The organism is Streptomyces tailanensis (genome assembly GCF_008386495.1).
In the GTDB taxonomy this organism is placed as follows: domain Bacteria; phylum Actinomycetota; class Actinomycetes; order Streptomycetales; family Streptomycetaceae; genus Streptomyces; species Streptomyces tailanensis.
Genome location: NZ_VTHJ01000037.1, coordinates 1 through 94,222, shown reverse-complemented (window position 1 = coordinate 94,222; position 94,222 = coordinate 1). Strand labels below are relative to the sequence as shown.

The 94,222-nt window shown below is 70.9% G+C and carries 78 protein-coding genes, 4 pseudogenes and 1 riboswitch; of the genes and pseudogenes, 35 read left to right on the top strand and 47 right to left on the bottom strand.

Annotated elements, in window-relative coordinates; genetic code table 11:
* The first annotated feature begins 383 nt into the window (after positions 1 to 383).
* Both F3T56_RS27510 and ptsP read left to right on the top strand, forming a co-directional pair.
* Positions 384 to 836, top strand: a complete 453-nt coding sequence (locus F3T56_RS27510) for a PTS sugar transporter subunit IIA (protein ID WP_149828056.1) — start codon at positions 384 to 386, stop codon at positions 834 to 836.
* Between the two features lie 77 nt (positions 837 to 913).
* A complete protein-coding gene (gene ptsP, locus F3T56_RS27505) occupies positions 914 to 2,584 on the top strand; it encodes a phosphoenolpyruvate--protein phosphotransferase (RefSeq protein ID WP_149828055.1) in 1,671 nt (556 codons plus the stop codon).
* Between the two features lie 63 nt (positions 2,585 to 2,647).
* On the opposite strand, the gene F3T56_RS27500 is transcribed toward ptsP, so the two are convergent.
* Together F3T56_RS27500 and F3T56_RS27495 are read right to left on the bottom strand one after the other, a co-directional pair.
* Positions 2,648 to 3,556, bottom strand: coding sequence for a hypothetical protein (locus tag F3T56_RS27500; protein ID WP_149828054.1), 909 nt, complete (start codon positions 3,554 to 3,556; stop codon positions 2,648 to 2,650).
* 78 nt (positions 3,557 to 3,634) lie between these two features.
* Positions 3,635 to 5,602: an acetoacetate--CoA ligase gene (locus F3T56_RS27495; protein WP_149828053.1), complete on the bottom strand. Its 1,968-nt coding sequence runs from the start codon at positions 5,600 to 5,602 to the stop codon at positions 3,635 to 3,637.
* Positions 5,603 to 5,808: 206 nt separating this feature from the next.
* On the opposite strand from F3T56_RS27495, the gene F3T56_RS27490 reads away from it, so the two are divergent.
* Positions 5,809 to 8,175 (top strand): glycoside hydrolase family 31 protein, encoded by a 2,367-nt coding sequence (locus F3T56_RS27490; protein WP_149828052.1) that lies wholly within the window; start codon positions 5,809 to 5,811, stop codon positions 8,173 to 8,175.
* Positions 8,176 to 8,188: 13 nt separating this feature from the next.
* Here the strand turns inward: F3T56_RS27490 and F3T56_RS27485 are convergent, their stop codons facing one another.
* A complete protein-coding gene (locus F3T56_RS27485) occupies positions 8,189 to 8,725 on the bottom strand; it encodes an NUDIX domain-containing protein (protein ID WP_149828051.1) in 537 nt (178 codons plus the stop codon).
* 270 nt (positions 8,726 to 8,995) lie between these two features.
* On the opposite strand from F3T56_RS27485, the gene F3T56_RS27480 reads away from it, so the two are divergent.
* The 5 genes and pseudogenes from F3T56_RS27480 to glpK all read left to right on the top strand — a co-directional run bounded on the left by F3T56_RS27480 (position 8,996) and on the right by glpK (position 14,230).
* Entirely contained in the window at positions 8,996 to 9,421 is a 426-nt protein-coding gene (locus tag F3T56_RS27480; RefSeq protein WP_149828059.1) for a Zn-ribbon domain-containing OB-fold protein, read from the top strand.
* Complete coding sequence (locus F3T56_RS27475) at positions 9,418 to 10,608, top strand: lipid-transfer protein (protein ID WP_149828050.1); 1,191 nt, start codon at positions 9,418 to 9,420, stop codon at positions 10,606 to 10,608. Before F3T56_RS27480 ends, F3T56_RS27475 begins: the two co-directional genes overlap by 4 nt.
* A gap of 104 nt (positions 10,609 to 10,712) precedes the next feature.
* Positions 10,713 to 11,483: pseudogene (locus F3T56_RS27470) on the top strand (diguanylate cyclase); the annotation flags it as partial.
* 410 nt (positions 11,484 to 11,893) lie between these two features.
* Positions 11,894 to 12,679: an MIP/aquaporin family protein gene (locus tag F3T56_RS27465; RefSeq protein ID WP_149828049.1), complete on the top strand. Its 786-nt coding sequence runs from the start codon at positions 11,894 to 11,896 to the stop codon at positions 12,677 to 12,679.
* Positions 12,680 to 12,709: 30 nt separating this feature from the next.
* Entirely contained in the window at positions 12,710 to 14,230 is a 1,521-nt protein-coding gene (gene glpK / locus F3T56_RS27460) for a glycerol kinase GlpK (RefSeq protein WP_149828048.1), read from the top strand.
* 108 nt (positions 14,231 to 14,338) lie between these two features.
* On the opposite strand, the gene F3T56_RS27455 is transcribed toward glpK, so the two are convergent.
* Genes F3T56_RS27455 through F3T56_RS27435 form a run of 5 tightly spaced genes read right to left on the bottom strand, consistent with a single transcriptional unit; the run spans position 14,339 to position 22,270 of the window.
* Complete coding sequence (locus F3T56_RS27455; RefSeq protein ID WP_149828047.1) at positions 14,339 to 14,944, bottom strand: GTP-binding protein; 606 nt, start codon at positions 14,942 to 14,944, stop codon at positions 14,339 to 14,341.
* Positions 14,925 to 18,542: a hydantoinase B/oxoprolinase family protein gene (locus F3T56_RS27450; protein ID WP_149828046.1), complete on the bottom strand. Its 3,618-nt coding sequence runs from the start codon at positions 18,540 to 18,542 to the stop codon at positions 14,925 to 14,927. The genes F3T56_RS27455 and F3T56_RS27450 overlap by 20 nt, the downstream gene beginning before the upstream one ends.
* Before the next feature lie 24 nt (positions 18,543 to 18,566).
* Positions 18,567 to 18,962: a DUF742 domain-containing protein gene (locus tag F3T56_RS27445; RefSeq protein ID WP_149828045.1), complete on the bottom strand. Its 396-nt coding sequence runs from the start codon at positions 18,960 to 18,962 to the stop codon at positions 18,567 to 18,569.
* A gap of 9 nt (positions 18,963 to 18,971) precedes the next feature.
* Positions 18,972 to 19,409, bottom strand: a complete 438-nt coding sequence (locus F3T56_RS27440) for a roadblock/LC7 domain-containing protein (RefSeq protein ID WP_149828044.1) — start codon at positions 19,407 to 19,409, stop codon at positions 18,972 to 18,974.
* Positions 19,406 to 22,270, bottom strand: a complete 2,865-nt coding sequence (locus F3T56_RS27435) for a sensor histidine kinase (RefSeq protein WP_149828043.1) — start codon at positions 22,268 to 22,270, stop codon at positions 19,406 to 19,408. Before F3T56_RS27435 ends, F3T56_RS27440 begins: the two co-directional genes overlap by 4 nt.
* Before the next feature lie 420 nt (positions 22,271 to 22,690).
* Between F3T56_RS27435 and F3T56_RS27430 the strand changes: the two genes are divergently transcribed.
* From F3T56_RS27430 to F3T56_RS27415, 4 genes are all read left to right on the top strand, one after another.
* A complete protein-coding gene (locus tag F3T56_RS27430) occupies positions 22,691 to 23,239 on the top strand; it encodes a hypothetical protein (protein WP_172639163.1) in 549 nt (182 codons plus the stop codon).
* Between the two features lie 319 nt (positions 23,240 to 23,558).
* On the top strand, positions 23,559 to 25,025 hold the full coding sequence (locus F3T56_RS27425) for an aldehyde dehydrogenase family protein (RefSeq protein WP_149828041.1): 1,467 nt from the start codon (positions 23,559 to 23,561) through the stop codon (positions 25,023 to 25,025).
* 66 nt (positions 25,026 to 25,091) lie between these two features.
* Positions 25,092 to 26,684 (top strand): APC family permease, encoded by a 1,593-nt coding sequence (locus F3T56_RS27420; protein WP_149828040.1) that lies wholly within the window; start codon positions 25,092 to 25,094, stop codon positions 26,682 to 26,684.
* Positions 26,685 to 26,739: 55 nt separating this feature from the next.
* Entirely contained in the window at positions 26,740 to 28,290 is a 1,551-nt protein-coding gene (locus F3T56_RS27415; RefSeq protein ID WP_149828039.1) for a GMC family oxidoreductase, read from the top strand.
* Positions 28,291 to 28,381: 91 nt separating this feature from the next.
* Here the strand turns inward: F3T56_RS27415 and F3T56_RS27410 are convergent, their stop codons facing one another.
* The 4 genes from F3T56_RS27410 to F3T56_RS27395 form a co-directional block, all read right to left on the bottom strand.
* On the bottom strand, positions 28,382 to 33,049 hold the full coding sequence (locus F3T56_RS27410; protein ID WP_149828038.1) for a hypothetical protein: 4,668 nt from the start codon (positions 33,047 to 33,049) through the stop codon (positions 28,382 to 28,384).
* A gap of 46 nt (positions 33,050 to 33,095) precedes the next feature.
* Positions 33,096 to 33,986: a hypothetical protein gene (locus tag F3T56_RS27405; RefSeq protein ID WP_149828037.1), complete on the bottom strand. Its 891-nt coding sequence runs from the start codon at positions 33,984 to 33,986 to the stop codon at positions 33,096 to 33,098.
* A gap of 121 nt (positions 33,987 to 34,107) precedes the next feature.
* Entirely contained in the window at positions 34,108 to 35,631 is a 1,524-nt protein-coding gene (locus tag F3T56_RS27400; RefSeq protein ID WP_149828036.1) for a hypothetical protein, read from the bottom strand.
* A gap of 140 nt (positions 35,632 to 35,771) precedes the next feature.
* A complete protein-coding gene (locus F3T56_RS27395) occupies positions 35,772 to 36,470 on the bottom strand; it encodes a GntR family transcriptional regulator (RefSeq protein ID WP_149828035.1) in 699 nt (232 codons plus the stop codon).
* A 134-nt stretch (positions 36,471 to 36,604) separates the two neighbouring features.
* Between F3T56_RS27395 and F3T56_RS27390 the strand changes: the two genes are divergently transcribed.
* Positions 36,605 to 37,924 carry an MFS transporter gene (locus F3T56_RS27390; protein WP_149828034.1) on the top strand — a complete coding sequence of 440 codons (1,320 nt, stop codon included), beginning with the start codon at positions 36,605 to 36,607 and terminating at the stop codon, positions 37,922 to 37,924.
* A pseudogene (locus F3T56_RS27385) lies at positions 37,921 to 38,163 on the top strand (hypothetical protein); the annotation flags it as partial. The gene F3T56_RS27390 and the pseudogene F3T56_RS27385, both read left to right, overlap by 4 nt.
* A gap of 151 nt (positions 38,164 to 38,314) precedes the next feature.
* On the opposite strand, the gene F3T56_RS50470 reads toward F3T56_RS27385, so the two are convergent.
* Positions 38,315 to 38,488, bottom strand: a complete 174-nt coding sequence (locus F3T56_RS50470; protein ID WP_484422105.1) for a hypothetical protein — start codon at positions 38,486 to 38,488, stop codon at positions 38,315 to 38,317.
* 37 nt (positions 38,489 to 38,525) lie between these two features.
* Between F3T56_RS50470 and F3T56_RS27380 the strand changes: the two are divergent.
* The 4 genes and pseudogenes from F3T56_RS27380 to F3T56_RS27365 form a co-directional block, all read left to right on the top strand.
* A pseudogene (locus F3T56_RS27380) lies at positions 38,526 to 38,756 on the top strand (D-glutamate cyclase family protein); the annotation flags it as partial.
* Positions 38,757 to 38,798: 42 nt separating this feature from the next.
* A complete protein-coding gene (locus tag F3T56_RS27375; protein WP_149828033.1) occupies positions 38,799 to 39,557 on the top strand; it encodes a LamB/YcsF family protein in 759 nt (252 codons plus the stop codon).
* Complete coding sequence (locus tag F3T56_RS27370; protein WP_149828032.1) at positions 39,554 to 40,165, top strand: 5-oxoprolinase subunit B family protein; 612 nt, start codon at positions 39,554 to 39,556, stop codon at positions 40,163 to 40,165. Before F3T56_RS27375 ends, F3T56_RS27370 begins: the two co-directional genes overlap by 4 nt.
* A complete protein-coding gene (locus F3T56_RS27365; RefSeq protein ID WP_149828031.1) occupies positions 40,162 to 41,034 on the top strand; it encodes a 5-oxoprolinase subunit C family protein in 873 nt (290 codons plus the stop codon). The genes F3T56_RS27370 and F3T56_RS27365 overlap by 4 nt, the downstream gene beginning before the upstream one ends.
* Before the next feature lie 19 nt (positions 41,035 to 41,053).
* Here the strand turns inward: F3T56_RS27365 and F3T56_RS27360 are convergent, their stop codons facing one another.
* The 5 genes from F3T56_RS27360 to F3T56_RS27340 all read right to left on the bottom strand — a co-directional run bounded on the left by F3T56_RS27360 (position 41,054) and on the right by F3T56_RS27340 (position 46,450).
* Positions 41,054 to 41,908, bottom strand: coding sequence for an SGNH/GDSL hydrolase family protein (locus F3T56_RS27360; protein ID WP_149828030.1), 855 nt, complete (start codon positions 41,906 to 41,908; stop codon positions 41,054 to 41,056).
* Entirely contained in the window at positions 41,905 to 43,071 is a 1,167-nt protein-coding gene (locus F3T56_RS27355; protein ID WP_149828029.1) for a glycosyltransferase, read from the bottom strand. The genes F3T56_RS27360 and F3T56_RS27355 overlap by 4 nt, the downstream gene beginning before the upstream one ends.
* A complete protein-coding gene (locus F3T56_RS27350; RefSeq protein ID WP_149828028.1) occupies positions 43,068 to 44,198 on the bottom strand; it encodes a glycosyltransferase family 4 protein in 1,131 nt (376 codons plus the stop codon). The genes F3T56_RS27355 and F3T56_RS27350 overlap by 4 nt, the downstream gene beginning before the upstream one ends.
* A 139-nt stretch (positions 44,199 to 44,337) precedes the next feature.
* Positions 44,338 to 45,756: a HEAT repeat domain-containing protein gene (locus F3T56_RS27345; RefSeq protein ID WP_149828027.1), complete on the bottom strand. Its 1,419-nt coding sequence runs from the start codon at positions 45,754 to 45,756 to the stop codon at positions 44,338 to 44,340.
* A gap of 301 nt (positions 45,757 to 46,057) precedes the next feature.
* Entirely contained in the window at positions 46,058 to 46,450 is a 393-nt protein-coding gene (locus tag F3T56_RS27340) for an ankyrin repeat domain-containing protein (RefSeq protein ID WP_149828026.1), read from the bottom strand.
* A 270-nt stretch (positions 46,451 to 46,720) separates the two neighbouring features.
* Between F3T56_RS27340 and F3T56_RS27335 the strand changes: the two genes are divergently transcribed.
* Both F3T56_RS27335 and F3T56_RS27330 read left to right on the top strand, forming a co-directional pair.
* Positions 46,721 to 46,915, top strand: coding sequence for a hypothetical protein (locus F3T56_RS27335; protein WP_149828025.1), 195 nt, complete (start codon positions 46,721 to 46,723; stop codon positions 46,913 to 46,915).
* 37 nt (positions 46,916 to 46,952) lie between these two features.
* On the top strand, positions 46,953 to 48,515 hold the full coding sequence (locus F3T56_RS27330; RefSeq protein WP_149828024.1) for a hypothetical protein: 1,563 nt from the start codon (positions 46,953 to 46,955) through the stop codon (positions 48,513 to 48,515).
* Positions 48,516 to 48,735: 220 nt separating this feature from the next.
* Here the strand turns inward: F3T56_RS27330 and F3T56_RS27325 are convergent, their stop codons facing one another.
* Positions 48,736 to 50,235: an SCO1417 family PLP biosynthesis transcription factor gene (locus F3T56_RS27325; protein ID WP_149828023.1), complete on the bottom strand. Its 1,500-nt coding sequence runs from the start codon at positions 50,233 to 50,235 to the stop codon at positions 48,736 to 48,738.
* Between the two features lie 64 nt (positions 50,236 to 50,299).
* On the opposite strand from F3T56_RS27325, the gene yczE reads away from it, so the two are divergent.
* The 4 genes from yczE (at position 50,300) to F3T56_RS27305 (ending at position 53,791) form a co-directional block, all read left to right on the top strand.
* On the top strand, positions 50,300 to 50,986 hold the full coding sequence (yczE, locus tag F3T56_RS27320; RefSeq protein WP_149828022.1) for a membrane protein YczE: 687 nt from the start codon (positions 50,300 to 50,302) through the stop codon (positions 50,984 to 50,986).
* On the top strand, positions 50,983 to 51,750 hold the full coding sequence (locus F3T56_RS27315; RefSeq protein WP_149828021.1) for a glycerophosphodiester phosphodiesterase family protein: 768 nt from the start codon (positions 50,983 to 50,985) through the stop codon (positions 51,748 to 51,750). The genes yczE and F3T56_RS27315 overlap by 4 nt, the downstream gene beginning before the upstream one ends.
* Positions 51,751 to 51,791: 41 nt before the next feature.
* Positions 51,792 to 53,150: an MFS transporter gene (locus F3T56_RS27310; protein WP_149828020.1), complete on the top strand. Its 1,359-nt coding sequence runs from the start codon at positions 51,792 to 51,794 to the stop codon at positions 53,148 to 53,150.
* A 266-nt stretch (positions 53,151 to 53,416) separates the two neighbouring features.
* Positions 53,417 to 53,791, top strand: coding sequence for an RNA polymerase-binding protein RbpA (locus F3T56_RS27305; protein ID WP_003977404.1), 375 nt, complete (start codon positions 53,417 to 53,419; stop codon positions 53,789 to 53,791).
* A 348-nt stretch (positions 53,792 to 54,139) separates the two neighbouring features.
* On the opposite strand, the gene fxsA is transcribed toward F3T56_RS27305, so the two are convergent.
* From fxsA to F3T56_RS27285, 4 genes are all read right to left on the bottom strand, one after another.
* Positions 54,140 to 54,721: an FxsA family membrane protein gene (gene fxsA, locus F3T56_RS27300; protein ID WP_149828019.1), complete on the bottom strand. Its 582-nt coding sequence runs from the start codon at positions 54,719 to 54,721 to the stop codon at positions 54,140 to 54,142.
* Between the two features lie 75 nt (positions 54,722 to 54,796).
* On the bottom strand, positions 54,797 to 55,591 hold the full coding sequence (locus F3T56_RS27295; protein WP_149828018.1) for a polyprenol monophosphomannose synthase: 795 nt from the start codon (positions 55,589 to 55,591) through the stop codon (positions 54,797 to 54,799).
* A gap of 446 nt (positions 55,592 to 56,037) precedes the next feature.
* Entirely contained in the window at positions 56,038 to 57,642 is a 1,605-nt protein-coding gene (locus tag F3T56_RS27290; protein ID WP_149828017.1) for an amidohydrolase, read from the bottom strand.
* A gap of 239 nt (positions 57,643 to 57,881) precedes the next feature.
* Positions 57,882 to 58,322, bottom strand: a complete 441-nt coding sequence (locus F3T56_RS27285) for an Lrp/AsnC family transcriptional regulator (protein ID WP_149828016.1) — start codon at positions 58,320 to 58,322, stop codon at positions 57,882 to 57,884.
* 268 nt (positions 58,323 to 58,590) lie between these two features.
* On the opposite strand from F3T56_RS27285, the gene F3T56_RS27280 reads away from it, so the two are divergent.
* Both F3T56_RS27280 and F3T56_RS27275 read left to right on the top strand, forming a co-directional pair.
* Positions 58,591 to 59,025: a hypothetical protein gene (locus F3T56_RS27280; RefSeq protein ID WP_149828015.1), complete on the top strand. Its 435-nt coding sequence runs from the start codon at positions 58,591 to 58,593 to the stop codon at positions 59,023 to 59,025.
* 263 nt (positions 59,026 to 59,288) lie between these two features.
* Complete coding sequence (locus F3T56_RS27275; protein WP_246203914.1) at positions 59,289 to 59,600, top strand: hypothetical protein; 312 nt, start codon at positions 59,289 to 59,291, stop codon at positions 59,598 to 59,600.
* On the opposite strand, the gene F3T56_RS27270 is transcribed toward F3T56_RS27275, so the two are convergent.
* Positions 59,563 to 60,735: an acyl-CoA dehydrogenase family protein gene (locus tag F3T56_RS27270; protein WP_149828014.1), complete on the bottom strand. Its 1,173-nt coding sequence runs from the start codon at positions 60,733 to 60,735 to the stop codon at positions 59,563 to 59,565. The genes F3T56_RS27275 and F3T56_RS27270 overlap by 38 nt on opposite strands.
* Before the next feature lie 358 nt (positions 60,736 to 61,093).
* Between F3T56_RS27270 and F3T56_RS27265 the strand changes: the two genes are divergently transcribed.
* Positions 61,094 to 62,332 (top strand): glycoside hydrolase family 18 protein, encoded by a 1,239-nt coding sequence (locus F3T56_RS27265; protein ID WP_149828013.1) that lies wholly within the window; start codon positions 61,094 to 61,096, stop codon positions 62,330 to 62,332.
* 55 nt (positions 62,333 to 62,387) lie between these two features.
* Here F3T56_RS27265 and F3T56_RS27260 read toward each other — a convergent pair whose 3' ends face one another.
* From F3T56_RS27260 to F3T56_RS27250, 3 genes are all read right to left on the bottom strand, one after another.
* Positions 62,388 to 63,047 (bottom strand): TetR/AcrR family transcriptional regulator, encoded by a 660-nt coding sequence (locus F3T56_RS27260; protein ID WP_149828012.1) that lies wholly within the window; start codon positions 63,045 to 63,047, stop codon positions 62,388 to 62,390.
* Positions 63,048 to 63,153: 106 nt separating this feature from the next.
* A complete protein-coding gene (locus tag F3T56_RS27255) occupies positions 63,154 to 63,300 on the bottom strand; it encodes an SCO1431 family membrane protein (protein ID WP_149828011.1) in 147 nt (48 codons plus the stop codon).
* Between the two features lie 94 nt (positions 63,301 to 63,394).
* Positions 63,395 to 64,783, bottom strand: coding sequence for a peptidase C39 family protein (locus F3T56_RS27250; protein WP_149828010.1), 1,389 nt, complete (start codon positions 64,781 to 64,783; stop codon positions 63,395 to 63,397).
* A gap of 143 nt (positions 64,784 to 64,926) precedes the next feature.
* Here F3T56_RS27250 and F3T56_RS27245 point away from each other — a divergent pair, with 143 nt between their 5' ends.
* Both F3T56_RS27245 and F3T56_RS27240 read left to right on the top strand, forming a co-directional pair.
* Entirely contained in the window at positions 64,927 to 65,610 is a 684-nt protein-coding gene (locus F3T56_RS27245; RefSeq protein WP_149828009.1) for a uridine kinase family protein, read from the top strand.
* A 435-nt stretch (positions 65,611 to 66,045) separates the two neighbouring features.
* A complete protein-coding gene (locus F3T56_RS27240; RefSeq protein ID WP_149828008.1) occupies positions 66,046 to 67,914 on the top strand; it encodes an AAA family ATPase in 1,869 nt (622 codons plus the stop codon).
* Between the two features lie 138 nt (positions 67,915 to 68,052).
* Here F3T56_RS27240 and F3T56_RS27235 read toward each other — a convergent pair whose 3' ends face one another.
* The 9 genes from F3T56_RS27235 to F3T56_RS27195 all read right to left on the bottom strand — a co-directional run bounded on the left by F3T56_RS27235 (position 68,053) and on the right by F3T56_RS27195 (position 75,547).
* Positions 68,053 to 69,141, bottom strand: coding sequence for a hemolysin family protein (locus tag F3T56_RS27235; protein WP_149828007.1), 1,089 nt, complete (start codon positions 69,139 to 69,141; stop codon positions 68,053 to 68,055).
* The gene (locus F3T56_RS27230; RefSeq protein ID WP_149828006.1) at positions 69,138 to 70,481 is read right to left on the bottom strand and encodes a hemolysin family protein; all 1,344 of its coding nucleotides are present in this window, start codon (positions 70,479 to 70,481) and stop codon (positions 69,138 to 69,140) included. The genes F3T56_RS27235 and F3T56_RS27230 overlap by 4 nt, the downstream gene beginning before the upstream one ends.
* Positions 70,482 to 70,736: 255 nt before the next feature.
* Positions 70,737 to 71,195: a PH domain-containing protein gene (locus tag F3T56_RS27225; protein ID WP_149828005.1), complete on the bottom strand. Its 459-nt coding sequence runs from the start codon at positions 71,193 to 71,195 to the stop codon at positions 70,737 to 70,739.
* Positions 71,196 to 71,215: 20 nt separating this feature from the next.
* Positions 71,216 to 72,073: an ATP phosphoribosyltransferase gene (hisG, locus tag F3T56_RS27220; RefSeq protein ID WP_149828004.1), complete on the bottom strand. Its 858-nt coding sequence runs from the start codon at positions 72,071 to 72,073 to the stop codon at positions 71,216 to 71,218.
* 52 nt (positions 72,074 to 72,125) lie between these two features.
* Complete coding sequence (locus F3T56_RS27215; protein ID WP_149828003.1) at positions 72,126 to 72,398, bottom strand: phosphoribosyl-ATP diphosphatase; 273 nt, start codon at positions 72,396 to 72,398, stop codon at positions 72,126 to 72,128.
* A 33-nt stretch (positions 72,399 to 72,431) separates the two neighbouring features.
* A complete protein-coding gene (gene ribH / locus F3T56_RS27210) occupies positions 72,432 to 72,917 on the bottom strand; it encodes a 6,7-dimethyl-8-ribityllumazine synthase (protein ID WP_149828002.1) in 486 nt (161 codons plus the stop codon).
* A gap of 49 nt (positions 72,918 to 72,966) precedes the next feature.
* Positions 72,967 to 74,301: a bifunctional 3,4-dihydroxy-2-butanone-4-phosphate synthase/GTP cyclohydrolase II gene (locus tag F3T56_RS27205; protein WP_149828001.1), complete on the bottom strand. Its 1,335-nt coding sequence runs from the start codon at positions 74,299 to 74,301 to the stop codon at positions 72,967 to 72,969.
* Positions 74,298 to 74,930, bottom strand: a complete 633-nt coding sequence (locus F3T56_RS27200; RefSeq protein WP_149828000.1) for a nicotinamide mononucleotide transporter family protein — start codon at positions 74,928 to 74,930, stop codon at positions 74,298 to 74,300. The genes F3T56_RS27205 and F3T56_RS27200 overlap by 4 nt, the downstream gene beginning before the upstream one ends.
* Positions 74,927 to 75,547 (bottom strand): riboflavin synthase, encoded by a 621-nt coding sequence (locus tag F3T56_RS27195; RefSeq protein ID WP_149827999.1) that lies wholly within the window; start codon positions 75,545 to 75,547, stop codon positions 74,927 to 74,929. The genes F3T56_RS27200 and F3T56_RS27195 overlap by 4 nt, the downstream gene beginning before the upstream one ends.
* A 158-nt stretch (positions 75,548 to 75,705) precedes the next feature.
* Positions 75,706 to 75,836: riboswitch (FMN riboswitch) on the bottom strand.
* Positions 75,837 to 76,161: 325 nt separating this feature from the next.
* On the opposite strand from F3T56_RS27195, the gene F3T56_RS27190 reads away from it, so the two are divergent.
* Complete coding sequence (locus tag F3T56_RS27190; protein ID WP_149827998.1) at positions 76,162 to 76,920, top strand: SDR family oxidoreductase; 759 nt, start codon at positions 76,162 to 76,164, stop codon at positions 76,918 to 76,920.
* A gap of 33 nt (positions 76,921 to 76,953) precedes the next feature.
* On the opposite strand, the gene F3T56_RS27185 is transcribed toward F3T56_RS27190, so the two are convergent.
* Positions 76,954 to 78,177, bottom strand: coding sequence for an ROK family transcriptional regulator (locus F3T56_RS27185; RefSeq protein ID WP_149827997.1), 1,224 nt, complete (start codon positions 78,175 to 78,177; stop codon positions 76,954 to 76,956).
* 141 nt (positions 78,178 to 78,318) lie between these two features.
* Between F3T56_RS27185 and F3T56_RS27180 the strand changes: the two genes are divergently transcribed.
* Entirely contained in the window at positions 78,319 to 79,530 is a 1,212-nt protein-coding gene (locus F3T56_RS27180; protein ID WP_149827996.1) for an MFS transporter, read from the top strand.
* A gap of 44 nt (positions 79,531 to 79,574) precedes the next feature.
* On the opposite strand, the gene F3T56_RS27175 is transcribed toward F3T56_RS27180, so the two are convergent.
* Positions 79,575 to 80,714 carry a glycoside hydrolase family 6 protein gene (locus F3T56_RS27175; RefSeq protein ID WP_149828058.1) on the bottom strand — a complete coding sequence of 380 codons (1,140 nt, stop codon included), beginning with the start codon at positions 80,712 to 80,714 and terminating at the stop codon, positions 79,575 to 79,577.
* 219 nt (positions 80,715 to 80,933) lie between these two features.
* Here F3T56_RS27175 and F3T56_RS27170 point away from each other — a divergent pair, with 219 nt between their 5' ends.
* Both F3T56_RS27170 and F3T56_RS27165 read left to right on the top strand, forming a co-directional pair.
* Positions 80,934 to 81,617 (top strand): DUF5995 family protein, encoded by a 684-nt coding sequence (locus tag F3T56_RS27170; protein ID WP_149827995.1) that lies wholly within the window; start codon positions 80,934 to 80,936, stop codon positions 81,615 to 81,617.
* Positions 81,618 to 81,709: 92 nt separating this feature from the next.
* Positions 81,710 to 82,636, top strand: a complete 927-nt coding sequence (locus F3T56_RS27165; RefSeq protein ID WP_149827994.1) for a TIGR03619 family F420-dependent LLM class oxidoreductase — start codon at positions 81,710 to 81,712, stop codon at positions 82,634 to 82,636.
* Positions 82,637 to 82,644: 8 nt separating this feature from the next.
* On the opposite strand, the gene F3T56_RS27160 is transcribed toward F3T56_RS27165, so the two are convergent.
* The 8 genes from F3T56_RS27160 to rpe form a co-directional block, all read right to left on the bottom strand.
* Positions 82,645 to 84,285, bottom strand: a complete 1,641-nt coding sequence (locus tag F3T56_RS27160; protein ID WP_149828057.1) for a flavin monoamine oxidase family protein — start codon at positions 84,283 to 84,285, stop codon at positions 82,645 to 82,647.
* Between the two features lie 106 nt (positions 84,286 to 84,391).
* Positions 84,392 to 85,180: a carbon-nitrogen hydrolase family protein gene (locus tag F3T56_RS27155; RefSeq protein WP_149827993.1), complete on the bottom strand. Its 789-nt coding sequence runs from the start codon at positions 85,178 to 85,180 to the stop codon at positions 84,392 to 84,394.
* A gap of 198 nt (positions 85,181 to 85,378) precedes the next feature.
* Positions 85,379 to 86,599, bottom strand: coding sequence for an MFS transporter (locus tag F3T56_RS27150; protein ID WP_149827992.1), 1,221 nt, complete (start codon positions 86,597 to 86,599; stop codon positions 85,379 to 85,381).
* 124 nt (positions 86,600 to 86,723) lie between these two features.
* The gene (locus F3T56_RS27145; RefSeq protein WP_149827991.1) at positions 86,724 to 87,176 is read right to left on the bottom strand and encodes an Lrp/AsnC family transcriptional regulator; all 453 of its coding nucleotides are present in this window, start codon (positions 87,174 to 87,176) and stop codon (positions 86,724 to 86,726) included.
* A 91-nt stretch (positions 87,177 to 87,267) separates the two neighbouring features.
* Positions 87,268 to 88,710 (bottom strand): GuaB1 family IMP dehydrogenase-related protein, encoded by a 1,443-nt coding sequence (locus tag F3T56_RS27140; RefSeq protein WP_172639162.1) that lies wholly within the window; start codon positions 88,708 to 88,710, stop codon positions 87,268 to 87,270.
* A 131-nt stretch (positions 88,711 to 88,841) separates the two neighbouring features.
* The gene (locus F3T56_RS27135) at positions 88,842 to 89,195 is read right to left on the bottom strand and encodes a barstar family protein (RefSeq protein ID WP_149827989.1); all 354 of its coding nucleotides are present in this window, start codon (positions 89,193 to 89,195) and stop codon (positions 88,842 to 88,844) included.
* A gap of 150 nt (positions 89,196 to 89,345) precedes the next feature.
* Positions 89,346 to 90,389, bottom strand: coding sequence for a sugar-binding transcriptional regulator (locus F3T56_RS27130; RefSeq protein WP_149827988.1), 1,044 nt, complete (start codon positions 90,387 to 90,389; stop codon positions 89,346 to 89,348).
* A gap of 153 nt (positions 90,390 to 90,542) precedes the next feature.
* Positions 90,543 to 91,229 (bottom strand): ribulose-phosphate 3-epimerase, encoded by a 687-nt coding sequence (rpe, locus tag F3T56_RS27125; protein ID WP_149827987.1) that lies wholly within the window; start codon positions 91,227 to 91,229, stop codon positions 90,543 to 90,545.
* Positions 91,230 to 91,432: 203 nt separating this feature from the next.
* On the opposite strand from rpe, the pseudogene F3T56_RS27120 reads away from it, so the two are divergent.
* Together F3T56_RS27120 and F3T56_RS27115 are read left to right on the top strand one after the other, a co-directional pair.
* Positions 91,433 to 91,954, top strand: a pseudogene (locus F3T56_RS27120) (MMPL family transporter); the annotation flags it as partial.
* A gap of 67 nt (positions 91,955 to 92,021) precedes the next feature.
* Positions 92,022 to 92,591 carry a hypothetical protein gene (locus tag F3T56_RS27115; RefSeq protein WP_172639161.1) on the top strand — a complete coding sequence of 190 codons (570 nt, stop codon included), beginning with the start codon at positions 92,022 to 92,024 and terminating at the stop codon, positions 92,589 to 92,591.
* A 19-nt stretch (positions 92,592 to 92,610) separates the two neighbouring features.
* Here the strand turns inward: F3T56_RS27115 and F3T56_RS27110 are convergent, their stop codons facing one another.
* Positions 92,611 to 94,041: an RsmB/NOP family class I SAM-dependent RNA methyltransferase gene (locus F3T56_RS27110; RefSeq protein ID WP_149827985.1), complete on the bottom strand. Its 1,431-nt coding sequence runs from the start codon at positions 94,039 to 94,041 to the stop codon at positions 92,611 to 92,613.
* Positions 94,042 to 94,222 lie beyond the last annotated feature (181 nt).

Sequence of the window (94,222 nt, the reverse complement as noted above, 5' to 3'; positions counted from 1 at the left end):
GCTTCCTTTGTACTCACCCGAGCATCTTCTCGGGCTTTCCTCCGGGCGCTTCCCTTCGGTCTTGCGTTCCCGACTCTATCAGTGTTTTTCCGACTCTCTGACCACTCTCCCGCAGATATGCAGAAGCGGACCCCGAGATAGGATCTGACAAGTTGGGTGCTGCTGGGGCAGGACGCTCAGTTGCGCCGCTCGGCCTCGAGCAGGACTGCAACTCTACAGCGGTCCCCGGAGCGCGTGCAAACCGATTCGGCCTCGCTCGACGGCCCTCCAACCCGTACGTCTCATGCGGAACCGGCAGTTCGTATGACATACGCTGCTCCACAGTGCGCCGCCTGGGACAACAGTGACGGCCCATATGAATCTCCACCCCTGGGAGGCTTCCCATGACCACCGTGACGTCGCCGCTTGCAGGACGTGCCATCGGACTGGCCGCCGTACCGGATCCCGTGTTCTCGGGAGCGATGGTCGGCCCCGGTACGGCGATCGATCCCGCGCGTGATGAGGCATCCGAGGCCGTTGCCCCCGTGGACGGAGTCATCGTTTCGCTGCACCCGCACGCTTTCGTCGTGGTCGACGATGAGGGACACGGTGTACTGACGCACCTCGGTATCGACACCGTGCAGCTGAACGGTGAGGGATTCGAGCTGCTGGTCAACAAGGGGGACACCGTCACGCGCGGCCAGGCCGTGGTGCGCTGGGACCCCGCCGCTGTCGAGGCCGCTGGCAAGTCGCCGATCTGCCCCGTCGTAGCTCTCGAAGCCACGGCCGACGCTCTTTCCGATCTCCGCCAGGACGGCGATGTGAAGGCCGGCGACACGCTCTTCGGCTGGCAGTGACGTCAGGGCGGTACCGGACGGTCAGTTCCACAACCACCGCGGCGGCGGGACCCGCCGCACTATCGGAGACGGGTGAGATGGAGACAACGCTGCGAGGCGTCGGTGTGAGCCACGGTGTGGCGATCGGCGAGGTTCGGCACATGGGAACGGCGGTACTGGAGCCGCCTGCCAAGCAGATCCCGGCTGAGGAAGCGGAGCGCGAGCAGGGGCGTGCCCGCAAGGCGGTGGACGCTGTGGCGGCCGATCTGATAGCGCGCGGCAATCTGGCGGGGGGCGAGGCCCAGGCCGTACTGGAAGCCCAGGCCTTGATGGCCCAGGACCCCGAGCTGATGGCTGATGTGGAGCGCCGTATCGCCGTGGGGAGCACGGCGGAGCGCGCGGTCTACGACGCGTTCGCCGCCTACCGCGCTCTGCTGGCGGGGGCTGGTGAGTACCTTGCGGGTCGCGTGGCCGACCTCGATGACGTGCGGAATCGTATCGTCGCCCGGCTGCTCGGCGTTCCGATGCCAGGGGTGCCGGACAGCGACGAGCCTTACGTACTCATTGCTCGTGATCTGGCGCCGGCGGACACGGCGCTGCTCGACCCCACCCTCGTCCTCGGCTTCGTCACTGAGGAAGGTGGACCGACCAGTCACAGCGCGATCCTGGCGCGGGCGCTCGGGGTGCCGGCCGTGGTGGCGCTGCCAGGGGCCGGGGAGCTCGCCGAGGGCACGGTGATCGCCGTGGACGGCAGCACCGGTGAGATTTTCGTGAACCCCAGTGCGGAGAAGAAGGCGGAATTGGAGGCTGCCGCGGCGGAGCGGAAGGCGGCGCTGGCCGCTTCCAGCGGGCCGGGGGCGACCTCCGACGGGCACAAGGTGCCGTTGCTGGCCAATGTGGGCGGTCCTGGGGACGTGCCGGCGGCGGTGGAGGCAGGGGCCGAGGGTGTCGGTCTGTTCCGTACCGAGTTCCTCTTCCTGGACGACAGCAAGCAGGCGCCGTCCGAGGAGAAGCAGGTCAAGGCTTACCGTCAGGTACTGGAGGCATTCCCCGAGGGGCGTGTGGTCGTGCGGGTGCTCGACGCCGGCGCCGACAAGCCGCTGGACTTCCTGACACCGGCCGATGAGCCGAACCCCGCGCTGGGCGTGCGAGGGCTGCGGACGCTGCTCGACCATCCTGAGGTGCTGCGGACACAGCTGACGGCGCTCGCGAAGGCCGCGGACGGGCTGCCGGTCTACCTCGAGGTCATGGCGCCGATGGTCGCGGACCGCATGGATGCGAAGGCGTTCGCCGACGCATGTCGTGAGGCGGGGCTGCAGGCCAAGTTCGGGGCCATGGTGGAGATCCCGTCGGCGGCTTTGCGGGCGCGTTCGATCCTGCAGGAGGTCGAGTTCCTGTCGCTGGGGACCAATGACCTCGCGCAGTACACGTTCGCGGCCGACCGGCAGGTGGGCGCGGTGTCTCGGCTGCAGGACCCGTGGCAGCCCGCACTGCTCGACCTGGTCGCGCTGTCCGCCGAGGCGGCGAACGCTGAGGGCAAGAGCTGTGGCGTGTGTGGCGAGGCGGCTTCGGATCCGCTGCTGGCGTGTGTGCTGACCGGTCTGGGTGTCACCTCCCTGTCCATGGGGGCGGCGTCGCTTCCGTATGTGCGCGCGACGCTGGCGAAGTACACACTGGCGCAGTGTGAGCGTGCCGCGGCTGCCGCGCGTGCGGCGGACAGTGCCGAGGAGGCACGCAGCGCGGCGCAGGCGGTGCTGTCGGGCGAGTAGCGTCGCCGCGATCGGTTGTTGTCGAGGGGCGCTCCACCTGTGGGTGGGGCGCCCCTCGCTTGTTCAGTGGGTGTGTCCGTCCGTGGCGGCGCCTCCTTGGCCGTAGTCGTCTCCGAGGTCGGGTGGGGTGCAGTAGTCGACGCCGGATTCCGGGGAGACGAGGTCTCCGGATTCCACGTCGGTGCAGTACGCGTCGAAGACCTCTCCTGCGGTGAGGGGTGCGAGGTCATCGCCGCGCAGACGCCAGCCGTAAACGCGGTCGGTCGTGTCCGGGGCGCTGGTGCGCATGACGAGTCCGCCGGGGCTTCGGGTTGCCAACCCCACGGCCAGGACTGTGGCGAACTCCAGGGCTTCGGACTCGTCGAGCTGAGGTGCTCCGTCGGGATTCTGGTCCGCGCGGAGGACCGCGACGAGTGCTTGGGGTTTGGCCGAGACGCTGCACACGATGTGGCGTTCGCCAGGATCGGCGGTGTCGAGGATGCGGGTGAGTAGTTCCATGGCGCGGGTGAAGGCCGCACGTCCGATGTCTTCGCCGCAGGAGGCGCAGTTGCCGATCTGGGCGAGGAGCGTGGTGGCGTACTCCCAGGTGGCTTGGCGGACGGCTTCGTCGATCAGCTCGGGGACGAGTTCGGTGAGGGGCTGGCCTTCGTACAGGACGATGGCGCCGGTGGTCGCCAGCTCGGCGGTGAAGCGGGTGCGGCTGGACGGGGCGTCGGGGTCGAGGCCGGTGTCGGTGCAGAACTCCGCGTACTCCTCCGGGTCGAAGAGGGCGACCGTGGTGTGGTTGCCCTGCGCGGCGAGTGTCCTGAGCAGGGCTTCCACTTGTTGGAGATAGGTGGTGTGGTCGTCGAAGGTGAAACTTCGGTAGCGCCGCATCGCGGTGAAGTCGTGCTCGTCGGCCAACAGGCCGATGGTGCCCGCGATTTCCCGGCGCAGGACCCGTCGCATGCTCTGGTGGCTGGTGTGTGCCATGTTTCCCCCTGTGCGCGCAGTTGATCAATGCTCACTCACAGTAACGGGCGGCACTGACAACGCCTGCCTGCCGGGGGATCAGGCTCGTTTGCGGGCCAGTTCCTCGTAGAAGCGCAGGAGCTCGAGGTTGTCGATGGAGCCGGGGTTGACCGCCTTCTCCATGGGGGCGCCTTGGAGGAGGCGCTTGACGGGGACCTCGATGCGTTTGCCGGTGAGGGTGTGCGGAACTCCGGGGACTTCGATGACCTCGTCGGGGACGTGGCGTGGGGAGAGTTGTTCGCGGATGGTCTGCTTGATGCGGTTCAGGAGGGCCTCGTCGAGGACGGCGCCGGGGGCGAGGTGCACGAAGAGGGGCATCCAGTAGCCGCCGTCGGGCTGTTCGATGCCGATGACGAGGGATTCCTTGATTTCCGGGAGTCGTTCGACGACCTCGTAGATGTCGGCCGAACCCATGCGGACGCCTTGGCGGTTGAGTGTGGAGTCGGAGCGGCCGTGGATGACGACGGAGCCGCGGGAGGTGAGGGTGATCCAGTCGCCGTGGCGCCAGACGCCGGGGTAGGTGTCGAAGTAGCTGTCGTGGTAGCGGCTGCCGTCGGGGTCGTTCCAGAAGTGGATCGGCATGGACGGCATGGGGTTGGTGACCACGAGTTCGCCGACCTCGTCGATGAGGGGCTTGCCGCTTGGGTCCCAGGACTGGAGGTCGGTGCCGAGGCTGGGAGCCTGGAGTTCGCCGATGTGGACCGGGAGTGTGGGTACGGCTCCGGCAAAGCAGGAGCAGACGTCGGTTCCGCCGCTGACGGAGGCGATCCAGAGGTCGTCGCGAACCTCGTCGTGGAGCCAGCGGAAGCCGTCGGGCGGGAGTGGGGAGCCTGTGGTGCCGACGCACTGGACGCGGGAGAGGTCGTAGTCGCGGCCGGGGTGGATGCCGGCCTTGCGGCAGGCCATGACGTACGCGGCGGAAGTGCCGTAGAGGGTGGCGCCGGTGCGTTCGGCGACGCGCCACTGGGCGCCGGTGTCCGGGTATCCGGGGCTGCCGTCGTACAGGACGACCGTGGTGCCGGTGAGGAGGCCGGAGACGAGGAAGTTCCACATCATCCAGCCGGTGGAGGTGTACCAGAAGAAGCGGTCCTCGGGGCCGAGGTCGCAATGCAGGCCGAGTTGTTTGAGGTGCTCGACCAGGATGCCGCCCTGGGACTGGACGATGGCCTTGGGGAGGCCGGTCGTGCCGGAGGAGTAGAGCACCCACAGGGGATGTTCGAACGGGACCTGTTCGAATGTCGGGTCCATGTCGGCGGAGATCAGGGCGGCCCATTCCAGGGCGCCCTCGGGGGCCTCGGTGCCGAGCAGCGGGATGTGTACGACGGCGCGCAGGGTGGGCAGTTCGCGGCGGAGTTCGGCGACGATGTCGCGGCGGTCGTGTTCCTTGCCGCCGTAGCGGTAGCCGTCGACGGTGAACAGGAGGACCGGTTCGACCTGTTGGAAGCGGTCGAGGACGCTGCGGGCGCCGAAGTCGGGTGCGCAGGACGTCCAGACTCCGCCGACGGCCGCTGTGGCGAGGAGGGCGACGACGGCCTCGGGGATGTTCGGGAGGTAACCGCTTACTCGGTCTCCTGGGCGAACGCCCAGGGTGCGCAGTTCGGCGGCGAGGGAGCCTACTTGGCGGCGGAGCTCGGCCCAGGTCACCGGGCGTGGTTCGTGGGTCTCGTCGACGTGCAGCAGCGCGGGTTCGTCGGCGCGGGTGTCGGCCGCGCGGAGGGCGTGTTCGGCGTAGTTGAGGGTGGCTCCGGTGAACCACTGGGCGCCGGGCATGGAGCGGTCGCCGAGCACGCGCGCGTAGGGGGTGGAAAACCGTACGTCGAACCACTCCGTGACGGCCTTCCAGAACGTCTCGAGTTTGTCGACGGACCAGCGGTGCAGGGCCGGGTATCCACCCTCGGCGGGGGCTCCGTGGTGCTCGGCCGCCCAGGACTGGAATGCGGTGATCTGTGCCCGGGCGATGCGTTGCGGGTCGGGTTGCCAGAGCGGTGAGGGGTTCGCTGAGGTCATGGGGCGGCTCCCGGACTGTGCGCGTGGTGTGCGTCGGGCGGGCACGGGCTGGGGTGTGCGTGGCTGACACGGACGATGCCATGTGATCGACTTCCGCACCAGGGTGCGGCGCAGATGGTCCACGACGTGAAGGTGTGGCGGCACCACGGGTGAACGGAAGTTGAACGGCTCACACAAACGGGCCGGTCAATGGCAGGGTGAGCGGCATGGACGGTCGTGACCTGGTGCGTTCGGTGAAGGCGATCGGTTCGGCGGGGGCTGCTCAAGGGCTGCGCACCGTGCGGGCCGCGTGGCGGAGGAGGCGTGCCGACGCCGCCGGGTTGCCGGGGCGGGGTGCCGAGCGCGCGCGGGTGCCCGGACCGGTGGAGGACGTGGAGCCGGGGCCCGGCGGTGGGACGGTCCGGTTCGGCCGGTCCGAGTTGCGGGTCACCGTCGATGTGAACGGGGCTGTTTTCTGGGGCTGGGACGGGGCCGGGCCGGAGCCGTCGTACGCGCTGGCGGGTCGGTGCCCGGAGCCGGATCCGCGGGCCGTTCTGGAGCCGGACAAGGACGGTGGCTGGCGGGTCGTGGCCGAGCGGGTGACGGTCGTGGTGTCGCGGCACGGCGCCGTGGAGGTGCGTACGCCCGGTGGAGTGACTCTGCGCCGTGATCTGCCGCCGCGGTGGTGGGAGCCGGTCGGCGGGGGCGAGGCGCGATGGACGCAGCGCTCCGAGGTGGGCGCGGACGCGCGGTTCTTCGGTCTCGGTGGGCGGGCGGCCGGGCCGCGGCTGCGTGACGGAACGTATCGGCTGTGGAACACGGACCCCGGTCATGCGTTCGCACCCGGCGACGATCCGTTGTACGTCACGATGCCGGTGCAGATGGTGGTGGCCGACGCGGCGACGCATCTGGTGTTCCACGACACCACCTGGGACGGCACGGTGACGCTGCGGGAGGGCGAGGAGGGCGCCGGGTCGGGGCATGACCGGGCCGGCACGTCCGAGCTGCGGATGGACGGCGGTCCACTGCGCTGCTGGGTGATCGTGGGCACTCCCGCGCGCGTGCTGCACGCCTGGGCCGCGCTCACGGGGCCGCCGGCGCTGCCGCCCGCCTGGGCGCTGGGGCACCATCACGCGCGGTGGGGCTTCGGGAGCGAGCAGGAGGTGCGTCGGGTCGTCGCGGGCTACCGGGAGCATGGGCTGCCGCTCGACGCGGTTCACCTGGACATCGACCACTTCGACGCCCACCAGGTGTTCACGGTCGACCCGGAGCGTTTCCCGAAGCTGCCGGACCTCGCTGACGAGCTGCGCCGCGACGGGATCCGGCTGGTGTCGATCGTCGACGCGGCGGTCAGGGCGCAGCCGGGCAACGCGGTGTACGACAGCGGTTCGGCCGAGGACACGTTCGTGCGGGACGCGACCGGGCGGGTCGTGGAGGGCGTGGTGTGGCCCGGGGAGTCGGTCTTTCCGGACTTCACGCGTGCGCGTACGCGCGCGTGGTGGGGCGGTTTCTACGAGGAGCGGCTCGCGCAGGGGTTCGCCGGGTTCTGGCACGACATGAACGAACCGACGTCGTTCACGGCGTTCGGGGAGAACACGCTGCCCCGGTCGGCCCGGCACGACCTGGAAGGCCGTGGTGGTGACCATCGCGAGGCGCACAACGTGTACGCGCTGTGCATGGCGCGTGCCGCGTACGAGGGGCTGCGAGAATTGGCGCCTCAGGGACGGCCGTTCGTCTTCTCCCGCTCCGGGTGGGCCGGGATGCAGCGCTACGGAGGCACGTGGTCCGGGGACGTGGCGACGGGCTGGCCGGGGCTGAGGGCATCGTTGTCGCTGGTGTTGGGGCTCGGGTTGTGCGGGGTGCCGTACTCGGGTCCCGATGTGGGCGGGTTCGACGGGAGTCCGTCGCCGGAGCTGTATCTGCGGTGGTTCCAGCTCGGCGCGTATCTGCCGCTGTTCCGTACGCACGCGAGTCTGCGGGCGGGGCGCCGGGAGCCGTGGGAGTTCGGGGGCGAGATCGTCGAGCACGCGCGCGTGGCGCTCGTCGAACGGCGGCGGCTGCTGCCGTACTTCATGACGCTGGCCCATTTGGCGCGTCGCACCGGAGCGCCGTATGTCCGCCCGATCTGGTGGGGCACACCCGAGGACAGGGCTCTTCGTGACTGCGAGGACGCCTTCCTGTTGGGTGACTGTCTTCTGGTGGCGCCTGTGCTGGACCCGGGTGCTGATCGGCGTGCGGTGCAGCTGCCGCGGGGGCGTTGGTACGACACGGTGACCGAGAGGGCGTATCAGGGGCCCGGCCAGGTGCTGATCGAAGCCCCGTTGTCGCGGATCCCCGTTCTCGCGCGCGCGGGTGCCGTGTTGCCGGTCCGGGGTGCCGACGGCGGCCTGGAGTTGGAGGTGTGGGCACCCGTGCGAGGGCAGACGGGGGGCGGGCTCGTGGTGCCGGACGCGGGCGACGGCTGGGACGAGCCTGAGGTCGAGCGGTACACGACACGCTGGCAGGGCCGGCGTGTGGTCGTGGAGCGGGACGGGGAGGAGGGTCCGGTCGAGCCCGCGTATCCGGTACGGATCCGGGGGCTCGACCGGGAGTGAGCCCGGTTTCGGCTCAGACGTATCGGCCGTCGAAGAACGCCTGCACGGCCAGGGTGTGCAGCGGGAAAGCGAGTTCGGTCGGACGGCGCAGCAGGTGCCAGCCCTCCGTCTCGTCCGTCTCGACGGGCGGTGGCAGGTTGGCGGCCGGGCTCTCGGGGAGCAGCCCGAACAGCAGCAGGTGGCCGTCGGGTGAGCTCATGGCGTCGGCGAGGCGGACGTCGCGGTCGGCCGCGCAGATGCCCGTCTCCTCCTTGAGCTCACGGACGACGGCGTGCCGCCAGTCCTCCCGGTGGTCGATGAACCCGCCCGGAAGGGCGGTGCCCCCGCGCGCGGGAGCGATGGTCCGTGTGATCACGACAAGGGCCGTGCCCTTGGTGTCGTACACGGGCTGGAGGGCCACCGCGACAGGAAGCGGATTGCGGTAGGCCACTGTGTGGCAGGCCTCGCAAGTGCGGGGCCAGCCGGAAACGCCCTCTCCGTAGGGCGCTCCGCAACTCGAACAATGCGAGTCCGGTGCGGATTTGGCGGTTGAGTGTTGGTTCGCGGACACGCGGCGGACTGTATCCGATCATCTGCTGGTCGTCTTACCGGGGCGACTCAATGCGCCAACGCATCCGGCGTTCGATGCGGGTGTTCGATGCGGGGTGAGGGACGGCCGGAACCACCCCCGTGAGCCCCGGCCGTCCCTCCGATACTCCGACGCCGACAGGGGCCTGTTGGTTCTCCGGGGGTCTGCCCAATTCAAGTTGCCCGTGACAAACTTCTGACGAAGCATCAGATCTTCTGCCGGGGAGGGGCTTTGTCGCGTAGTCGCACACCTGTGATCGCCGGTTGGTTCACCGGGGAGGGCGACGACTTCCGTCTGCTCGGCACGCGTTGTTCGGCATGTGCCTCGGTGTTCTTCCCGCGCGAGGACATCTGCTGCCGCAATCCGGCTTGCCCGGGCGGTGAGTTGCGAGAAGTGCCGCTGTCGCGGCGTGGCCGCGTGTGGTCGTACACCGATGGCCGGTACCGGCCACCGTCACCGTACGTGTCCGATCCGGAACTTCCGTGGGAGCCGTACGCGTTGATCGCTGTGGAACTGGCCGCAGAGCGCCTCGTGGTGCTGGGACAGACCGTTCCCGGGGTCACCGTCGCCGATCTGACGGTGGGCATGGAGGTGGAGGTCGTCCCCGGTGTGCTGCACGAGGACGCGGAGACGACCTGGACGACGTGGCACTGGCGGCCGACGGGGGTGGCGACATGACGGGTGAGGTGGCGGTGCTCGGCGCGGGCATGCACCCGTGGGGCAAGTGGGGAAGGAGTTTCGTCGAGTACGGGACGGTGGCCGCACGTGCGGCGCTGGACGACGCGGGGGTCGACTGGCGGGAGGTCGGCTCGATCGTCGGCGCGGACACCGTGCGTGGCGGCTATCCCGGGTATGTGGCGGGGGCGACCTTCGCGAAGGCGCTGGGCTGGCAGGGGGCGCGGGTCACGAGTGTGTACGCGGCCTGCGCGTCCGGGGCGCAGGCGGTGGGCACCGCGCGGGCCCAGATCCTCGGCGGCCTCGCGGACGTCGTGCTCGTGGTGGGCGCGGACTCGGCGCCGAAGGGGTTCTTCCGGCCCGCCGGCGGAGAACGGCCCGACGATCCGGACTGGCTGCGGTTCCGAGTCCTCGGGGCGACCAATCCGACGTACTTCGGGCTGTACGCGCGGCGGCGGATGGCGGTGCACGGGGACACGCCGGAGGATTTCGCCCGGGTCAAGGTGAAGAACTCCGCGCTGGGGGCCCTCAACCCGTACGCCCGGTACCGCAAGCGGGTCACCGCCGAGGAGGTCGCGTCCTCCGCCGTCGTCGCGGATCCACTGCGACTGCTGGACATCTGTGCGACCTCGGACGGTGGTGCGGCGCTCGTGCTGTCCAGCATGGAGTTCGCGCGGCGCCGCGGTGTGACCGAGCCCGTGCGGATACGTGCGGTGTCCACGGTGACGCCCCGCTATCCCAACACCATGCTGGATCTGCCGGACATCGCGACGGACTCCGCGGTGGCGGTGGAGTCCGCGGCGGAGACGTTCCGGGAATCGATCGCGCGGGCCGCCTACGAGGAGGCGGGCATCGGGCCCGACGACCTGTCGCTCGCCGAGGTCTACGACCTGTCCACGGCGCTGGAGTTGCAATGGTACGAGGACCTGGGGCTGTGCGGCGAGGGAGAGGCCGCGAAGCTGCTCCGGGACGGTGTGACCGCACTGGGCGGACGCATACCCGTGAATGTGAGCGGAGGGCTGGCCTCTTTCGGGGAGGCGGTGCCCGCGCAGGCGATCGCCCAGGTGTGCGAGCTGGTTCGGCAGTTGCGGGGGGCAGCGGGTGACCGGCAGGTTGCGGGGGCGCACGTGGGGATCAGTGCGAATCAGGGGCTGTTCGGGCATGGATCGGCGGTGATCGCGGTTCGGTGACGGGGCTGGTCAACTGTGACTCGGCGTAGGTGATACTCGCGCGCCCGGAGGCCGGTGACCTGCCGGCCGAGGCCCGCCGGGATACCGAACTCGGCGGCAGGCCGGCCGCGGGGATGGTGGGCGCCCCGTTGGCGCAGAGCGAGTTGTACGCGCCGCCCGCGCGGCCGCCTGCTGCGGAGGTGTACGTTCCGCAGCTCCCCCAGGGTCTCGACGCCGGTCTCCGGGCCGTCGGTGCGACAGTTTCTGCGGCCGGCCGCCCTGCTGCCCGCCACCGCGTCCGCGGGCGAGGTGTGGGGCGGCGACCGGGACCGTACGTCCGACGATGTCGCAGCCGTTGACCGGTTCGGGCGGTGCGGGGGCGTCGTACGGTCCGCGGATCTGCTGCGGGTGCTCGCGGAGAGCCGGGGCAAGGCGGCGGGGCTCAATCCGCTGACCGTCAACGACGGGGCGCGGTTCGCAGCCGGGGGCGAGCTGACCCGGTCGGTGGGACGGGCGTTGCGGCAAGCTGCGGCCGGTGAGACCCGGGTGGGACACATCGGCGGGACGACTTCCTGTTCCTCGCCGAACCGGAGGGGTTCGATCCGCTAGCCGGAGCGGTGCTCGACACTCCCCGGTCCGGAGGCGGACATGCCGTCACGCTCTCGCCGGCGACCGTTCTGTGCGCGCCCGGCAGCGTCCCGGACCACCGGCAGGCCGTCGCGTGCCTGACCCCGCTCAAGAAGGCGGCGAAGGCGCTGGGCGCGGCCAGTTGGGGGCTTGGGCGGGCCGGGGCGCCGGGGCACGAGATCCGGCGGGGCTCCCAGACCGTGGGACCCGGGCGGGGACGGCCAGCGGCTTCGTGGACGGCAGGGCGGGGACGGCCAGCGAATTCGTAGAACGGCAGGTCTGCGAGGCGGGACAACGTGGAAAGCCCTCTCCCCATGCGAACACTCGGCCCTGCGCTGCCCCTTCACAAGCCCGGGTCCGCCATCGCGCGGGCGTGTGCGCCCCGTAGCCGCCGCCAACCGTTGTCGTCCGTGTTCTTGACGCCCCCGGAGTGCCGGTGAACACTTCCGGTGTCGGTCGGCATCGCCGCATTCGGGCGTCTTTGTGCACTGCGCCGCTCGGGCTTCCCGCCTGCGCAACGAGCCATCCCCCACGGGCGATTCGGCTGCGACGGCACGCTCGTCACGGACGCCGGGCGGGGCGCGGGACCCTCCCTGCCCTCGGCTGAAGTAGCCATGGGAACGCACCCTGCACGGTAGGTCCGGGGTCGATCACTCCGGGCCGGGGCCTAGGAGCCGCCATGAGCAACGGAGACATATTCGTCGGTGAGGTCATCGGTACGGCGATCCTGATTCTTTTCGGCGCCGGTGTGTGCGCCGCCGTCACGCTCAGGTTCTCGAAGTCGAGGGCATCGGGCTGGATCGTCATCGCGTTCGGCTGGGGCTTCGCCGTGTTGGCGGGCGCCTACACCGCCGCTCCCCTGTCGGGCGGGCACCTCAACCCGGCGGTGACCATCGGCATCGCGGTCGACACGGAGACGTGGGACAAGGTCTGGGTCTATCTACTGGGCCAGATGGTGGGCGCGATGCTCGGCGCGGTCCTCGCCTACCTGGTCTATCTCGCGCAGTTCCAGGCGAACATCCGCGAGCAGGGCACCACGGAGGGTACGGCGGAGGAGCCGACGCCGACCCTCGGAATCTTCTCCACCATCCCGGAGATCCGGAACCCGGTCGCCAACCTGATCACCGAGATCATCGCGACGATCGCCCTGGTCCTGCCGATCCTCGCCTTCGGACGGAACACGGGCATCGGCATCGGCCAGATCCCCGGCGAAGAGGCCGGAATCTACGGCTCCGGCATCTCGATCCTGCTGGTGTCGTTCCTGGTGGTCGGCATCGGTCTCTCCCTCGGCGGGCCCACCGGCTACGCGATCAACCCGGCGCGCGACCTCGGCCCGCGCATCGTGCACACGTTCCTGCCGATCCCGAACAAGGGCACCTCCGACTGGGGTTACGCCTGGATCCCGGTCATCGGCCCACTGGTCGGCGGAGTTCTCGCGGGCCTCGTCTACAACGCAGCCTTCTGACGCAACCGACGTAAGACGTGAGGGGATGTCATGCCGGACAACGCCCAGAAGTACGTCGCCGCCATCGACCAGGGCACCACCTCGAGCCGTTGCATCATCTTCGACCGGAACGGCGCGATCGTCGCCGTCGACCAGCGGGAACACCGCCAGATCTTCCCCAAGCCGGGCTGGGTGGAGCACGACGCGACCGAGATCTGGTCGAAGGTGCAGGCGGTGGTCGCCGGGGCGATCGCCAAGGCGGGCCTGCGCGCGGACCAGGTCAGCGCGCTCGGTATCACCAACCAGCGTGAGACGACGGTGCTGTGGGACCGCGCCACGGGCAAACCCGTGCACAATGCGATCGTCTGGCAGGACACCCGTACCTCCGCGCTCTGCAACGAACTCGGCGGCTCGGACGGGCAGGATCGTTTCCGTGAGCAGACCGGTCTGCCCCTGGCGAGCTATTTCTCCGGTCCGAAGGCCGCCTGGCTGCTCGACAACGTGCCGGGGCTCAGGGCCCGAGCCGAGCGCGGCGAGATCGCCTTCGGCACGATCGACTCCTGGCTGATCTGGAACCTGACCGGTGGCGTCGACGGCGGCCGGCACGTCACCGACGTCACCAACGCCGGGCGCACCATGCTGATGAACCTGGAGACCCTGCAGTGGGACCCATCGATCCTCTCGGCGATGAACGTCCCGCAGGCGGTCCTTCCGGAGATCAGGTCCTCCGCCGAGGTGTACGGCACCGCCGTGGGCCAGCTCGCGGGTGTTCCCGTCGCGTCGGCGCTCGGCGACCAGCAGGCTGCGGTGTTCGGACAGGCCTGCTACGACGTGGGCACCGCGAAGAACACCTACGGCACCGGCAGCTTCCTGCTGCTCAACACCGGGAACCGGCCCGTGCCGTCGAAGAGCGGGCTGCTCACCACCATGGGGTACAAGATCGGCGGTGAGGCGCCGGTGTACTGCCTGGAGGGGTCGATCGCGATCACCGGCGCCCTGGTGCAGTGGTTCCGCGACCAACTCGGCATCATCCGTACCGCCGATGAGATCGAGACCCTGGCGGCAAGCGTCGACGACAACGGCGGGGCGTACATCGTGCCCGCGTTCTCCGGTCTGTTCGCGCCCTACTGGCGCTCCGACGCGCGCGGCGTCATCACCGGGTTGACGCGGTACGTCACGAAGGCCCATCTCGCGCGCGCGGTCCTGGAGGCGACGAGCTGGCAGACGCGGGAAGTGGTGGACGCCATGTTCCAGGACTCGGGGGTGCACATCACGACCCTCAAGGTCGACGGCGGCATGACCAAGAACAACCTGCTGATGCAGCACCAGGCGGACGTCCTCGACGCGCCGGTGATCCGGCCCAAGGTCTCCGAGACGACCTGTCTGGGAGCCGCGTACGCCGCCGGGCTCGCGACCGGGGTGTGGAACGACCTCGACGAGCTCAAGTCGCACTGGCAGAAGGACGTCGAGTGGACGCCGGCCATGGAGGCCTCCGTCCGCGACCGCGAGTACCACAACTGGCGCAAGGCGGTGGAGAAGAGCTTCGGCTGGCACGAGGACGACGCGAGCTGAAAACAAGGTCCACGCGCGCGTACGGGTCGTTTCCGCGGAGCGGGCTCCACACGCGCGTGCCATGAAGCCACGGCCCGTACCCCTGTCGGCGGGGGTACGGGCCGTGCTTCAGGTGGTGACCGCCTGGCGGTGCTCCGCCGCGTACGCCATCGCGTGGCGGACGACGGCGACCAGGACCTCCTTGACGGACTCCCGCTGACGCGCGTCGCACAGCACGACCGGCACGTCGGGGTCGAGGTCGAGGGCCCGGCGGACGGTTTCGGGCGGGTAGCGCGCGGCGTCCTCGAAGCAGTTGACGCCGATCACGAAGGGGATGGAGCGCCGTTCGAAGTAGTCGACGGCGGCGAAGCAGTCCTCCAGGCGGCGCGTGTCGGCGAGCACCACGGCGCCCAGGGCGCCGGTGGCCAACTCGTCCCACAAGAACCAGAAACGGTCCTGGCCGGGGGTCCCGAACAGGTACAGGACGAGGTCCTCACGGAGGGTGATACGCCCGAAGTCCATGGCGACGGTGGTGGTCGACTTGCTCTCCACACCGCTGGTGTCGTCGAACGGGCGGCCCGCCTCGGTGAGCACCTCCTCGGTACGCAGCGGCTTGATCTCGCTGACCGCGCCGACACAGGTCGTCTTGCCCACGCCGAAGCCGCCGGCCACGAGGATCTTGAGCGTGACGGGCTCGACCGGAGGTTTGCCGCGCTCAGTGCGCCCGAGGATCATCGGTCTCTTCTCCTGCTGGATGGTTGTCGCGCGACGGTGGACCGTAGCCCCCGCCGCCCGGGGTTTCGATGACTAGTACGTCGCCGGGGCCGACCTCTGCCGAATCACTTCCGCCGAGTTCCACGACGCTGCCGTCCGCGCGCTCCACCCGGTTGGCGCCGAGGGCTCCGGGTGCGCCGCCGGCCATGCCGTAGGGCGGGATCCTACGGTGCTGCGACAGCGTGGAGACGGTCATCGGCTCGTGAAACCGGATGCGGCGAACGGCCCCGTCGCCTCCGCGCCACCGTCCCGCGCCGCCGCTGCCCTGCCGGACGGCGAATTCGTCGAGCAGGACGGGCAGACGCCACTCCAGGACCTCGGGGTCGGTGAGCCGGGAGTTGGTCATATGGGTCTGTACGACGGGTGCGCCCGGGAAGCCGTCGCCCGCGCCGGAGCCGGAGGCGACGGTCTCGTAGTACTGGTGGCGTTCGTTGCCGAAGGTGACATTGTTCATGGTGCCGGACCCCTCGGCCTGGACGCGCAGGGCGGCGTAGAGGGCGCCCGTGATGGCCTGTGAGGTCTCGACGTTGCCCGCGACGACGGCGGCCGGGGGTTGGGGGGCGAGCATCGAGCCGGGCGGGACGACGATGTTCAGGGGGCGCAGGCAGCCGTCGTTGAGCGGGATGTCGTCGGCGACGAGGGTACGGAAGACATAGAGGACGGCCGCGTTGACCACCGCGAAGGGGGCGTTGAAGTTGCCGCTGAGCTGCGCGGAGGTGCCGGTGAAGTCGATGGTCGCGGAGCGGTTCTCGCGGTCCACACGCACCTGTACGCGGATGACGGCGCCGGAGTCGGTCGCGTAGGCGTACTCGCCGTCGTCCAGGGCGTCGATGACGCGGCGGACCGATTCCTCGGCGTTGTCCTGGACGTGCCTCATGTAAGCCTGGACGACGTCGAGCCCGAAGTCGTCGATCATGCGGGCGACTTCGTCGACGCCCTTCCGGTTGGCCGCGATCTGGGCGCGCAGGTCGGCGAGGTTGGTCTGCGGATTGCGGGAGGGGTACGGGGCCTCGGTGAGCAGGCGGAGGGTTTCCCGCTCGCGGAAGCGGCCGTTCTCGGCGAGGAGCCAGTTGTCGAAGAGGATGCCCTCCTCGTCGATGGTGCGGCTGTTCGCCGGCATGGAGCCCGGCTGGATGCCGCCGATCTCGGCGTGGTGGCCGCGTGAGGCGACGTAGAACAGGACGCGGTCGCCCTCCGGGGCGAAGACCGGGGTGATCACCGTGACGTCGGGCAGGTGGGTGCCGCCGTGGTACGGGTCGTTGACCGCGTAGGTGTCGCCCGGGCGCATGGAGGTGCCGCGTCGGCGGATGACCTCCTTGACGCTGGTGCCCATGGAGCCCAGGTGCACCGGGATGTGGGGGGCGTTGGCGACAAGGTTGCCGTCGGGGTCGAAGAGGGCACAGGAGAAGTCGAGGCGCTCCTTGATGTTCACCGACTGGGCGGTCGACTCCAGGCGGGCGCCCATCTGCTCGGCGATCGACATGAAGAGGTTGTTGAAGACCTCCAGCAGAACCGGATCACTTTCCGTGTCGATATCGGAACTCTCCGTGACTGCCGCGCGTTCCATGACCAGATGCCCGTCGTGGGTCGTCGCGGCCCGCCAGCCGTCGTCGACGACGGTCGTCGCGCCGACCTCGGTGATGATCGCGGGGCCGGTGACGGTTTCGCCGGGGGGCAGTCCCTCACGGCGGTGCAGTGGCACGTCGAGCCAGGCGCCGCCCGTGTGGAGGCTGACCGTCTCCGGGGTGGTGGTGCGGCCTTCGTAAGGGGCGAGGGCGGAGAGATCGGGGGGTGCGGTGAGGCCGGTGGCTTCCACGGAGAGGGCTTCGACGACGATCGGTCGGTCGAGGGTGAAGGAGTACGTGGCGCGATGACGTTCTTCGAAGGCGCGCCGCATGGTGTCGGGCTCGGCGAGTCCGACACCGAGGGCGGTGTCCGTGCCGTCGTAGCGGAGTTGGGCGCGGCGGGTGACCCGGATCCGGTCCTCGGGGACGTCCTCGGCGAGGAGTTCGGCGCGGGCGGCGCCCTCCAGGTCGTCGGCGGTGCTCTGGACGCCGGGCATCGAGGCGGGCTCCAGCGGCACCTCCACGGACTGTTCACGCATGGCGGTGGTGTCGGCGAGGCCGATACCGAGGGCGGAGAGCACCCCGGCCATGGGCGGGACGAGGACCGTGCGGATGCCGAGCGAGTCGGCGACCATGCACGCGTGCTGGCCGCCCGCACCACCGAAGGTGGTGAGTGCGTAGCGGGTGACGTCGTGACCCTTCTGGACGGAGATCCGCTTGACCGCGTTGGCGATGTTGGCGACGGCGATCTGCAGGTAACCCTCGGCGACTTGCTCGGGCGTGCGGTCGTCGCCCGTGTCGGCCCGGATCTGGCGCGAGAGGTCTGCGAAGCGGGTCCGGACCAGGGCGTCGTCGAGCGGTCGGTCGCCGTCGGGACCGAACACGCTGGGAAAGTGGGCGGGTTGGATGCGGCCGAGCATGATGTTGGCGTCGGTGACCGTGAGCGGGCCGCCGCCCCGGTAGCAGGCGGGGCCGGGGGACGCGCCCGCCGAGTCCGGCCCTACGCGGTAGCGGGAGCCGTCGAAGTGCAGGACCGAGCCACCGCCCGCGGCGACGGTGTGGATGTCCAGCATGGGCGCCCGCAGTCGTACGCCCGCGATCTGTGTGGTGAAGACCCGCTCGTACTCGCCCGCGAAGTGCGAGACGTCGGTGGAGGTGCCCCCCATGTCGAAGCCGATGACGCGGTCGAAGCCGGCGAGTTGCGACATACGGGCCATGCCCACGATGCCGCCCGCCGGCCCGGAGAGGATGGCGTCCTTGCCGCGGAACTGCCCGGCTTCGGCGAGCCCGCCGTTGGACTGCATGAACATCAGCCGTACGCCTCGGAGTTCGTCGGCGACGTGGCGCACGTAGCGGCGCAGCACGGGCGACAGGTAGGCGTCGACGACGGCCGTGTCACCCCGGGGGACGATCTTCATCAAGGGGCTGACCTCGCTGGAGAGCGAGATCTGGGGGAAGCCGATCCGGGCGGCCAGCTCGCCGACCGCCTGTTCATGGGCGGGGTGGAGGTGGCTGTGCATGCAGACGACGGCCACGGCACGGATCCCGTCGGCGTACGCCTGATGGAGCGGCCCCGCGAGGGCGTCCAGGTCGGGGGCGCGCAGCACCGTGCCGTCGGCGGCGATGCGCTCGTCGACCTCGACGACACGCTCGTGCAGCAGCTCGGGGAGTTCGATCTCGCGGGCGAAGATGTGGGGCCGGTTCTGGTAGGCGATGCGCAGAGCGTCGCGGAAACCGCGGGTGATGACGAGGAGGGTGCGCTCTCCCGTGCGCTCCAGGAGGGCGTTGGTGGCGACGGTGGTGCCCATGCGGACGGCCTCGATGGGGGCATCGGAGCCGTCGAGGAGTTCACGAACGCCGGCGACGGCCGCGTCCGCGTACCGCGCGGGGTTGTCGGAGAGGAGCTTGTGTGTGAGCAGGCGGCCGTCCGGGCGCCGTGCGACGACGTCGGTGAAGGTGCCGCCCCGATCGACCCAGAACTGCCAGCCTGTCACGTATCCACTCCGCTTCCGCGCTGCTCAGAGCGCCCGGAGGCCGTTGATCACGTCGCGCAGAATACTCTCGTCCACCAGCTCGGCAGGCGGTACGGGACGTGTCACGTGGACCATTTCCTCGTCCACGAGGTCTCCCACGAGGACGCGCACCACGCCGACGGGCAGGTCCAGCTCGGCGCCGAGTTCGGCGACCGACTGCGGGGTGTCACGGCAGAGCTCGACGATACGGACGTGCTCCGGGGCCAGCGCGTGGTCCTCCTCCGGGTCGTCGACATGCGGTTCCGTGACGACCACGGCGATCAGATCGAGGCGGTGCTGGACCGCGTGGCTGGTCCGGCCACGCGTCATCGCGTACGGCCGGACCACCGGTCCGGCCTCGTCGTCGAACCAGTGGCTTCTTCCCTGCCCGTCTCGGCTCATGCCATCCCACTACCCGCCCTGGGACACATCGGTGCGCGGTGCGGAGCCCAGATGTACGCCGACCCGCTTGACGAGGAGCGTCATCTCGTAGGCGACCTGCCCGATGTCGGCGTCGGCGTCCGCGAGGACGGCGAGGCAGCTGCCGTCGCCGGCGGCCGTGACGAACAGGAAGGCCTCGTCGAGTTCGACGACGGTCTGCCGGACGTTGCCCGCCTCGAAGTGGCGGCCGACGCCCTTGGCCAGGCTGTGGAATCCGGAGGAGACGGCGGCGAGGTGCTCGCTGTCCTCTCTGGTGAGGTCCTTGGAGACGCCCGTGGGCAGTCCGTCGCCGGAGAGCACGAGCGCCTTGCGGATGCTGGCGACGCGCTCCACCAGGTCGTCCAGGAGCCAGTTCAGGTCACCGGACATGCCGGTCGCGGTGGGCCCTTCGGCCTTCGGTGCGGTCATCGACCGTCCCCCTTCGTTCCTCGTGGTGCTGAGACGTCCTGGGCATCGTCGCCCTCGGCGTTCTCCTCGCGGCCACGCTGCCAACCGCGTTGGAGCGAGGCCATACGGCTGCGTACCTCGTCGGCATCGCGCTCGGCCGGGTCCGGTCGCCTCGCGGAGCGGGCCCTGTCGCGCTCGACACGCCGGTCGGGGCCGTCCTTCAACTGCGGGGCCAGACTGGCCTGTCGGACTCGGCGGGGCAGCGGGCTCGTAGCTGATTCTGCCTGGTCGGCCGTCGCGTCCGCGCGCGGGGTGGGCTCATCCGCGGCGATGTGCGTGGGCGTCGGGGCCGTGTCGCTCGACGCGGTCGTACGACGGCGTTGGGGCAGGACGGGGGGCTCGGTCCCACCGGGCGGCAGGGCCTCGGGGCGGTGTGCGCCCGGGAGGGGAGCGGGTCCGGTGCGGTCGGCGCCGGGACGGGCCGACGGTTCGGCGCGGTCGCGGCGCAGGGCGGTGAGCGGCCGTGTGTCCGCCGGCCCCGTTTCCCGGCTCTGCGCGTGCTCGTCGTCCGGGCGCCGCGGCCTGGAGCTCGTCACCGGGCGGCCGTGCGAGCTGACGAGATGCGGTGTCCTGCGCTGCGGCAGCGGTACGGGTCCGAGCGTCGGGTCGGGGTCGGTGAGGGGCGCCTGTAGTGCGTCTCCGTCGCGCGCCGGTTGCTGCTGCTCGTCGCCGACGCCGGTGAGGGGGCGGCCTGAGCGGAACAGTCCGCCCCGCTCGCTGTCCTCGTCGTCCAGGGCGCCCGGGAAGCCGTCGAGGGGGTCCAGGTCGACCGGTGCCTCCAGCTCCACCGGGCCGTCCAGGATGGCGGGGGACAGTCCCGGAAGCCGAACCGGCACCTGGGAGAGCGCCGCCTTGCGCTCCTCCTCGAGTTCGGCCTCCCGGGTGGGGTGGGCGCGGTCGAGGCGGAAGCCGATGCCGTTGGTGTCGGGGACGTCGTCGGTGAGCAGGGCGTCGGGGATGAAGACCACGGCCGTGGTGCCGCCGTACGGCGACGGCTGGAGGGACACACGGACCTTCTGCCGCTGGGCGAGCCGACTGACCACGAAGAGACCGAGCCGGTCGGTGTCGGAGAGCTCGAAGTCGGGGGTCTCCGCGAGCTTCAGGTTCGCGTCGAGGAGGGCCTCGGCCGCCATACCGAGACCGCGGTCGTGGATCTCCAGCGTGAAACCGTTGGCGACGCGCTCGCCGTGGACCTGTACGGCGGTGTGCGGGGGCGAGAACACCGTGGCGTTCTCCAGGAGTTCGGCCACGAGGTGGGTGAGGTCGGCGACCGCGGGGCCGGTGACGGCGACACGGGGCAGTCTGCGGACCTCGATGCGCTCGTAGTCCTCGACCTCGGCGACGGCGGCGCGGACCACGTCCATGAGCTGGATGGGCTTGCGCCACTGCCGGGAGGGTGCGGCGCCGGAGAGGATGACCAGGCCCTCGGCGTGGCGGCGCATTCGGGTGGTCAGGTGGTCCAGGCGGAACAGGTCGGCGAGTTCGTCGGTGTCGTCGGTCCGGCGCTCCATGGTGTCGAGGAGGGTGAGCTGCTTGTGGAGGAGGACCTGGCTGCGGCGGGCGAGGTTGACGAAGACCTCGGAGATGCCGCTGCGGAGTTCGGACTGCTTGACGGCGGCCTCGACGGCGGCTCGTTGCAGGGTGTTGAGGGCTTGGCTGACCTCGCCCATCTCGTTCTTGTCGTACTCCAGCCGCGGTACTTCGGTCTCCACGTCGACCTGTTCGCCCGCGGCGAGGCGGCGCATCACGCTGGGCAGCCGCACTCCGGCGGTCTCGTGGGCTTCCTGGCGCAGCCGGCGCAGATCACGGATGAGGACCCGGCCGATGCGTACGGACATGAAGAGCGACAGCAGGAGGGCGAAGAGGCCGAGGACACCTGCGATGACGGCCTTGAGAATGACGTTGGTGGCCAGGGGCCGGACCCGGTCCTGATAGCGGTCGCCCGCCTCGACGCTGAGGTCGCGGAGGTCGGAGAGCACGGGTTCCACCGCGCTGTCCCAGCTCTTCGCGGTGACGCCGCTGGGCTTGCCGGGTGCGGAGCCGCTGACGGCCTGCTCGATGGAGCGCAGGGGCGCGGTGTTCGCGTTCTTCCAGTAGCGATCGAAGCGGTCGCGCTCGGAGGCGGGCAGCAGCGGCAGGCTGATGTCGTACATCAGGGTGCGCTGGGCCACGAGGTCGGAGAAGTCCCGGATCTCGTCGCGGGTGATCCGGCCGCCGACGAGTACGGCGCTGATCAGGGCGTCCTCGCGGGAGAGGAGTTCGCGCGCACGGCCGACGTTGATCAGGGCACGGCCCTGCTTGTCCATCTCCACGTTGTCGAGGGCGGGGAGGTTGGTCAGCAGGCTGAAGCAAGGATCGACCAGGCTGTTGTAGTGGGCGAGAGCCTCGGGCACATCGACGGTGCCCTGCTCGACGGTCGTCCGCAGGGCGGGCAGGCCGTCGAGGGCGTCCAGGATCGCCGTGAGCCGCAGCGAGGTGCTCTCGCCCATCTCCTCGCGCACCGTGGAGTCGGCCGCGCGGTCGCGGAACTGGTCGACGGCCTTGTCGGTGGCGGTCCGGCTGCGTTCGAGGGCCGTGAGCGCGTCCGAGGCCCGTGGGTCGGCCAGGTAGACGAGGGTCTGGCGGCGTTCCTGCTGGAGCACACGGATGGTGTCCTCGGTGGGGAAGCCGATCTCCTCGACGATGTCCGCCACCCGGAAGAGATCGCTCGCCTCACGGCCCGTCAGCACCGTGGCGAATGTCCAGATGCCGGTCAGAGCCATCAGAGGCACGAGCAACAGCGCCACGATCTTCCGGCGGATCGATTTCCCGCGAAAGCGCATGGCCTCCCCCAGCTCGCCCCCCGCCGGCCCGGGGGTACACATGTGCGTCAACAAACGGCGAGAGCCTACTACCGACACACAGGTATCTCGAAGAGCCGTCCGAACGCACACCCCGCCGACGGCGAATCAGACGTGGGGAGTTGTCCTCTCATTGCGGGAGATTGCGTCCCGCTGTCGGGCACGTGGCCCCATCGCATCTCCTCGGTGAAGTTGGCCGGTTGGCCGGATTTTTTCGTTCGGCGGGAATCTTCGGCGTACGTCGATCGTCTTTCTGTACGGGAATGGGGGACGGAATGGGCTACAGGCCCCGCAGGCTGCCCCCAGGTGGCGTAAATCGGAGGAAGTCGGGCACCTGAGGGGGGCCGGGTCGCGTGATCCCGGTGCCGATGGTCGACCGGCGGTGGGGAGAGTGAAGTGTTGATGGGCACGGCGGAGCGGCGCGGAGCGCCCGAGGATGATGTGGTGACGCCCGAGGCGGCGCCGCGGGGCGCTCAGGCACCGGATCGCGACGTCCTGGCGGACGAGGGTGTCGCGGTGACGGAGCGGCAGCTCTCCTCCGACGACGAAGAGCGGGTGCAATACCGGCCGTTGTGGATCGAGGAGCCGGCACGCAAGCGGCGGCTGCCCGATCCGGTGCGGACGGCGGCGGTGCGCGCGGTCCTCATCATCGCGGTGACACTGATTCAGGCGATGGTGGCCTTCCTGTGCACCCTGGCCGGTTCCTGGCTGGCGTTCCCCATGGTTCTGAGCAGCGTGGCCAGCACCGTCCTCGCGACCTGGGGCGTGTTGGACGTCTGGGTGACCCGGCAGGTGTGGAAGCAACGCAACGGCGTGGTGTCGGCCCCGAGCAGCTCGGCTCGCTCGCTGCGGCGCGAACGACGCCGGGCCCGCCGCGAGGCGCGCGCGGCCGAGCGCGCGCAGGAGCGAATACGCCGACGGGGTGGGGCTGGGCAGTTGTCGCATCCCTAGGGCGCATCGGGGCCGGGCCTGCGCGCTCACTCGGCAGCAGATGCCGCGGTGCGCCGCAGGCCGAGCCGCGGCCCATGAAGCGGACGCTTTCCTCTTCCTCGAACCTCGTGCCGGACCACGTGCTCCCGCACCGTGTCTTCCCCTTGCGAGGGCCGTGTGGTCGTGGCCGTGTTGGGCGTCCGGCGTGCCGAGCCGTTCCTCCGCCATCCTTCTGACCAGGCGTGTTGACCGTCACATTTGGCATACAACGCGGTCCTCCGGTTAGGCACCCAGCCGCGAGGGCGCCCACCGCACGGCGCCGACCAGGAGGAACGAGAACATGCCCGAACTCTTCATCGGCGGAGCGTGGCGATCCGCGCTGGACGAGCGGACTCGTGAGATCCGCTGCCCCGCCGACGGCAGCCTGGTCGCGGTCGTCGACGAGGCCGGCGGCAAGGACACCGTGGAGGCGATCGCGGCCGCGCGGCGCGTCTTCGACGAGGGCCCGTGGCCCACCACCCCCGCAGCCGACCGCGGTGACCTGCTCCTGCGGGTCGCCGACCTTCTCGTACGCGACAAGGACGCGCTCGCCCGCGCCGAGTCGCTCGACACCGGCAAGCGGCTGGTGGAGAGCGAGTACGACATGGACGACATAGCGAACTGTTTCCGCTACTTCGGGCGTGCGGCCGCGGCGGAGACGGGCCGGGTCGTCGACACCGGCCAGGCGAATGTCGACAGCCGAGTCGTGTACGAGCCGGTGGGGGTGTGCGCGCTGATCACCCCGTGGAACTACCCGCTCCTCCAGACGGCTTGGAAGGTCGCTCCGGCGCTCGCGGCCGGCAACACCTTCGTCCTGAAGCCGAGCGAGCTGACCCCGCACACGGCGATCCACCTGATGCGCCTCCTTCAGGAGGCCGGGTTGCCGCCGGGCGTGGCCAACCTGGTGCTCGGCGCCGGCCCCGAGGCGGGTGCCCCGCTGGCCGACCATCCGGACGTGGACCTGCTGTCCTTCACGGGCGGTCTGCAGACCGGCCGCAGGCTGATGGCCGCGGCCGCCGGGACGGTGAAGAAGGTCGCGCTGGAACTCGGCGGCAAGAACCCGAACATCGTCTTCGCCGACGCCGACTTCGACACGGCCGTCGACATGGCACTGACCGCGGTGTTCCTCCACTCGGGCCAGGTGTGCTCGGCGGGCGCCCGCCTGCTGGTGGAGGACTCGCTGCACGACCGGTTCGTCGACGAGGTCGTACGCCGGGCCAAGGAGATCCGGCTCGGCGGCCCGTTCGACGAGCGGGCCCGGACCGGGCCGCTGATCTCGGCGGCGCACCGTTCGAAGGTCGAGGAGTACGTCGCCAAGGGGCTCGCGGAGGGCGCGGTACTGCGCTGTGGGGGCGAGCGGCCGAGCGGCGAGGCGTACGACAAGGGCTTCTACTATCTGCCGACGGTCCTGGACGAGTGCACGAGCACGATGTCCGTGGTCCAGGACGAGTCGTTCGGGCCGGTGCTGACCGTGGAACGGTTCAGCGCCGAGGACGAGGTCGTCCGGCTGGCCAACGACACCATCTACGGTCTGGCCGGCGCCGTATGGACGACGGACGAGGCCAAGGCCCAGCGGGTCGCGGCCCGGCTGCGGATCGGCACGGTGTGGATCAACGACTACCACCCGTATGTGCCGCAGGCCGAGTGGGGCGGTTTCAAGCAGTCCGGCTTCGGCCGCGAACTCGGGCCCTCGGGGCTCGCCGAGTACCGCGAGGCGAAGCACATCTGGCGCAACACGGACCCCTCACCGCAGGGTTGGTTCGCCTGAGTTTCCGGCGTTTCCGGCACCCGCGAGAGCCATTCCCCCCTCCCCAAGGCCACCAGGATTCCGCTCATGACGAAAACCGAGCAACCGACCGGACCGAAGAACACCACCGACGACGCCGAACTCGCCGAGTTCGGCTACAAGCCCGAACTGAAGCGCACCCTCGGCAACTTCCACACGTTCGCCGCCGGCATCAGCTACATCTCGATCCTGACCGGCACCTTCCAGCTGTTCTACTTCGGCTACGGCAGCGGCGGCCCCGCCTACTGGTGGTCGTGGCCGATGGTGTTCGTGGGCCAGTTCATGGTCGCGCTGTGTTTCGCGGAGCTGGCGGCGCGCTACCCCGTCGCCGGCTCCGTCTACAACTGGTCGAAGAAGATAGGCAATCCGCACCTGGGCTGGCTCGCCGGCTGGATGATGCTGATCGCCTCCATCGTCTCGATCGCGGCTGTGGCGCTCGCCTACCAGTTGACGCTTCCGCAGATCTCCGACGTGTTCCAGCTCGTCGGGGACGGCACGGGCACGTACGACGTCGCGACGAACGCGGTGATCCTGGCCGCGGTGCTCATCCTCTTCACCACGCTGGTGAACGCCTTCGGCGTGAAGTTGATGGCCACGATCAACACCGCGGGCGTCTTCATCGAGCTCGTCGCCACCGTCGTCCTCATCGTGCTGTTCGCCGTCCACATCACACGTGGCCCGCAGGTCGTCCTGGAGACCAACGGCACCGGCGCGGGGCAGCCCTTCGGCTACCTGGGCGCGTTCCTGGTGGCATCGCTGGCGTCGGCGTACGTCATGTACGGCTTCGACACGGCCGCCTCGCTCGGTGAGGAGTCGCTGGACCCGTCCCGCAACGCGCCGCGCGCCATCATCCGCGCGATCGTGGCCTCCTTCATCCTCGGTGGCCTGATCCTGCTGCTGGCGCTGATGAGTGTGTCCAGCCTGAAGGGCGAGCAGTTGTCCACGGACGGCCTGCAGTACATCGTCCTCGACGTGCTCGGCCCGACGGCCGGCAAGGCGATGCTGTGGTGCGTGCTGATCGCGGTCACGGTGTGCGCGCTGGCCGTGCACACGGCGGCGATCCGTCTCGCCTTCGCAATGGCTCGCGACAACAACCTGCCCGCGTCCTCGCTGCTGGCCAAGGTCAGCCCGCGCTTCCAGACGCCGGTGCTGCCGGCCGTGGTCATCGGTGTGCTGGCCCTGGCGATCCTGGTCGTGAACATCCGTCAGCCGCAGATCTTCACCGTGGTGACCAGCATCGGCATCATCATGATCTACCTGGCCTACCTGGGCGTCACCGTGCCGATGCTGATCGCACGGCTGCGCGGGAAGTGGCAGCCGGCCAAGGACGGCAAGTTCTCGCTGGGCCGGTGGGGGCTGCTCGTCAACATCGGGGCCGTCGTGTGGGGCGGGGCCATGACGCTCAACCTGATCTGGCCGCGGGCCTCGGTCTACAACGCGACCGCCCCGTTCCACTGGTACCTGCGCTGGGGCGCGGTCCTCTTCGTCGCGATCATCGCGGGCGGCGGCTTCGCCTACTACTGGTTCGTCCAGCGCCACAAGACAGGTGTGCTCGCCGAGCACCGGCTGGCGACCACCGATGCCGACGCCGCGCCGCCCGTACCGCCCGCCCCGCCCGTCGCCTCCTCGGCGGCCGACTGAGCGCCGGTTCCCCACGCACCGACGCAGTACAGCAATGCAAGGAGATCAACTCCCTATGAGCGCAGAAGAATTCGATTACGTCGTGGTCGGCGGCGGCACCGCGGGAAACGTGGTCGCGGCCCGGCTTTCCGAGGATCCGTCGGTCACGGTGTGCGTACTGGAGGCGGGACCCAGTGACGTCGGCGACGACGACGTCCTGAAGCTGGAACGCTGGATGGGCCTGCTGGAGTCCGGCTACGACTGGGACTACCCGGTCGAGCCGCAGGCCAGCGGCAACAGCTTCATGCGGCACGCGAGGGCGAAGGTCCTCGGCGGCTGTTCCTCCCACAACTCCTGTATCGCCTTCTGGGCTCCGGCGGAGGACCTCGACGACTGGGCGGCCGCGGGCTGTACGGGCTGGTCGGCGGCCGACCTCTTTCCGCTCTACCAACGCCTGGAGAACAACGACGCGCCCGGCGACCACCACGGCCGCACCGGCCCGGTGAAGCTGCGCACGCTGAAGGGCGAGGACCCGTGCGGGAACGCGCTGCTGGAGGCATGCGCGCAGGCGGGGATCCCGACGACGCCGTTCAACGCCGGAAAGACCGTGGTCCGGGGCGCCAACTGGTTCCAGATCAACTCCGACGAGAACAACATCCGGCAGTCCTCGTCGGTGGCGTATCTGCACCCGATCATGGGCAAGCGGCCGAACCTGGAGGTGCGGACCGGGGTACGGGCGAAGAAGCTGGTGCTGGACGGGCGGCGCTGCGTCGGTGCCGAGTATCTGGACCCGGACCTGATCCGCACCCGGACGGTACGCGCCCGGCGAGAGGTCATCGTCTCCTGCGGCGCCATCGACACGCCGAAGCTCCTGATGCTGTCGGGCATCGGGCCCGCCGAGCAACTGCGCGAGGTGGGCGTGGACGTGGTCGTGGACTCGGCGGGCGTCGGCGAGAACCTCCAGGATCACCCCGAGGGCGTCATCATGTGGGAGGCCAAGCAGCCGATGACCACCACGTCCAGCCAGTGGTGGGAGGCGGGCATCTTCTACGACACCGAACCGGGCCTCGACCGGCCGGATCTGATGTTCCACTACGGGTCCGTGCCGTTCGACATGAACACCGCCAGGCACGGTTACCCCACATCCGAGAACGCGTTCTGTCTGACGCCGAACGTGACGCGGGCGAAGTCCCGGGGGACCGTGCGGTTGCGTACGCGGGACTATCGGGACAAGCCGAAGGTTGATCCTCGATACTTCAGCCACGAGCACGATGTGCGCGTGATGGCGTATGGGCTCCGGCTCGCCCGGCGGATCGCCGCGCAGCCGGCCCTCGCCGGGTGGGCCGGGGCCGAGCTGGCGCCCGGGCCGGACGTCCAGTCTGACGAGGAACTGCTCGACTACATCCACAAGACGCACAACACCGTCTATCACCCGGCCTGCACGGTGAAGATGGGCGCGGACGACGACGCCTCGGCTCCGCTCGACGCGCGGCTGCGGGTCAAGGGGATCGAGGGGCTGCGGGTGGCTGACGGGTCGGTCATGCCGGATCTCGTCACCGTCAACCCTTGCATTACGACGATGATGATCGGCGAGAAGTGCGCGGATGTCTTGAGGGCCAGCGCCTGATAGCTCGGTCGTGGAGGCTGTGGGCGACTGCGGGTCATTCGTGGTTGATCGCGCCCCGCGGCGGAGCCGCAAATGTCACAGCCCCGCGCCCCTAAGGGGCGCTTGCAGTGGGCCTCTTGAACATTCGCGTCGCCGTGATCTCGCTGTGTGCCTCCCCTGCCTGGGGCGGCTGGGGCAGCCCCGGGCGGAGGTGTTCCTCCACGCTGATGTACTTCAGGCCGGCGCGGAGGTCGGCGTCGTTGCGTAGGCGGATGACCAGGGGGAACTCCGCCAGCGCCGTCGTGTCGAACAGGCCCGTCGTGTAGAGGAGTTGGACGCCCAGCGCGTCCGACACGGCCCGCTGCAGCTCCAGCAGGTACGTCGCGTTGGCGCGGCCGATCGGGTTGTCCAGGAACAGCGTTCCCGCGTGGCGGTGCTTGTCGCGGCCTCGGTCGTTGGAGCGGAGCGCGGCCATCGTGCAGTACAGGGCGATCGCGGCGGTCAGGAGCTGGCCGCCCGAGAAGACGTCGCCCATTTGTCCGACGGGCACGCGTTCGGCGCGCAGTACCGCGTCCGGCTTGAGGATTTCTACGGCGACGCCCTTGGGCTGGAGAGCGGCGCTGACGCCTCGCAGCAGCAGGGACATGCCGTCGCGGCGCATGTCGGAGTTCTTCTTCACGGCCGCGCGGGTCGCCTCGTCGACGACCTCGCCGAGCCGCTCGGTGAGGGTGGCCTGGTCGGGCTCCTCGAAGCGGATGCGCAGGAACTCCTGGCCGGACCACTCACCGAGTCCTTCGGGGAGGCGGGAGAGCCGCTGGGCGGACCGCAGGGTCGCGAGGGCCGACTCCACGAGTCCTCGCAGCCGGTCCACGATCGAGTCCCGGTTGCGCTCCAGCTGCGCCAACTCGTCCGTGAGGACCCGGAGTCGGGGTGCGAAGGCGTCCGCCCACTTCTGCGCGTGCTCGGGCAGCGCGGAGGCGGGCAGCTCGCGGATCTGCTGGCGGGCGGGCGTGCGGACCTGCTCGTAGCGCGTGGAGTTGGCGTGTCGTACGAGGACGTCACTGGCCTCGCGTACGGCCCCCTCGGCGGCGGAGAGGTCGGCGGCGCAGCCGCGCAGGGAACGGCGGGCATCGGCAGCGGCCTTGCGGGCCTCTTCGAGACCGCCGGGGTAGGGCTCGGGCTCCTCCTGGTCGTCGGCGGCGGTGTGGTCGCGCAGGAGGTCCCGGAGCAGGGCGGCGGTCTCGTCGAAGCCACCGGCCGCGTCCTCGGCGGCGCGGTGGGACTCCAGCAGCTCGGCGTGGGCCTCGCGGGCCTGGGCCAACGCCTCGGTGCGGGAGGCGAGTTCGGCGGTAGCCGTGCGCAGCAGCGCCTGCGCGTGGTCGGCGTCGCGCGGGAGCAGTTCCTCGGGCAGCTCGGTGTGTGCCTCGCCGTCCTCGGGGGCGTGCCGCTCGGCCTCGCCGCGCAACCGCCCGAGCTGCTCGCTCGCGGTGGACACACGGGTTTCGAGGAGCTGTACGAGTTCCTCGGCACGGGCGGCCGCCGCCTGCCGGGACGGCCCGTCGGAGCCGTCGGGCGACTGCAACAACTGTTCCGCGCGGTTGCGGACCTTGTTGGTCAGCCGGTCGAGTTCGGCGATCGCGGCGCTCTCGTCGCTCTCGGCCCGGGCCTGCTCGGCGCGCAGATCGGCGCCGACGCCGACCTTCTCGTACACCTGGGAGGCGGCGCGGTATGCCTCGCGGAGGGCTGCGAGGGGCTGCTTGGGCGTGTCGGAGTCGGTCTCCGATACGTCGTCGGGGGCGCCCGCGATCTCCGCGCGCTCGGCGCGCAGCGCACGCGCCGTGCGGCGGGCGTCGTCGGCGGCACGCTGGGTGGCGCGGCGGTCCTCGTCGGCGGCGCGGGCGCGCTCCAGGCAGGTCTGGGCGCGGGCCTCGGACTCGGTGGCCTCGTCGGCGAGTTCGCGGAGCTTGGCCTGCCAGGCGGCGCGCTCACGCAGCCGGAAGGCGAGTCCGGCGAGGGCGTCGGCGGCGCGCCGGGCCTTCTGTGCGGCCTCCTGCCGTTCGTCGCGCACCTGGGCCGCCTCGGCCGCCGCCTCCTCGGCCTCGGCGCGTACGGTCCGCGCCTCCGCCAGTTCGGCCTCGGACTCCTCGGCGAACGCACGGGTCTCCCGCGCCGCCGTGGCCAACTCGGTGAGCCGCCCGGCCGGGCATCCCGTGCGCCAGGAGGCGAGCCGGGCGACGAGCTCCCGGTCCTTGCCGAGCCGTGCCGCGAGCTGCCGGATCTCCTCGTCCCGCTCGGTCGCCCGCGCACGCAGCGCCTGCCGCTCCTCGTCGGCGGCGTGCTCGTCGTGCATGGCCGGGTTCGGCGGTACGAGGAAGACGTCGCCGTCTCCGGAGTCCTCGGGCGGCGTCGGCGCCAGCAGGGCCGCGGCTGTACCGACGGCCACGGCGGAGCGCGGAAGCAGTGCGGCGTCACTCAGCGCCTCGCGGGCCCGGGCGTGCGAGTCCGGGTCGGTGATGATGACGCCGTCGACCAGCTCCGGCCGGGCGGCGAGCACGCGCGCGTGGTCGGCGGGGTCCACGGCCTGCGCGAGGTAGCGCCAGCCGGGGAGGGCCGGGATGCCGTGCTCGCCGAGGAACTCGACGGTCGCCAGGACGTCCGGGCCCGGCGGCAGCAGCCCGCCGTCGCCGAGGGCGCCCAGGATGCGGGAGTCGTCTGCCGCGGCGGTGCGCAGCTCGAAGAGATGGCGCTCGGCGGACGACACATTCTCGTCGAGCAGTTCGCGCAGCTCGTCGGCGAAGCGGTCCAACTCCTCGGGGGTGAGAGGGCCTTCGCCACTGTCCTGGGCGTCGCTGCCCTGGGCGTCGCTGTCCCGGGCATCGCCCTCCGCGGTGGCGCCGTCACGCCGCGGTTGCGGAATCGCCCTGCGCGCGCCCTTGCCCCCGAGGCCCAGTAGCTCGACCAGCCGCTCCTCCCCCGCCAGGGCCTCGGCAGTGCGCCGCTCCCCGTCGTACGCGCGCTCGGCGGCGATCGCCGCGTCCGCCGCGCGGGCGGCCGTCAGCTCGGCGCGCGACTCGGCGGAGGCCGCCTCCCGGGCGTGCTCGGAAGCGCGTCGTGAGGCCTCGCGCGCGGTGTCCCAGGCGGCGACGGCCGTCTTCTCGGCGTCGCTGGCGGCGAGGGCGGCCCGGGCCGGGTCGGCATCCGGCGCGCTGTCGTCGAGCCAGCCCGCGCGGACCGCCTCGGCGGTCTCCTGTTCGACCTCGCTGAGCCGCTGCTTCAGGTGCCCGATCTCGCTGCGGGCGCGCTGTGCCTCGGTGGCGGCGGCCGTCGAGTCCCGGTACGCGGTCTCGCCGACCTCCTGCAGGGCGGCGGACCGCTCCTCCCCCTCGTTGGCGAGGTTCTCGGCGCCGTCGGCCGCGGCGTGCAGGGCGCGTACGAGATCGACGGCGGCCTTGGCGCGGGCGGCCAGCGCCGGGGCGGCGTCCCGCTCGGCCTCCTGGATCGCGGCGGCGACACGCGCGACCCGGTCGGCGGCGGCCCGGTGTCTGAGCACGGCCTCGGCGGCCTGCCAGGCGGAGTGCAGGGTGCGCGCGTCGGCCAGCTCTCGTTTCTGCGCGGCGGCGGACTTCTCGGCGGCGGCCAGCGCCAACGAGGCGTGCCGGTAGGCGAGTTCGGCCGCGATCAGCGCGCTGCGGTCGCGGGCGGCCTCGGTGTGCGTGACCGCGTACGCGGCGGCGGTGACCCGCTGGGCGAGGTCGGTGCCCCGCACCCGTTCCTGCACGGCCCGCGCGGACAGCCGCCGGGCCAGGGTGCGGGTCCGCCGCTCGGCGCCCGCGTGGATGTCCCGCGCCCGCGCCCGGGCCTCGGCGGCCTCGACGATCCGCCCGAGCAGATCCACCGACCCGGCCGTGAAGTCCCGCTCGGCGATCAGTTCCGCCCGCCGCCCCAGCTTGTTGCCGAAACCGCCGACCAGGTCTGCGAGCCCGTCCGTGTCACGCGTGTCGGTGACGGCCCGCAGCAGCAGGTCGGTGAAGTCGGAGTCCTTCTTCACCGCGAACAGACCGGCGGCCTCGCCCTCGTCGGCGTTCATCTCCCGCTGGTAGCGGAAGAGTTCGGGGTCGAGACCGAGGTCCGTCAGATGCTCGTTCCAGCGGTCGTGGATCTCCTCCCAGTGCACTTCGAGGTGCGGATATGCCTTCCCGGCCTCGGTGAGGGCGTCCCGGAAGCCCTTCATGGTCCGCCGCCGCCCCTGCGCACCGGACGCGCCCTCCACGGGCGGCCGTACGGCGGTGGACTCGGCGACGGGAAGGTTGTCCAGGCTCAGCCCCGGCCCGGGCCGGAAGGAGTACCAGGCCTCGGCGAACTTCCTCGGATCGTTGGAGACCTGCCGCCCCCGCCACTCACTCAACTTGCCGACTACGACACACTCACCGGTCAGCGTGTGCTGCCACTCCAGGGCGACATGCCCGCAGTCGTCCGCGAGCAGGAACTTCCGCAGCACACCGGAGCTGGCGCCGCCCAGCGTGTTCCGGTGACCCGGCAGCATCACCGAGAAGATCAGCTTGAGCAGGACCGACTTGCCGCCGCCGTTCTCCAGGAACAGCACACCCGCGGGTGCGGGCCGGCGCGGCGGCCCCGTGGGCTCCTCCTCGAAGAACTCCGCCTGCTGCGGCGCGGGGTCGGGCACGGGCTCGCCCACACCCCTCAGGTCCAGCACGGTGTCGGCGTAACGCGCACCGGCCGGCCCGATGGAGTAGAGGCGGACCCGGGACAACTCGTACATGGCGGCGGACTTTCGCGGTCGTAATGGTGGTTCGTGAAGTCGGATGTCAGGAGGAGTGGGACGAGTGGAACGGCAACCCGGCGTCGGCCACCAGCTCCAGATCCTCGGTGTCCTCGGCGGGCAGCAGTGTCGCCGTGCCGTCGGTCACCGGGACGATGCCCAGCTCCAGCAGCTCGGCCATGGCCGCACTGCCCGCCATGTCCCGCACCTGGAGCTGATAACGGGCGGTCGTCCGGTACGTCCCCCCGTTGTCGTCGCCCGTGCGCTGCAGGAACCCCGAGTCGGTGAGGAAGCCCACCGCCTTGCCGACGATGCCGGTGGTCGACCCCGCGAGGCGACGCGCGTCCTTGGTGGCCCCGGTGGAGCTGCGTCTCGCCCAGATCCGCCAGGCCGCCTCCAGCCCCGGTGCGTCGCTGGCCGGGTCGGTGTTCTGCCCCTGCTCCTCGGCCCGTTCCTCCAGCCGCCTGCAGGCCTGCCGTACGAAGGCGTCCACCCCATTGACCGACACCCGCCCTATGTACCCGTCGTCCGCCAGATCCTCGGGCCGCGGAAACGCCATGGCGGCAACGGCGAGATGCGCCAACCCATGCAGAAACCGGTCCACGGAATCGGCAGAGGTCCGCCGGGCATAGTCCCCCATCCGCACGGCGAACACGGAGTCCTCGGCGGCGGTCACCGCCATCCCGGCCCGCGGCGAAACCTCCAGCACCACGAGCCCGAGCCCGGTGGCCACGGCATCAGCGAGCCGAGCGAACGCCGGGTCCTCCCGATACCGCCGCAGCAACTCCCCGTACTCCTGATCACGGGCGGGCTGAAGCTTGGGCTGAAGCCCGAAGGCGACGAGCCGCGCCGCGTCAGCGGCGTCGGCAGGAGTGACGGCAGCAGCCACCGGAGCGGCGACGGCTTCCGGCTCACTCCACTCGACGTGCTCGCTCACGGCAAAAACTCCTTGATCTTGGAAACAGGGGTGAGTGCAGCAATGCCAGGGGCGCGGGGAACTGCGCGACAAGCCACGGATTGGCCGCAGTCAAACGACGACCGAGAGTCCAACGGCGCTGTCACGCAGCCTCCCTGTCCGCCGCCATCCCGGCCGAATCCAACAACGCCATCCCCACGATCAGGTCGGCCCCACCGAACTCCGGATCATCCAGCTCCGTCCCGTCATCCACAGCAAAGAGCAGCTTCTCCTCCCCCTGCCGATAAGCCGTACCGACCGGCGGACTGGCCGCATGCACAGCCAACAACGCAAGCAGGTAAGGCAGTTCGGGATCCAATCGCCGCGCGTCCGCCAACAATCCCGACAATCTCCGTGGCGCATCCGCAGGCAGATCCAGCAACCGCATCGCCGCCGCCAGCTGCTCCTCACTGAACCGGCTGTCATCCGGCGTGGCGATCAGATCCGGCTCCGGCATCTCCGCCCCGAGATGCTCCCGCTCCACCGGCGGCGTGAACAGCAACTCGACAAGGTCCCCGACCCGCACGGACCCCGGCGTACGCAACCCGGTCCCGCGAGAGAAGAACGCGGCGGTCACTCGCCGAGCCTGCTCCACCGGCAACGGCAGCAGCGGCGCGATCAGGTGCCCGTAGAGATCTATCCCCGACGTCGTCATCGGCGTGGCGAAGGCCTGCCGGTCCTGCTCCGCGCGGAACAGCGGCCCGGCCTCCAGCAGCCGCGACTGCAACTGCGTGTGCCGCCGGATGCAGTCCTTGACGATGTCCACCAGCTCGGCGGCGCGCCGCTTCTGTTCGGGGTCCTCGGACTCGTCCCGGGCCTTGCGGATGTTCGTGAGGATCGCGTTCTCGTGGCGGTACCGGTCGGCGACATGGTCGAGCGCCTCGGCGATCATGTCGGGCACGGCCTGGAGCCAGTCCACCGCGCGGACGTTGCGCCGGGTGGCGTCCAGCGCCTTGCGCAGCGTCTCCGAGTACTGCACGGTCCGGTACCGCGCCTGCTCGGCGGCGAGCTGGGCGTCGGCGAGCCGGCCCCGGCTGATCAGCACCTCCAGCTTGACCTCGGCGGCGATCTGGGCGCTGGTGACATCGGTGTCGAGGGCACCCACGAGGACGTTGACGGCCTCGTCGGTCGTACGGAGGTAGACGCCGCCCCCGTATCCGGGGACCTCTTCGATCAGCTTGAAGTCGTAGTCGCGGCGCACATAGGTGCCGTCCGGCGCGAACGTCCCGTACACGGCCCGGAAGCCGCGGTCGACGCTGCCGACGTTGATCAGGTTCTCCAGGACCCAGCGGGCCACCCGCTCGTGCTCCTCGACGGGCCGCGTCGGGGCCTGGGCGGCGATGCGCGGAATGAGCCGGGCGACGATCTGGTCGTGGTCCGCGCCCGTGTCGAAGTCCATGTTCAGTGTGACCAGGTCGATGGCGGCGAGGGCGACCTCGGCCATCCCGTACACCGAGTACTCACCCGCGAGGTTCGCCTTGCGGGCGTCCAGGTCGTGCAGCGGCGCGGTGCAGGCGAGCGCACGCAGCCGCCGCGCCAGTCCCTCGTCGGCGGCCGGGCCCAACGCGGGGCGCGGCCCCGCGCTGAACTGGGGCGGAACACTGTCCGTCGATACGGGTGAAGTCACGGTGCACAGATTAGGTGCTGGGTCTGACATCGCGCTCCGCTGGGAGAGCTGGGCGACTGCTGGTCGCCTTTCGGGTGCGGGTCGTCCGTGGCTGATCGCGCCCGCGCGGCGGAGCCGCAAATGTCACAGCCCCGCGCCCCTTACGGGGCGCTGTCCCTCACCCTTCGCCCGTACACCTCCACCAACCCCTTCAGCGAGTCGTCGAGATAGACCGCCAGCATCCGCTCGGCCTCATCCCTCTCCCCCCTCTGAAGCGTCTGGAGGATCAGTACGTTTCGCGCCAGATACGGCTCGTATAGTTTGCGCGGATTGTCCACCACGTGGAATGCCAGCCGAAGTTCGGCGAAGACGCTGCGCATCAGTTCGTCGGTGCGGGCACTGCCGGCCAGAGCCACGAGTTCGCGGTGGAAGTGGATGTTGGCTGTGGACACACCTTTCCAGTCGTTCTCGCGCGCCGCCCGCTGCCCCTCCTCGACGGCTTCGGCGAGCCCGTCGAGACCGTGCGGCGACGCTCCGAGCCCGCGTACGACGGCGCACTCGACGAGGCGGCGGGTGCGGTAGATGTCCTCGACGTCCTCGACGGTGAGCACGCGCACGAAGACGCCGCGGTTGAGCTCGTGCACGAGCAGGCGTTCGTGGGTGAGCAGGCGGAACGCCTCGCGGAGGGTGTTGCGGGAGACACCGAGGGCGCCGCCGATGCTGTCCTCGGACAGCCGCGTGCCGGGCAGGAAGAAGCCCTCGGCGATCCGGCTCCGGAGGATGTCCGAAACCCGCTCGGCGGTGCTGGTGCGCCCGAGGAGGGCTCGATCGTCGGCAAGATCCGTCAATTCGGCGGTCATGCCGGAATTCAACCGCAGACACAAGAACGAAACAACATAGGTATTGAGGGATCGTTCAACAATCCTCTACCTTGCTGGACAGTACGGCACGGCTCAGTCCTGAAGCACCCTCCGTCCCTCACTGCGAGGTGCCCATGAGCACGACCCCTCCCTCCCCAGCGCCGACGACCACAGCCCTGCCCAAGTCGGGCGAACAGGCCCCGGACGGCGGCGCGTTCGGCTGGCTGCGCGCACTCGGGCCGCAGGGCCGCCGCGCGTTCGGCGGCGCATTCGGCGGCTATGCCCTCGACTCGTACGACTACTTCACGTTGCCGTTGAGCATGGTCGCGCTGGCGGCCTACTTCGGCCTCGACAGCGGCCAGACAGGCCTGTTCACCACGGTCACGCTGGTCGTCTCGGCGATCGGTGGCGCCGCCGCGGGGGTGCTCGCGGACCGGATCGGGCGGGTGAAGGCGCTGATGATCACCGTGGCCACGTACGCGGTCTTCACGGTGGCCTGCGGCTTCGCGCCCAACTACGAGACGCTGCTGGTCTTCCGGGCCCTTCAGGGGCTGGGCTTCGGTGGTGAGTGGGCGGTCGGCGCGATCCTGGTCGCCGAGTACGCGAGCGCCAAGCACCGGGGGCGCACGCTCGGCGCGATCCAGAGCTCCTGGGCCGTCGGCTGGGCGCTGGCCGTGATCGTCTACACCGTGGTGTTCTCCCTGGTGGACGACGACCTCGCCTGGCGCATCATGTTCTGGACCGGCGCCCTGCCCGCGCTGCTCGTCGTCTGGGTGCGCCGTCAGGTCAAGGACGCCCCGGAGGCAGCCGCCGCCCGCGAGAAGAGCACCGAGAAGGGCTCTTTCGCCGCGATCTTCCGGCCCGGCACGGCCACCGCTCCCGGTCTGCTGCGTACGACCATGTTCGCCGTGCTGCTCTCGACCGGCGTCCAGGGCGGCTACTACACGCTGGCGACCTGGGTTCCGACGTACTTGAAGACCGAGCGCAACCTGTCCGTCGTCGGCACGGGCGGCTACCTCACGTTCCTGATCTCCGGTGCCTTCATCGGCTACCTCACCGGCGGCTATCTGACCGACCGGCTGGGCCGCAGGCGGAACATCTGGCTCTTCTCGGTGCTCTCGGCGCTCTGCATCCTGGCATACGCGAACATCCCCAGCGGCGCCAACACCCTTCTCCTGGTGCTCGGTTTCCCGCTCGGGTTCTGCATGTCGGCGATCTTCAGCGGCTTCGGCTCGTACCTGAGCGAGCTGTACCCCTCGGCCGTACGCGGCACCGGGCAGGGCTTCACGTACAACACCGGGCGCGCGGTGGGCGCCGTCTTCCCGACGACGGTCGGTTTCCTCGCCGACAGCTGGGGCGTGGGCGGCGCGCTGATCTTCGGCGCGATCGGCTACGGCCTCGCGGCAGTGGCGCTGCTCGGTCTTCCGGAGACGCGCGGAAAGGAGCTCGTGTGAACCACGCGACCACCACCCATGACCGTCCTTCGGCCCTCGTCCATGACCGTCCCCTGGCCCTCGTCGACCCGCACGCGCACGCGCGGACCCCCGACAAGGCTCGCGCCCGGTTCCGTTCGGGTGTGTCGGGTTCCACTGCCGGGGTCGCCGCCGGCCACACCCAGGCGAACCTGATCTCGGTGCCCGCCGACTGGGCCTACGACATGCTGCTGTTCTGCCAGCGCAACCCGAAAGCGTGCTCACGAACATGGTCGAGACTTGGTGTGCCGCCCCGTGGGCCGACTGCGCTGCCACATTGTGGTGGCGATGCGACCGGCCCCGCCCGAGCACAGCGATCCGGGAGAGCAGCGTCTCTGATTGGGCGTGGTGATCCCGAGGTACCTCCAGGATCTATGCACGACAAGGTGCCGCGCATACGCCAACCGTCTTCGTGCCCTGGTGCCGACCGGCAAGCGGTCGGCCCGTGTGAGCACGTCCCTCCGGACGCTGGTTGGCCCAGCCTGCACAGCTGTCGGGCCAAGGAGGGTGCCCGACGTCGCCTGGGCGCCGGGCGTGCACATACATACTGTCACAGAATCACTACGCATAGCTAATTGCCTCGCTCGCGGCAGTGCACGGCGGCGAGGCGGCGGGCCTCGGCATCGCGGACCTGTCCCGCCCGGACTTCGGCGACCCGGTGGACGCCGAGCCGGACGACATCCCGGTGTTCTGGGCCTGCGGGGTCACCCCACAGGCCGCGGTGATGGCCTCGCGCCCGCCGTTCGCGATCACCCACGCACCGGGCCAGATGTTCGTGACCGACGCCCGCGACGAGCAGTACCGCGTGGCCTGACCGGCGGAAAGCCCACCGGAGAAGACCAGCAGAATGGGAACCATGATCTCCATCGATCTCAACGCCGACCTCGGCGAGGGCTTCGGCCGCTGGCGGCTGACCGACGACGAGCAGCTGCTGTCCGTCGTCACCAGCGCCAACGTGGCCTGCGGCTTCCACGCCGGGGACGCGGCCACCATGCGGAAGGTGTGCGAGCTGGCGGCCGAGCGCGGCGTACGGGTCGGTGCCCAGGTGTCGTACCGGGATCTGGCGGGGTTCGGGCGGCGCGCGATGGACCTGCCGTCCTCCGAACTGGCGGCCGAGGTGGCGTACCAGATCGGCGCCCTGGAGGTCTTCGCGCGCGCGGCGGGCACGCGCGTGTCGTACGTGAAGCCGCACGGTGCGCTCTACAACCGTGTCGTGCACGACGAGGAGCAGGCGGCGGCGGTGGTCGACGGAGTGGTCCTCGCCGACGCCACGCTGCCCGTCCTCGGCCTGCCCGGTTCGCGCTTCCTCAAGGTGGCCGAGCGGGCCGGGCTGCCCGCCGTCACGGAGGCGTTCGCGGACCGCGCGTACACGGACCAGGGCACCCTGGTTCCGCGCGGGCAGGACGGTGCCGTGATCACCGACGCCGACGCGGTGGTCGAGCGGTCCGTCGACCTGGCCCGCACCGGCACGGTCGTCTCCCACTCCGGGGAGCGCATCCCCGTCCGCGCCCGCTCCCTGTGCCTGCACGGCGACACACCGGGCGCGGTGGAGCTGGCCCGTCGGGTGCGGGCCGAGCTGGCGGCCTCGGGCGTGCGCGTGGAGGCGTTCGCATGAGGGCGCTGCCGGTCGGGGACCGCGCGCTGCTGATCGAGGTGGACACGGGCGAGGAGGCCGAGGCCCTGCACGCCGAGCTGCTGCGCCGCCGCGCGACGGGTGAGCTCTCGGTGGCCGAAATAGTCCCCGCGGCCCGTACGGTCCTCCTGGACGGCCTGGAGGCCCCGTCCCGCCTCGCTGAGCGCCTCGCCTCCTGGGAGGTACCGCCCGTCCCCCGGCGCGCGGAGGACGTCGTGGAGATCCCCGTACGGTACGACGGCCCCGATCTGCCGGACGTCGCCGCCCACTGGGGTGTCGACGAGGCCGAGGTGGCCCGGATCCACGCGAAGGCCGAGTTCCGGGTGGCGTTCTGCGGTTTCGCGCCGGGCTTCGGCTATCTCACCGGGCTGCCCCGCGAGGTGCCGCGCCGGGCCACACCGCGCACAGTCGTCCCGGCGGGTTCCGTCGCCCTGGCCGGCCCGTACACCGGTGTCTACCCGCGCTCCTCCCCGGGCGGCTGGCAGCTGATCGGTACGACGGACACGGTCCTGTGGGACCACGCGCGCGTGCCGGCCGCTCTGCTGGCGCCGGGCACGCGGGTCCGCTTCACGGCGGTGGCGGCGGCGTGACCGATCGTGCCCTCGCCGTCGCCCGCGCCGGCGCGCTCACCACCGTCCAGGACCAGGGGCGGCCCGGCCACGCCCACCTCGGCGTGCCGCGTTCGGGCGCCCTCGACGCCCACGCGGCCACCCTGGTGAACCGCTTGGTGGGCAACCCCCCGGAGGCGGCCGTCCTGGAGACCACCCTCAACGGCTGTTCCGTACGCCCCCGCTCGACGGTCACCATGGCCGTCGCGGGCGCCCCCTGCCCCGTCACCGTGGACGGCCGCCCGGCGCCCTGGGGAGCCCCCGTACGGGTCCCCGGCGGTGCCGTGCTCGACATCGGGGCCGCGCGCTCCGGCGTACGGAGCTATCTCGCCGTCTCCGGCGGGGTGGCCGTCGAGCCGGTGCTGGGCAGCCGCTCGACCGACCTGCTGTCGGGCCTCGGTCCCCCACCGCTGACGGACGGCACCGTGCTCCCCCTGGGACGGCCCGGCGGGGCGCACGCGCGCGTGGACGTCGTTCCGCATCCGGCACCACCCTCGGAACTCGTCCTGCGCGTCACGCTCGGCCCCCGCGAGGACTGGTTCACGGAGGCGGCCCTGCGCACCCTCACCACGCGCCCATACGCCGTCTCGTCCGCGAGCAACCGCATCGGCCTGCGTACGGAGGGACCCGCCCTGGAGCGTTCCCGGGCGGGTGAACTCCCCAGTGAGGGAATGGTGCTGGGCGCCGTCCAGGTGCCGCCGGACGGCCGCCCGGTCGTCTTCCTCGCCGACCACCCGACCACCGGCGGCTACCCGGTGATCGCGGTCGTCCACCCGGCGGACCTGCCCGGCGCGGCCCAGGCCATCCCGGGCACGCCTGTGCGATTCGTCGCCGTACGGCACCGCCGCTGAGCACCGCTCCGGCACCGCCTCACGCCACCTCCGGCCGGTGTTCCGGCCCGGACACCGACAGCGCCGCCAGCGCCGATGCCACCGCGTGGGAGGCGGACAGGTCCAGCCGGGCGCTGGTGCCGCGGGCCTTGTGGCGTACCTCGGCGGCGGCCAGCGTGAGGAGTTGCGGAAGCAGGTCGGTGCACCGCCGGGCGACCCAGCCCGTACCCGCCGTGGCCAGCCACCACAGGCTGGCACCGCGGGTGGGAACGGGGAACTCGGGCTCGGGGGAAGGGCCGGGCCCCGTCGCGATCCCCGCCTGCGCGAGCAGGGCGTGGAAGCGGACGGCGAGCTGCCGGTGCCCCCGCTCGCCGGGGTGCAGCCGGTCGGCGCTCCACATGGCGCGGTCCGTCAGCCAGGCGCCCTCCGAGGCGTGCAGATGGACCGCCCCATAGCGCTCGGACAGCGCGTGGACCACGGTGTTGACGGCCCGCTGCCGCCGGGCGAGCGGCCTGGCGAGCGCCCCGGGCAGGCCGAGCATGGCCCCGGGGTCGGGCAGACAGGCCGTGAGCAGCAGGCTCTCCCGCTCCCGGAAGGTCCGGTACACCTCGTCCAGGCGGGCGGCGACGGCGTGGATGTCGAAGGTGCAGCGCAGGGTGTCGTTGACGCCGATGACGACGGAGGCGATGTCCGGGCGGAGGTCGAGCGCGGCGGGCAGCTGCCGTTCCAGCACGTCGCGGGTCTGGGACCCGCTGAGGGCGAGGTTGGTGAAGTCCACGGCGGGGCCGAGCCCATCGGCGAGGAGGGCGGCCCAGCCCCGCCGGTCTCCTCCGACCGGGTCGCCGACGCCCTCGGTGAGGGAGTCTCCGAGTGCCACGAAACGGAGGGGTCTCATCCAACGCCCTCCCATATCGAGCGGGCCGGGCGCCCGACGGTCGCGCCGTGCGCGGTGAGGAACGCGTCCACCGCGGTCTGCCAGCCGAAGCACTCGGCACGTGCGCGTGCCGCCTCCCTGCGCTCCCGCTCCGGGCGGTCCAGCAGCAGCTCGACGGCGTCCGCGAAGGACTCGCCGGTGTCCGCCGCCGTCGCCCCGGCCGAGCCGATGACCTCCGGCAGCGCGGACGAGGAGCTCGCCACCACCGGCGTGCCGCAGGCCATCGCCTCCAGCGCGGCGAGCCCGAACGTCTCGGCGGGCCCGGGCGCCAGGCACACATCGGCGGAGGCCTGCAGGCCGCCCAGCATGGCGCGGTCGGCCACATGCCCCAGGAAGGTCACCGGCAGTCCCTTGGCCCGCTGCTCGAGCCGGCCCCGCAGTGGCCCGTCCCCGGCGACCACCAGCACGGCCCGCTGTCCGCGCCGCAGCAGCGCCTCCATCGCGTCGATCGCCGTACCGGGCCGCTTCTCCACCGACAGCCGGGAGCACATCACCAGCAGAACCTCGTCCACGCGCGCGTGCCGCTCCCGCAGCGCCGGATCCCGCAACGCGGGGTCCCGCCCCTCCAGGTCGACTCCCAGCGGGGCCCGTACGACGTTCCGGGCGCCGATCCGCACGAACTCCCGTTCCGCGAACTCCGTGGTGCACACCACCCGCGAATAGGTGTGGGCCGTACGGACGTTGAGGGCGTCTGCGGTCCGCCGGGCCATCGCCTCGGACAGCCCCCACGTGCGCAGCACGCCGTCGGCGGTCTCGTGCGAGACCATCACGGCGGGCACCCTGGCCCGGCGCGCCCAGGCCCCGGTCCAGCGCAGCGTGGTGCGGTCGGAGACCTCCAGGCGGTCGGGCTCCAGCGACTCCAGGAGCTTGGCCACCCGCCGCTTGTCCACGAGGACCCGGTAGCCGCCGGTGCCGGGCAGCAGCGGGCCGGGCAGGGTGATGATCCGCCCCTGCTCGGTCTCGCGGTCGGTGTGACGCTCACCGGGGACGACCAGCACGGGCTCGTGCCCGGCCGTCTTGAACCCCATGCCCAGCTCGCGCAGCGCGGTGCGCAGCCCTCCCGAGGCGGGCGCCACGAAGTTGGCCAGCCGCACGATCCGCAGGCCGTCCGTCCGCTCGCTCACGCCGCCACCACCGTCCGCGCGGCCAGCACGTCGGCGTAGTGACCGATGAGCTGATCGCCGACGGCCGCCCAGGTGCGGCCCTCGACCATGGCCCGCCCGGCGGCCCCGTACGCGGCCCGCAGCGCCGGATCGGCGGCCAGGGACCACACGGCGTCCCGTACGGCGGCCGCGTCGCGCGGCGGCACCAGGAGCCCCGTACGGCCGTGGGCCACGAGGTCCAGCGGTCCGCCGGCGGCGGGGGCGACGACCGGCACCCCGCTTGCCATGGCCTCCTGGACGGTCTGGCAGAAGGTCTCGAACGGGCCGGTGTGGGCGAAGACGTCCAGCGAGGCGAAGATCCGGGCGAGGTCGTCGCCGGTGCGGCGGCCCAGGAAGACGGCGCCCGGCAAGGCCTCGCGCAGCCCGGGTTCGCTGGGCCCGTCGCCCACGACGACTACGCGTACGCCGTCCAGGCCGCACACCCCGGCCAGCAGTTCGACCTGCTTCTCGGGGGCGAGGCGGCCGACGTAGCCGACGATCAGCTCGCCGTCCGGGGCCAGCTCGCGGCGCAGTGCCTCGTCGCGCAGGTCGGGGCGGAAGCGGACGGTGTCGACGCCGCGCGGCCACAGGCTGACCCGGGGCACGCCGTGGGCCTCCAGGTCGCGCAGGGCCACGGTGGAGGGGGCGAGGGTGCGGTCGGCGGCGGCGTGCACGGAGCGGATGCGTCGCCAGGCGGCCGCCTCACCGGCGTGCACATAGGTGCGGGCGTAACCGGCGAGGTCGGTCTGGTAGATGGCGACGGCGGGGATGCCGAGGCGTGCGGCGGCCGCCATGCCGCGCACGCCGAGGACGAAGGGGCTGGCCAGGTGGACGATGTCGGCCCGGTGTTCGACGATCGCCGCGGCGACTCTGCGGCTGGGCAGGGCGACGCGGACCTGGGGGTAGCCCGGGAGCGGAAGGGAGGGGACGCGGACGACGGGGCACGGCGCCTGAAGATCGGCTCCGGCTCCGCTGCCGGAGGCGGTGGCCGGGGCCACGACGAGCGGGGCGTGACCGCGTGCGACAAGGTGTCGCGCGGTCTGCAGGGCGCAGTGGGCCACGCCGTTCACATCGGGGGGAAAGGACTCGGTCACTATGACGACACGCATACGGGTGTTGTCGTCGTGCTGGACGTGGCCGCGTCAACGTGGATCTTTCCGGGCGGGGAACGTCCCATGAGCGTTGCGCTGCACACCCGTCCAGGTCAGACCGTGTCCATGCCCTCCTGACCTCCGGGTCACCCGGTGTTCACATTGCGGGCATGTCAGGTCCGATACGGCTGCGTACGGCTGTCTGGACCTCGGCCTCCTCGGCGGGGTCCGCGGCCAGGCGGCGTAGCTGGTCGACGACGCGGGTGTCACCTGTCTCGGCGTGCCGGGCGGCGATCTCGCGGGTGGTCTCCTCGCAGTCCCAGAGGCACTCGACGGCGAAGCCGGCCGGGAAGGAGGGATCGGTGGCGGCGAGCGCACGGGCGGCGCGGCCGCGCAGGTGGGAGGAGGCGGTCTCGCGGTAGATGTGGCGCAGTACGGGAGCGGCACAGGCGATGCCGAGCCGTCCGGTGCCGTCGACGAGGGTCCACAGGGTCGGCGCGTCGGGGCCTTCGCCGCGTACGGCCTCCCGCAGCGCGCCCAGCACCAGGTCGCTGTCCTTGGTGCCGCCCCGGCAGGCGAGCATGCGCCCGGCGGCCGCGCCCAGCGCGTCCGGCCGGTGCACCCAGCCGCGGGCCCGGTCGACGGCGGCCATGCTGCGCATCCGTTCGAACGCGTCCACGGCGGCGTCCACGACCATCGTCGTGCCGTCGGTCATCGCGCCCTCGATCAGGTCGAGGGCGTCGGGATCGTTGCCGTCGGCGAGGTAGCGCAGGGCGGTACAGCGGGCGCCGTCGTCGCCGGACCGGGCGGCCTCCAGGATCTCCGGCCGATCCTCGGGGGCGGCGACGGCCGCGAGACATCGGGCGGCCGGCACATGGAGCACCGCTCCGCGTTCGATGCCCTGTTGGGCCCACTCGAACACGGCGCTGACGCTCCACCCCGGACGGGGCCCACTTGGTCGCATCTGCCGCTGCCAGCGGTCGAAGGACCCGGCCTCCTGTGCGGCACGCACGCGTGTGGCGATCGCTTCGCGGGAGTCCTCGGCCCACAGCCGCCAGGGCCGGGGTTCGAAGGCGTCCCGGACTACGGCGGCGAGTTCGGCCTCGCCCTCGGGGTCGGTGGTGAAGCGGGCCAGGACCGGTTCGGCGAGGGCCCGTAGCCCTTCGTCGTCGTCCCTGAGGGCCAGCTCGTCCAGGGCCCAGGCCCAGCTGGTGCCCACGGCGGCGTACCTGCGCAACAGTTCGAGCGCGTCCCGCCTGCCGTACGAGGCGAGGTGCCCGAGGACCGCGAGGGCGAGTCCGGTGCGTGACTCGCAGGTGTCGAGCACGTCCTCGGCGTCGAAGAGGTGCCGCTCGATCTCGTCGAGCTCGCCGCTCAGGTCGAGGTAGAGCCGGGCGTAGTAGAGAGAGCGGTTCTCCACCTGCCAGTCGTGGCGGGGGTCGCTCAGCACACAGTGGTTCAGTGCCGCGAGCGCCTCGGCCCGCGGGGCGGTGAGCGCGTGCAGGGTGCCGTCGCCGCGGCCCCGCTGCAGCAGGCCGAGCAGCGTACCGCTGGGCGCTATGACCGGTTCGAACATGGGAAACAGCCTCACATCAAGCGTCGACGCAACCGGGATCTTGCTTTACCTGGCCGCGTGACAACACGTCGGGGCGCCCGCCGTTTCCTGCTTGCTGTAGACCATCTTCCTCTGCCTCTCGTCAGTGGCCCATGCGGACCGCATCACGGCCCACGTGGTGCGGCAACACCTGCCCAGCCATCGCGTCCGTGAATCACGACGTCATGATGACCCGGCGGTTCTTCCTGCCGCGACCGAAATTTCCGGCGGCCCTGTACCGCCTCCCCCGTATCTGTTGTTTTTCCTGGTCAGAACATGTGGATCAGTGTGCGCCGAACAGTTCGAGCAGTTCGATCTTGCCGAACATCCGGGCGGTGTCGACCGCGTTCGGAGTTCCCGCGAGCGGGTCGGCCCCGCCCTCCAGGAGAACCCGGATGACCTCTTCCTCGCCCTTGAAAACCGCCCCTGCGAGGGGAGTCTGGCCCCGGTCGTTGACGCGGTCTGCCTCGCCACCACGCGCCAGGAGCTCCCTGACGGCGTCGGCGTGACCGTGATAGGCGGCGAGCATCACGAGCGAGTCGCCGCGGTCGTTGGTGAGGTTGGCCGGAACACCCGCGTCCACATATGCCACGAGCGCCTCGGTCTCGCCCCGCCGGGCCAGATCGAAGATCTTGGTCGCCAGCTCCACGACCTCGGGGTCGGGGGCTTCGCTCATCGCCGGGACCACCTCTCACTACGCGCCGTACGCTCCAGAAAGCAATCGCCAGGGTACTGGCTCCTCGCGCACCTGAGCGGTCCAGGCCGAGGCAAAGATCACATCGGGTGCGGCCGGACGCAACAGCCCAGCCCGTACGGCGCAACAAGGGCTCGGCCATCCAGGTGAAACAAGCTGAATTTCACCCAATTGCACCTTTAATCATATAGATACATGCTGTGACCCTGGAAGAACTCATGGTGACTGTCCCCATCAACCAGGAGAGCCCGCATGATCCTTCATATGTCCGGCGTCGTCGTGCTCGGCGTCATCGTCTTCCTGTTCTTCCGCAAGGACGGCCTCAAGGCCTCGCACTGCATCGTCGTCACCCTGTTCGGCTTCTACCTCGCCAGTACGGGCATCGCCCCGAGCATCACCGCGGGCGGCGAGAGCCTCGCGAGCCTCCTCGGCGGGATCAAGTTCTGACCCCGTCCCCATCCGTACGCACCTCCAGGAGACAGCCGTGGCCCGGGTCACTCTCCCCCGCCTCCCCCGCATTCTGAGCAGCGGCAGCGCGCACCTCACCAGGAGCCGGGAGCTGGCCCGAACGGCGGCCGACGGCGCCACCGACGTCCTCCATCCGCTGATCACGACCGCCCGTGGACTGCGTCGGCTGGCCGCGGCCGGGCGGCGCCGGTGGACCGAGACCCCGAAGGACCGGCGCGGGTCACTGCTGTTCCTGGCGGCCTCGGTGCTCCTGGTCATGACCCTGGTGCCGTACGGACCGCTGCTCGCCGTCATCGCGCTGATGGCGGCGGCGGCCTGGTCGGGCCGCGAGGGCGGCGCCCAGGAGCCCGCCGGCCCGGACGAATCCCAGACCCAGCGTCTTCGCTCCCTCTACGAGGCCCTGGTGCCGTACTTCTCGGCCGCCGAGGACCCCGACCCCCTCTTCTCGCACGGCGGCGCCTGGGACCAGGCCTTCCCCACCTACGCCTTCGACGGCACCGGCCGCGTCTCGCACCTGCTGATCCGCTACCCGGCGTACTTCACCGACGGCGAGACCGAGGCCCGCGCCCGCATCGAACACCTGCTGCACACCAAGGCGGGTCGCGGCCGGGAGTACCGCTTCACCTGGGACGAGGAGGGCAACGAACTCACCGTCACCGTCCTCGCCCCGCTCGCCACCGACATCGCCGCCCAGCACTTCGTGACGGCACCGGGCGAGACGGTCATCGGCTTCACCGACGCGGCCCACGTCCAGCGCACCCTCCCCCTCTCCTTCGGAGAGGAGACACGCGACGTACCGCCGGTCGTCTGGCGCACCGGCGTCCGCTCCACCGAGCCCCATCTGCTGGCCGTGGGCCAGCCGGGCAGCGGCACGACGACCCTGTTGCGCTCCATCGCCCTCCAGGCCCTCCGGTACGGCGACGTCGTCATCGTCGACGGCGGGGGCAGCGGCGACCACGCCTGCCTGACCGGCCGGGACGGGGTCCTGGCCGTGGAGTGCGGTCTCTCCGGGGCCCTGGCCGGCCTGGAGTGGGCGTCCCAGGAGACCGAACGCCGCCTCATCGCCACCAACCGGGCCCGCCAGGTCGGCAACCCACCACCGGACGACATCAAACGCCCGCTGTGGCTCCTGGTGGACCGCCCGAGCACGCTGGCCGACCTCGCCGCGGCCGACGGCCGCCCCGACCCGCAGTCCCTCCTCCAGGTCCCCCTCCGCCACGGCCGCGCCGCCAACGTCACGGTCGCCGTGGCCGAACAGTTCGACCACCTGGACACCCTCACGGACGCGGTACGCCAGCACACCCGGGCCCGAGTGGTCCTCGGCCCCGCCACCCCCGACCAACTCACCGCGATCCTGGGCGCCCCTCCCCCCACCACCCCCACCCCGGACGTCCCACCCGGCCGCGGCTACGCCCGCCTCGGCACCGCCCCCGTCCTCCGCGTCCAGGTCCCGGCCACGCCGGATCCCCACGACCCCGACACCCCCGAGCCCCGCCGCGAGGCAATCCTGTCCCTACTCCCGCCCCACACGACTCCGGCGGACTCGACCATGGCGAAGACAGCGGTAGCGGAAAGCTGAATGGATCCGCCGCAGCTGCGGGCAGTCGTGCCGCTGAGGCGGCAGCCCACCCACACCGTTCCCGGCTGCGGGCAATCGTGCCGCTGGGGCGATGGGGGTTACCTCCCGCTCGAGCGAAGCCGGGAGTGGGGGAGGGTGGGCGCAGCGGCACCTCGTAGCGCCGAGCAGCGCAGCCCACCCCCCGCCCAGCCCCAACTGCCGGGTACCGCTCCAGTCGAGGTCACGCCACGAACGTCCTCGGGGTCTCGCTCCCGCCCGCTTCCCCGTTCCGCACCAACCGCGCCGCCGCCGCCAACCGCCCAGCCGCCTCGTCCGCGACCGCACCCCCCACGGTGAACGGCAGCCGCACATACCCCTCGAAGGCCCCGTCCACCCCGAACCGAGGCCCCGACGGCACCCGGATCCCGACCCGCTCGCCCATCTCCGCGAGCCGCGACCCCGACAGCCCCCCGGTCCGGGCCCACAACGTCAGCCCACCCCGAGGCTCGGAGAACTCCCAGTCCGGCAGCTCCCGCCGCACCGCGGCGACCAACGCGTCCCGGTTCTCCCGCGCCTGCTCCCGCCGAATCCCGACAGCCTGCTCCCAACCCCCCGTACTCATCAGCCAGTTCACGGCCAACTGCTCCAGCACCGGCGTCCCCAGATCGGCGTACGCCCGCGCCGCGACCAGACTCCGGATCACCTCGGGCGCGGCCCGCACCCACCCGATCCGCATGCCCGCCCAGAACGCCTTGCTGGCCGACCCGACCGTGATGACCGTGGACCCCGCCGGATCGAACGCGCAGACCGGCCGGGGCATCTCCACCTCCGGGTCAAGTCGCAGCTCGCTCATGGTCTCGTCGGTGACGAGCACGGTCCCGGCGGCCCGGGCCGCGTCGACGAGCCCCCGTCGCCGGTCCTCGTCGGCGAGCGCGCCGGTCGGGTTGTGGAAGTCGGCGACGACGTAGGCGAGCCGCGGCGCCGCGTCCCGCAGGACCTGCCGCCAGCGGTCCATGTCCCACCCGGCGAGCCCCTCCGCCATGGCGACCGGCACCAGTCGGGCCCCGGCCTCCCGCATCAGCTGAAGGATGTTGGCGTACGACGGCGACTCCACGGCGATCCGCTCGCCCCGCCCCGCGAAGAGGTGACAGATGGCGTCCATGGCCCCCATGGCCCCGGTGGTCACCATGATCTGCTCGGGCATGGTCGGGATCCCGCGCGCGGTGTAGCGCTCGGCGAGCATCGAGCGGAGCGCGGGCAGCCCGGCCGGATAGTCGCCGTGCGTGTGGGCGTACGGCGGCAGCTCCTCCAGCGCGCCCCGCGCGGCCCGGGTCAGCCAGGGCTCGGGCGCGGGCAGGGCCGCGCAGCCCAGGTCGATCATCGAGCCGAGCGCCTCGGGCGGCAGCGGTTCCAGACCGCGCGAGGGAAGCGGCTTGCCGGCCGGTACGGCGGTCCAACTGCCCGCTCCCCGGCGGGACTCCAGGAACCCCTCCGTGCGCAGGGCCTCGTACGCCGCCGCGACGGTCGTACGGCTGACGGAGAGGGACAGGGCCAGTTCACGCTCGGCGGGCAGTCGGGCGGCCACGGGCACACGGCCCTCCAGGACCAGCAGTCGTACGCCGTCGGCGAGGGCGCGATAGGCGGGCGGGCGCTTGCTGCCGGGCCCACTGGGGCGGTCCTGCTGGGAGTTGAGCATGCGGGCGAGCTGCGCGGCCCCCACCGCCGAAGTCCACTGAGACACGATTTCCAGTCCACCTTCCCCGGATTGGCCATGGATGGAGCCACTCCTCAAGCCACAGGGTGACATGAAGCAGGCCACTACCACCACAGGGGGGCATCTCTTGTCCGCACACGGGCATCTCACGCGGCGGCTGTCGCAGCTCTACATCGGCCTCACGCTCTACGGCGTGAGCTCGGCGCTTCTCGTCAGGTCGGGCCTCGGCCTGGAACCGTGGAACGTGCTCCACCAGGGCCTCGCCGAGCGGACCGGTCTGTCGATGGGCATCGTCCTGACCGTCGTCGGCGCCACGATCCTGCTCCTCTGGATCCCCCTGCGCCAGCGCCCCGGCCTCGGCACCATCTCCAACGTCCTGGTGATCGGCGCCGCCATGGACGCGACCCTGGCCGTGACGCCCGACGCCCGGACAATGACGGCCCGCATCTCCCTGATGGTGATCGGCATCGTCCTGAACGGCGCGGCGACGGGCCTCTACATCGCGGCCCGCTTTGGCCCCGGCCCGCGCGACGGACTGATGACGGGCCTGAACCGGGTGACCGGGCTGTCGATCCGCCTGGTGCGCACGGCCATCGAACTGACGGTCGTCGCGACGGGATTCCTCCTCGGCGGCACGGTCGGCGTCGGCACCCTCCTCTACGCCCTCGCCATCGGCCCGCTCGCCCAGCTCTTCCTGCGCGTGTTCGCCGTCCCCTCGGAATCCGGCAGCACGGTCGTTGCCACCGGTCCATCGAAGCGGGTCATACTGCCCCGGTGACCGCCCTCATACGCCACCCGTACCTGGACCACCCCGGCCCGATCGCCTTCGCCCACCGGGGCGGGGCGGCGGACGGCCTGGAGAACACCGTGGCCCAGTTCCGGCGCGCCGTCGAGTCGGGCTACCGCTACATCGAGACCGATGTGCACGCCACGCTCGACGGCAAGCTCGTCGCCTTCCACGACGCGACCCTGGACCGGGTGAGCGACGGGGCGGGCCGGATAGCGGACCTGCCGTGGAAGGACATACGGCACGCGCGCGTGGCGGGCGTCGAACCGGTACCCCTCTTCGAGGAACTCCTCGAAACCTTCCCCGACGTCCGCTGGAACGTCGACATCAAGGCCGAGCCGGCACTGCACCCGCTCCTCAATCTGATCGCCCGCACCGACTCCTGGCACCGCGTCTGCGTCGGCTCGTTCTCCGAGCCCCGGGTCGCCCGCGCCCAGCGCCTCGCCGGCCCGCGCCTGGCCACCTCGTACGGCACCGGCGGCGTCCTGGGCCTGCGGCTGCGCTCCTGGGGCATCCCCTCCGCGCTGCGCCGCACGGCGGTCGCCGCACAGGTGCCCGAGTCGCAGTCGGGGGTGCCGGTGGTGGACCACCGGTTCGTGCGCGCGGCCCACGCGCGCGGGCTGCACGTCCATGTGTGGACCGTGAACGAACCGCAACGTATGCACCGCCTCCTGGACTTGGGAGTCGATGGCATCATGACCGATCACATCGACACGCTGCGCAAGGTGCTTGAGGACCGGGGGACCTGGGTCTGACACCCTCGCGCGGCCCGTTCACGGGGAAGCGAGGGGCACGGGTGGGCACCGACACCGTGCGGACGGACGAGGCCGACGAGGCCGCGGGCAGGCGACGCGAACAGCGCGGCTGGTACTTCTACGACTGGGCCTGCTCGGTCTACTCGACAAGCGTCCTGACCGTGTTCCTCGGCCCCTATCTGACCGAGGTCGCCAAGTCCGCCGCCGACACGGACGGTTACGTCCATCCCCTGGGGATCCCGGTCCGCGCCGGCTCATTCTTCGCGTACTCGGTCTCCCTGTCGGTGATCCTCGCCGTCGTGATCATGCCCCTGGTGGGCGCGGCCGCCGACCGCACCGGCCGCAAGAAGCCCCTCCTCGGCGCCGCCGCCTATCTGGGGGCCGCCGCGACCGCCGGCATGTTCTTCCTGGACGGCGACCGCTATCTGCTCGGCGGCGTCCTCCTGGTCGTCGCGAACGCGTCCCAGTCCGTCGCGATGATGCTCTACAACTCCTACCTGCCCCAGATCGCGCCCCCCGAGGAACGCGACGCGGTCTCCTCCCGGGGCTGGGCCTTCGGCTACGCGGCGGGCTCCCTGGTCCTCGTCGCGAACCTCATCCTGTTCACCGCCCACGACACCTTCGGCGTCTCCGAGGGCATGGCGGTCCGCATCTGCCTCGCCTCGGCCGGACTGTGGTGGGGCGCCTTCACCCTCATCCCGCTACGACGCCTCCGTGACCGTCGGAGCCCGGCGACGGGCGGGACTGAGGAGGCGACGGCCCCCGGACTGCGCCAGCTCGCGGCGACCGTCCGCGACATGCGCCGCCACCCCCTGACCCTCGGCTTCCTCCTCGCCTACCTCGTCTACAACGACGGCATCCAGACGGTGATCTCCCAGGCCTCGGTGTACGGCTCCGAGGAGCTGGACCTGGAGCAGTCGACGCTCATCGTGGCCGTACTGCTGGTGCAGATACTGGCGGTGGGCGGCGCCCTGGGCATGGGCCGGCTGTCCCGCCGGTACGGCGCGAAGCGCACGATCCTCGGTTCCCTGATCGCCTGGACCCTGATCCTCGGCGCCGGTTACTTCCTCCCGGCCGGGGCCCCGCTGTGGTTCTTCATCCTGGCCTCGGGCATCGGCCTGGTCCTGGGCGGCAGCCAGGCCCTGTCCCGCTCCCTCTTCTCCCACCTCGTCCCGCCCGGCAAGGAGGCCGAGTACTTCTCGGCGTACGAGATGAGCGACCGCGGCATGAGCTGGCTGGGCCCGCTCCTGTTCGGTCTCACCTACCAGCTAACCGGAAGTTATCGGGACGCGATCATCTCCCTGGTCGTCTTCTTCGTGCTGGGATTCGCCCTGCTCGCGAGGGTTCCGGTGCGCCGGGCGATCAGCGACGCGGGCAATCCCGTACCCGACAGGATTTAGCGCCCGGAGCGAAAGGGCTGTAGTGTACGCGTTTGGCCTGCCAGGCGTACCGTTACTGCGCGTCAAAGATGCCGAAACGCTGGGTGACATCTGCTGTCAGATGTGACAAACCGGGCGCCGGCGGGTACAACAAGGGCGGCTACGACGGCGACGCATGACCCGGAACGGGACACGCAACGGGAATCTTTACCGCCGACCGGACGTTGACCGGATGACGACGACAGCGACACCTGTCCTGTGGGCGACAAGCCCGGGAGGCACGATTCATGAGTGAGCGAGCTCTTCGCGGCACGCGCCTCGTGGTGACCAGCTACGAGACGGACCGCGGCATCGACTTGGCTCCGCGCCAGGCCGTGGAGTACGCATGCGAGAAGGGGCACCGCTTCGAGATGCCCTTCTCGGTCGAGGCGGAGATCCCGCCGGAGTGGGAGTGCAAGGTCTGCGGGGCCCAGGCACTCCTGGTGGACGGCGACGGCCCTGAGGAGAAGAAGGCCAAGCCCGCGCGTACGCATTGGGACATGCTGATGGAGCGGCGTACCCGTGAGGAACTCGAAGAGGTCCTCGAGGAGCGTCTGGCGGTTCTCCGCTCCGGCGCGATGAACATCGCGGTCCATCCGCGAGACAGCCGCAAGTCCGCGTAGCCCCTCCGGGGGTCAGCCGGACACAGAGCGCAACCCAAAAACCGCGGGCGCCGTACGTTTCCACGTACGGCGCCCGCGGTTTTTGGTGTCCGTGCGCCCAAGAGCTCGGGTGGGTGGGGTTGTTTGGCGGGTGCGGGTTGTGTGTGGTTGCTCGCGCAGTTCCCCGCGCCCCAAAGAACTGGGGGCACCCCTCGCTTTTAAGGGGCGCGGGGAACTGCGCGACAAGCCCCCACTCACCCGCACCCGCCAACGAACCGACTGGACCGAGCTCTCAGGCGAAGCGGGGTTGAAGGGGCAGCCGCCCCTGGGGATGGGAACGGGAAGGGGCGGCGGGGGCGAGAAAACCCCTCAGCGACTCAGCGGCGATCGAGGATCTTGCGAAGCGTCACCCGGGCCGGCGTCGTCCCGGATCACCTCGCCCTGGACGACCTTGCCGTCAGGCCGACGGATACGCGCCTGCTGGAACGCGTCCCCGAAAGCCCCGGCACCCGCCTCACGAATCTTCCGCTCGAAGGTCCGCTCCGCATACCGCCCCAGCCCCTTCTGAACCGGCGGAACCAAAAGAACGAGACCCACCACGTCCGAGATCAGACCCGGCAGCATCAGCAGCAGCCCACCCAGCATCAGGAAGCCGTTGCCCTCGCTCTTACCCCCCGCAGGCATAGCCGCCGCACCACCCTGCTGCTGTTGCAACGTCTCGGTGAGCGCCCGAAAGGCCCGCCGCCCAGCCCGCTTGACCACAGCGGAACCGACGAGGAAACCGGCGAGCAACAGCAGAAAGACCGCGAGACCGCCGGCCGCGCTCGCGACCACCGTGAGCAGCCAGATCTCCAGCACCAGCCACGCGGCGACACCCAGCGGCAAGAACGTGCGCAGCCGTGAGCGCCGGGGCCGGACGGGGTACGTCGGGGTCGGAGCGCCAGTCATCATGGTCCCAGTGTGCCTGGCACCGGCTCAGTACGGGATAAGGGCATGATCAGGTGTGAATGAGGCGTGAAGGGGAGGTCAGTCCCGCTTGTCCCGCCCGAGGACCTTGCCGACCCGCTCCCCCACGCCCCACGCGGTCACCCGCCACAGCGCCTCGACGAGGATGTCCCGGCTCATCTTGGAGTCGCCCAGCTCCCGCTCGACGAAGGTGATGGGCACCTCGACGACGTGGTAGCCGGCCTTGATGGCGCGGCGGGCGAGATCGACCTGGAAGCAGTACCCCTGGGAGGCGACCTCGTCGAGGCCGAGGCCTTCGAGGGTCTCGCGCCGGAAGGCCCGGTAGCCACCGGTGACGTCGCGGACGGGGACGTCGAGCAGGACCCGGGAGTAGAGGCTGCCGCCGCGGGAGATGAACTCACGGGACTTGGGCCAGTTCACCACGCGCCCGCCCGGCACCCAGCGGGAGCCGAGAACGAGGTCGGCGCCTTTGAGGGCGGTCAGCAGCCGGGGCAGTTCCTCGGGCTGGTGGGAGCCGTCGGCGTCCATCTCGATCAGTACGCCGTAGCCGTGCTCCATGCCCCAGCGGAAGCCCGCGAGGTAGGCGGCGCCGAGCCCTTCCTTGCCCTTGCGGTGCAGTACCTGGACGTGGTCGTCCTCGGCGGCCAGCTCGTCGGCGAGCTTGCCGGTGCCGTCGGGGCTGTTGTCGTCGGCCACCAGGACGTGCGCCTCGGGGACAGCCTTCCGCACCCGGCCGACGATCGTCTTGATGTTCTCCGCCTCGTTGTAGGTCGGGATGATCACCAAGGCCGTGCCGAGCGGGCCGAACCGCCTCTCCTGGCCTTCTGCCGCGAGGGTCCCGTCGCCGTCGTTCACTACTGCCCCTTCAAGTCCGTACGCAGGCGTCCACCATAGTGGCCACGGCCTGCGCTGAAGTGTCGGCTCATGTCCAGAGGAGCATCGATTCGACAAGGGTGGGTCGCACACGCTGCGGATAGGGGCCCGGCACCCTTCGGGCCGACCTGGGACCCACTGGCTGCGGGTCGACCGAGAGCCGTTGTCTACTGAGCGTCCGGGCCCCACCCGGGTCACACCTGCCCGACCGGGCCGGAACGTTCCCTCGTCGTGGCGCTGACGCTGGACCTGGCTCCCCGGCCGGACGTCCGGTGGTGGACCCAGCAGAACCTACCGGTCCCCTGCCGTCGACTGTCAACTGCCGTTTGACCTGCGGAGTTTCCCCTTATCGCCTGGTCGGCGCGGAGGATTCCCAGGTCGCGCGGGGCAAGTGGCGGGCCATGATCGGTTCCGTGCTTCCCCGGAGATCACTCCCCCGGCCGTACGAAGACCGTGCGTCCGTCGGCCACGGTGCGCAGGCAGACGGGGAGGTCGGTGCCGGGGCTCAGGTCCGGCAGGCCGGGGGTGCCGGAGCGGGGGTCCGTGGACCAGCGGGCGACCCGGTCGTCGGGGGCCTGGACGATGAGGTCACCGGTGCGCCACACCGCGTAGTCCGCAGGCGCCCCGGGGACCAGGACACCCGCGTCGTCCCGTCCGATCGCCCGCCAGCCGCCCCGCGTGTGCGCCGTGAACGCCGCGCGCACGGACACCCGGTGCTCCGGCGTGCGGTGGAAGGCCGCCGCGCGGACGGTGCCCCACGGGTCGAGGGGGGTGACGGGGCTGTCGGAGCCGAAGGCCAGGGGCACGCCGGCCCGCAGCAGGGCCGCGAACGGGTTGAGGGTGCGGGCCCGCTCAGCACCCAGCCGCCCGGCGTACATGCCCTCCTCTCCACCCCACAGCGCGTCGAAGGCGGGCTGGACTGAGGCGGTGAGGCCGAGCTCGGCGAAGGCGGCGAGGGTGTCGGGGGTGAGCATCTCGGCGTGCTCGACGCGGTGCCGGGCGGCCCGCACACGGGCCAGGCCGACCTTCTCGGCGGCCGCGCGCACGCCCTCGACCACCGAGGTCACCGCAGCGTCCCCGATGGCGTGGAAGCCCGCCTGGAGCCCCGCCTCGGTGCAGGCCAGCACATGGGCGGCGACGGCCGCCGCGTCCAGGTACGCGGTGCCGGTGTGCGTGGCGTCGGCGTACGGCTCGTGCAGACACGCCGTGTGCGAGCCGAGGGCGCCGTCGACGAAGAGGTCGCCCGCGGCGCCGACGGCCCCGAGGGCGCGTGCCTTCTCCACGTCGCGCTCGGCCCAGTAGCCGACGACACGGGGGCCGGGTTCCTCGGCGGCGAGCCGCAGCAGTCCGGTGAAGTCGTCCTCGGAGGAGATCTCCGGGCCCGCGCACTCGTGCACCGAGCCGATGCCGAGCGAGGCGGCGTGGGCGAGAGCGGCGCGCTGGGCCTCGGTGCGCTGGGCCTCGGTGATGGCGCCGAGGGCGGTGGCGCGTACGGCGTGATGGGCGTCCCGGGTCAGCGGGCCGTCCGCGAAGCCGTCGGCGCCCGGGACCAGGTCGAGCAGGGCGGTGGTGGCGACCGCCGAGTGGACGTCTATACGGCTCAGGTAGAGCGGGCGTCCACCGGTGGCCTCGTCGAGTTCGGCGCGGGTCGGGGGGCGGCCGCCGGGCCAGCGGGCGGCGTCCCAGCCATGGCCGAGGAGGACACGGTCGGCCGGGCGGGCGGCCGCGAATTCCCGTACGAGAACGAGGGCGGCCTCCAGGGAGGGAGCGGCGGAGAGGTCGAGGCCGGTGAGTGCGAGGCCGGTGGACGTGGTGTGCACATGGGCATCCGTGAACGCCGGGGTGACCAGTGCGCCTTCCAGGTCGATCACCTCGTCGACACCGTCCGAGAAGGCGTCGGCGGCGCCCTCGGAGCCGACCCAGGCGACCTGACCGTGCTCCACGACCATCGCGGTGGCGAACGGGTCGGCAGGGCTGTGGACTTCTCCGCTGCGCAGCAGGACGGTGGTCGACGACGACGTTCTCTCACTCATGGACACAGTGTCGCGTGTGACGGCTGCCGCGTTGCACTTGGGCCACGCTTCATCAGCACCCGGCGCTGCAGGCCGTGCCCACCCTCCCCCACTCTCGGCTTCGCTCGAGCGGGAGGTGCCCCCATCGCCCCGCGGAACGACTGCCCACAGCGGTGTCCGACAGCCGAGAACAGCCACCAGGCAGCGGCAACAGCTGGACGAGGCCGTCGGCATTAGTGCGCGCGGTAGCGCTGTAGCCGTCAGATCCTCGGCGGCCGGGCCTCATAAGGCGTCGACAGGACCACCGTCGTGCGGGTCGAGACGCCCGCGAGGGTGCGGAGGCGGGCCAGGAGCTCCTCCAGCTCGTGGGGGGTCGCCACGCGAACCTTGAGGATGTAGTTCTCGTCGCCGGCGACGCTGTGGCAGGCCTCGATCTCGGGGACGCCGGCGAGGCGGTCGGCGATGTCGTCGGGGGCGCTGGGGTCGAAGGGTTTCACCGAGATGAACGCGGTCAGGGGCAGCCCGACGGCCTCCGGGTCGACGACCGCGGCATAGCCCCGGATGACGCCACGCTGCTCGAGTCGGCGCACGCGCTGATGCACCGCCGACGTGGACAGGCCCGTGGCCTTGCCCAGGTCGGTGTAGCTCATCCGCCCGTCCGCGACGAGCAGCTGCACGATCTGTCGGTCCAGCTCCTCCATGGCGCAAGAACCTACAGGGCGGTTGATCTCCTCCGATACCTGAGCGACGCAGGTCATGCCCGGTTCGTGATGTTGCTGAGGGTTCGCCGTGAGCTGTCCGGGCGACAGCCTCGCCGCGCTGGGCATCTGCGAGCGGCATGTGACGAAGACCACATCACCCGAACAGGCTTCGTGATGATCTCGTGATTACCGCCAAGACGGGGCGGGAAGTGCTTGCTGTGGTCGAGGCCGCAGTGCCTTCACGGCCCAGCCCGAGGGGGAGAATCCCATGCAGAGTCTTAAGCGCCCTGGTCGTACCGCACCCAAGCGTCTCCAGGCGGTCATCGAGCCCGAGCCGGAGGGCGTCGAACCGGACGACGAGTTCGACGCGTACGACACCTTCGAGATGTTCCGGGTGATCTGCCCGGACTGCGCGCAGCCCATCGCCCTGCTGTCCGACGAGGACACCCTGCCGGAGCACGCACTGGTCGTGTCGCCGTGGAACCCGTTCGGGCTCACGGTCTGCGCCGGCACGGGCCGTTCGGCCGGCGACGCCCGACCCGCGGACGAGTCCATCGAGCCGCAGGAGCAGGACACCGCCCTTCTGTTGACGCTCCCTCAGGGACTCGACTGGCGGACCCAGCCCTTCTCGCACGTCGGCGGCCCGGGCTCGCGCCCGATGCGAGTGACGCGAGCGCCGATGATGCGCCGTCAGGCCGCCTGATTCCCCTGATTCCAGGGCCGGTACGCCTTTGACGACCGGTTCGGCCCACGACGTCCGCGACACGACACCTCACCGACGTGGCCGACCGGAGAATCCGCACCCCGCAGGTCACACCGCACCATGGCGTCGGGCAGGCTGCCATGGTGCAGGATCGGTGTGCGTCCGCCAGGACGGGGTTCACCCGTCCCGTTCGGGCCTGTCGCGAACGCAGGCACGATTCTGCGGAGCGGTGACCGGTCGGCCCTCGTTGGCGTTTGCCCGGTATGACCTCTCCATACTCGACGACCGGGCGTCGGCGGCACATCTTCGTTCCGGCGTCGGCAGAATCGCTTCCGCAGCGGCAGGCCCAGCCGCAGGACCCGCCGATCTACCGGGCCCTGATCCGGACCTGGGCCGACCGGGGCCGCACCCTGCCGGGGCGGCACGACCCGGAGTGGGCCCGGCTGGCGGCGTCCCCGGCCGGCCTCGGTCAATTCGGCGCCACCATGGGCCCGTTGGCCACGAACAGCGCCTTCGGCGGTTCCCCCGGCTGCTCCTTCAGCGTGACTCCGGGCCCGCGAGATGACGAGCGATGACCATTCGCTGGATCTGATTGGTGCCCTCGACGATCTGGAGCACCTTGGCCTCGCGCATGTACCGCTCGGCGGGGAAGTCCGCCGTGTAGCCGTACCCGCCGAGGATCTGGACCGCGTCCGTGGTGACCTTCATCGCGGCGTCGGTGCACAGCAGCTTCGCCATGGCCGCCTGCTTGGAGAACGGCCTGCCCGCGTCACGCAGCCGGGCGGCGCAGAGGTAGAGCGCCCGGCCCGCCTCTATCTGGGTCGCCATGTCCGCGAGCATGAAGCGCAGCCCCTGGAAGTCCGCGATCGGCCGCCCGAACTGCTGCCGTCCCACGGCGTACGCGACCGCCTCGTCCAGTGCCGCCTGGGCCACGCCGATCGCGCAGGCCGCGATGCCGAGCCGCCCGGAGTCGAGCGCGGACAGGGCGATCGCGAAGCCCTGACCCTCGTCGCCGATGCGCCGCCGGTCGGAGACCCGTACCCCGTCGAAGTGGAGCTGCGCGGTGGGTGAGCCCTTCATGCCCATCTTCTTCTCGGGCGCCGCGGCGCTCAGCCCCTCGGCGTCCCCGGGCACCAGGAAGGCCGTGATACCCCGGGCACCCTCCCCGCCCGTACGGGCCATGACCGTGTAGAAGTCGGCGATCCCGCCGTGCGTGATCCAGGCCTTGGTGCCGGTGATCACCCAGTCGTCGCCGTCCCGCACCGCCTTCGTCCGCAGGGACGCGGCGTCCGATCCGGATGACGGCTCGGAGAGGCAGTACGCGCCGAGCAGGCCACCGCCGAGCATCGCGGGCAGATGCTCGACCTGCTGTTCCTTGGTGCCGTAGTTGGCGAGCGCATGGCAGGCGAGGGTGTGGACGCTCACGCCGAGGCCGACGGTGAGCCGGGCCATGGCGAGCTCCTCCAGTGCCTGGAGGTAGACCTCGTACGGCTGGTCGCCGCCGCCGTGTTCCGAGTCGTACGGCAGGCCGAGCAGTCCCGACTCCGAGAGCAGGCCGAAGAGGTCGCGCGGGAAACGTCCGGCGTCCTCCTCCTCGGCCGCGTGCGGGGCGATCTCCCGCTGCGCGATCTCACGGACGAGCGAGATCAGATCCCGGGCCTCTTCCGTGGGCAGTTGACGGTCCACCGGCTGCGGCGCGCGGTCTGACATGGCGACGCTCTCCTCCCTGTCGGGCACTGCGACGGACACACACCGGGGATGAAGTGGTGCCGCCGGGTCTCACGTGCCACAGCCGATGGTCCTCCTCCGGATCACGGAAGCCGCTGATCAGCGGCGGTGGCGCTTGGAGTATGCCCGATCCGGAGCAGCCAGTCACCAGTTAACGACCGTTCATTAGGACACATTCGCCGGCATGCCGCACCTTGGCCGGAATTAGTCCGGACCATTGACCGAAGTGGTCTAGTCCTCTACGGTCTCCCCCAACGCCGCGTCACCGCGTTCATGCCAATCGGCACAGCAGTTCCAGGAAGCACCTTTCCTCGCCATGCTCCCCTCCCCCGGAGTCCCGATGCTCAGATCGCACAGCTCCCGCGTCCCCGTCAGAACGCTTGTCTCCGTCACCTGTTGCGCCGCCCTCGGCGCCGGGCTTCTCGCCGGAGCGGGCACCGCGACCGCCACTCCCGCGAAGCCCCGCCCCGCAGCCCAGGCGGCCGGCTCGAAGGTCGTCGGCTACTTCATCGACTGGGGCATCTACGGCCGCCAGTACTACGTCAAGAACATCGAGACGTCCGGCTCGGCGAAGAAGCTCACGCACATCAACTACGCCTTCGGCAACGTCGTCGACGGCAAGTGCACGATCGGCGACGCCTGGGCGGACACCGACAAGCCCTTCACCGCCGAGGAGTCCGTGGACGGCGTCGCCGACACCGCCGACCAGGCTTTGCACGGCAACTTCAATCAGCTGCGCAAGCTGAAGAAGCTGCACCCGAACCTCAAGATCGTCTGGTCGTTCGGCGGCTGGACCTGGTCCGGTGGATTCGGCGAGGCGGCGAAGGACCCGGAGGCCTTCGCGAACTCCTGCTACGACCTCGTCGAGAACTCCCGGTGGGCCGACGTCTTCGACGGCATCGACATCGACTGGGAGTACCCCAACGCCTGCGGCCTCACCTGCGACGCCAGCGGCAGGGGAGCCTTCGAGGACCTGATGGCGGCGCTGCGCACCCGATTCGGCAAGAAGGAGCTGGTCACGGCGGCGATCACCGCCGACGCCACGAACGGCGGCAAGATCGACGCGGCGGACTACGCGGGCGCCGCCCAGTACGTCGACTGGTACAACCCGATGACGTACGACTACTTCGGCGCCTGGGACGCGACCACCGCCCCGCACTCGCCGCTGTTCCCGTACCCCGGCATCACGAACAAGGCGTTCAACACCGCCGCGACCATCAAGAAGCTGAGGAGCCTCGGCATCCCGTCCTCGAAGCTGCTGCTCGGCATCGGCTTCTACGGGCGCGGCTGGACCGGCGTCACGCAGTCGGCGCCGGGGGGCACGGCGACCGGTCCGGCGGCGGGGACGTACGAGGCGGGCTACGAGGACTACAAGGTGCTCAAGGCGACATGCCCGGCCAACGGGGTGGTCGGCGGTACCGCGTACGCCAAGTGCGGTGACGACTGGTGGAGTTACGACACCCCGCAGACCATCAAGGGGAAGATGGCCTACAAGAACGCGCAGGGCCTCGGCGGCACCTTCTTCTGGGAGCTGAGCGGCGACACCGCGAACGGCGAGCTGATCAAGGCGATCAACTGACGTCCCGGTGCAGGGCACTTGGGGCGGAGGCCGGCGGCCTGCCTCCGCCCCTGGCTCAGCCGTCGCGGCGGGCGGGTCCCGGGGCGACGTAGGCCGGTTCGATCTCCTCGATGGCGCGCAGGGCGCCGCCCAGCATCTTGACCAGTAGTTCGCACATGGTGTCGCGGGACAGGTCGGGGCGGTCGATCCAGTCGAGGGTGGCACCCTCCACCGCGCACACCCAGCCGAAGAGGCCCATGCGGACCACCGGCGTGATGTCGCTGCTGCCGTACGCGCCTTCGGCGATGGTGGCGACGATCACCTCGCGGACGCCGTCCCGGATGGCGTGCACCTGAGTGTCGAAGCCGATGCCGCCGCTGACGATCGTGCGGTAGGCGGCCTGGTTGTCCTCGGCGTAGCGCAGATAGCAGTCAATGGTGCGGTGCACCCGCTCCACGGACGGCAGTTGGACGCCGCTCGCGGCGAACGTGATCAGGTCGGCCACCGAGTCCTCGACGATCGCGAGGTAGTAGCCGCGCTTGGACTTGAAGTAGTAGTAGATCAGCCCCTTGGCCACGTGCGCCTGCCGGGCGATGTCGTCCATCGACAACGTGTCGTACGAGGTGTCGGCGAACAACTTCCGCCCGATGGAGATGAGTTCGGCGCGGCGCGCTAAGGAGCGGTCGGTGCCGCGCGCCCGCGGTGCTTCGACCCCACGCTGTTGACTACTATTCAATTTCGGTCCTGGTCTCCAACTGCCCGGCGGGACACCCGCAGTATGGCAGACCCGTACCACCAGCTTGTTCGACTCCGATCGACAGATTCGAGCGGGCGGAATCAGGTCACAGCAGACCCAGCTGGGTCACGAGCATCGCGAGGACCACGACAAGGGTCCAGCCCATGATGTGCTCGACGATCTTCGGGCCGTCGTCCTTGGGGCCGCCGGTTCGGGTACGGACGCGGGTGGCGGTGGCGGAGGTCGCGGTCATGTCGGCTCGCTGGTGTGGTCGGTGTGCGGCGGAATCCCCCCACCATGTCCGTCCACCTTGCCACCGGCCGCGGCGGTCGCGGCCGAGAGGTTGGTCACACACGCACTCCCACCGCCGCGAGGGCGGCGCGCTGGCGGGGCGTGGGGCGGGCCGGGAAGTACAGGTAGCAGACGCCGCCGGTGCCGGAGACGACCTTGCCGGAGGCGTTGTACCGCTTGGTCCGCAGCCAGATGTTCTCCCACTCGCGCCGCCGGTAGACCCGGCGCACCGCCTCGTTGGTCGGCGAGTTCGGGTCGCCCGCGATGACGTCTCCGTCGGCGGTGAAGCCGATCACCGTCATCAGATGGCCGGCCGTGCCGTAGCCCGCCCCTGTCAGCTCCTCGGCGAGGAACGACTGGGAGGTGATCGCCGGGATGCCCGCCGCGATCAGCGTCTCCAGGTCGGTGAGCGAGCCCAGCCGGGTCACCACGCCCTGGAGATCCTTGTACGTGGCGGCGTACGCGGCGTTGAAGGGCCAGTTGCCGCAGCCCTCGTACTGGTAGTCGTAGGTGAACCGGGCGGCGTGGCACACCTGCGGGTCGGCGTAGTCCGGGTTGACCCAGGCCAGGTCCTCGGCGCTCGGCTTCCGCCCCCAGTACTCGATGATCATCTGCGAGGAGGTGGGGCTGCACCAGGCCTCACCGCCGTTGTCGTACTCGGGGTACTGACCCTTGTGGGTCTCCTGGGAGTAGCGCGGGACCTTCAGCTCCCTGGCAAGCCCGGGCGTGGAGGCCGGGACGGTGAAGCGGTCGGGGATGTCGGAGCCCATGGCGCCGAGTCGCCACACCTTGGGGGTGACGCCGGTGCGCGGTGTGCGGTGGAGGGTCAGGCGCAGCCGGTACGAGACGAGGCGCAGGCCCGTGGCCGGGTCGTCGATGGCGAAGGTGTCGGTCCAGACGCTGCTCTTGCCGTCCTTCTGGCCGTCGACGGACGTCCGCCGGATGTCCTGGTCACCGGCCGCCCACCGGCCCAGCACATACCAGGGCGTGTCCGTGCCGTCGGAGTACGTGCCCTTCAGTTCGATCTCGACCCAGGTGCCGTCGGGGGTGTGCGCGTTCCAGGACGCGATGACCTCGGTGGCGGGGACCGAGAGCCGGTGGACCGGAGACGTCCAGGTCGCGTACTCCCAGGTGGCCGTCCGGCCGGTGTGCGGGTCGGTGTAGTCGGTGGTGCCGGCCGGCGTGGCGATCACCAGCCCCGGCCGCTGCCCCGCCGTCGCCCGGGTGCCCTTCCCTGTGCCGGCGCGCCAGTCGGCGTACGAGGTCCAGGCGTGGTGATCCACGAGGCGTTCCGGTGCTTTCGCGGGACCGGCGGGGGCTTGGCCCTGGCCGCTCGTGGTGTCGGCGGCGGCCTGGCCCGCGGCTCCTCCGGCCGCCGCGGCGGTGGCGGTGGCGACGGCTGCGGCGAGGACGGTCCTGCGGGAGGGCTCGGAAAGTCTCGACATGTGCGGGTGACCCCCAGTGGTCCGGACGGAACGGTTCAAACGCACGGCTGTTCGCCAACTATGGACGCCGGAAGCGGACTTCTGCCAGCACCTCGGGCCTCGCCACGCCCGCCAATATTGGTCCACACCACTGGCGTACCCCGATGCCGCGCGCCACGGTGTTCAATTCCCCTGTGCACGCCTCGCCCACCCCCGAAGACCCCGCCGTCCGTGATCTCGCCGACCGGTTGCGGCTGCTGCCGCCCTCCTGCGGGCCGGTCCGGCTGGTCGGGGTCGACGGGCACGCGGGCTCCGGGAAGAGCACCTTCGCCGAGCGGCTGGCCGGCGCGCTCGGGGGCGCCCCGGTGCTGCACCTCGACGACATCGCCACGCACGAGGAACTGTTCACGTGGACCGGGCGCCTGCTGAGCCAGGTGATCGAGCCGCTGCGGCACGGCGAGACCGCGCGCTATGCCCCGTACGACTGGCGCGAGCGCGCCTTCGGTTCCGTGCGCGCCCTGCCGCCCGCGCCGGTGGTCATCGTCGAGGGGGTCGGCGCGGGCCGTCGCGCGTTGCGTCCGTATCTGGCACGGCTGGTGTGGATGGAGTTGCCGGACGAGGAGGCCTGGGCGCGCGGGCGCTCACGGGACGGGGCGGAGCAGAGCGAGTTCTGGGTCGGCTGGGTCCGGGCGGAACGGCGGCACTTCGCCGAGGACCCCTCCCGACCGTTCGCCGATGTGCTGATTCGGCCGGGACTCACGGGGTACGAGGTGCTCATAGGACCGTCGAGGGCACCAGAATCTGGGCCGCACCTCACTCAGGGTGACGATCCATCCGCAATGTGCTGAACTTGTGAAGGATCTTGCCCGAGAAGTTTCTTGAGTGCTTCAACTCGGCTTGACCCGGGGCCCTTACAGGACTTACGTTCTCAATGTGCGGCTATTCGAAGCCGCCCACCTACGCGAAGCCCCCGGTTGTTCCCCCGTGATCGGGGGCTTCGTTCTGCCCTCTGGCGCCTTTCCGGCACGGCCCGGTGCACGATTCATTCACCCTCGGTCACCGTCCGCTATGCGCCCCGTCTGCTCCCACCTCGTGATTCGAGCACTGCGGCACCCTTCGATGGGCGACCGACCCGCAGGTACGATGCCCTCGGTGCGACATTCGGACGGTTGCGGAAAACGCACCGGCGCAACTCCCGTCCGCGGCACAGCGGTTCGACGAAGGCTGCCGACGGGCACCGGCCCGTTCGGTTTCCAACGGGGGCACGGTTTGTGGGGGACGTGATGGACTTCGGCTCGCGGGGCCCCGAGGCCCCGGCCGACCTCGCCTGGCTGCGAGGCGTGGACGCCTACACCATGGGCGCGTATCCGCAGGCGGAGGAGGAGTTCCGCGCCGCGGTGCGGATGGATCCCGGGATGGCCGACGGCTGGCTCGGGCTGCACGCGCTGCGGGTGGACACGACGACCGCGCTGCTGCGGATGTTCCGGCACCGGGAGCGCTTCGGGGAGCAGCGCACCCGTCATCGGCGCACCCTCAACTCCTGGTACTGGCTGGGCTGGTGGGTTCAGCCGGTGCTCGAAAGCCCGCGTGATCTGCTCCTCGCGCACGCCTCGCACTGGCTGGACGGCCGCCATGTCCCCGAGCTGGACCGGGCGCTCGCGGGGCTGCCGCCGGTCGACACCGACCACCACGTGCGCTTCCTGCACGCCTGCCGCGCGTACCTCGTCAAGGACTGGGAGCAGCTCGTCCGGCACACCGATCCGCTGCTCGACGACCCGATGCTGGGCATAGAGGCCGGCCTGTTCGGGGGAATGGCCCGGGTCCGCCTGGAGACGTACGGCCAGGCCGAGCCGCTACTGTCCGCCGCGCTGATGCGCTGTCGCAGCGAGCAGCCACAGCGCAAGGAGCTGCGGTACTGGCTGGCCCGCGCCCACGAGGGCACGGGACGCAGCGCCGCCGCGCTGCCGCTCTACCGTGCCGTGCACCGGGTCGACCCCGCCTTCATGGACACCTCCGCGCGGCTCGCGGCCATCGCCGAGGGGGACGGGTATGACGACCCGGCCGACTTCGCGGCGATCGCGCTCGGCGGGGCCGGGCAGGATCTGCTCGACGGGGCCGACGGTCTGGATCCGCTCTTCGACCCCGAGGGGCGGGACCTGAAGCTCTCCGATCCCGGGCTGCCGCCGCCGGGCGGGCTGCCGCCCGAGGCCGGCGACACGTTCGTACGCGAGAAGTCCGTGGCGCCGGTGGATCCGCTACCCTCCGGGCCGACCGATCCCGAGCTGCTGGAGGAGGCGCTCGCGGAGCTGGAGCGGATGGTCGGGCTGGAGCCGGTGAAACGGCAGGTCAAGGCGTTGTCCGCGCAGCTGAACATGGCGCGGTTGCGGGCGGGGCAGGGGTTACCCGTCCAGCCGCCCAAACGGCACTTCGTCTTCTCCGGCCCGTCCGGGACCGGGAAGACGACCGTGGCCCGAATACTCGGTCGGGTGTTCTACGCGCTCGGGTTGCTGGGCGGCGACCATCTCGTCGAGGCCCAGCGGGCGGACCTGGTGGGCGAGTACCTCGGCCAGACCGCCGTGAAGGCCAACGAGTTGATCGACTCGGCGATCGGTGGCGTGCTGTTCGTGGACGAGGCGTACTCGCTGTCCAACTCCGGGTACGGCAAGGGCGACGCGTACGGCGACGAAGCGCTGCAGGTGCTGTTGAAGCGCGCCGAGGACAACCGGGACCACCTTGTCGTGATCCTCGCCGGGTATCCGGAGGGCATGGACCGGCTGCTGGCCGCGAACCCGGGGCTTTCCTCCCGCTTCACGACGCGCGTCGACTTCCCCTCTTACCGTCCTCTGGAGCTCACCTCCATCGGAGAGGTCCTCGCCGCCGAGAACGGGGACGTGTGGGACGAGGAGGCCCTCGACGAGCTGCGCTCCATCTCCGGGCATGTCGTCGACCAGGGGTGGATCGACGAGCTCGGCAACGGGCGGTTCCTGCGGACGCTGTACGAGAAGAGCTGCGCGTATCGGGATCTGCGGCTGTCGGGGTATCCGAGCATTCCGACGCGTGACGATTTGTCGACTCTTCGGCTGCCGGATCTGATGCAGGCGTACGGGGAAGTGCTGTCGGGTCGGGGGCCGCAGGATCCTTCGGCGATGTGAGTGAGGGCGGGTCTTCCAGGGGATCTTCGCCTCCGCCGCCCCTACCGTCCTTCCCCCGCTCGAGCGAAGCCGAGAGTGGGGGAAGGACGGGTAGGGGCGGCGGAGGCGAGAAAAATCCCCGGCCGCCCCCAGAGGCGGTCAGCTGGCCAGGGCCTCCTCCGGGGTCTCGCTTCCCCTCGGCTCCGTCACGCGGACCGGCGGGGCCTCCCGGTGGGCCGGGTCTCGGACCTCGCCGACCAGGAGTTCCAGGACGTCCTCCAGGGCGACAAGACCCAGCACCTTGCCGGAGGCGTCGGCGACCTGGGCCAGGTGGGTGGCGGCGCGGCGCATGACCGTCAGGGCGTCGTCCAGAGGAAGTTCCGCCCTGAGGGTGGTCATGGGGCGCCAGACCTGTTGGGGGACCGCGCGGTCGGAGTCCTCCAGGTCGAGGACGTCCTTGACGTGGAGATAGCGCCCCATGAACGCGCCGGTCTCCGCCACCACCGGGAAGCGGGAGTAACCCGTACGGGCCGTCAGCGCCACCACCTGGGCCGGGGTCACCGAGGGCCCCACCGTCACCAGGGAGTCGCGCTTCAGCAGGACGTCCGTCACCGGGCGAGAGCCCAGTTCGAGGGCGTCCTCCAGGCGTTCCTGCTCCTCGGGGTCGAGCAGCCCGGCCTGCCCGGAGTCCTCGACCAGCCGGACCAGTTGGACACTGGTGAAGACGGCCTCCACCTCGTCCTTGGGCTCGACACGGAAGAGCTTCAGCACGACGCGGGCGCAGGCGCCGAGGCCGATCGTGACCGGCTTGCAGAGCCTCGCGAAGGCCACCAGCGCGGGGCTCAGCCAGAGCGCCGTCTTCTCCGGCGCGGCCATCGCCAGGTTCTTCGGCAGCATCTCGCCGATGACGAGGTGGAGGAACACGACCACCGCCAGCGCGATCACATACCCGAGGGGATGGATCATGCCGTGCGGCAGATGGATCGCCTCGAACACCGGCTCCAGCAGCTTCGCCACCGTCGGCTCGGCCACCGCGCCGAGCGTCAGCGAGCAGACGGTGATGCCGAACTGGGCCGCCGCCATCATCTGGGGCAGATTCTCCAGACCGTAGAGGACCTGCCTGGCCCGGGCTGTCCCCAGCGGTTCGATCTGACTGCGGCGGACGGAGACCAGGGCGAACTCGGCGCCGACGAAGAACCCGTTGGCGAGCACGAGGAGCAGGGCGAACAGAAGTTGGAGCACGCTCATCGGGCCGCCTCCACCACGGTGAGGGGATCCGTGGCGGGAGCCGTCCGTACGAGTCGTACGCGCTCTGCCCGGTAGTGCCCGACTTGCCGCACCGCCAGCCGCCAGCCCGGCAGCTCGGCCCGGTCGCCGGGGGCGGGGATACGGCCGAGCAGGTCGGCGACGAGGCCCGCGACCGTCTCGTACGGGCCTTCCGGGACGTCGAGGCCTATGCGCTGGAGCACATCGACGCGGCAGCTGCCTGCGACGTCCCAGGCGGGGCGGCCGTCCTCGGGCGGGGCGGCGGCGAGTTCGGGCAGGTCGTGCCCGTCGTGCTCGTCGCGCACCTCGCCGACGAGTTCCTCGACGATGTCCTCCAGGGTGACGACGCCCGCCGTACCGCCGTATTCGTCGACGACGACCGCGATGGGCTGTTCGCTGCGCAGCCGGGCCAGGAGCGGCTGCACGGGCAGCGTCTCCGGCACGAGCAGCGGGGCCTTGGCGATATGGCCGACCGGGGTGTGCAGCCGGTCCTGGGAGGGGATCGCGAGGGCGTCCTTGAGGTGGACCATGCCGACGATCTCGTCGATCCGCTCCCGGTAGACGGGGAAGCGGGACAGGCCCGTGGCGCGGGTCAGGTTGACCACGTCCTCGGCGGTGGCCGACGACTGCAGGGCGCTGACCTTCACGCGGGGCGTCATCACGTTCTCCGCGGTCAGCTCGCCCAGCGACAGCGTGCGTACGAAGAGATCGGCCGTGTCCTGTTCCAGGGCGCCGGCCTGGGCCGAGTGGCGGGCCAGGGAGACCAGTTCGCCGGGGGTGCGGGCGGAGGCCAACTCGTCGGTGGGCTCGACGCCGAAGGCGCGGACCAGGCGGTTGGCGACCGCGTTGAGGCCGGCGATCACCGGGCGGAACAGGCGGGAGAAAACGTGCTGGGGGCCCGCGACGAAGCGGGCGACCTGCATCGGCCTCGACACCGCCCAGTTCTTGGGCACCAGTTCGCCGATCACCATCTGCACGGCGGAGGCCAGCAGCATGCCGACGCCCACGGAGACACCGGACACGGCGCCTTCGGGTATGCCGATGGCGGTGAAGGGGCCGTGGAGTATCTCCGCGAGCGCCGGTTCGGCGAGCATGCCGACGACGAGGGAGGTGATGGTGATGCCGAGCTGGGTGCCGGAGAGCTGGAAGGACAGCTCCTTGAGCGCGCCCACCACCTTGTGGGCTCGGCGGTCGCCCTCGGCCGCGGCCTTCTCGGCCTCCGCCCGCTCGACCGTCACCAGGCCGAACTCGGCCGCCACGAAGAAGCCGTTGGCGAGAATCAGGAGGAACGCCGCCGCGAGAAGCAGCAGGGGGATGGTCATGCCGCCGCCTCGGTATCTCGGGAGGGGGCGGCGCAGGTACTACAGGACGATCCGTCCATCGCTGGAAGGAGTCACTCCTCGAATAGCAGGGGGCCTCTGAAGTACCAAGTGGCACAACAGCGGCGGAGGCGCGACGAAAGCGCCTCCGCCAACAGATTAATCAAGACATGGGCCGATGCGGCAGGGGCGAAGGCCCTAAGACAGCCCCGAGTCGGCCCTGATCTTGCTCAGGGTCACCCCCGACGCCGTACGGAGTCAGCCCTGACGCTGCTCCGGCTCGGCCACCGAACGGGACTCGACCAGCGTACGAAGGGTATGGGCGTCCTCGATCGCGCGCTGTTTGGCGATGCCCGGCTGGATGCCGAGCGCCGGCAGGCTGGTTCCGTCGGTGAGGTCGAGGAAGACCCACGGGTCACCGGCACGCAGGTTCACCTGGACGATCTCCGCCCAGTCCAGGTGCCGCTTCCCGGCGATGTTGACGACGGTGACCCCGGCCTCGTCGGCCACCACCTTGGGCCGGGACAGCACGCCCAGCACGCCGGCGAACATGGCCGCGGTGAACACGAAGCTGAGCCGCTCCGCCGGGCCGAGCGTCGGCAGCAGCAGCGCGACCGCCGTGATGACCACGAAGATCGCGCCGGCGGCGGTCAGCAGCACGGCCCGGGTACGGCCCGGCCGAAAAGTGACGGGCAGGGCAGGCAGTTCGTCCGACATGGCGTACGACTCCCCGGTGCTCAGAGGCGGCAGGCGTGGATGGCGGTGGTGAGGATGGCCCGGGCGCCGATGTCGTACAGGTCGTCCATGATCCGCTGGGCCTCCTTGGCCGGGACCATGGCGCGCACGGCGACCCAGCCCTCGTTGTGCAGCGGCGAGACGGTCGGGGACTCCAGGCCCGGCGTGAGCGCGACGGCCTTCTCCAACTGCTCGACGCGGCAGTCGTAGTCCATCATCACGTACGTCCGGGCCACGAGGACGCCCTGGAGGCGGCGCAGGAACTGCTGCACCTTGGGCTCGTTCTCCGAGGTGGTGTCCGCGTCGACCCGGCGGATCACGACGGCCTCGGACTTCATGATGGGCTCGCCGATGACTTCCAGGCCCGCGTTGCGCAGCGAGGTGCCGGTCTCGACGACGTCGGCGATGACCTCGGCGACGCCCAGCTCGATGGCGGTTTCGACGGCGCCGTCGAGGTGGACGACGGAGGCGTCGATGCCGTTGTCGGCGAGGTGCTTGGCGACGATGCCCTCGTAGGAGGTGGCGACCGTCATGCCGTTCAGGTCCTCGACGCCGTTCGCCGTGCCGGGCTTGGTGGCGTAGCGGAAGGTGGAGCGGGCGAAGCCGAGCGGCAGGATCTCCTCGGCGTTGGCGCCGGAGTCGATCAGCAGATCGCGGCCGGTGATGCCGATGTCGAGGCGGCCGGAGGAGACGTAGATCGCGATGTCGCGGGGGCGGAGGTAGAAGAACTCCACCTCGTTCTCCGGGTCGACGATCCGCAGCTCCTTGGACTCCCGGCGCTGCTGGTAGCCGGCCTCATGCAGCATCTCCCCCGCAGGGCCGGACAGGGAACCCTTGTTGGGGACGGCGATGCGCAGCATGAGGCGAGCTTCCTTCGTTCGTATGTACGGGTTGTGGGTGCGGGGTTACGGCTCAGAGGCGGGCGTACACGTCGTCCAGGGAGATGCCGCGGGCGACCATCATCACCTGGACGTGGTACAGCAGCTGCGAGATCTCCTCGGCGGCCGCTTCCTTGCCCTCGTACTCGGCGGCCATCCAGACCTCGGCGGCCTCTTCGACGACCTTCTTGCCGATGGCATGGACGCCCTTCTCGACCAGCTCCGCGGTACGGGAAGTGGCGGGGTCGCCGTGGGCGGCCTTCTGCTGGAGCTCGGTGAAGAGCTCCTCGAACGTCTTCTTGGACATGATGTGCTCAGGCTAGACCAAATACTAGGTTCGTCAGCGCCAGGGTTCAGATACTGAGCGGAGGGTGGCCGCCGTCGCCACGGCCGCCGTCACCGCCTCGTGCCCCTTGTCCTCGTTGGAACCCTCGATGCCCGCGCGATCCAGGGCCTGCTCCTCGGTGTCGCAGGTCAGCACGCCGAAGCCGATGGGGACGCCGGTGTCGACGGAGACCTGGGTGAGGCCCTGGGTGACGCCCTGGCACACGTACTCGAAGTGGGGGGTGCCGCCGCGGATGACGACGCCGAGGGCGACGATCGCGTCGTAGCCGCGGCCGGCGAGGACCTTGGCGACGACGGGGAGCTCCCAGCTGCCGGGGACCCGGAGCAGGGTGGGCTCGTCGATACCGAGGTCGCGCAGGGCGCGCAGGGCGCCCTCGACGAGGCCGTCCATCACCTTGTCGTGCCACTGGGCCGCGATGACCGCGACGCGCAGGTCGCCGACGTTGCTGACGGACAGTTCGGGTGCGCCCTTGCCGCTCACGTTGCTCCTTGGTTCCTGAATCTCGTACGAGCTGGTCTTGCTGTCGTTGCTACTGATTACCGCAGGTGGACGCGGTGGTCGTGTCCAGCCAGGGCAGGTCGTGTCCCATCCGGTCCCGCTTGGTGCGCAGATAGCGGAGGTTGTGCTCGCCCGCGCGGACGGGCATCGGCTCGCGGTCGGTGACCGTGAGGCCGTGCTGAACGAGGGCGTCGGTCTTCTCGGGGTTGTTCGTCATGAGCCGGAGGCTGCGGACGCCGAGGTCCTTGAGGATCTGCGCGCCGGCGCCGTAGTCCCGGGCGTCGGCGGGCAGACCGAGCTCCAGGTTGGCGTCGAGGGTGTCGCGGCCGAGCTCCTGGAGTTCGTACGCGCGCAGCTTGGACATCAGTCCGATACCGCGTCCCTCGTGGCCGCGCAGATAGACGACCACGCCGCGGCCCTCGGTGACGATGTGCCGCATGGCCGTCTCCAACTGGGGGCCGCAGTCGCAGCGCAGGGAGTGGAAGATGTCGCCGGTGAGGCATTCGGAGTGGACGCGGACGAGGACGTCCTCGCCGTCGCCGAGCTCGCCGTGGACGAGGGCGACGTGCTCGACGCCGTCGACGGTGGAGCGGTAGCCGTACGCCGTGAAGTCACCGAAGGCGGTGGGCAGTTGGGTCTTCGCCTCGCGCTTGACGGTGGGCTCGGAGGAGCGGCGGTAGGCGATCAGATCCTCGATGGAGATGATCGTCAGGCCGTGCTTGCGGGCGAACGGGATCAGCTCGGGCAGGCGCAGCATGCGGCCGTCCTCGCCGGCGATCTCGACGATCGCGCCGGCCGGGCGCAGGCCCGCGAGGCGGGCGAGGTCGACGGCGGCCTCGGTGTGGCCGTTGCGCGCGAGGACGCCGCCGGGGCGGGCGCGCAGCGGGAAGATGTGGCCGGGGCGGACGAAGTCGTCCGCCTGGGCCGTGCCGCTCGCCAGGAGTTGGAGGGTGGTGGCGCGGTCGGAGGCGGAGATGCCGGTGGTGACGCCGTGCTGGGGCGCGGCGTCGACGGTGACGGTGAACGCGGTGCGCATCGACTCGGTGTTCTGCTGCACCATCTGGGGCAGTTCGAGCCGGTCGAGTTCGTCGCCCTCCATGGGGGCGCAGATCATGCCCCGGCACTCGCTCATCATGAAGGCGATGATCTCGGGGGTGGCCTTCTCGGCGGCGATGACGAGGTCGCCCTCGTTCTCGCGGTCCTCGTCGTCGACGACCACGACCGGGCGGCCGGCGGCGATGTCGGCGATGGCCTGCTCGATGGGGTCGAGCCCGAAGTTCTCGATGTCGTCAGTGCCGTAGTCGTCAGTGCCGTAGTCGTCGTTGCTGTAGTCGTCGGTGCTGTACCGGATCGGCGCCGTGGTCATGCCGGGGCTCCTTCCAGGGCGGGCTTGCGCGAGCGCAGCCACCAGTCGCGCATGCCCCACAGGACGAGCGCGCCGTAGATGATGTAGACGAAACCGGAGAAGGCGTAGCCGTTGGCGAAGTTGAGCGGGACGCCCACGAGGTCGACCAGCAGCCAGGCGAACCAGAACTCGACCATGCCGCGCGCCTGGGCGTACATGGCGACGATGGTGCCGGTGAAGATGTACGCGTCCGGCCAGGGGTCCCAGGACAAACTGGGGTACGCGGTGAAGAGGCCGCCGACGGCAAGGGTGCCGAGTACGGCGCCGGCGATGAGGTAGCCGCGTTCGCGCCAGGTGGCGAAGCGTGGGGCGATGGCGCCGTCCGCCGTCTGCCCCTTGGTGCGGTTCCACTGCCACCAGCCGTACGCGGCGACGGCCATGACGATGACCTGCTTGCCCGCGCTGCCGGTCAGGTGCCCGGCGAAGGCGCCGAAGAGGATGAGGCCGGAGAGGAACTGCACGGGCCAGTTCCACAGGGACCGTATGGCGCCGAGGGCGAGGGCGATCAGGCCGAGGATGTTGCCGATCATGTCCGACCAGAGGATCTGCTGGCCGAACGCCGTGAAGGCGACGGAGTTCAGCGAGTTCACTGCGCCGTCCCCGGAACGCCGGCTGTGCCCTGCGTGCCCAGCAGCCGCTCGACGTACTTGGCGATGACGTCGACCTCGAGGTTGACCGGGTCGCCGGGCTGCTTACGGCCGAGCGTGGTCAGGTCGAGGGTGGTGGGGATAAGGCTGACGGTGAAGTAGTCGGGGCCGGCGTCGACGACGGTGAGGCTGATGCCGTCGACGGTGATGGAGCCCTTCTCGACTACATACCGGGTCAGGTCCGCGGGGAGGGAGATCTTCACGATCTCCCAGTTCTCGGACGGCTTGCGCTCGATGACCTGGCCGGTGCCGTCGACGTGACCCTGCACGATGTGGCCGCCGAGGCGCTCGCCGACGGCCATGGGGCGTTCGAGGTTGACGCGGGAGCCGACGGTCAGGGCGCCGAGGCTGGAGCGCTCGAGGGTCTCGGCCATGACGTCGGCGGTGAACCAGTCGTCCTCGTGCTCGACGACCGTGAGACAGACGCCGTTGACGGCGATGGAGTCGCCGTGGCGCGCGCCCTGCGTGACGACCGGTCCACGCAGACGGAAGCGGGAGGAGTCGCCGAGCTTCTCGACGGCGGTGACCTTACCCAGCTCTTCGACGATTCCGGTGAACACTTCCCGGGTCCTCCTGCCTCGTTGGGCACGGACTCCGGGGCTGTCGAAGACGACAGACATGAGCGGACGACGGCACAGAGAGCGTCGCCGTGTGCTGCGGACCCACCCCTCGTGAGGTAGACCGAAAACAGACGGCGGCGCGCACGAATGCCCGCCCGCCGCGCACTGCCTCCCATCCGGACTTTAACCGTCGGTCCAGGAATTTCACCTGGTCAACCGGCCGCTGGAAGCGACCGGGTCGCGGACTATAACCGCCGGTTCGGACTTTCACCGACCCCGGAGTGCGCTGCTTCTGGTACATGGCCAGTGTGCCACGCCTGATCGGCATCCATGCGGGTGAAGGCTGTGGGGTGGCTCACAGACGGTGTCACTGGACTTCCGCGGCAGGCGGAGCCGGGGTTCGATGAGGGCTGACCCTGAGTCAACTTCCGTCGCACCGGCCCCACTCGACCCCGGCGCCGACCCATTGACCGGCTTGGTCTAGTCCTTTTAAAGTCTGCCGTCGCGGTATCCGCCCTGAACGGCCCGGCGGCGGTGACGACGGCCCTTGCCCCGCCGCCGGGTCCCGCGTCGGTCGCCGAGTGCCGGCGGCAGGTCTCTGCGAGGCTGGAGACATGACCACGATCCTGGTGACCGGAGGAACCGGTGTCCTCGGACGGCCTCTCACCGAGCGGCTGCGGGCGGACGGACACGAGGTGCGGGTGCTGAGTCGGCACGCGCAGCCGTACGCCGTCGATCTCGTCGCCGGCGGGAGCGGGTTGGACGCGGCCGTGGCAGGGGTGGACACGATCGTGCACTGCGCGAGCTCGCCGCGCGGAGGCGACGAGCAGGCGGCGGCGAACCTGATCGCGGCGGCGCGGCGGGCGAGTGTGGATCACCTGGTCTACATCTCGATCGTCGGCGTGGACCGGGTGCCGTTCGGCTACTACCGGACCAAGCTGGCCGTCGAGCGGCTGGTCGAGGAGTCGGGGCTGGGCTGGACCATCCTGCGCGCGACACAGTTCCACGACCTTCTCGTGATGCTCTTCCAGATCCTGTCCAAGCCACCGGTCATGCTGCTCCCGGCCGGCGTGAGCGACCAGCCCGTCGCCGTCGCCGAGGTCGCCGACCGTCTGGCCGACCTGGCCGTGGGCGCCCCCGCCGGCCGCGTCGACGACATGGGCGGCCCCGAGGTCCTCACCTTCCCTGAGCTGGCCCGCGCCTACCTGACGGCCACGGGCCGGCGCCGACCGCTCGTGAACGTGCCGCTGTTCGGCAAGGCGTACCGGGCGTTCCGGGCCGGAGGCCATCTCACGCCGGAGCGGGCCGTGGGGAAGGGGACGTTCGGGGAGCACTTGGCGGCGCGGTTCGGCAGGGGGCGGAAGGTGGGGTGAGCGGGCGGCCGGGGAGCACCCACCGCCCACCGGCTACCGCGTGGGCGGTGCGAACAACTCGTCCTGAGCCGCCTCCCGGGCCATGAGCAGCGCGCCACGCAGTACGGCGCTCCCCCCGAGTACGCTCGGCCGGACCTCCGTCGGCAGCGGCGACAGGGCCGTCAGCCGCGCCTTGACGCGGGCGGCGAGTACGTCCCCACCGGCCTGCCCGAGCTCACCGCCGAGGACTACGCACCCGGGGTCGAGGACAGCCACGACCGATGCGGCGCCGATGGCGAGCCGATCGGCGAGGGCGTCCAGGAAGCGGGTGTTGCGCTCGACCGCCGCACTTCGACCGTCCGCCGAACCCCCGGCCCCCACCAAACCCGCCACAGCGGCCCGCACCAGAGTCGCCGCGGGCGACTCGTGTCCCGTCGCCTCGGCCTCGACACCGTGGGCCGTCGCCAGTGCGGCCACCGCTGCCGCGCCGGCGAGGGAGTGGAAGCCGCCCCCGCAGTCGGTCGCGGAAGGGAGGCCTGTAGTGCCGGGGACCGGGAGGAAGCCGATTTCGCCGGTGCTGCCGGAGGCGCCGCGGCGGAGGGTGCCGTCGAGGACGACCGCGGCGCCGATGCCGAGGCCGAGCCAGAGGAGGACGAAGGTGTCGCGGTCGCGGGCGGCGCCGTCGCGCTGTTCGGCGAGGGCGGCGAGGTTGGTCTCGTTCTCGACGAGGACGCGGGCCTGGAGGCGTTCACCGAGGGCCGCGGCCAGCCGGCGGTGCCATTCGGGCAGACCGGTGGAGTTCCGGAGTTCGCCGGTGGCCGGGTCGATCAGGCCGGGGGCGCCGATCGCCACCGTGTGCAGCCGGTCGGCGCCCGCCTCCTTCGCGGCCCGCTCCACCAGCGTGACCGCCTGCTCCACCGCGGGTCCCGTACCGGTGCCGTCCGCGATCGGGACGGACGCCCGCGCCAGCTCCGTGCCGAGCAGGTCGGAGACGACGACCGTGACACCCTCGGTGCGCACATCGAGGGCGGCCAGGTGGGCGCGGTCGGCGACGATGCCGTACAACCTGGCGTTGGGGCCGCGCCGCTGCTCCCCGGACTCCCCCACGACCGCGATCAGCCCGGCGGTGGTCAGGCGCTCCACGAGGTCCGCGACCGTGGGCCGGGACAGACCGGTGAGCTGCTTCAACTGCCCTGCCGTCAACGACCCTTCCTCCTGCAGCAGCCGCAGGGCGAGCCGGTCGTTCATGGCCCGGGCGGTGCTGGGTGATGCGGGCATGCCGGGATCCTCCCAGATCGGCGGGGGCGTGTGGCCGTCGGTTCACGCCCTTCCCTGCCGCCTATCTATCAGGCAGGGTTGCTGATAGTTTACGCCGGCACGAGCAACCAGGGGCACCACGACATCAAGGGAGGGCCCAGAATGAGTGCGGTGGTCTACGAGCAACACGAGGTGAGGCGCGCCCGGTACGCCGTGGCCGCCGTGTTCGCCGTGCACGGCGCCGTCACCGGCTCGTTCGCGACCCGCGTGCCGTGGATCCAGGACCATGCGGGGGTCGGCGCGGGCCAGTTGGGGCTCGCGCTCGCCTTCCCGGCGATCGGCGCGTCCGTGGCGATGCCGCTCGCGGGCCGGATCAGCCACCGGTTCGGGGCCCGTACGGCGCTGCGCGGGCTGATCTCCCTGTGGACGCTCGCTCTCGTCCTGCCCGCCCTCGCGCCGAACCTGTGGACGCTGTGCCTCGCCCTCTTCGTGTACGGCGCGACGGCCGGCATGGCGGACGTCGCGATGAACGCGCTCGGCGTCGAGGTCGAGACCCGGCTCGGGAAGTCGATCATGTCGGGGCTGCACGGCATGTGGAGCGTGGGCACCCTCGTCGGCGCGGCGGCCGGCACGCTCGCCGCGCATCTGGGCTCGGACGCCCGGCTGCACCACGCGCTGGCGGCGGCCGCGCTCACCGTCCTGGGTCTGGTCGCCTGCCAGTGGGTACTGGATCTGAGGCCCACCGAGGACGAGGAGCCGCCGCCCCGGTTCGCGCTGCCGCCGAGGTCGGCGCTGCTGATCGGCGCGATCGGGTTCTGCGCGGTGTTCGCGGAGGGGGCCGCCCTGGACTGGTCGGCGGTCTATCTGCGGGACCAGTTGGAGACCTCGGCGGGGCTCGCGGCCGCGTGCACCACCGGTTTCATGCTGACCATGGCGCTGGCCCGGCTCGTGGGCGACGCGGTGGTCAACCGTTTCGGCGCGGTCCGCACCGTACGGGCGGGCGGTGTCCTCGCCGCGCTCGGCGGTCTGCTGATCGTCGTCGCCAACCACCCGGTGGTGGCGATGGGCGGCTTCGCGCTGATGGGTCTGGGCATCGCCGTGGTCGTACCGCTCTGCTTCGCCGCCGCCGGTCGCAGCGGGCCGAACCCCAGCCTGGCCATCGCGGGCGTCGCGACCATCACGTACACCTCGGGCCTGATCGCGCCGAGCGCGATCGGCGGGCTGGCCCAGGTGACGAGCCTGGTGGTGTCGTTCGGCCTGGTGACCGTACTGGCGTGCGGGCTCGCCGTCTTCGCGGGCGTGCTGCGCACCGCCGAGCGGGACCGCCCGAAGGTCGGCCGGCCGGACGCGGCGGTTCCCGACCCGAGGCCCTGAGACGGTCCGCGCGGCTCTACGACGTACTCGCCCAGCAGGCCTCCTCAGCCCCGCGCCAGCTCGTACGCGTACTCCGGTGAGAACGCCCCCGCCCTCCCCCGGCAGCCGTCGGACTCCCCCGGCAGTTTCACCCACAGATAGGCGTCGACGCGGGCCTCGCCGGTGCCGAGGGTCGGCGGCTGTCCGAGGCTGCGGCCGGAGGGGTCGCACCATGCGCCGTCGGCGGGGGCTCCGTTGCCGTTGCGGCTGGTGTCGATGACGGCGCCGAGGCTCGCGGGGCCGCCGAGGGCGTCCAGCACCTGGCGGGTGTAGGCGACCTCGGCGTTCGTGCGGTTGAAGTTCGACACGTTGCTGAAGACGCCGTCGGAGGCGTCGGGCGAGGCGGCGCCCGCCTGGCGGAGCAGTGCGGCCTGCTTGTCCGGCGCGTTCCATTCGGAGTGCCCGGCGTCGTAGTAGATCCGAGCGCCGGGGTTGGCCGCCTTCAGGACGCGACCGGCGCGGGCGAGGGACGCGAAGCGGTCGGCCCGCGCGCCGGCCGAGAGACAGTCGGACTGGGCGATCGCGTCCGGCTCCAGGATCACGATGACCTCGTCCGAGCCGAGCCCGGCGGCGAAGGCGTCGATCCAGGCGTCGTACGCGTCCAGGCTCACCGCCCCACCCTGCGAGGCCCCGCCGCAGTCGCGGTCGGGGATCGCGTACGCCACAAGGACCGGCACCCGGCCCTGCGCGGCCCCGCCGGAGGCGACCGCCGCGACCTGCGACGTGACGCTGGCCGGGACGGGGTCCGTGAGCCAGATGGCGGCCGGGTGGTCGGCGATGCCGGACTCGATGACGGTGCTGCGCGGGTCACCGGGGTTGTCGCGGACCCAGTCGAGGACCTGGGAGTCGGGGTGGCGGTAGAGCTCGCCGGGTTCGGTCACGGGCGCCGTCCGCCGTTCGGTCTGCTTCGCCGAGGGCCGCACGCGGGACTTCCTGGAGGGTTCGGGCGACTTCGAGGGCGACGGCGTGGGCGAGGTCCGCGACGGGGAGGGTGCGGCCGGAGTCGGGTCGGCCGACTGGGGTGGGAGGCTCGGTGGGCGGCTCATCAAGGGGCGGGCCTCGTCGGAGCCTCTGTCGCCGTTCATCGCGGTCACCAATCCGGTGACCGTACCGACGACAGCCACGACCGATGCGGCCACGACCATGGCGCTGCGCCTCACCGCCCGCCTGCGCTCGGCTCGGCGTGCGGCCAGACGCTGGGCACGTAAGCCTGACACGTGGCGCTCCCCCCTGCTCCCGGACTTGAGGCTCCCCTGCCTCACGGCACTTCCCGGTACTCCCCGTCGCACCCGCGTTACCCCGTTCCGGGGACGCGCCGGGCACGGCGGCACCGGTGTCAGCCTAGGCCTGGGACCCTGCCCCTTATGGCGCAGTTGGAACATTTCACCAATTCCGTGGACTCAGTAGACACCGTCGTCTCCCGTATGCGCGCCCTCGACGCCGTCCTGCCCGAGCGGGACGGCGTCGCGGTCTTCAACCGCGTCTACCTCACCGTCACGGAGGCCATCGACCGACGCCTGGACGCCGGCCTGTTCCCGGACGCCGAGGCCGCGATCGTGCTCGACGTGCGCTTCGCCGAGCGGTATCTGAGGGTCGCCGAGGGCGGATGCGCGCCCGCGTGCTGGCGGCCACTGCTGCAGTTCCGGCGCCATCCGGGGGTACGACCGCTGCAGTTCGCCCTGGCGGGCATCAATGCGCACATCGGGCACGATCTCGCGCTGGCCGTCGTGGACACCTGTCGTACGCTCGGCTGCGAACCCGTCGATCTGGAGGACGAGTTCGAGCATGTGGGCGATGTCCTCGTCTCGCTGGAGGAGCGCATCCGCGAGGAGTTGATGCCGGGCCCCGATCTGCTCCAGATCGCCGATCCGCTCACCCATCTGCTCGGCTCGTGGAGCCTGGAACGGGCCCGTGAGGCGAGCTGGTCGGCCGCCCGGGCACTGTGGGTCCTGCGTGGACTCCCCGAGCTCGCCGAGGAGTTCGGCGACCGTCTGGACGCGGCCGTGGGTCTGGCGGGACGGATGCTGCTGACGCCGCTGCCGCGCTGAGGCGGTGCCGAGAAGACGCCCATGCCACGCGTAGAACTCGTTGTGAAGGTTATACGTTCAACTTGAGAAGATCCCTCGCGTAGGAGCACGGCATGGCGTTACGACTCGGGCTCGCCCTTCCCCAGATGCGGCAGTACGACATCGGAAAGGACGTGCCCGACGTGGCGCGGACGGCCGAATCCATCGGCTACGACAGTCTCTGGGTCTTCGAACGGGCCCTGTTCCCCGAACGCCCCTCGCAGGGCCTGTACGGCCTGGAGGGCCTCCCCTGGCCGGACCAGTACCGACACGTGGCCGAGCCACTGGTCACCCTCACCCTGGCCGCAGCGGCCACCCGGCGGGCACGGCTGGGCACAAGCCTCATCGCCCCGCTGCACGTGCCCTTCCAGCTCGCCAAGTCCCTCGCCTCGCTGGACGCGGCGAGCGGCGGCCGGGTGGTCGCGGGCCTCGGCACCGGCTGGTCGCACGACGAGTACGCCGCGGCGGCCGTCCGCCCCTTCGAGGAACGCGGCCAGGTACTGGAGGAGCTGATCGGGGTCTGCCGGGCTGTCTGGGGCCCGGACCCGGTGTCGTACGACGGCAGGCTCACGAAGATCACCTCCGCCGTGGTCGGCCCCAAGCCCGCCCGGCCGATACCCATACTGCTCCCCGCCGGCACCAGACGGGCGCAGCGCAGACTCGTCGACCACGCCGACGGCTGGCTGCCGGTCGGCCTGGGCGTCGAGGAACTGGCCACCCAGTGGCGCCAGTTGCGCGACCTGGCCGCCGAGCGCCGCCGCATCCGACCGCTCCGCTCGGTGCTGCGCATCAACGTGGCCTACCAGACCAAGGCCTACGAGGGCACCGACCGCCACCCGTTCCAGGGCAACGCCGACCAACTCGCCGAGGACCTGGCGGCGCACGCCGAGATCGGCCTCGACGAGATCTTCCTCGACCTCCAGGGCGACCTGCGCGACGCCGAGGAACTCAAGGACGTGGCCGCGGAGGTGTACGAGTCGGCACGCGCGGCCGGCGTCTAGCCTGGTCTTCAGTCCTCGGGGAGTTCGACGGGCGCGATCTCGTCGTAGACGTCGCCGGGGCCGGGGTTGGTCGCGTCGGTCGCTCCGCCGAAGTGGTGCATGACGCCCCAAACCGCGTTGAGGGCGGTCTGGACGGCGCCCTCGGCCCAGCCGGCCGTCCAGGAGATGTCGTCGCCTGCGAGGAAGATGCCCCGCTTGTCCTCGGGCAGCCGGTCCTGCATGAAGTGGGTGAACAGGCGCCGCTGGTAGCGGTAGTGACCGGGCAGGTTGGCCTTGAACGCGCCCATGAAGTAGGGCTCGTTCTCCCAGGAGACGGTCACCGGGTTGCCGATGATGTGCTTGCGGATGTCGACCTTGGGATAGATCTCGCCGAGCGACTTCAGCATGACCTCCATCCGCTCGTTCGCGCACAGCGGCAGCCACTTCAGACTGTCGTCGCACCAGGTGTAGGAGAGGCAGATGACGGCGGGCTTGTCCGGACCGTCGTCGAGCAGGTAAGTCCCGCGCGTCATACGGTCGGTGAGCGTCATCGACATGACGTCCCGGCCCGTCCACTCGTCCTTGTCGAGCCAGAAGGGCCGGTCGACGGGCACGAAGAGCTTGCTGGACTCCATGTAGTGCGTGCGCTCGATGGCGGTCCAGTGGTCGATCGGGAAGAGCGAGTCGTCGCAGGCGATCTTCGACAGCAGCAGCCAGGACTGGGCGGTGAAGACGGCCGCCGCGTACGTACGGATGTCGCCGTTCGCGTCGGTCACGGTGATCCGGTTGCCCGCGGTGCGGTGCAGCCGGGTCACCGCCGGGCGCGGCTCGCCGTTCTCGTGCAGCTTCGCGAGCGAGGTCCCGTGCGCCCAGTGGACGATCTTCTCCGGCTCGCGCTCCCACAGGCGCATCGGCAGCTGCTGGGAGCCGCCGACGATGCCGCGGTGGTGGTCGTCGGCCTCGGTGTAGACGACCCGCAGGATCTCCAGGATGGAGTTGGGGAAGTCGGTGTCCCAGCCGCCGGTGCCGAAGCCGACCTGGCCGAAGATCTCGCGGTGCCGGAAGGACTTGAAGGCCTCGGAGTCGCAGAGGAAGCCGTAGAACGTCTGGTTGTCGAGCTTCTCGACGAGCCTCGACCAGATCGCGCGGATGCGCGGGACGTCGCGCTCGCGCATCGCCCGGTTCATGTCGGAGAAGTCGGCGCCGTCTTCGAGGCAGGCGTTCCAGGCGGCGGCGACGTCACGGTAGACCTGCGGCAGATCCGCGATCGTCTCGGCGTAGTGCGACTCGCCCTTGAGGTCGACGACGGTCGAGGGCGTCGCCTCCGACAGGGGGTTGGGGAAGGGCCGGGTCTCCAGGCCCACCAGGTCGATGTAGTACTGGAGCGCCGTGGAGGACGGCGGGAAGCGCATCGCGCCCATCTCGGCGGTGAGGCCCTCGGTGCCGGAGCCCTCGAAGCCCACCGTCCGCAGCCGCCCGCCGATCCGGTCGGCCTCGTACACGACCGGCTTGAGCCCCGTCTTCATCAGCTCGTACGCCGCCACGATGCCGGAGAGTCCGCCGCCGACGACCGCGACCTCGGTGCCGTGCTCGGTCGCCGGTATCTGGCCGAGGCCCGCCGGGTGGGTGAGGAAGTCGTCGTACGCGTACGGGAAGTCCGGGCCGAACATGGTGATCGGCGGCTGCTGCTCGTCTGCGTGCTCGATGGCGTTGGGCACGGTGGTACGGACTCCTTGCACGAAAGCTACTGAAGTGAGAAGTGAAGCTGGAGAGGGATCAGACGAGGGACCCGTAGAGGCCGGGGCGACGGTCCTCCAGATACGGGTTCGCCGCGCGCGAGGCCGCGAGGAAGGCGGGGTCGACGTCGGCGAGGACGAGTTCCTCGCCCCGTCCGGCGCGGGTGCGCGCGACCCCGTCGGGTCCGGCGAGCGTGGAGAGCCCGACGAAGTCGAACTCCCCTTCCTGGCCGACCCGGTTGACGTAGGCGACGTACAGCTGGTTCTCGAAGGCGCGCACCGGGATCATCGACTCGGCGACGAACTGGAACGGGTGCATCTGGGCCGTGGGCACGATCAGCAGGTCGGTGCCGGCGAGGGCGTGGGCGCGGACGTTCTCCGGGAACTCGACGTCGTAGCAGATCATGATCCCGACGCGGAGGCCGCCCAGCTGGGCCTGGACGACGGGCTGCTCGCCCGGGGTGAAGTGGTCGCGCTCGAAGCGGCCGAAGCGGTGGGTCTTGCGGTAACCGGCGAGACGGGCGCCGGCGGCCGTGATGAGCTGCGCGGAGTTGAAGACCGCCTCGCCGTCGCGCTCGGGGTAGCCGTACGCGATGGCGAGGCCGTGTCGTCCGGCGGTCTCGGCGATCGCGTCGGCCGAGTCCCCGTCGGCGGGCTCGGCGAGCCGCCCGATGTCGTCGCCGATCGCGTACCCGGTCAGGAACATCTCCGGCGCGACCAGCAGCCCGGCCCCCGCGGCGGCGGCACGGCCCGCGGCCTCGTCGAGCACCTTGAGGTTCTCGGCGACCGAGCCGGGGCGGCCGGAGCTCTGGAGCAGGGCGATGCGCATGCGTGTTCCTCACCGGGGCGGAGGGGGGATTCTGGGGCCACGTAGACGGTACGGGGGGCCTGCCGGGGCGGACAAGAAGGAGCCGTTGCGCGCTCGTGAGCGGTTCGTTGCGTCCACGACGCGGACGATGGCGATTCGTTGCGCGTCTCCGGGCGGAGGGCTCGCTCCGCCCGGAGACGCTGGTCAAGGGCGCGCTCGCTACCGGGTCTTGGCGACCGGGGTTCTCGCCGCCAGCACGAGCGCCGTGATCAGGTAGGGCACCGCGAACACGGCGAAGGCGGTGCTGTGGGCGCGGGAGGCGGCGATGAGCGCGTACGTGCCGAAGACCGCGACCGTGGCCAGCTCTGTCCCCATGCTCGCGACCGAGGTCAGGGTGGCCCGGCGGGCGCCCTCGATACGGTCCTGGAGGCGGGCGTCGGCGAGGACATTGACGAACTGGAAGCCACCGAAAGCGACCCCGACAAGACCGATACCGATCGGTGTGCCCATCAGCGCGCCCACCGCCAACGCGACCGCCGAGCCCGTGAGCACCACCGCGAGCCCGGTTCTGCCGAGCCGCTCACCCGCGCCGGTCAGCAGGCTCCCGATCGTGGGCCCGACCCAGATCAGCAGAAGCAGATACGGAACCGTCTGCTCGGCCACTCCGGTGTCCCGGACCAGCAGAGGCGTGTACTCGTCGAGGGCACCCCACACCGCGCCGACGGCCGGAACGAGCAGCAGGGCCCCGCGTACGGAACAGTCCCGGCGGGCTTCGGAGAGCCCGGCCCGCAGGGTGGTGAGAGTGGTGGCCCGGTCACCGCCCGGGAGCGTCTTCTCCCGGTGCTCCGGAAACCGGGTGGCCACGGCCGCGGTCAACACACAGACCAGCACGCTCGCCGCGCCCACGGCCGGATAGCCGCCGAGGTCGAGCACCGGCCCGGCCAGCCCCATCGCCGCCATCACGGCGACCATCCCGGCCGCCTGGGCCCGGCCGATGACACGCGCGTACCGATCGGCCGCGCCTAGCCGGTCCAGCTCGTCGTACACCAGTGCCTCCAACGCACCGGAACCGAGCGCTCCGCGCACCCCCCACAGCACGAAGCCGAGGGCGAAGGCCCAGTACGACGGCACGATCACCCAGAGCGCGAAGCCCGCGCCGGTGAGCAGCGGGCCCAGCCAGAGCAGCATCCGCCGGGACACGGCGTCGGCCCAGGCACCGGAGGGAACCTCCAGCAGAATCCCGGTGATCGACCACAGGGCGAACAGGGAGGAGATCTCCCAGATCGACAGACCGGCGTCGCTGAACAGCAGCGCGTACACCGGGTAGAGCAGCACGAAGTCGTCGAGGAACGCGTAACCGTACAGCGTGACCGTCAGCCGCCGGACACCGCTGGTGCCGGTGTGCTCGGCGCCGGACAAACGCGCAGGTGAAAGTGTCATGAGGCCTTCCCGAAGGGGCGATGAGGACGTCGGATGCACGACGTCCGAGGCGGCCCTCGGGAGGCACGACTGGTGGATCAATGTCGCCAGGTCATGAACCCGATGGTAGGCGAAGCACCCCTGATCAGGCAGGCGGCCCAGACGGATATCGCCGCAACAACGGCGACAGCACAAGAACGGACTTCGTCCGCTCGACGAACGGCTCCCCGGCGATCCGTTCAAGCACCCGCTCGAAGTGCCGCATGTCGGAGGCGAAAACCTGCACCACCGCGTCGGCCTCCCCGGTGACGGTCGACGCGGCGACAACCTCCTGATACCGCTCCAGCCCTCGCTGGATGGTCTCCGGCGACGTGTTCCGCCGGCAGTAGATCTCGACGAACCCCTCGGTCTCCCACCCGAGCGCGGCGGGGTCCACACGAACGGTGAATCCCCTGATGGCTCCGGACGCCCGCAGCCGGTCCACACGGCGCTTCACCGCCGGCGCGGACAGGCCGACGAGTTGGCCGATGTCGGAGAAGGAGCGGCGGGCGTCCTCGGCGAGGGCGTGCACGATGCGTTCGTCGAGATCGTTCAGCACTGCGGGTGGATCACTTCTCTGGAGTCGCGGCGGAGTTGGGGAGAGGCTCTGCGAGACTAGGGGGCGTTGTGAAAGTCCCGCACAGCACCCCCTAGCTCCAGCTGGCGTGCAAGGGCTTGCCCTCGGCGTACCCGGCCGCACTCTGGATCCCCACCACAGCCCGCTCCGCGAACTCCTCCAGAGACCCGGCCCCGGCATATGTGCAAGACGACCGCACACCCGCGATAACCGAGTCGATCAGGTCCTCGACGCCCGGCCGAGCCGGATCCAGGTACATCCGCGACGTGGAGATGCCCTCCTCGAACAGCGCCTTGCGCGCCCGGTCGTACGCGGACTCCTCGCTCGTACGGTTACGGACCGCCCGCGCCGATGCCATCCCGAACGACTCCTTGTACAGCCGCCCACTGGCGTCCTGCTGAAGGTCGCCCGGCGACTCGTACGTCCCGGCGAACCACGACCCGATCATGACGTTCGACGCACCCGCGGCCAGCGCCATGGCGACGTCACGCGGGTGCCGTACGCCACCGTCGGCCCACACGTGCTTGCCGTACTTCTTCGCCTCGGCCGCGCACTCCAGCACCGCCGAGAACTGCGGCCGCCCGACCCCGGTCATCATCCGGGTCGTGCACATGGCACCGGGCCCGACGCCGACCTTGACGATGTCGGCGCCCGCCTCGATGAGGTCGCGCACGCCCTCCGCGGCGACGATGTTGCCCGCGACGATCGGCACCCGGGGGTCGAGGTCGCGCACCAGCTTGATCGCGCTGATCATCGACTCCTGGTGCCCGTGCGCGGTGTCGATGACGAGCGTGTCGACGCCCGCGTCGAGCAGCTGCTTCGCCTTGCCCGCGAAGTCGCCGTTGACACCGACGGCGGCGGCGATGCGCAGCTTGCCGTTCGCGTCGACGGCCGGGGTGTAGAGCGTGGCGCGCAGGGCGCCCTTGCGGGTGAGGATGCCGGCGAGGCGGCCGTCCTTGTCGACGGCGGGCGCGTAGCGACGGTTCGCGTGGTCGAGCCGGTTGAAGGCCTCACGGGGGTCGATGTCCGCGTCGAGGAGCAACAGGTCCCTGGACATGACCACTTCGAGCTGGGTGAAGCGGTCGACACCGGTGAGGTCCCGGTCGGTGACGACACCGACCGGCCGGAGCTCCTCGTCGACGACGACGCCCGCATTGTGCGCCCGCTTCGGCAGCAGGGCCAGCGCGTCGGCGACCGTCTGGTGCGGGTTCAGCACGATCGGGGTGTCGAGAACGAGGTGGCGGCTCTTCACCCAGGAGATGACCTCGGTGACGACCTCGATCGGGATGTCCTGCGGGATGACCACGAGGCCACCGCGCCGGGCGACCGTCTCGGCCATGCGGCGGCCGGCGATGGCGGTCATGTTGGCCACGACGAGCGGGATGGTGGTGCCCGTGCCGTCCGGGGAAGCCAGGTCGACGCCCTGCCGCGATCCGACGGCGCTACGGCTCGGGACCATGAAGACGTCGTCGTAGGTCAGGTCGTACGCGGGCTGGATGTCATTGAGGAAACGCACGTGCCGCACATCCCAGTCGTTCAGAGGTGACCCCCTGGCAGGACCGCCAGGGGGAAGAGCACGTACTTCATTGTCCCATGTCGGCGGGTATGAGCGGCCCCGACAGATCATCCAGAGGGCCGGTCGGCGGCCTAGGAGGATCCTCCGAGAGCGAGCACCACCTGGAACTCGGTGCCGGTGCCGCGCCACCGGTCGACGGCCTCCGTGAACACGTCCTGTGCCATGCCCCAGTCGTGCGGCACCTGCCGCGCGAACTCCTGCCAGCCGGTGACCACGACCAGCCGTCCCCGCACTGGCGGCGCCCACGACAGATCGGTGAGGCAGTCGGCGAGGGCGTCCCAGTTGCGGCCGAAGTAGTCGGGCAGGGCGAGGGCGCGGGCGCAGCGGTCCATGAAGGCGGGCTTGGCCAGGACACCGCTCAGATCCAGCTCGATGTGGACCCAGCCGCCCTCGCCCAGTACCTCGGCGAGCGTGCCGTCGCTCATCTCAAGACCGCCTTCGTGTCAGGACCGCGCTGAACAGGTCGTGGTGATCGTCGGTGCCATGTGCTGCGGGCCGCCCCCGGGACGAACCGCGGCAGCACTCCCCGCACACGCTGCCACGGCTCTCCCCGTATGACCTGGTACGACCTTCCGTCAGGGCCCGTCCGGGTCGGCCCGGTTGAGCGCGGGGCGCGGGGTCTGACCGGCCGTCAGCAGGGAGTCCGCCGCCGAGGTGTCGGTGACGAGGCTGGTGACCAGGCCCGAGCGCAGTACCGCGTCGATGGCGGCGGCCTTGCGCTGTCCGCCGGCGATCGCGACGACCTCCGGGATACGGCGCAGCTGGTCGGCCTTGACGGTGATGCACCGCTCGCCGAGGTCCCGCCCGACCCGGCGGCCGTCGGCGTCGAAGAGGTGGGCCGACATCTCGGCCGCGACCCCGAGGGACGCGTAGTGGGAGCGCTCCTCCTCGGTGAGCATGTCGTGCACCGTCGAGATGCCGGCCTCCCAGGAGCCGATGGAGACGCAGGCGACCGTGACCTTGTCGAAGTACTCGAAGGCCCGGGCGATCCCGGTCTGGTTGCGCAGCGCGGCCGCGGTGGCCGCGTCCGGCAACAGCATCGGCGCGTAGATGGGGTGGGCGTCGCCGCCCGACACCTGCGCGGCCCGCCGAACCGCCTCCACCGAGCCGCGCTCGGCGGTCCCGGCGTCGTACACGCCCGTCAGCTGCACCACTGTGCAGGGCGGCAGCCGGTCCAGGGCGGCCGCCATGTGGATGGTGGAGCGTCCCCAGGCGAGGCCCAGGACGTCGCCCTCGTTGACGAGTTCGCCGAGCAGGTCCGCGGCGACCTCGCCGAGATTCTCGGGGTCGGGCGACTCCTCGGCCTCGGCCGGGGACTCGACGACCACGGCGTGCCTGAGGCCGTAGCGGGCGCGCAGGGCGTCGGAACGCTCGGCGTCCAGCTCGGCGGGGACGCGGATCTCGATGCGTACGAGATCCCGTTCGAGGGCGGTCTCCAGGACACGGGCCACCTTGAAGCGGCTCACGCCGAACTCCTCGGCGATCTGGATCTTGGACTTGCCCTCGAGGTAGAAGCGGCGCGCCATGGCTGCCGCCTGAACCAGCTCAGCGGGTCCCATCCGCATTGCTGACCGGCCCGCCGACATACCCGACACGGCCATCTCCTCACTGCTCTTCACACATGGATACGCCGTTCATCCTTGCAGATCCGGCGTTTTCGATCAGCCCGAAGGAGCGCCGTTCACGTTCCCTTGGCCCGCTGGTCGCCTGACCTGCCTCGTTGGGCCCAGCGATCGCACGGTCGTGCCCCTGTTCTTGTCGTGCCCTTGTTCTCAGTGTCCGCAGGCCCAGGCGGCGGTGGCCGTCGTGGCGTCCGCCTGGGCACGCAGCGCGCGGACGGCCTCGGCCGGGTCGTCGGCCCCGTACACCGCGGAACCGGCGACGAAGACGTCGGCGCCCGCCTCGGCGCAGCGCTCGATGGTGGAGGTGGAGACACCTCCGTCGACCTGGAGCCACAGGTCGAGGCCGTGCTTGCTGATCAACTCGCGGGTCCGGCGGATCTTGGGGAGCATGATGTCGAGGAAGGCCTGGCCTCCGAAGCCCGGTTCGACCGTCATGATCAGCACCATGTCGAGTTCGGGCAGCAGATCCTCGAACGGCTCGATCGGCGTCGCCGGCCTGAGCGCCATGGAGGCCCTGGCTCCCTTGGCCCGGATCTCGCGGGCGAGCCGCACCGGTGCCGCGGCCGCCTCGACATGGAAGGTGACGGAACCGGCACCCGCTTCCACGTACTGGGGCGCCCAGCGATCGGGGGCCTCGATCATCAGATGGCAGTCCAGCGGCGTTTCGGTCGCACGGGCCAGGGACTCCACGACCGGCACACCGAGCGTGAGGTTCGGGACGAAATGGTTGTCCATCACGTCTACATGGAGCCAGTCGGCCCCTTCGACCGCCTTCGCCTCGTCGGCGAGACGGGCGAAGTCGGCGGACAGGATGCTTGGGTTGATCTGCGCGGCCATGCACCAAGCCTCCCATGGCAGCGGGGGTTCGCGGGCATCGGTCCATACCTTCGGCCGCGGAGGCGGCCCTACCTGCGGCTGCGGGGGCGGCCGTGACGGAGCCCGGGACGGGCGGCCGAGGCATCGGGCACCTGGTCTGCGGGCGGCGCGCCAAGTGGGTCGTGCTGGTGCTGTGGCTCGTGGTGCTCTTCCTGACGGCACCACTGATCATCCCGCTGGTGCTCGTCGTGGTCCTGCTGATCCTCTGTTTCCTGCTCCGCGCCCTGATCGCCCCTCTGCTGCTGATCGGGACGGTGATCCTGTCGTTCGCCGCCGCGCTGGGGATCAGCGCGCTCGCCTTCCGGTACCTCTTCGACTACGCGGGCGAGTCGACGGACTTCCCGCTCTTCGTCTTCGTGTTCCTGGTCGCCCTGGGCATCGACTACAACATCTTCCTGACCGCCCGCATCCGCGAGGAGGCCGCCCACCAGGGCACCCGCAAGGGCGTGGTGACGGGCCTCGCGGCGACGGGCGCGGTGATCACCTCGGCGGGCCTCGTCCTCGCCGGTACCTTCGCCGCCCTCGGCACCCTCCCCATGGTCGCCTTCGCCGAGATCGGCTTCGCGGTCGCCCTCGGCGTCCTCCTCGACACCTTCGTCGTACGGTCCGTCCTGGTCACGGCCCTGTTCCTGGATGTGGGCCCGAGGGTGTGGTGGCCGCACCGGTTTGCACGCGCGGAGGACAACCATCAGGCCGACCCAGCGGTCTCAGACGTCGACAGGGGGAGGCCGAGTGAGCTGGCTGGACGACATCGTGGACAAACTGGAAGACGTACTGGAGAAGGACGATCCGGGCCGTCTGTGGGCCGACTACCTGGGGGCGAGCCACGACGTCCACATCGCCCGGCAAACCCTCCGTGAGGCGGAGGAGGAGTACGCGTCCGCCAAGAACCGGGCCCTCGCGGGGGATCTGGCACCGGCTCTGCGGAGGGACCTGCGCAAGGGCAGGAACACCCTCAGCGTGCTGAATCTGCTGCGCGACGTGGGCGCTGAGCACCCACGCCTGGTCCACACCCTGCTCCCGGAGCTCTACGAGTGCTGCCTGAGCGTCAATAAGGCAGGCATCTGGGGCCGCGACATCCTGCGCACACTCAGCAGGACGACCGACCTCCACGACGACCTGGCCCCCTTGGTCGCCGAGACCCTGCGCGACGAGGAGGAGCTGTCGGACGTCATCACGATGCGCTGCCTTGCCCATCTGTTCGAGGACATCGGCGACACCGCACTCATGGACGTCCTCCTCCGCGCCGCCCGCACCTCACCTGACGCCGACGTACGGGAACTCCCCGACGACTACTCCGACGAGTCCCCGGAACAGGAGTAGACGCTGTCCGTGGCGAGGCTCAAGCGGTACGGCGGATCAGCGCCAGGTACATCGCGTCCGTCCCGTGCAGATGCGGCCACAACTGCACATCGGGCCCCTCCCCCAACTCCGGTACGCCCGCGAGCAGCGGCCGCGCGTCGACGACGTCGACCGTGTCGCCGTACTGCTTGAGCACGTCCTGGACGACCGCGCGAGTCTCGGCGAGGTGCGGGGAACAGGTCGCGTACCCGACGACTCCCCCGACCCGTACGGACTCCAACGCGGTCCGCAGCAGCGCCCGTTGCAGCGGAGCGAAGCCCTCCAGGTCCTCGGGCCGCCGCCGCCAACGGGCCTCCGGTCGCCGCCGCAGGGCCCCCAGCCCGGTGCAGGGCACATCCATCAGCACCCGGTCGAAGGAACCCGGCCGCCACGGCGGGCGCGTCCCGTCGGCCGCGATCACCTGATACGGCCCGGGGTTTCCGTCGAGCGCCTTGGCGACCAGCCCCGCCCGGTGCGGCTGCTTCTCGGAGGCGAGCAGTACGGCCCCCCGCTCGGCGGCGAGCGCCGCGAGCAGCGCGGCCTTGCCGCCGGGCCCGGCACAACCGTCCAGCCACGCCTTGTCGGGCCCGTCGAGCGGCGCGTTCGCGAGGGCGAGTGCCACGAGCTGGCTGCCCTCGTCCTGCACACCCGCACGGTTTTCCCGTACGGCGTCCACGGCACCCGGCTCCCCGCCCTCGGCGAGCCGCACGGCGTACGGCGACCAGCGCCCCGGCACCGCGGACTGCTCCCCGAGCAGCTCCTCGGTGGTGGCCCGCCCGGGCCGGGCGACCAGCGTCACCTCGGGCCGCTCGTTGTCGGCTTCGAGCAGGTCCTCGATCCCGGCCCGCCCGCCGCCGAGCGAATCCCAGAGCGCCGACACGACCCATCGGGGATGCGAGTGCACGACGGCGAGATGTTCCTCCGGATCGTCGTCGTAGGGGGGCGCGACCCGCCGCAGCCAGCCGTCCAGATCGTCCTGCGCGACCTTCCGCAGTACGGCGTTCACGAACTTGGCCCGCCCGTCACCAAGCACGACCCGGGCGAGATCGACGGAGGCGGACACGGCCGCGTGCGTCGGGATCCGCGTCCCGAGCAGCTGGTGCACGCCGAGGCTCAGCACATCGAGCACCGGCGGATCCACTTCGCGCAACGGCCGGTCCACGCACTCGGCGATCACGGCGTCGTAGGTCCCCTGCCACCGCAGCGTCCCGTACACCAGCTCGGTCGCCAGCGCCGCGTCCCGCCCGTCGAACTTGTCGGGCCCCTCCTTCTCCCGCGCCCGGCGCAGCAGCGGCGGCAGAACGAGGTTCGCGTACGCGTCCCGTTCGTCCACGGCCCGCAACGCCTCGAAGGCGAGCATGCGGACGGGGTCCTTCTGGGGACGGCGATACGACGTGCCCGGCTTACGCGGACGGCGGGACTGCTCACTCACGAAAAAGGTGCTCCGGATATGGGGATGCGATGCCATGACCAGCGTACGCCGCCGGGTCGGGCCGCCCGGGACCGCGCCCGGGCCTGATCGAGAGGCGAGCCCCGCCCCTGTGGCCGGCTAGGGCGCGTATCTGGTTTCGATCAATCTGGCGGATCCGGCCCGCGCGGTGTGGCGGATCCGG

Excerpts from the sequence above, each read along its gene's own strand:
- F3T56_RS27510 (WP_149828056.1), top strand. The coding sequence starts at position 384 with ATGACCACCGTGACGTCGCCGCTTGCAGGACGTGCCATCGGACTGGCC.
- ptsP (WP_149828055.1), top strand. The coding sequence starts at position 914 with ATGGAGACAACGCTGCGAGGCGTCGGTGTGAGCCACGGTGTGGCGATC.
- F3T56_RS27500 (WP_149828054.1), bottom strand. The coding sequence starts at position 3,556 with ATGGCACACACCAGCCACCAGAGCATGCGACGGGTCCTGCGCCGGGAA.
- F3T56_RS27495 (WP_149828053.1), bottom strand. The coding sequence starts at position 5,602 with ATGACCTCAGCGAACCCCTCACCGCTCTGGCAACCCGACCCGCAACGC.
- F3T56_RS27490 (WP_149828052.1), top strand. The coding sequence starts at position 5,809 with ATGGACGGTCGTGACCTGGTGCGTTCGGTGAAGGCGATCGGTTCGGCG.
- F3T56_RS27475 (WP_149828050.1), top strand. The coding sequence starts at position 9,418 with ATGACGGGTGAGGTGGCGGTGCTCGGCGCGGGCATGCACCCGTGGGGC.
- F3T56_RS27465 (WP_149828049.1), top strand. The coding sequence starts at position 11,894 with ATGAGCAACGGAGACATATTCGTCGGTGAGGTCATCGGTACGGCGATC.
- glpK (WP_149828048.1), top strand. The coding sequence starts at position 12,710 with ATGCCGGACAACGCCCAGAAGTACGTCGCCGCCATCGACCAGGGCACC.
- F3T56_RS27455 (WP_149828047.1), bottom strand. The coding sequence starts at position 14,944 with ATGATCCTCGGGCGCACTGAGCGCGGCAAACCTCCGGTCGAGCCCGTC.
- F3T56_RS27445 (WP_149828045.1), bottom strand. The coding sequence starts at position 18,962 with ATGAGCCGAGACGGGCAGGGAAGAAGCCACTGGTTCGACGACGAGGCC.
- F3T56_RS27440 (WP_149828044.1), bottom strand. The coding sequence starts at position 19,409 with ATGACCGCACCGAAGGCCGAAGGGCCCACCGCGACCGGCATGTCCGGT.
- F3T56_RS27435 (WP_149828043.1), bottom strand. The coding sequence starts at position 22,270 with ATGCGCTTTCGCGGGAAATCGATCCGCCGGAAGATCGTGGCGCTGTTG.
- F3T56_RS27430 (WP_172639163.1), top strand. The coding sequence starts at position 22,691 with ATGGGCACGGCGGAGCGGCGCGGAGCGCCCGAGGATGATGTGGTGACG.
- F3T56_RS27425 (WP_149828041.1), top strand. The coding sequence starts at position 23,559 with ATGCCCGAACTCTTCATCGGCGGAGCGTGGCGATCCGCGCTGGACGAG.
- F3T56_RS27420 (WP_149828040.1), top strand. The coding sequence starts at position 25,092 with ATGACGAAAACCGAGCAACCGACCGGACCGAAGAACACCACCGACGAC.
- F3T56_RS27415 (WP_149828039.1), top strand. The coding sequence starts at position 26,740 with ATGAGCGCAGAAGAATTCGATTACGTCGTGGTCGGCGGCGGCACCGCG.
- F3T56_RS27410 (WP_149828038.1), bottom strand. The coding sequence starts at position 33,049 with ATGTACGAGTTGTCCCGGGTCCGCCTCTACTCCATCGGGCCGGCCGGT.
- F3T56_RS27395 (WP_149828035.1), bottom strand. The coding sequence starts at position 36,470 with ATGACCGCCGAATTGACGGATCTTGCCGACGATCGAGCCCTCCTCGGG.
- F3T56_RS27390 (WP_149828034.1), top strand. The coding sequence starts at position 36,605 with ATGAGCACGACCCCTCCCTCCCCAGCGCCGACGACCACAGCCCTGCCC.
- F3T56_RS50470 (WP_484422105.1), bottom strand. The coding sequence starts at position 38,488 with ATGTATGTGCACGCCCGGCGCCCAGGCGACGTCGGGCACCCTCCTTGG.
- F3T56_RS27375 (WP_149828033.1), top strand. The coding sequence starts at position 38,799 with ATGATCTCCATCGATCTCAACGCCGACCTCGGCGAGGGCTTCGGCCGC.
- F3T56_RS27370 (WP_149828032.1), top strand. The coding sequence starts at position 39,554 with ATGAGGGCGCTGCCGGTCGGGGACCGCGCGCTGCTGATCGAGGTGGAC.
- F3T56_RS27360 (WP_149828030.1), bottom strand. The coding sequence starts at position 41,908 with ATGAGACCCCTCCGTTTCGTGGCACTCGGAGACTCCCTCACCGAGGGC.
- F3T56_RS27350 (WP_149828028.1), bottom strand. The coding sequence starts at position 44,198 with ATGCGTGTCGTCATAGTGACCGAGTCCTTTCCCCCCGATGTGAACGGC.
- F3T56_RS27345 (WP_149828027.1), bottom strand. The coding sequence starts at position 45,756 with ATGTTCGAACCGGTCATAGCGCCCAGCGGTACGCTGCTCGGCCTGCTG.
- F3T56_RS27340 (WP_149828026.1), bottom strand. The coding sequence starts at position 46,450 with ATGAGCGAAGCCCCCGACCCCGAGGTCGTGGAGCTGGCGACCAAGATC.
- F3T56_RS27335 (WP_149828025.1), top strand. The coding sequence starts at position 46,721 with ATGATCCTTCATATGTCCGGCGTCGTCGTGCTCGGCGTCATCGTCTTC.
- yczE (WP_149828022.1), top strand. The coding sequence starts at position 50,300 with ATGAAGCAGGCCACTACCACCACAGGGGGGCATCTCTTGTCCGCACAC.
- F3T56_RS27305 (WP_003977404.1), top strand. The coding sequence starts at position 53,417 with ATGAGTGAGCGAGCTCTTCGCGGCACGCGCCTCGTGGTGACCAGCTAC.
- fxsA (WP_149828019.1), bottom strand. The coding sequence starts at position 54,721 with ATGATGACTGGCGCTCCGACCCCGACGTACCCCGTCCGGCCCCGGCGC.
- F3T56_RS27290 (WP_149828017.1), bottom strand. The coding sequence starts at position 57,642 with ATGAGTGAGAGAACGTCGTCGTCGACCACCGTCCTGCTGCGCAGCGGA.
- F3T56_RS27285 (WP_149828016.1), bottom strand. The coding sequence starts at position 58,322 with ATGGAGGAGCTGGACCGACAGATCGTGCAGCTGCTCGTCGCGGACGGG.
- F3T56_RS27280 (WP_149828015.1), top strand. The coding sequence starts at position 58,591 with ATGCAGAGTCTTAAGCGCCCTGGTCGTACCGCACCCAAGCGTCTCCAG.
- F3T56_RS27275 (WP_246203914.1), top strand. The coding sequence starts at position 59,289 with ATGACCTCTCCATACTCGACGACCGGGCGTCGGCGGCACATCTTCGTT.
- F3T56_RS27270 (WP_149828014.1), bottom strand. The coding sequence starts at position 60,735 with ATGTCAGACCGCGCGCCGCAGCCGGTGGACCGTCAACTGCCCACGGAA.
- F3T56_RS27265 (WP_149828013.1), top strand. The coding sequence starts at position 61,094 with ATGCTCAGATCGCACAGCTCCCGCGTCCCCGTCAGAACGCTTGTCTCC.
- F3T56_RS27255 (WP_149828011.1), bottom strand. The coding sequence starts at position 63,300 with ATGACCGCGACCTCCGCCACCGCCACCCGCGTCCGTACCCGAACCGGC.
- F3T56_RS27250 (WP_149828010.1), bottom strand. The coding sequence starts at position 64,783 with ATGTCGAGACTTTCCGAGCCCTCCCGCAGGACCGTCCTCGCCGCAGCC.
- F3T56_RS27245 (WP_149828009.1), top strand. The coding sequence starts at position 64,927 with ATGCCGCGCGCCACGGTGTTCAATTCCCCTGTGCACGCCTCGCCCACC.
- F3T56_RS27240 (WP_149828008.1), top strand. The coding sequence starts at position 66,046 with ATGGACTTCGGCTCGCGGGGCCCCGAGGCCCCGGCCGACCTCGCCTGG.
- F3T56_RS27235 (WP_149828007.1), bottom strand. The coding sequence starts at position 69,141 with ATGAGCGTGCTCCAACTTCTGTTCGCCCTGCTCCTCGTGCTCGCCAAC.
- F3T56_RS27230 (WP_149828006.1), bottom strand. The coding sequence starts at position 70,481 with ATGACCATCCCCCTGCTGCTTCTCGCGGCGGCGTTCCTCCTGATTCTC.
- F3T56_RS27225 (WP_149828005.1), bottom strand. The coding sequence starts at position 71,195 with ATGTCGGACGAACTGCCTGCCCTGCCCGTCACTTTTCGGCCGGGCCGT.
- hisG (WP_149828004.1), bottom strand. The coding sequence starts at position 72,073 with ATGCTGCGCATCGCCGTCCCCAACAAGGGTTCCCTGTCCGGCCCTGCG.
- F3T56_RS27215 (WP_149828003.1), bottom strand. The coding sequence starts at position 72,398 with ATGTCCAAGAAGACGTTCGAGGAGCTCTTCACCGAGCTCCAGCAGAAG.
- F3T56_RS27205 (WP_149828001.1), bottom strand. The coding sequence starts at position 74,301 with ATGACCACGGCGCCGATCCGGTACAGCACCGACGACTACAGCAACGAC.
- F3T56_RS27190 (WP_149827998.1), top strand. The coding sequence starts at position 76,162 with ATGACCACGATCCTGGTGACCGGAGGAACCGGTGTCCTCGGACGGCCT.
- F3T56_RS27185 (WP_149827997.1), bottom strand. The coding sequence starts at position 78,177 with ATGCCCGCATCACCCAGCACCGCCCGGGCCATGAACGACCGGCTCGCC.
- F3T56_RS27180 (WP_149827996.1), top strand. The coding sequence starts at position 78,319 with ATGAGTGCGGTGGTCTACGAGCAACACGAGGTGAGGCGCGCCCGGTAC.
- F3T56_RS27175 (WP_149828058.1), bottom strand. The coding sequence starts at position 80,714 with ATGGTCGTGGCCGCATCGGTCGTGGCTGTCGTCGGTACGGTCACCGGA.
- F3T56_RS27170 (WP_149827995.1), top strand. The coding sequence starts at position 80,934 with ATGGCGCAGTTGGAACATTTCACCAATTCCGTGGACTCAGTAGACACC.
- F3T56_RS27165 (WP_149827994.1), top strand. The coding sequence starts at position 81,710 with ATGGCGTTACGACTCGGGCTCGCCCTTCCCCAGATGCGGCAGTACGAC.
- F3T56_RS27160 (WP_149828057.1), bottom strand. The coding sequence starts at position 84,285 with ATGTTCGGCCCGGACTTCCCGTACGCGTACGACGACTTCCTCACCCAC.
- F3T56_RS27155 (WP_149827993.1), bottom strand. The coding sequence starts at position 85,180 with ATGCGCATCGCCCTGCTCCAGAGCTCCGGCCGCCCCGGCTCGGTCGCC.
- F3T56_RS27150 (WP_149827992.1), bottom strand. The coding sequence starts at position 86,599 with ATGACACTTTCACCTGCGCGTTTGTCCGGCGCCGAGCACACCGGCACC.
- F3T56_RS27135 (WP_149827989.1), bottom strand. The coding sequence starts at position 89,195 with ATGAGCGACGGCACGCTCGCCGAGGTACTGGGCGAGGGCGGCTGGGTC.
- rpe (WP_149827987.1), bottom strand. The coding sequence starts at position 91,229 with ATGGCCGCGCAGATCAACCCAAGCATCCTGTCCGCCGACTTCGCCCGT.